Origin of the sequence: Pseudomonas fluorescens, from assembly GCF_902497745.1 — a bacterium.
In the GTDB taxonomy this organism is placed as follows: domain Bacteria; phylum Pseudomonadota; class Gammaproteobacteria; order Pseudomonadales; family Pseudomonadaceae; genus Aquipseudomonas; species Aquipseudomonas fluorescens_BM.
On the sequence record NZ_CABVHJ010000004.1, the window covers coordinates 2208 to 88507 of the forward strand.

Here is an 86300-nt window from a genome sequence, read left to right on the forward strand (position 1 = left end):
ACAGCACTCACCCCAATACCTCTGGCCCTTTTGCTCAGCATTCACCGGATCCAGATAGAACACCTGATTACGCTCAGCGAATGGCTGGCCGGTCCCCGGATCGTTACGCGGGACCATCGCAAGCAACGCGGTGTGGCCCGCCTCATTCGGGTACTCCATGTACCAGACCTGCAGCTTCGGATGCGCAGATTGCACCGCATCAACCAATTCACCCGGCGGCAGTCGAGAGCCCTGCGCAGAGGCAGAATAAAACTCCGGATTCAACCATTCATCCAACTCATGGTTGAACGCCAGAATGCTCCCGGTAATCCCTGCCAGCAGCAAAAACACTGCCGTGGCCAGGCCGATATAACGATGCAACAACACCAAAAACGCACGCATGAGAATTTCCCCACAGAAACGACAAAGCCAGCCCCTGAACATTCAGGGGCTGGCTTTTTTATGCACAGGACAAAGGCCTAGAACTGGTAGCTGACCGTCGCCGCCACGTTGCGCTCTTCACCCATGTAGCAGAAGTTCAGACTGGCACAGGAGGCGACGTAGGACTCATTGGTCAGGTTGTTCGCATTCAGACGCACATCAACGCCCTTCAAACCGAGCTTGCCCAAGTCGTAGCCAATCGAGGCATCAAACAACGTGTAGGAAGGCACCTTCAAAGTGTTTTCCGCATCCGCCCAGCTATAGCCGACATAACGCACGCCGCCGCCGAGTCGCAGGCCATCGAGTGCTGCGTTGTCGAACTTGTAGTCCGCCCACAACGACGCCATATGACGCGGGGCCTGCGTCGGCGAGTTACCCTTGTTCTCGATTACATCTGTCGACGTACTCAAGGTGCTGACCATCGACTTCGAGTATTCGATATCAGTGAAGGTGTAGGTGCCGAGGATTTTGAGGTTATCGGTCAACTGCATGTGCGCTTCCAGTTCCAGACCCTGAGAGCGGACGGCACCGACCGCGCGATAGAAGTTTTCCTGCGGCAGTTTGGTCGCCAGGTTCTCCTGATCGATGCGGAACAGCGAGGCGGTGAACAGGTTGTCAGTGCCTGGCGGCTGATACTTCAGGCCGACTTCCCACTGCGTACCGTCGGTAGGTGCCAGAGGATTACCGGCGCTGTCGGCATAGGAGTTCGGGTTAAACGATTCGGAGTAGCTGATGTACGGCGCCAAGCCGTTATCGAAGAGGTACAGCGCGCCGGCCCGGCCAGTGAGTTTGGTGCGGCGATCATTGATCTCTGTGCCAACCGGACGCCCGGCTTCAGCGATACGGTTTTCGTCCGACGTCTCGACCCAGTCCTGACGCAGACCCAGCGAGAAACGCCACTTGTCCATCTCGATCAGGTCTTGCAGGTAAACCCCGGTCTGCTCCAGACGGCGCAGGTAACTGGTCTCGCCATACATGTCGATCGCCGAGTTGCCGTACACCGGGTTGAACGCATCGATCGGTGCAAGACCGCCACTGGTCCAGTCGACCACGGTTTTACGCCGCTGATAATCCGCACCCATCAGCACCGTGTGTTTGGTTGCACCAGTGAAAAATTCGGCCTGGAGCATGTTGTCGACGATGAACGCATGCAGACGCTCATCCCCTCCGGTGTAATAGCGGTTCAGCTCGTTGCTGGTCGGTGAGGTCCAGCCGTAGGCGTAGACCTGATCCATGTTCACTTTGGAGTCGAGGTAGCGAAAGTTCTGGCGGGCGGTGAAGACATCGTTGAAGCGATGTTCAAACTGATAACCGAACGATTGCTGATCACGCGAATAGCCGTCGACGCCCGGCTCGCCTTCGAAGAAGTGCGGCGAAATACGGTTGCCGTTGCGCTGATGAATCGTGCCGTCGGCCGGAACGCCACCGTGGTAGCCGCCATCCGGATCGTGTTGCAGGTAAGCCTGCAGCGTCAGCGAGGTGTTCTCACTGAAATCGATGCTCAGGGTGGGGGCGAGGGCGAAGCGTTTTTCCTTGTTGTGGTCGAACTGCGTGTCGGACTGATCCGTTAACCCGATCAGACGATAGGCAATGCGCTTGTCGTCATCGACCGGGCCGCTGAAGTCAAAGCCGACCCCGCGCTGCCCCTGAGTGCCGACCGTTGCTTGTACCTGATGGTAAGCCTCGTACAAAGGTTTCTTGCTGGTCAGCGCCACCAGACCGCCTGGCGAACTGCGACCGTACAGCACCGACGACGGTCCCTTGAGAATGTCCACGCGTTCGAGGAAATACGGATCGACCTGCATGGTGCTGTAAGTGCCGCTGTCGCCCATCGACTTGAGGCCGTCGAGGTAGATGTTGTCCACCGAGCCGTCGTTGAAACCGCGCATCGCCACATAGTCATAGCGGTGAGTCGCGCCGTACGGGTTGGTCAGCACGCCCGGGGTGTAGCGCATTGTCTGCGAGACAGTCTGCGAGCCCTGGTCATCCATTTGTTCGCGAGTGACCACGGATACACTTTGCGAGGTTTCCAGCAGCGCAGTACTGGTCTTGGTGGCGATCTGGCTGTGAGTGGCGTTGTAGCCGTCCATGCTGCCCAATGCGTTACCGAGGGCGAAACCTTTGATATCGGTGGTTGGCAGGGCAAGTGCTTCGCTTTCAGCGAGCGGGCGCAGGATATAGCTGCTGCCATCCTGACTGACTGCTTCCAGACCGGAGCCACCGAGCAAATGGCTCAGCGCCTGATCGGCGGAATACTCGCCCTGAACGCCCGGCGATTGCCGGCCTTGAGTCTGCTGCGGAGTCATCGACAACGTGATGCCGGCCTGACGGGCAAACTGATTCAGCGCCTCACCGAGAGGGCCCGCAGCCACGTTGTAGCGATGGCTGACTTCACTGCCAGCGGGAGTCGCCGCGATGCTCAAAGCAGGCATTACACCGACGCCCAATGCAGTCGAAAACAACGCTGCCCGAATGGCGTGGCGCAATATGCCCGATTCGGCAGTGAAATTCGGAGAGTTCTTACAGGTGGCGCGGACAGTCATTGTAGGTTTCCGTAGGAAGTCGCAAACGCTTGAGTTGAAGTGCTTACTGACTAAGCCGGACTGACTGCGAAAACCCGCCAAAATAATTTCAGACGACGCGCTCCAGCGTCACCCACCAACGCGTGCGATAGCGCAATTGCACCGGCAGGGTCTGCGGCAGAATCGCCAGCAGCTTGTCGGTGTCCTCCAGACGGAATACGCCGGACAGTCGCAGATCCGCCACGTCTGACGCGCATTGCAGAAAACCCTGACGATAACGCGCGACTTCGCTGAGAAAGTCGCCCAGACGCATATTACGTGTGACGATCAAACCGTCGACCCAGGCGCCGGCGTCCATATCCAGCGCCGGCGCGGGACGAATGCGTTGATGATCAATCAGGTAACTTTGCCCGGCGCGCGCCTCGATTGATGTGCCGCCGGCGTGAATCGCCACCAGGCCATGAGTGACGCTGAGCCGCGTGCAATCACCGTCCTGACGCAGGATGAACCGCGCATCCTGCGGCTGGTAAACACCGTGACGACTTTGCACACTCAGCGGTCGTTCGAAGGTTGCCCCCTCATCTGCGCCGCCACAGGTGACGATGATCTCGCCGCGAGAGAGTTTGATCAGCCGCTGCTGCGCGGTGTAATCGAGATCCACCGCACTGGCGGTATTGAGTTCGATCCGTGTGCCATCCGGCAGCTGGAAACCGCGCCGCTCGCCGGTCGCCGTGGCGTAATCGGCACTCCATTGCTGCCACGCGGCGGTGTCTTTGGCCAGCCATGCGGCAGAGCCCATCAGCAGCGCGCCAGACAACAGCTTCAAGGCCTGTCGCCGACCCAAGCCCTGCGCGCTGCTTTCCAATGTATTGAACGCCACTTGCGCACCGGGCACCGCACGCAGGTTGTTGCTCAGTTCGGCCTGCAGCGACTGCACGCGTTGCCAGGCCAGTTCATGCTCGTGGTGTTCGGCGCGCCATTGTTCGCACTGGCGATTCAACCGCGAATTGCCATGGTTATTGCGCAAGCGCAGCAGCCAATGAATGGCTTGTTTGACCACTTGTTGCTGTGGCTCGGCCCGGCGACCCAGTGCGATGTTATCCACAGGCATCAGCTTTCGTACCGCAGTACGTAGCAGTGATACAACGCATCGGCGACGTAACGTTCCACCGAACGCAACGACAGCCCCATCTGCTCGGCAATCTGCTTGTGGGTCAAACCTTCGCACTGCGCCAGCAGAAACGCCTGACGCACTTTCGGCTTCAGTCCTTCAAGCATCCGCGCAATGCTCTCCAGCAATTCGATCACCAGCGCCCGGGCTTCGGCACTTGGCGTCTCGGCTTCGGGCAAATGCGCGATGGTTTCCAGATAGGCCCGTTCGATTTCTTCGCGGCGCCAATGGTCGATCACCAGCCCGCGAGCGATGGTCCGCAGGAAGGCGCGCGGCGCCTTGAGTTCGATGCGTTCGGTGCGTTGCAGCAGACGCAGGAAAGTGTCCTGAGCCAGATCCGCCGCATCTGACGCATTACCCAGCCGCGCGCGCAGCCAAGCGTTGAGCCAGCCGTGATGACTACTGTAAAGCGCCTGTACTGCAAACTCAGGTGAGGACATGAACGCGAACGTCACAAATGATAATTACTCGCATTGTCATCAAGGGTTACGAAATTTGCAACTGCCACCCGAACATCAGCACTGAAAAACTTTGGGGCGAACGCTCTGGCACGCCGTTCGGCGGGAATCCGGCAGAAATGCCATCCATTTCCCACTCAGCCCTAAGATTTCTCCGACACGTGCCGACAGACTGGTGAGACATGCGTGCACCAAAGTAGAGCGGCCAGAAGAACGCTGCCTGCGCTGTACATGGAATGTTGCATCCGGAACGCATCCCCACTTTTGGCATAAGAAGTCCCATGAAATGAATCTCAAGTTCAGCCATAAAATCCTGTTGGCCGCCTCGGGCGTCGTGGTCCTGGCGTTCGCGCTGTTCACCCTCTACAACGACTATCTGCAGCGAAACACCATTCGCCAGAACCTCCAGTCCTCCGTACAGCAGGCCGGTGATCTGACCGCCAGCAGCGTGCAGAACTGGATGAGCGGGCGGATTCTGGTGCTGGAAAACCTCGCGCAGAACGTTGCCCATCAGGGCAAGGACGCCGACTTCCCGGGTCTGGTCGATCAACCGGCCTTCACCTCGAATTTCCAGTTCACCTATGTCGGTCAGGCCAACGGTGTGTTCACCCAGCGCCCTGACGCGAAGATGCCGGACGGCTATGACCCGCGTCAGCGTCCTTGGTACAAGCAAGCGGTTGTCGCCGACAAAACCATGCTGACGCCGCCGTACATGGCCGCTGTCGGTGGCCTGGTAGTGACCATCGCCATGCCGGTGAAAAAGAACGGCGAGCTGCTCGGCGTGGTCGGTGGTGACCTGAGCCTGGAAACCCTGGTGAAGATCATCAACTCGGTGGACTTCGGTGGCCTCGGCCACGCGTTCCTGGTCAGCGCCGACGGTCAAGTGATTGTCAGTCCGGACAAAGATCAGGTCATGAAAAACCTGAAAGACATCTACCCGAACACCAGCGTACGCATCGAGAAGGGCAACCAGAACGTCGTGCTTAACGGCCAGGAACGCATTCTGTCGTTTACCCCGGTCAGCGATCTGCCGAATGCGCAGTGGTACATCGGTCTGTCGATCGATCGCGATAAAGCCTACGCCGCACTCAGCCAATTCCGCACTTCGGCACTGATCGCAATGTTTGTTGCTGTGGCTGCGATTGCGCTGCTGCTGAGCCTGTTGATCAACGTGTTGATGCGTCCGCTGACCACCATGGGCCGCGCGATGCAGGACATTGCTCAGGGTGAAGGCGACCTGACCCGTCGTCTGGTGGTCGAGAGCAAAGACGAGTTCGGTGAATTGGGCAGCGCGTTCAACCAGTTCGTTGAACGGATTCACGCGTCGATTTCCGAAGTGTCATCGGCAACCCGTCATGTGCATGACTTGTCGCAACGGGTAATGGCTTCGTCCAATGCCTCGATCGTCGGCTCTGACGAGCAAAGTGCACGTACCAACAGCGTCGCTGCGGCGATCAACGAACTGGGTGCCGCTACGCAGGAAATCGCCCGCAACGCCGCCGATGCTTCGCAACATGCCAGCGGCGCGAGCGAGCAGGCTGATGACGGGCGTCAGGTGGTCGAGCAAACCATTCTGGCGATGACCGAGTTGTCGCAGAAGATCAGCCTGTCGTGCACCCAGATCGAAACCCTGAACGCCAGCACCGACAACATCGGCCACATCCTTGATGTGATCAAAGGCATCTCGCAGCAGACCAACCTGTTGGCGCTCAATGCCGCGATCGAAGCCGCCCGTGCCGGTGAAGCCGGACGTGGTTTTGCCGTGGTGGCGGACGAAGTGCGAAACCTCGCGCACCGCACCCAGGAATCGGCCGAAGAGATCCACAAGATGATCACTTCCTTGCAGGTCGGTTCGCGTGAAGCGGTGACCACGATGAATGCCAGTCAGGCCTCCAGCGAGCAGAGCGTGGAAGTGGCCAACCAGGCCGGTTTGCGTCTGGTCAGCGTGACCCAGCGCATCGGTGAAATCGACGGCATGAACCAGTCGGTGGCAGCGGCCACTGAAGAGCAGACCGCCGTGGTGGAAACCCTCAACGTCGACGTTAACCAGATCAACCTGCTGAACCAGCAGAGCGTGGCCAACCTCAATGAAACATTGAAGGATTGTGATGCGTTGTCGCAGCAGGCTAATCGTCTGAAGCAATTGGTCGACAGCTTCAAGATCTGACCGCGTTATCGTTCATCGCGAGCAGGCTCGCTCCCACAGGATTTTTGGTTGAACACAGCATGTGTGAACACCCAATACCCTGTGGGAGCGAGCCTGCTCGCGAAAGCGGTGGTTCAATCACCGCAAAGCCGAAGCCTTAAACAAACAGTCTCAGCACATTCCCCATCGCATCATCCGCAAACCCCTGCACAAACTCCTTGAACCCCGGCAACGCCTCTTCACCCCCCGAAGCAGGCTCAGCAATGATCGTCCAAGTCGCCCGAGACTTACCCGCGCCCAGCGATTCGACATTCATCGCCGCCCACAGATTCGCCACCCCCAACGTGTTGTAAATCGTCGTCCAGGTCATGCTCCGCGCCTGCTCATCGCGGGAGTTGAGTTGTTCGACCACCACGTTGCCATCCTTGAAGCATTTCTTGCGCAGCGAGGACACGCCCTCGCCGATTGTTTCGATGTGCGACAGCGCCGGAATGAAGCGGTCGAAACCGCCGAAGTGGCCGACCACCGCCCAGACTTGTGCGGCGTCCGCCGGCACTTCTACCGACGACACAATGTGGCAGCCGTGCGGGTTTTTGATCAGGGTGTCGGGTTGCAGATTGCTCATGGTGTTGCTCCTTTTTTATTGCTTCAGATGAAGTTGATTTGTTTCAGGTAGTCGCAGCCGCGACGCAGCAACGCCGGGGATTTCTGCGGGTAGTGCGCGCCCATCTGCTGCACGCCGGCTTCAGCGTTGGCGTGACCGATCAACGAGATGTCGCCGATGTCTTCTTCAAAGCCGTTGAGGTAGAAACCGAGCACGCCGAACAGCGCGTTGTCGGCGTCGACCCGGCTCAGTTGCTGCTGCCAGTCGGCGACGCTGACCAGCGCGAATTCGCTGCCGGTTTCGCGGAACGAAGCGACGTAGGCGTCCCAGCTCAGCGGCTCGGGGTTGTGCAGATTGAACACCGCCCGCTCGGGTGAATAACGGCTGGCGTGGAAGGCGATGAAACGGGCGAGAAAGTCCACCGGCATCAGGTCGAAGTTCAGCGCGAAGGCCGGCACCTGACCGAGCTGGATCGAGCCCTTGAGCATCAGCATCAAACGGTTTTTGTGTGGCTGACAAACGCCGCTCAGGCTGTTGAAACTGATGTTGCCGGGCCGGTACAGATTGACCCGTACACCGCGTTCCCGCGCCCGTTCGAGGATGCGTTCGCCGACCCATTTCGAAAGGTTGTAGCCGTTGCGAATATAGATCGGTGGGGTCGTGGCGGCGGGCAGTTCCAGCACCCGTCCCGCATCATCGACAGTGCTTGAAGCCGATAGCGTCGAGACAAAATTGAAGACCTTTTTGCTCTGCCCTTCGCACAGGCGCAGCAGCGCGAAAACCGGCTCGACGTTGTCCGCCGCCAGCGACTCGTAATCGAGGACGTGATTAACGTTGGCAGCGTTGTGCACCAGCGCACCGAACTCGCGATCGAGGTGCTGATAATCTTCGTCGTTCAGGCCCAGTTGCGGTCGAGAAATATCTGCCGCGTAAACCCGCACACGACTCAGATCCACATGCTCCAGACGGTTTTCCCGCAGTGAATCGGCAAAGCGCTGCGCAGCTGTTTTTCCGTCGCCATCACGCACCAGACACGCCACTTCGCTGGCGCCCCAACCGAGTAGCGCCTCGACGATGTGCACGCCGACAAAGCTGTTGGCGCCGGTGACGATGACCTTGTGCACATCGCCCATGCGGCTGATCGGCAGCGGTTCGATGTCCAGCGCACGTTCGGCGTCGGCCATGGCCTGGGCGCTGAGCACCGCACTGTCATCGGTGCCGCGCACCAGCGTTGCGAGTTTGATGATGGTCGGCAGTTCGATGAAGCGATTGATCGAAATGCTGCGGCCGAATTCCTCACGCAAACGCAGCAACATCCGCGACAGCAAAATCGAGTGACCACCAAGATTGAAGAAACTTTCATCGGTGGAAATATCGCTGTTCGGCAGCTCCAGCAACTCTGCCCAAATTTCCAGCAGCAGCGCTTCGTCGGCATTCGCCGGCAGGCATTTCGGCCCGCTGTCCTGCACGCTCACTGGCAGTTCCAGCAGTGCTTTGCGATCGACTTTGCCGTTGCTGGCGAACGGCATGCTCGCCAGCTCGGTCCACGCCACCGGTTGCATGTAGTCCGGCAAAAACTGCCGGGCGTGGGCCTTCAATGCTTCGCGCGCGGTGTCCGATTGCGGCTGGGCGAGGAACGCCAGAATCCGTCGCTGAGTGTCGATCACTACTGCGATTTGCCGGTACAACTGGCTCTCGCGCAGGCAGCGTTCGATTTCTTCCGGCTCGACCCGGAAGCCGCGAATCTTCACCTGATTGTCGCGCCGTCCGTACAGCTCGATACCGTGCTCGCCCCACCTGGCCATGTCGCCGCTGCGGTAGGCGCGCAGCGTTTGGCCGTCCGGCAATTGCAAGGTCAGATAACGCTCGGCGGTCTGCTGTGGGTTGTTCAGATAACCGAGGCAGACGCCGGGGCCAACGATGAACAATTCGCCGACGGTGTGCTCCGGCACCGGTTGCAAATCGTCATCGAGAATCAGCACCTGACTGTTGGCAATTGGCGTTCCGAGCGTGCGATTACTGTCGCCCGGTTTGAGCTGGCGCGCGGTGATCAGTACGGTGGCTTCGGTCGGGCCGTAAAGATTGTGCAGCGTGCCCTGACGGGTCAGTTGCTCGATGACGAATGGCTCGCAGACATCGCCGCCGGTCATCACTTGCACACCTTCCAGTTGCTCCAGCGGCAGGATGCTCAACAGCGCTGGCGGCAGGAAGGCGTGGGTCAGTTGTCGGCGGCGGATCAGCGCGACCAGTTGCAGCGGATCGCGCCGTTGCGTGTCGTCGGGCACCACCAGTTCAGCGCCTTCGAGCAGGGTCGGGAAGATGTCGATCAGTGATGAGTCGAAGCTCAGCGATGAGAACTGCAAGACCCGACTTTCTGCCTGCAACTGCACATAATCGGCATACCACACGGTGAAGTGCGCAAGATTGGCCTGACTGAGCAAAACACCCTTCGGATGCCCGGTGGTGCCCGAGGTGTAGAGCGCCATGCACGGTGCGTCGAGTTCAGGGCGGCGGCGCATCAGCGGGTGGCTGAGATCTGCCTCGGCGCTGTCGATACAACTGACATCCAGCCCCGCCATTGTTGCGCTCAGTGGATGCACGCCATCATGCAGCAACAGCACTGCACCGGCGTTTTGCAAAATGTATTGCTGGCGCTGCAATGGATGGCTCGGCTCCAGCGGCAAGTACACCGCGCCGCTGCCGAGGATCGCCAGAATCGAGGCGAACAGCGCCGGGCTTTTCGGCAGGCAGACGCCCACCACCCACGGTTGCGGATGTTGCTCGAGCAAAGGCTGCAAGCGCTGCTGGATCGCGCGACTGTGGGCGTGCAATTGCCGATAGCTGATCGACTGTTCGGCGAGGTGCAGTGCCGGTCGTTCGGCATGACGGATCAGGCTCTGTTGCAGGCGCTCGATCACTGGGAGCTGCGCCTGCTTCAGCAGCGCCGGATTGGCCGTGTCATTGAGGCGATGGACGTACGCCAGGCTGTCGAGAAACAGCAGGTTTTCCATCCGCTCGAAATCCGGCGCAGGCACAGATACGACCCGTTGAAGATATTCCGCATCGCGGGAGAAGCGGCTGACCAGCAACGCCACTTCCTCGACCACCTGCGTCAGCACCCGTTGCCGCAGCGCCTGCCCATTGCCGGACGGCTCATCGCCAATCGGTACGCGGCTGATCAGTGACGAGCCAAGGAAACACAGCAAATCGAGTGTCGGCAAACCGGCAGGGCTCTGCACGCCGACACCCAAACGCAGATGCAGGTGCGGAATCGAGCAGAAATCGCCGGCGCCGATAAAACCATCGTCGATGATCAGATCCACCGTCGATGAACCGGCAGCGCTGCGCTGCAAGGAGTGACCGTGTTGTTCCAGTTCCTGCGCCAGGTCGGTCATGGCCTGGCTGGTGCCAATCAGCAAAATGTCGAGACGTTTCATGTCGGCCTCCTCATCAAACCAGGTAGTTGCGCAGCGCGTGCTGCACGCAGGGCGCATCGAGCAGCGAGCTGTTGTGGAAGAACTTGACGATGTTGCCCACCAGCGGATGGTGGCGATTGATCGGGAACGCGAGCCCGGTCATTTCATCCCTGAGCGAACGGCGCGTGGCTTCGCTGACCGGCAGTGCGTCGATCAGGCGCAGGTCGAAGGATTTCTGGATGTCGTTGGTCAGGTAATGGCTGATGAACACCGGCAGAATCTGCGCGATGGTTTCGCGATCCGCCGCGCTGGCGGTGTGCCAATAGATGCGCACCATTCGCGCCCAGAAACTCGAATGGCGACCCTCATCGAGCAAGTGATCGGCCATCAGGCCCTTGATCGACGGCTTGACCGTGTCGTCGCGGGCGAACGCCGCGACATCGCCGGTCACGGTATTTTCGGCGATGGCCACGCAGATCAATTCCACCGCGCTGCGCAGGTGCTCTGGTGCCAGCGCTACAGCCGCAGGAATCGCCCGGCTCAACTCGATTTCATCGGGCAACTGAATTGGCTCGATGCCGGTCATCGCCACCGTTTGTTGCATGAAATCCATCGCCACCAGCGCGTGGTAATCCTCGTCGACCACCACGGTCATCGCGTCGTAACGGCAGGCAAACGGGAAGGTCACAGCGAAGCGGTTCTTGGCGATGCTGCGCGCAGTCTTGTCGACGATTTCGGTCTCGAAAATCACCACGTCGTTGATGAACTTGTACAGCGTCTGCACCAAGGCGAAATCACGCTGTTGCGGGCACTCGCGCAGGAAGGTTTCGCTGAGCACCAGCGGCTGGCGGCTGAGCGGGTAGATCAGGCGCTCGTCGTCTTCCAGCACGCGACGCGGGCGAGTGCGGATGGTGGCGCGGTTCTCCCAGGCATCGGCAAAGGATTGATAGTCGGCGGCGTTCATTGGGCGACCTCCCCCAACGGTTCGCGCATGCTCAGGCGCAGGCCGTCCCACAAGGCGATGCGGCTTTCCACGGCGGCGATGGCGCTGGCGTAGACCTCGGCCTCGCGCTGCGGATCGCCGTCGACCAGACGCTCGAGCAGGTGTTCTGCTGCCGGGCCGTGATCTTCGGAGTCGACCTCGATGTGTCGTTCCAGGTAATAGCGGAAGGTCGGCGCCTGCTCGATACCGATGCCCCAGTCGTCGAGGATGCGCTGGAACATGGTCGGGATCACGCTCTCGCGACCATGCAGAAATGCCGCCGCCACACTGTGTCCCGGCGCGTGCAGGGCGGTGCGCAAGGTGTCGCGGACAAACTGTGCGGCGGCCGGATCGACCTCGACGCTTTGCAGCGCGACGTCATAGCTCACGCCTTCCTGTTGCAGGGCGACAAAGCGCTCCACGGCGGTGGTACTCGCGCCGATTTCGCGCATCGCATCCAGGTACAACTCGAAATGGCTGTAGTGACCTTCCGTCAGGCGATCATCCGATTCTTCACCCAGAACGATCTCGTTGATCAACCGGGCGGCGTTAGGGTCACGCGGCGGTAACCACGGCAACCGCGTGCAGGTCAGCTCCTGCTGCAGGCGTTTGGTCAGCGACATGAAATCCCACACGGCAAACACGTGGGTTTCCATGAAACGACGCAAGACCGATAACGAAGTGATCTCGGAAAAGATCGGGTGAATGCTAAGTTCGGCTTTCTTCAGGGCGAGTTGGTTCTTGGTGGGCATCATGATGTCCTTTATCGTTGATGTTGAATGGAACTGTTCTGGCAACTACGCAAACTATGAAACGTCGACTTGCTTGTTTTCTTTCGGCGAACGACAGCCTGCCTTTCTCTCAGGTAATTACGGATCGGATATAGCGATGACATGGCCTCATGTCTGCCTATAAAGCGCTGCTGCCGTGCCGCAGACATAGGGCTGCCGCCCAGGTGAACGGTGAAGTTCACACTTGGCGAGGAAAAACTAATACACCGGCAAAGTATTTAACAAGTACATTTTTAATTATTTTAAGTTTGCTGTTTTTTGAAGTTGAGTTGTTCCGATAAAACTTCTGAGTAAAGTTTTATTTGGGCGTAGTTGCTCCTTTCGGCGAATAACGGCCAAAATTGATCGACAAGAGTGAATGCCTCACTCGAAGCAACTTTCCAGTAATAAGAGTTGAATTATTTAAAAGGGCGGAAGTTGGCCGTGACCCCGCGCCATGACTTCCTTTTTCCCGTGGCAAGGCTCCTTCCGTAGGTTCCTGGTGCGGGGACTGCGCCGTCAGGACGGCGCGTCGCCCGTTCTTTATGGGGTTGGCCGTTCAAGAGTGCGGGTAAATGATCGCCACGGCTATTACCGATTCGTCACCGGCAAGGTGCAAATTTCGGACTCAGCGGCGCAGGGAGGTTAGAGCGGGCACGCGAATCCGCCCACCCGAGGGCTGGCAGATCGCTTGGGGATTTGTAAGCGGGTGATTCGCGGAAGGTGCGCGCTTAGCGCGCGGCTTTGCGGCTTTGCGCGGCGGGGGTAGCCAGATAGCGGGTAATCACCTCGACGCCCCGATTAAGGTGCTGCTCGAGGAGTTCGATCGACCGTTCAGTGTCGCGATCCTGCACGGCTTGCAGCATCGCCCGGTGATCGTCCTGGGACAATTTGCCCAGGCCCATGGCCTCAAGGTTGAAGCGCAGAAAGCGTTCTTCTTCGTTTAGCCCGTCTTCGACCAGACGCAGCAAGCGTTTGTTAGGCGCCTTGCTGTACAGGGCCATGTGGAACAAACGGTTGAGCCGGCCGATTTCCGTGTAGTCGTGTTGCGCCTCGAGCTCTTCGATGTACCCGGCTGCGCGTGCGTGGTCGGCAGCGGTCAACAGTGGAACCGACTGGCGCATGGCTTCGGATTCGAGGAGGATGCGCAGCTCGTAGGTTTCAGTGGCATCGCCCTGAATCAACGGCGCAACCACTGCGCCTTTATGCGCAGTAACACTGAGCAGTTCCTGGGCTTCGAGCTGGCGCAAGGCTTCGCGCACCGGCATGCGGCTGACGCCGAACAGATCGGCCAGATCCTGCTGACGCAGCGCCGTGCCGCAGGGCAGACGCCCATCAAGAATTGCCGAGCGCAGGGTTTCTTCGATCACCGAACGGGCCAGATGCGCAGGAATCGGTCCGTCGACTTTAATGCTGTGCAGCGGTTTGGGCTTCTGTGTCACGACTACGCACCCTGTATGTCGGCCTGATTTGGATCCAAATGACACTAGTGATTGCTCTACAGGTTGTCAAACCTTGTAAAACATTGCACTGGCAAATGAAGTTTAGCGTGCCGTGGATGATCTCATGGTGCCATTGTTTTTTGCCGGGCTAAGCTTCACCATCAAACGCTTTCTATCCTGCCTTCTGGAAACCTGCTGTGGCGGTACGTTTCGCGATCCCCCGGACGTTGCGCTGGCTAGGCTGCGCACTGTTGCTGGCCGGCATGATGCTGGGCGGCCTGCATGCCGATTGGGATTTTTCCGCGATCAGTCGTAAAGCCACGACACTCTATGGGCCGCTGGGTGCCGGGCAGCAGCGCATCGATGCCTGGCAGAATCTGCTGGCCACGCAGAAGCAGGTCAGCGAAATGGAAAAGCTCAAAGTGGTGAACCTGTTCTTCAACAAACAGGTGCGCTACGTCGAAGACATCGATCTGTGGCACGAAGTCGATTACTGGGAAACGCCGATCGAAGCCTTATGGAAAGGCGCCGGCGACTGCGAAGACTATGCGATCGCCAAGTATTTCAGCCTGCGCCACCTCGGAGTTTCCAGTGACAAGCTGCGCATTACCTATGTCAAAGCGTTGCGCCAGAACCGCGCGCACATGGTCCTGACTTACTATGCCACCCCCGATGCCATGCCGCTGGTGCTCGACAGCCTGATCGACCCGATCCAGCCGGCGTCGCAGCGAACCGATTTGCTGCCGGTCTACTCTTTCAATGCGGAAGGGTTGTACCTGCCGGGCGCCAAGGGCAACAAGAAGGTCGGTGATACCAAACGCCTGTCGCGCTGGCAGGATGTGTTGAAGAAAATGCAGGCCGAAGGTTTCCCGGTCGAGACGACTAACTAGGAGCACGCGCTCAGATGTCTTTGTTCAAACAGCTGTTGATCGCTATCTGTCTGTTCCTGGTGGTCGCCTTCACCGGCAGCTTCATGGTCAGTCTGGAAAGCTCGCGCACCCAGTACGTCAACCAGTTGCGCTCCCACGCGCAGGACGCCGCGACGGCGCTGGCTTTGTCACTGACGCCGAATATCGACGACCCGGCGATGGTCGAGTTGCTGGTCAGCTCGATTTTCGACAGTGGTTATTACGCGAGCATCCGCGTGGTCGATCTGAAAACCGATCAGACGATCGTCGAGCGCAACGGCATTCCGGCCGTCACTAACGTGCCGGACTGGTTCGTCAAACTGATTGGCCTGGAACCTGCCGGTGGCGACGCGCTGGTCAGTCGTGGCTGGGAGCAGGCAGCGCGGGTCGAGGTGGTCAGTCACCCGATGTTCGCCGTGGCCAAACTCTGGCAGAGCGCGTTGGGCAGCCTTGGCTGGCTGTTGATCTGCGGCGCAGTGAGTGCGGTGCTCGGGGCACTGCTGCTGCGCCGGCAGTTGAAGCCACTGGATTACATGGTCAAGCAATCCCACGCCATCGCCCGCCGCGAATTCCTCAGCCTGCCGGATCTGCCGCGCACGCCTGAGTTGCGCCGCGTGGTGCAGGCGATGAACCAGATGGTCGAGAAGCTCAAGGCGCTGTTTCAGGAGCAGGCCGAGCGCAGTGAAAAACTGCGCGCCGAGTCCTATCAGGACAACCTCACCGGGCTTGCCAACCGGCGTTATTTCGAAATGCAGTTGAACAACCGGGTGAGCAACCCGGAGCAGGCCAGCTCCGGTTACCTGCTGCTGTTGCGGGTCAAGGATCTGGCCGGGCTCAACCAGCGTCTGGGCGGTCAGCGCACCGATGAATTGCTCAAAGCGGTCGGCGAGCAGCTGTCGCGCGAATGCGCCAAATATCCGGAAACCCAGAACCTTGTCACACGTATTCGTGGCGGTGAATTCGCTGTGCTGGCGCCGGGGCTGGTTCGTGAGGAAGCGCTGCAACTGGCGCAGAACCTCGACAGTGCCCTCAGCAGTCTGCACGCCACCGGCGCGACCGACGTCGCAGCGGTGGCGTCGATCGGTCTGGCGCCGTTCACCCACGGCGATTCGCCGCAACAGGTGCTGACGCTCGGTGATCAGGCGCTGGCGCAAGCCGAAGGGCAGGGTGAGCAGAACTGGGCCTGCATCGATCAGAGCCTGACGGCGGATGTCGGCGACGATCACCACGCCTGGCATCGCTTGCTCGATCAGGCTCTGAGTCAGCAACGTTTCGAGCTGTATTTCCAACCGGTGGTTGCCGCCGCAGACACGCAACTGGTGCTGCATTACAAAGTGCTGTCGCGTTTGCTCGATGATCAGGGCCAGACCATCCCGGCCGGACGCTTCCTGCCGTGGCTGGAACGTTTTGGCTGGACCGCTCGCCTGGATCGGCTGATGCTCGAACGCGTGCTGGAGCAGATGAAAGAACATGACGATTCGCTGGCGCTAAACCTGTCTTCGGCGACCCTGGCGGATCCGCAGGCGTTGAACAAAGTCTTCGAGATTCTGCGCGCGCATTCCAACCTCGGCGAGCGCCTGACCCTTGAGATCGGCGAGGAACAGTTGCCGGAGCAGGCGGTGCTGGAGCAGTTGACGCGGCGCCTGCGTGAACTCGGTTTCTCACTGAGCCTGCAACGCTTTGGTGGACGCTTCAGCATGATCGGCAACCTGGCGCGGCTGGGGCTGGCGTACTTGAAGATCGATGGCAGCTACATTCGTGCGATTGATCAGGAGGGCGACAAGCGCTTGTTCATCGAGGCGATCCAGCGCGCGGCGCACAGCATTGATCTGCCGCTGATTGCCGAGCGGGTCGAGACGGAAGGCGAGTTGTCGGTGATTCGCGAGATGGGTTTGTATGGGGTTCAGGGGCAGTTGTTGGGTGAGCCGAAGCCTTGGCGCTAACTCTTTAAAGTCGAGTCGTCAGTGGCGCTGCCTTCGCGAGCAGGCTCGCTCCCACATTTGGAATGCATTCCCCTGTGGGAGCGAGCCTGCTCGCGAAGAGGCCTGAACAGCCGATGAAAATCCTGGATCAGATCAACCCGCCCTCATCCTCATCGATCAACTGACTCAACCCACCCAACGCTTCCCGCGCCTGGGTCCGGTCCATCAACTTGGCCTGGGCCGCCGGTGGCAGGTCGGTGACGCGGATCACGCCTTTCTGGGTCAGCACCTGAATCAGGTCGTCGAGGACCCGAATCATTTCGAAGTCACTCTGCTTGAGCTGTTTGAGGCTGGTTTCCACCACTTCGTTGGCGAACCAGGCCTGGATTTCATGGCTGTCGGCCGGCAGGGTTTCCGTGGCCTCGGCGTAGGCCGCGGCTTCCACGCGAATCAACAGACCTTGCGCATCGCGTTGCACGTAAAACATTGAGCATCCCTCGGAAATGAACCAGCGTCATGCTGTCAGCAGCATAGCCAACTGCGCGCGAGTATGCGGTGCGGCGACGTAATCGTCACCGTCGCGGTAAGCGCAAACGTGACGGCCGCCCCAGAAGGGCGGCCGTTTTTGCTCACGTATCAGCTGTTGTTGTGGTCGACCTTGATGGTCGGATCGCTGCCGGCAATCAGGTTGTGAATGTTGGCGCTCGACCAGTTGTTGCCTTCCAGTTTGATCGTCACGTCCGGGGTTGCCGCCGCAGCGTCGCCGGAGTTGAACTTGCCCGCCGAGCTGACTTGCAGCGATGACGTGCCATCGACCGTGGTGATCTTCAGGAAGTTATCGATGGTGCTGCCGGTCTCGCCCTGCAACAGATCGCGCAGATCGATACGGTCACCTTCACTGGCCTTGAAGTCCTTGATCACGTCGTTACCGGTGTCGCCCGCTTTCCAGACGAAGGTGTCAGCACCCGAACCACCGATGAGGATGTCGTTGCCCTGACCGCCGATCAGCGTGTCGTTGCCGGTGCCGCCGAGCAGGATGTCATTGCCTTTGCCGCCATCAAGCCAGTCGTTGCCGCCCGAGCCGAAGAGGATGTCATTACCTGCGCCACCCAACAGTGTGTCGTTACCGTCATGCGCACCGGACACATCGAACGCCTGATAGTGCTCGGTGATGTACTGGTGCACGTTGCTGGTGGTGACCTTGCTGACGTCGACCCCGGTTTCCTTGGCGACGAATGCCTGCATCGCCTGATAACCCTCGCCGGCAATGCCGTTGAAGCTCACCAGATCGCCGAACAGGATGTCGTTGCCGTCGCCACCGCTGACGGTGTCGTTGCCCGGCATCGTCGCTTCGGTGTGGCCGATGATCGAGTTGGCCAGATCTTTCGGATCGATGTTGGTCTGCGGCGTTTTATCCGAATCGTAAGGCTTCAGATCGTTGAGGCTGACATCGTTGTTCAGTCCGATAGCCTCGACGTTCGACAGACCGCTGAGCAGGGCAAAGCCACTGGTCGAGTTACTGGTCGTTGACGAGTTGGTGCTGTTACCAGTACCCGCCAGGTTCGACAACTCATAAGTGCCGTCGCCCTGCGCGTGGATGGTGCCCAGATTAGAGCTGCTCCAGCCCCACCACGAATTGTAGGTTTGCAGGGTCACGGTGCCGGCGCTGTTGATCGTCAACGCGTGGGTATTGTCGATGTAGGTGCTGAAGGTGTCGCCCGGCTTGTAGTTGCTGGTTTTCACCACATCGTCGAGCTTCACGTTGCCGTACAGCGTCGGGTTGGTCTGCTCGCCGCTCTGGTAGTAGGTCGGCTGGCCGTCGGTGATGAAGTACGTAAGGTTCTTCGCCCCGGTGTTGGCCACCGCGTCAGCGCTCTGGAACCAGTTGGCCGTGGTCTTGAACACATCCTCGTAGTTGGTGCCGCCGCCGGAGGCCATCGAGTCCAGTACCGCTTTGAGTTGCGTCAGCGCGTTCGGGTCGTTGAGGTTCACCGACACCGACTTGTTGACCTGGGTATCGAAGTCGACAAGGAAAATGTTCACCGTGCCCGAGTTGCTGCCGCCCAGGCTCTGCTTGAGGCTGTTGAACACCGAGGTCAGTGAGTCTTTGGCCGCGTTGAGCGACGAACTGCTCATGCTACCGGAGCTGTCGACCATGAACGCGATGTTGTAGTTGGTGCCCGGCACCACGGTCAGACCACCGATGTCGGCGACCATGATGTCGTTGCCATCGGTGCCGGTGACGGTGTCATCGGCCGAGGTGGCAACAATGGCGTTGTAGACCGCCGGCACCACGGTGACCGGAATGGTCGCGGTGCTGCTGGCCGAGCCGCCGACCATCTCGGTGGAGGTCGAGGTCACCGTCAGGTTGAACTGGCCGTTGTAGTACGGCGGTGGCGTTACGGTCAGGCTGCCGAGGTTCCAGCCAGTAACGTTGGCGTCGCCGCTGCTGGCGGTGACGGTGAAGGTATGACCCGCGCCATCGCTGAGCACCGAGCCGACCGGTGCGCCGCTGATCTTCACGCTCAGGGTCTCCGAGCCGTCGGTGTCAGTCAGCGCGGTGGTGATTGCCGACAGTTTCACCGTGGTGCCTTCGGCGCCGGTGTTGAGTTTATAGCCGTCGTAATAGCCTTCGCCGTTAGTGCCGTGCAGATCGGAGACGGTCACGCCCGAATTGATCAGATCCTGCACGCCGGTGTAGATCGGCACGCCGGCGCTGCTCAGGTCGATTGGCGTGCTGCCATTGACCGACAGGTTGACGTCGTAGCTGCCCGGGCCGCTCTGGTTGTGGTGGTAGATGTCCAGGGTGTAGTAGCCGCTGGTGGTCGGGGTGAACGAGCCATTGATGGCGCCGCCCGCGCCCCAGGTCCCCGAAGCCACACTCTTGCCGCCGATCGTGATCAACAAACTGTCATCGGCAATACCGCTGAAGGTGTAGGTCTTGCCGGCTTCCAGATAAATCAGGCCTGACGTCTTCGATGCTGTGCCCGCCGCAACGCTACCGTCGGACTGCACATTGGTGACCGAGCCACTGGAGTTCGGTTTCCCGGCGCCGTCGATGACGTTTTTCAGCGTGGTCGAATCCGCGCCATTGCCGTTGGTGCCGAGACCCGACAGACCGGTCCAGACTTCCTTGATCAGTCCGGTGGACTTCACGCTGTTGTCGGCCACGCTCACGGTCGGCGCATCCGCCACTGGCGTGATGTCGATTTTCACGGTGCCGGTGTTGCCCAGCAACTGGCCGTCGGTTGGCTGGAACTTGATCTGCGCGTAGTCCGCTTGGTTGTTGCCCAGACCGCTGCCACCGTAACCATTGACGCCCGACTCGTTGGCATCCGGCAGGAAGCGCAGCTTGCCGGCGTCGATGTCAGCCTTGCTGAAGGTCTGGTTGTTGGCGACGTCTTTCCAGGTCGAGCCGTCCAGATACTGCAGTTTGCCTTCACCCGGCAGCTGGGTGATTTTGATGCCGAGGCTGCTGGCCGGGCTGTCGACGTCGGTCACGCCGAAAGTCGACCAGCCGAGCACCAGCGGGGTGTCTTCGGTGCCGGTGACATTGCTCGGTGCAGCGACCGGAGCGTCATTGACCGCCACCACGTTGACCGTGGTGGTCGCGGTGTTGGAGTAGTTGCCGCCATCGGTCACGGTCACGGTGATGATCCGTGGCACGGTGCTCGGGTTTTCACTGCCGTTGGTGAAGCTGATGTTCTTGATGGCCTGCATGTAGTCGGCCAGTGTCGCGTTGCCCGACAGCGTCAGGGTCACGGTGCCGTTGGTGCTGTTGGCATTGATAGTGATGCCGTTGACGCTGTTGCCGAGGTTCAGCGCATCGCCGTCCTGACGGTTGGTCAGGACCACGGTGGCACCGGTGAGCATGGTGCTGTCCGGGTCAGTGATGCTGATATCGGTGTCGGCAATCGACACGCCCGCGCCCGGGGTGTTTTCGGTGAAGGTCACCTTGTAGTCGGCACCGGTGGCGCCGCTGGAGTTGTTGGCATCCAGGTCGAGCACGGGCGGCGCATCGTTGTCGATGATCGAGGTGCTGACGCTGCCGTTGGTGCTGCTGACCGCGAGGTTCTCGAAGTTGCCACCCGTGGCCGAATCAATCTTGACCACGAAGTTCTCGGTGCCTTCGGTGATCTTGTCATCGATGGTCGCGACGTTGAACTGCGCACTGCTCGCGCCTGCCGGGATCTTCACGGTGTACACGCCGGTGAAATCCGAACCGTCGGCGGCGGTGCCGCTGTAGACAATTTTCAGGGTCACTTCGGTTTGCGCCGGGTGGTTCAGGCTGACCGTGTAGCTGGCCGTCTGGCCTTCGGTCACCGAGCTGCTGCCAGTGATGCTGACGGTGGTGGTATCGACCGTGTCGGTGACGTTGGTCACGGCTGGCGTGTTGCTGGTCACCAGATTTTCGAAGCCGCCGCCGCTGGTGCCGGTGATGGTCGCCTGTACGCTGCCGGCGTCTTTGTAGACGTCGTCAGCTGGCGCCGGAACGGTCACGGTGCCGGTGGTTTTGCCAGCGTCGATAGTGATCACCGAACCGTTGCTCAGGGTTACGGTGACTGGCGAGCCAGCGGCGTTGGTCAGGGTCGCGGTGTAAGTGATCTGGCCACCTTCGGCCACGGTGCCGGTCGCGCTCAGCGACAGGTTGGTGGTGTCGACAGTGTCGGTCACGGTAGTGCTGACTGGCGTTTTATCAGCAACCAGATTTTCGTAGTTACCGCCGCTGACGTTGGTGATCGCGTTAGTCAGCGGGGCATGGCCGGTCAATGCGTCGTTCGGCGCAGTGGTGGTCGCGGTGCCGGTGGTCTGGCCAACACCGATGGTGATGGTCTGACCGTTGGCCAGCGTTACCACAACTGGCGAGCCAGTCACTGGAGCACCGACCGTGGCGGTGTAGACGACGTTGCCACCTTCAGCCGCTGTACCGGTGGCGGTCAGTTTGACGGTGGTGGTGTCGATGGTGTCGGTGACGCTGGTCACGGCCGGTGTCGTGCTCGGCACGAGGTTTTCGAAGTTGCCACCGGTGGCGTTGCTGATCGTGGCCTGCACGGCGCCGGCGTCTTTGTAGACGTCGTCCGCTGGTGCAGGAACGGTCACGGTGCCGCTGGTTTTGCCGGCGTCGATGGTGATTACGGCGCCGTTCGACAAGGTCACGGTGACTGGCGAGCCAGCGGCGTTGGTCAGGGTCGCGGTGTAAGTGATCTGGCCACCCTCGGCCACGGTGCCGGTCGCGGACAGCGACAGGTTGGTGGTGTCGACGGTGTCAGTGACGTTGGTCGAAACCGGCGTCTTGTCGGCCACCAGATTCTCGTAGTTGCCGCCCGTGACGTTGGTAATCGAGTTGGTCAGTGGTGCATGACCGGTCAATGCATCGTTCGGTGCGGTGGTGGTCGCGGTGCCGGTGGTCTGGCCGACGCCAATGGTGATGGTTTGACCGTTGGCCAGGGTCACGACAACCGGCGAGCCGGTGACTGGCGCGCCGACAGTCGCGGTGTAGACAACGTTGCCGCCCTCGGCTGCAGTTGTGGTTGCAGTGAGTTTTACGGTGGTGGTGTCGATCGTGTCGGTGACGCTGGTTACGGCCGGAGTCGTGCTCGGCACGAGGTTTTCGAAGTTGCCACCGGTGGCGGTGCTGATGGTCGCCTGCACGGTACCGGCGTCTTTGTAGACGTCATCGGCTGGCGCTGGAACGGTTACGGTGCCAGTGGTTTTACCGGCGTCGATGGTGATCACGGCGCCGTTTGACAAGGTTACGGTCACTGGCGAGCCAGCGGCGTTGGTCAGGGTCGCGGTGTAGACAATCGAACCGCCTTCAGCAACCGAATTGCTAGCACTGAGCGACAGATTGGTGGTGTCGACAGTGTCGGTCACGGTAGTGCTGACCGGCGTTTTGTCAGCCACGAGGTTTTCGAAGTTACCGCCGGTTACGTCGGTGATCGCGTTGGTCAGCGGTGCATGACCGGTCAATACGTCGTTTGGCGCTGTAGTGGTCGCGGTGCCGGTGGTCTGTCCAACACCAATGGTGATGGTCTGACCGTTCGACAGGGTGACCACGACTGGCGAGCCCGTCACTGGCGCGCCGACAGTTGCGGTGTAGACGACGTTACCGCCTTCAGCGGCAGTGGCGGTCGCGGTCAGTTTCACCGTGGTGGTGTCGATGGTATCGGTGACGCTGGTAATAGCCGGAGTCGTGCTCGGCACCAGGTTTTCGAAGTTGCCACCGGTGGCGGTGCTGATCGTTGCTTGCACGGTGCCGGCGTCTTTGTAAACGTCGTCAGCCGGGGCTGGAACGGTCACGGTGCCAGTGGTTTTACCGGCGTCGATGGTGATCACGGCGCCGTTCGACAGGGTGACGGTCACTGGCGAGCCAGCGGCGTTGGTCAGGGTCGCGGTATAGACGATCGAGCCACCTTCAGCCACAGAGCCGGTCGCGCTCAGCGACAGGTTGGTGGTGTCGACAGTGTCGGTCACGTTGGTGCTGACCGCGGTTTTGTCGGCGACGAGGTTTTCGTAGTTGCCACCTGTCACGTTGGTGATCGAGTTGGTCAGCGGCGCGTGACCGGTCAATGCATCGTTTGGCGCTGCGGTGGTTGCGGTGCCCGTGGTCTGGCCTACACCGATGGTGATGGTTTGACCATTGGCCAAAGTCACGACCACCGGCGAGCCGGTTACCGGTGCGCCGACAGTCGCGGTGTAGACAACATTGCCGCCTTCAGCCGCCGACTCGGTGGCCGTCAGTTTCACGGTGGTGGTGTCGATGGTGTCGGTGACGCTGGTGATAGCCGGGGTCGTGCTCGGCACCAGGTTTTCGAAGTTGCCACCGGTGGCGGTGCTGATCGTCGCCTGCACGGTACCGGCGTCTTTGTAGACGTCGTCAGCCGGTGCTGGAACGGTCACCGTGCCAGTGGTTTTACCGGCGTCGATGGTGATCACAGCGCCGTTGCTCAGCGTCACGGTCACTGGCGAGCCAGCGGCGTTGGTCAGGGTCGCGGTGTAAACAATCGAACCGCCTTCAGCAACCGAACCAGTCGCACTGAGCGACAGATTGGTCGTGTCGACAGTGTCGGTCACGGTAGTGCTGACCGGGGTTTTGTCGGCCACGAGGTTCTCGTAGTTGCCGCCCGTCACGTTGGTGATCGAGTTGGTCAGCGGCGCATGACCGGTCAATACGTCGTTAGGCGCGGTAGTGGTTGCGGTGCCGGTGGTCTGGCCGACACCGATGGTGATGGTCTGACCGTTCGACAGGGTGACCACGACTGGCGAGCCGGTCACTGGCGCGCCGACAGTCGCGGTGTAAGTGACGTTGCCACCTTCAGCTGCCGACTCTGTCGCCGTCAGTTTCACAGTGGTTGTGTCGATGGTATCGGTGACATTGGTCACGGCCGGCACTGTGCTTGGCACCAGATTCTCGAAGTTGCCACCGGTAGCGGTCGAAATGGTTGCTTCGACTTTGCCTGCATCTTTGTAAACGTCATCCGCTGGCGCAGCGACGGTGACGGTGCCAGTGGTTTTGCCCGCCTCAATGGTGATCACGGCGCCGTTCGACAGGGTCACGGTGACTGGCGAGCCAGCCGCGTTGGTCAGCGTTGCGGTGTAGATGATCGAGCCACCTTCAGCAACCGAACCCGTCGCGCTCAGCGACAGGTTAGTGGTGTCGACGGTATCGGTGACCGTGGTCGAAACCGGGGTCTTGTCGGCCACCAGATTCTCGTAATTACCGCCGGTAACACCGGTAATCGAGTTGGTCAGTGGTGCCTGACCGGTCAGCGCATCGTTCGGTGCGGTGAACGTCACGGTGCCGGTGGTTTTACCGACTTCGATGGTGATGTTCTGACCATTGGCCAGAGTCACCACGACAGGCGAGCCGGTGACTGGAGCGCCGACAGTGGCGGTGTAAGTGACAGTGCCGCCTTCAGCCACGGAGGTATCGGCCGTCAGTTTGACGGTCGAGGTGTCGATGGTATCGGTGACTTCGGTCACGGCCGGAACGGTGCTCGGCACCAGGTTTTCGAAGTTGCCACCGGTAGCGGTGGAGATCGTCGCTTCAACCTTGCCGGCGTCTTTGTAGACGTCGTCAGCCGGTGCTGGAACGGTCACGGTGCCAGTGGTTTTGCCGGCGTCGATGGTGATCACGGCGCCGTTGGACAGGGTCACGGTCACTGGCGAGCCAGCCGCGTTGGTCAGCGTTGCGGTGTAAACAATCGAACCACCCTCGGCCACTGTCCCTGTGGCGCTGAGCGACAGGTTAGTGGTGTCGACGGTGTCGGTCACGGTGGTGCTGACCGGAGTTTTGTCGGCAACAAGGTTTTCGTAGTTGCCGCCGGTCACGTTGGTGATCGAGTTGGTCAGTGGCGCATGGCCGGTCAACGCATCATTTGGTGCGGTGAAGGTCACGGTGCCGGTGGTTTTGCCAACTTCGATGGTGATGTTCTGGCCGTTGGCCAGGGTCACGGTGACCGGCGAACCGGTCACTGGTGCGCCAACAGTGGCGGTGTAAGTGACGGTGCCGCCTTCAGCCACGGACGTATCGGCGGTCAGTTTGACGGTCGAGGTGTCGATGGTGTCGGTGACTTCGGTCACGGCCGGAACAGTGCTCGGCACCAGGTTTTCGAAGTTGCCGCCCGTCGCCGTCGAGATTGTCGCTTCAACTTTGCCGGCGTCTTTGTAGACATCATCGGCTGGCGCTGGAACGGATACGGTGCCAGTGGTTTTGCCGGCGTCGATGGTAATCACCGCGCCGTTCGACAGGGTCACGGTCACTGGCGAGCCAGCAGCGTTGGTCAATGTCGCGGTATAGATGATCGAACCGCCTTCGGCCACAGAACCGGTCGCACTGAGCGACAGGTTGGTGGTGTCGACGGTGTCGGTGACCGTGGTCGAAACCGGTGTCTTGTCGGCCACCAGATTTTCGTAGTTGCCGCCAGTGACACCCGTGATCGCGTTGGTGATCGGCGCGTGGCCGGTCAGGGCATCGTTCGGTGCGGTGAAGGTTACGGTGCCGGTGGTTTTGCCGACTTCGATAGTGATGTTCTGACCGTTGGCCAGGGTCACTACAACCGGCGAGCCTGTCACAGGCGCCCCGACTGTCGCGGTGTAAGTGACGGTGCCACCTTCAGCGGCGGTCTCGGTCGCCGTCAGTTTCACGGTCGAGGTGTCGATGGTGTCAGTCACTTCGGTGACCGCTGGAACAGTGCTCGGCACCAGGTTTTCGAAGTTGCCACCGGTAGCGGTCGAAATCGTCGCTTCGACTTTGCCGGCGTCTTTGTAGACGTCATCGGCCGGAGCTGGAACGGTCACGGTGCCAGTGGTTTTGCCGGCTTCGATGGTAATCACCGCGCCGTTCGACAGGGTCACGGTGACTGGCGAGCCAGCCGCGTTGGTCAGCGTCGCGGTGTAGACGATCGAACCGCCTTCCGCAACGGTGCCGGTCGCAGTCAGCGACAGGTCAGTGGTGTCGACAGTGTCGGTGACATTGGTCGAAACCGGCGTCTTGTCCGCCACCAGATTTTCGAAGTTGCCGCCGCTTACCTCGGTGATCGCATTGGTGATCGGCGCGTGACCGGTCAATGCATCGTTCGGCGCGGTGGTGGTTGCGGTGCCGGTGGTCTGGCCAACACCAATGGTGATGGTCTGACCATTGGCCAGGGTCACCACAACTGGCGAACCAGTGACTGGCGCGCCGACGGTCGCGGTGTAAGTCACGCTGCCGCCTTCAGCCGCCGACTCGGTCGCGGTGAGTTTCACGGTGGTGGTGTCGATGGTGTCGGTGACGTTGGTCACGGCCGGCACGGTGCTCGGCACCAGATTTTCGAAGTTGCCGCCGGTTGCATCCTTGATCGTCACTTCGACTTTGCCGGCATCTTTGTAGACGTCATCGGCAGGTGCCGCAACGGTCACGGTGCCGGTGGTTTTGCCGGCTTCGATAGTGATCACCGAACCGTTCGACAGGGTCACGGTCACCGGCGTGCCGGCCGGGTTGGTCAGGGTCGCGGTGTAAACGATCGAACCGCCTTCAGCCACCGAATCGGTCGCGGTCAGGTTGAGGTTGGTGGTGTCGGTGGTGTCCGAAACCGCGGTGTCGGCGGACTTGCCGTCGACCGCGAGTTTTTCGTAGTTGCCGCCAGTGGCGCCGTCGATGGTCACGCTCAGCGAGCTGCCGCCGGCCAATGGGCTATTCGGCGCGACGAAGTTTACCGTGCCGCTGGTTTCACCGACGGCGATGGTGATGGTCTGGCCGTTCGACAGGTTCACGACAACCGGCGAGCCGGTCACAGGCGCGGTCACGGTCGCGGTGTAGACCACGGTTTCGCCTTCGGCGACGTTCGCCGTGGCGGTCAGCGAAACGGTGGAGGTGTCGATGGTGTCGTTGACGGTGGTGACCGCTGGAGCCGTGCTGGTGACCAGGTTTTCAAAGTCGCCACCGGTCGCGCCCTTGATGGTCGCTTCAACGGTGCCAGCATCTTTGTAGACGTCATCTTTCGGTGCGTCTACGGTGACGGTGCCGGTGGTTTTGCCGGCGTCGATGGTGATCACCGAGCCGTTGCTCAGGGTTACAGTGACCGGACTGCCAGCGGCGTTGGTCAGGGTTGCGGTGTAGGTGATCTGGCCGCCTTCGTTCACCGAACCGGTGGCGCTGAGCGACAGGTTGGTGGTGTCGACGGTATCAGTCACGTTGGTGCTGACCGGGGTTTTGTCGGCCACGAGGTTTTCGTAGTTGCCGCCGGTTACGCCAGTGATCGAGTTGGTCAGCGGCGCATGGCCGGTCAACGCATCGTTTGGTGCGGTGGTGGTCACGGTGCCGGTGGTTTTACCCACTTCGATGGTGATGTTCTGACCGTTGGCCAGGGTCACGACAACCGGCGAACCGGTGACTGGCGCGCCGACTGTCGCGGTGTAGGTGACGGTGCCACCTTCAGCGGCCGACTCGGTGGCGGTCAGCTTGACCGTCGAGGTGTCGATGGTGTCAGTGACGTCGGTTACGGCTGGCGTGGTGCTCGGAACGAGGTTCTCGAAATTGCCGCCGGTGGCGTCCTTGATGGTCACTTCGACTTTGCCGGCGTCTTTGTAGACGTCATCGGCAGGCGCAGGAACTGTCACGGTGCCAGTGGTTTTTCCCGCTTCGATGGTGATCACCGAGCCGTTGCTCAGGGTCACGGTCACCGGCGTGCCGGCCGGGTTGCTCAGGGTTGCGGTGTAAACGATCGAACCGCCTTCTGCCACGGTGCCAGTCGCGGAAAGCGACAGGTTGGTGGTGTCGACGGTGTCGGTGACGGTGGTCGAAACCGGCGTCTTGTCGGCGACCAGGTTCTCGTAGTTACCGCCGCTTACGTCAGTGATTGCGTTGGTCAGCGGCGTGTGGCCAGTCAGCGCATCGTTCGGTGCGGTGGTGGTGACGGTGCCGGTGGTTTTGCCGACTTCGATGGTGATGTTTTGGCCGTTCGCCAAGGTCACGACAACCGGCGAACCGGTGACTGGCGCGCCGACAGTGGCGGTGTAAGTGACGGTGCCACCTTCAGCCGCAGATCCGGTGGCGGTCAGTTTGACCGTCGAGGTATCGATGGTATCGGTGACTTCGGTGACGGCTGGAACAGTGCTCGGCACCAGATTCTCGAAATTGCCGCCGGTAGCATCCTTGATGGTTACTTCGACCTTGCCGGCGTCTTTGTAGACGTCATCGGCTGGCGCAGCAACGGTCACGGTGCCGGTGGTTTTGCCCGCGTCGATGGTGATCACTGAGCCGTTGCTCAGGGTCACGGTCACCGGCGTACCGGCCGGGTTGGTCAGGGTCGCCGTGTAGATGATCGAACCGCCCTCGGCGACCGAATTGGTGGCACTGAGCGACAGGTCAGTGGTGTCGACGGTGTCAGTGACCGTGGTCGAAACCGGTGTCTTGTCGGCCACCAGGTTTTCATAGTTACCGCCGGAAACGTTGGTGATCGAGTTGCCCAGCGATGCCTGACCGTTCAATGCGTCATTCGGCGCAATGGTGGTCACGGAGCCGGTGGTCTTGCCGACTTCGATGGTGATGCTCTGACCATTGGCCAGGGTCACGACGACTGGCGAGCCAGTGACCGGCGCGCCGACTGTAGCGGTGTAAGTAACAGTGCCGCCCTCAGCCACAGTGGTGTCGGCCGTCAGTTTGACGGTCGAGGTGTCGATGGTGTCAGTGACGTCGGTCACGGCTGGCGTGGTGCTCGGAACGAGGTTCTCGAAGTTGCCGCCCGTTGCATCCTTGATGGTGACTTCGACTTTGCCGGCGTCCTTGTAGACGTCATCGGCAGGCGCTGCGACGGTCACGGTACCGGTAGTTTTACCAGCGTCGATGGTGATCACCGAGCCGTTGCTCAATGTCACGGTGACTGGCGTGCCAGCCGGGTTGGTCAGCGTTGCGGTGTAAACAATCGAACCACCTTCAGCCACCGTGCCGGTCGCGCTCAGCGACAGGTTGGTGGTGTCGACGGTGTCGGTCACCGAGGTCACGGCCGGAGTTTTGTCGGCCACAAGGTTTTCGTAATTGCCGCCGCTGGCGCCGTCGATTTTCACGCTCAGCGTGTTGCCGCCGGCCAGTGCATCGTTCGGTGCGGTGAAGTTGACGCTGCCGCTGCTGGCGCCGACCGGAATGGTGATGGTCTGGCCGTTGGACAGGGTCACCACAACCGGCGCGCCGGTGACTGGAGCGGTTACGGACGCGGTGTAAACCACCACGCCGCCTTCAACGGTGCTGGCGGTGGCGGTCAGCGAAACGGTGCTGTTGTCGATGGTGTCGGTCACGTCGGTGACCGCCGGGGTCTTGTCGACCACCAGGTTCTCGAAGTTGCCGCCGGTGGTCTTGGTGATGCTCGCATCGACCTTGCCAGCGTCCTTGTACACGTCATCGGCCGGTGCTGCGACGGTCGCGGTGCCGGTGGTCGCGCCTTTGGCGATGTTGATCACCGCACCGTTGCTCAGGGTCACGGTCATCGCCGTGCCTGCCGGGTTGGTCAGGCTCGCGGTGTAGACGATCGAGCCGCCCTCGGCAACCGAAGCGGTGGCGCTCAGGCTGATATTGGTGGTGTCGACGGTGTCGGTGACGGTGGTAACCACCGCCGAACGGTCGGCATCGACCTGCTCGAAGTTGCCGCCGCTGTGGCTGGCAATCGCGGTCTGTACCTTGCCGCCGTCGATGTACGGGGTATTGGCAGGCGCAGCGAAGTTCACCGAACCGCTGGTGGCGCCGGCAGCGATGTTGATCACCGCACCGTTGGCCAGGGTCACGGTCATGGCGGTGCCGGCAGGATTGCTCAGGGTCGCGGTGTAGGTGATCTGGCCACCTTCACTGACGGTGTCGCTGGCGCTGAGGGTCAGCGTGGTTTTGTCGACGGTGTCATTGACGGTGGTGCTGACCGGGGTCTTGCTGACGTCGAGTTTCTCGAAGTTGCCGCCAGTGGCATCGGTCATGGTCACGGTGAGCTTGCTGACGTCTTTGTACACGTCGTCGCTCGGCGCGGCGATGGTCACCGAACCGCTGGTTTTGCCAGCCTCGATGGTGATGGTCTGGCCGTTGCTCAGGTTGACGGTGACCGGCGTTTGCGCGGCGTTGGTCAGGGTCGCGGTGTAGGTGATCGACGTGCCTTCAAGCACATAGTTTTCGGCGCTGAGGGTCAGGTGCGTGGTGTTGATCGTGTCGGCAACGTTGGTCACCGCTGGCGTCGGATTGGCCACCAGGTTTTCGAAATTGCCGCCCGAGGTTTCCTTGATGGTCACTTCGAGTTTGCCGGCGTCTTTGTAGACGTCATCGGCTGGCGCCGGAACGGTCACGGTGCCGGTGGTCTTGCCGGCGTCGATGGTGATGGTCGAACCGTTGCTCAGGGTCACGGTTACCGGCGTGCCGGCCGGATTGGTCAGCGTCGCGGTGTAGACGATCGAACCGCCTTCGTTGACGTTGCCGGTGGCGGTCAGCGAAACGGTGGTGGTGTCGACGGTGTCGGTCACGGTGGTGCTGACCGGGGTTTTGTCGGCGACCAGGTTTTCGTAGTTGCCGCCGGAAACGTTAGTGATCGAGTTGGTCAGCGGAGCATGGCCGGCCATTACATCGTTCGGTGCCGTGGTGGTGACGGTGCCGGTGGTTTTACCCACTTCGATGGTGATGTTCTGGCCGTTGGCCAACGTCACGACGACAGGCGAACCGGTGACTGGCGCGCCGACCGTCGCGGTGTAGGTGACGGTGCCACCCTCAGCGGCGGTTTCGGTCGCGGTCAGTTTTACCGTCGAGGTGTCGATGGTGTCAGTGACGTCGGTGACGGCTGGAACGGTGCTTGGCACCAGATTTTCGAAGTTGCCGCCAGTCGCGTCTTTGATAGTGACTTCGACTTTGCCGGCGTCCTTGTAGACGTCATCGGCAGGTGCAGCAACGGTCACTGTGCCGGTGGTTTTACCGGCTTCAATGGTGATTACCGAACCGTTCGACAGGTTCACTGTTACCGGGGTGCCAGCCGGGTTGGTCAGGGTTGCGGTGTAAACGATCGAGCCGCCTTCAGCCACGGTGCCGGTGGCGCTGAGCGTCAGGCTGGTGGTGTCGGTAGTGTCAGTCACGGTGGTGCTGACCGGGGTTTTGTCGGCGACGAGATTCTCGTAATTGCCGCCGGTCACATTGGTGATCGAGTTGGTCAGCGGCGCGTGGCCGTTCAGCGCGTCGTTTGGCGCGGTGGTGGTCACGGTGCCGGTGGTTTTGCCGACTTCGATGGTGATGTTCTGGCCGTTGGCCAAGGTCACGACCACTGGCGAACCGGTGACCGGCGCACCCACGGTAGCGGTGTAGGTGACGGTACCACCTTCAGCAGCAGTCTCGGTGGCGGTCAGTTTGACCGTCGAGGTGTCGATGGTGTCAGTGACGTCGGTGACGGCGGGAACGGTGCTTGGAACGAGGTTCTCGAAGTTGCCGCCGGTGGCGTCCTTGATTGTGACTTCGACTTTGCCGGCGTCTTTATAGACGTCATCGGCGGGTGCAGCGACGGTCACGGTGCCGGTGGTTTTACCGGCTTCAATGGTGATCACCGAACCGTTCGACAGGGTCACGGTAACAGGCGAGCCTGCGGCGTTGGTCAGGGTTGCGGTGTAAGTGATCTGGCCGCCTTCGGCCACTGTGCCGGTGGCGCTGAGGGACAGATCGGTGGTGTCGGTGGTATCGGTGACGGTGGTGCTGACCGGAGTTTTGTCAGCCACCAGATTTTCATAGTTGCCGCCGGTAACGTCAGTGATCGACGTGGTCAGCGGCGCATGGCCGGTCAACGAATCGTTCGGTGCAGTGACGGTTATGGTGCCTGTAGTCTGGCCGACCGCGATGGTGATGGTTTGGCCGTTGGCCAAAGTCACCACCACTGGCGAACCGGTGACTGGCGCGCCAATGGTCGCGGTATAGGTGACGGTGCCGCCTTCAGCCACGGTGGTGTCAGCAGTCAGTTTGACGGTCGACGTGTCGATGGTGTCGGTCACTTCGGTGACGGCTGGAACGGTGCTCGGCACCAGGTTCTCGAAGTTACCGCCGGTGGCGTTGTTGATGGTCACTTCGACTTTGCCGGCGTCTTTATAGACGTCATCGGCGGGTGCAGCGACGGTCACGGTGCCGGTGGTTTTACCGGCTTCAATGGTGATCACCGAACCGTTCGACAGGGTCACGGTAACAGGCGAGCCTGCGGCGTTGGTCAGGGTTGCGGTGTAAGTGATCTGGCCGCCTTCGGCCACTGTGCCGGTGGCGCTGAGGGACAGATCGGTGGTGTCGGTGGTATCGGTGACGGTGGTGCTGACCGGAGTTTTGTCAGCCACCAGATTTTCATAGTTGCCGCCGGTAACGTCAGTGATCGACGTGGTCAGCGGCGCATGGCCGGTCAACGAATCGTTCGGTGCAGTGACGGTTATGGTGCCTGTAGTCTGGCCGACCGCGATGGTGATGGTTTGGCCGTTGGCCAAAGTCACCACCACTGGCGAACCGGTGACTGGCGCGCCAATGGTCGCGGTATAGGTGACGGTGCCGCCTTCAGCCACGGTGGTGTCAGCAGTCAGTTTGACGGTCGACGTGTCGATGGTGTCGGTCACTTCGGTGACGGCTGGAACGGTGCTCGGCACCAGGTTCTCGAAGTTACCGCCGGTGGCGTTGTTGATGGTCACTTCGACTTTGCCGGCGTCTTTATAGACGTCATCGGCAGGCGCCGGAACAGTCACGGTGCCTGTAGTTTTACCCGCTTCAATGGTGATCACCGAGCCGTTGCTCAGGGTCACAGTGACGGGCGAACCTGCTGCGTTGGTCAGGGTGGCGGTGTAAACAATCGAGCCGCCCTCAGCCACAGAACCGGTGGCGCTGAGCGACAGGTTGGTGGTGTCGGCGACGTCTGTGACGTTGGTAGAAACCGGGGTTTTGTCGGCGACCAGATTTTCGTAATTGCCACCGCTGACATTGGTGATCGAGTTGCTCAGCGGCGCGTTGCCGGCCAGCGCGTCGTTCGGCGCGGTGGTGGTGACGGTGCCAGTGGTTTGGCCGACGGCGATGGTGATGTTTTGGCCGTTAGCCAAAGTCACGACAACCGGTGAACCGGTGACTGGCGCACCGACGGTGGCGGTGTAAGTAACGGTGCCACCTTCAGCCACCGAGGTGTCGGCCGTCAGCTTCACGGTCGAGGTGTCGATGGTGTCGGTCACTTCGGTCACGGCCGGGACAGTGCTCGGCACCAGGTTCTCGAAGTTGCCGCCAGTCGCATCCTTGATGGTGACTTCGACTTTGCCGGCGTCTTTATAGACATCATCCGCAGGCGCCGGAACGGTCACGGTGCCAGTGGTTTTGCCCGCCTCGATGGTGATCACCGAGCCGTTGCTCAGGGTCACGGTGACTGGTGTGCCGGCAGGATTGGTCAGGGTCGCGGTGTAAACGATCGAGCCGCCTTCAGCAACGGTGCCGGTCGCTGACAACGACAGATTGGTGGTGTCGATCGAGTCGGTAATGGTGGTGGTCGCTGGCGTGGTGTTCGGCACCAGGTTTTCGAAGTTGCCACCGGTCGCGCCGGTGATGGTGGTGCTGACGGTGCTGCCATTGTTGTAAACGTCGTTGGCCGCGGTCGGCACGTTGACAGAGCCAGTGGTTTTGCCGGCTTCAATGGTGATGGTCGAGCCGTTCGACAGGGTGATCGTCACCGGAGTTTGCGCGGCGTTGGTCAGCGTCGCGGTGTAGGTGATCTGGCCACCTTCGACGACTGTACCGGTGGCGGTGAGGCTCACGCTGGTGGTGTCGATCGAATCGGTAACCGTGGTGGTGGCTGGCGTGGTGTTTGGCACCAGGCTTTCAAAGTTGCCGCCGGAAGCGCCGGTAATGGTGGTGCTGACGGTGCCGCCATTGTTGTAGACGTCATTGGCCGCGGTCGGCACGTTGACGGTGCCGGTGGTCTGGCCGGCTTCAATGGTAATGGTCGAACCGTTCGACAGGGTGACGGTCACCGGGGTTTGCGCCGGGTTGGTCAGGGTCGCGGTGTAGGTGATCTGGCCACCTTCAACCACTGTGCCGGTGGCAGTCAGGGTCAGGTTGGTGGTGTCGATCGAGTCGGTGATGGTGGTCACCGCTGGCGTCGGGTTTGGCACCAGGTTTTCGAAGTTGCCGCCGCTGGCCCCGGTGATTGTGGTGGTGACGGTGCTGCCGTTGTTATAGACGTCGTTGGCCGGGGTCGGCACGTTGACCGTGCCGGTGGTCTGGCCGGCGCCGATGGTGATGGTCGAGCCGTTCGACAGGGTGACGGTCACCGGGGTTTGTGCCGGATTGGTCAGGGTCGCGGTGTAGATGATCTGCCCGCCTTCGGTGACACTCGGCCCGGCCGTCAGGGTGACGGTGGTGGTGTCGATGGTGTCAGTGACCTGGGTCGTGGCCGGGTTGGTCGGCGTCGTCACGGTGATGCCGTTGCCGCCGGTGGTGCCGGTGACGTTCACGTCGATCTGGCTCGGGTCGTTATAAACGGTGTCGTTCGGCGCCAGCGGCACGTTGACAGTGCCGGTGGTTGCACCTGCCGGAATCACAATCACCGAACCGTTGGACAGGGTGATGGTCAGGTCGGTCAGCGGCGCCTGGGTCAGGGTCGCGGTGTACACCAGCACGCCGCCGGCTTCGGTGATGGTCGGCGTGGCGCTGAGGCTCAGGGTCGAATCACGCAGAGCATTGGTGGTGGTATCGGTGGTCTGGCCGCCGGTGATGTTCTGCGCGGCTTGACCGCCAGCGTTGATGCCTGCGGTCGGGAAACCAATGGTCGGGTCAACGCGGCCAGCGGTGGCGTCGAGCATTACGAAGCTGTGGCCGCCACCAGCAGCACCGCCCGTGCCTGCGGCGCTCGGGCCGGCAGCGGTGGCGTCAAGCGCGGTGGTCGGGTCGACACCGGCGGCGATGGCTTGCTGCAGTTCTGCTACCGACGGCGCAGCCTGCGCGGTGGCTTCGGCCAGGTCGGTGCTGGAGTCGGGCGCGTTGGCGCTCCACTGAGTCTCCCGGCCCAGATCGAGGGTGCGGCCATCTGCCAATTCAAGCGACACGGCGCCGGAGAGGCCGGTGTCGATCTGGTCGCCGACAAACAGACGATCGCCTTCAACGAGTACGCGACGCACGCCCTCTGGGGACACCACGAATACCTGACCGACAATGCTTTTGACGATGGCAACAACACTGCTCATTGAAGACTCTCCGGGGTGTCACGTTCAGTTGACTTCCATGGACCTGAGGGCATGGGCGCCGATTCAGTCTGGACGTACTTTAAAAATTTGCGAATCAAGTTTGACGCGTCTAATCGTCAATAATTTGGCTAGATTCTTTCGCTATTAACTTTATGCCAAACTATTGACCTTCTGGGTGCCATCCTAAACAATCGCCCCACTAATGTCACATTGATATTTCCGCGGCGACCTGTCCTTCAGCGTGTGATCCAGTTCCTGTTTTGAACTTTCCGACATACGGTCAATCTGGTTGCCATCATCCGACGCAGCGCCACGTTTTGCTGTGATTCAAGACAAGAAGTTCTGGGAAATTCCTACCATGCGTTCGCCCCTGCTTTTCGCTGTACCCTTCGCTCTCGCCGCCTCATTTGTACAAGCACAATCCTTACCAGAAGCCATGCAGCAGGCATTGGATGTCCATCCGGAAATCCAGGCAGGGGTCAACAGTCGATTGGCTGCGGATTATCAATTAAGAGCGGCAAAAGGTGGATACCTGCCGAAGGTCGATCTGCTCGGCGGTTATGGTCGTGAAGGCACGGACAGCGTTACCACCCGCGCCAATTCCGGTAACCACTACGAAACCCTGAACCGTAGCGAGTCAAGTTTACGTCTCTCGCAAATGGTCTTTGACGGTTTTGCGACGTCCAGTGAAGTCGGGCGTCAACAAGCCACCGTTAACTCCCGTGCGTACTCGTTGCTTGGCACTTCCGAGCGCACCGCGCTGACCGTCGCCCAGGTCTATCTGGACGTGCTGACCCGTCGCGAATTCGTGCGTCTGGCCGAAGAAAACCTCAAGAGCCACCAGCGCATCTACGACCAGATTCAGTTGCGCACCCAACGCGGCGTCGGCAGCGGTGCCGACCTTGATCAGGCTGAAGCGCGGATGGCCCAGGCCCGCAACAACCTGATCACCGAGCAGACCAATCTGGCCGACTCGGAAACCAACTTCCTCAGCGCCGTCGGCCAGATGCCCGATCAACTCGAGCGGCCAGCGCCGTTCATGGCAATGATGCCGGCCAACCTCAATGAAGCGCGCCAGCAGATGCTGGAAAACAGCCCGATCCTGCGTTCGGCCGAATCCGACATCGCCGCTGCCGAGAAGCAGTACGAAACCGCCAAGTCGACCTTCTACCCACGTTTCGACGCCGAACTGGGCCGCACTGCCGACAACGATCTCGACGGCCAGAACGGTCACAACAACGAATGGCAAGCCATGCTCCGCATGCGCTTCAACCTCTATTCCGGTGGCAGCAACAAGGCTGATCTGGAATCCAAGTCGTATCTGTCGAACCAGGCGCTGGACATCCGCAACAACGCCCTGCGCCAGTTGAACGAAGAACTCGGTCTGGCCTGGAACGCCCTGAACAACGCTAACGCGCAGGTGCCGATTGCGCAGCAATACGTCGATCACAGCACCTCGGTGCGTACCGCTTACCAGCGTCAGTTCAGCCTTGGCGAACGTACCCTGCTCGATTTGCTCGACAGCGAAAACGAGTTGTTCACCGCTTCGCGGCGTCTGGCGGAAATCAAAAACATTCAGTTATTTACTCAGTACCGAATCAAGGCGACCATGGGCGAGTTGCTCAGAAGCCAGGGAGTGGTCGCACCGTTGGCATCCGTTGTGCAGAACGACGTGAAGCCCAAGGTCCAGCTGCCTGGGATGAATTGAGTTATCCCTTTTCAACTGTCAAAGAGTGTCGAGCGTGGAATCAGAAGTCAGTCGAGTTCAACTCAGTCATGATCCACGCGCGTTGCACGACGATCCTTTGCTGGACGGTCTGCTCGCCCTTTGCATGCTGCACCAGAAGCCCGCCAGCGCGGCGATGCTGACCACCGGCCTGCCGCTGCCCAAACAACGCCTGAGTGTCGAGTTGCTGCCCCGCGCCGCGGCTCGCGCCGGCCTGCAAGGGCGGGTGTTGCAGCGCAAACTGGAAGAAATTCCGGCGATCGCCATGCCGGCCTTGCTGCTGCTCAAGGATGGCCGCAGCGCCGTCCTGCTCGGCTGGCAGGGCGACAACGAAGCACGGGTGCTGCTCAGCGAAACCGACGGCGGCGAGTCCATCGTCAGTCGCGAACTGCTCGCCGACGATTACACCGGCAAGGTCTTCTTCGCTCAGCCGCAACACAAATTTGACGTCAACCACGGCACGCTGATTCCGCGTGCACGCTCGTGGTTCCGCGACACCCTCAAGCGTTCGCGCTGGCTGTATGCCGATGCGATCGCCGCGAGTTTCCTGATCAACATCATCGCCATGGCCGCGCCGCTGTTCGTGATGAACGTCTACGACCGCGTGGTGCCGAACCAGGCCGAAGCGACCCTGTGGGTGCTGGCCCTCGGGATTACCGGTGCCTACCTCTTTGACCTGATCCTCAAGAGCCTGCGCAGTCTGTGCCTGGATCTGGCCGGGAAGAAAACCGACCTGATCATCTCGGCGACGCTGTTCGAACGCATCGTCGGCATGTCGATGAAATACCGCCCGGCGCGGGTCGGCAGCTTTGCGCAGAACATCCACGAGTTTCAGAGCCTGCGCGACTTCCTTGCCTCGCTGACCCTGACCAGCCTGATCGACCTGCCGTTCACCATCCTCATCTTCATCGTCATCGCCATTCTCGGCGGGCATCTGGTGTGGATTCCGGTGCTGGCGTTCCCGATTGCCCTGTTGATCGGCTACGCCTTGCAGAAGCCGCTGGTGGCCACCATGGAACGCACCATGGCCCTCGGTGCCGAGCGCCAATCGAGCCTGATCGAAACCCTCGCCGGCCTCGACGCGGTCAAGGTCAACAACGCCGAAAGCGAACGCCAATACCAGTGGGAACAGACCATCGGCACCCTCAGCCGTCTCGAGCTGCGGGTAAAAATGCTCTCCGGCCTGGCGATGAACATCACCCTGCTGATCCAGCAACTGGCCGGGGTGATCATGATCGTCTTCGGCGTCTACCAGATCATTGCCGGCAACCTGAGCATGGGCGGTCTGATTGCCTGCTACATGCTTAGCGGCCGCGCCCTCAGTCCGCTGGCCTCGTTGTCCGGTCTGCTGACCCGTTATCAACAAGCCCGGGTGACCATGACCTCGGTCGACCAGATGATGGAACTGCCGCAAGAGCGCAATTTCGAAGAACGCCCGCTGAGCCGCAAGGTCCTGCAAGGCGCGATCGAGTGCCGCCAGCTCAATTTCACCTACCCGGAACAACAGAACCCGGCGCTGAAGAACATCAACCTGGTGATCCGTCCCGGCGAGAAGATCGGCATCATCGGCCGCAGCGGCTCGGGCAAAAGCTCCCTCGCCAAATTGCTTGTCGGCCTGTATCAGCCGGACGACGGCGCGTTGCTGGTCGACGGTGTGGATATTCGTCAGATCGATGTCAGCGAACTGCGTTACAACATCGGCTACGTGCCGCAGGACATTCAGCTGCTGGCCGGCACCCTGCGTGACAACCTCGTCTCCGGCGCACGTTATGTAGAAGACGAGCTTGTCCTGCAGGCGGCCGAACTGGCTGGCGTCCACGAATTCGCCCGTCTGCATCCACAAGGCTACGAGCTGCAAGTCGGCGAGCGTGGGCAGAACCTCTCCGGTGGCCAACGGCAGAACGTCGCGCTGGCCCGGGCGCTGTTGCTCAATCCACCGATCCTGCTGATGGACGAGCCGACCAGTGCGATGGACAACACCGGTGAAGAACGCCTCAAGCAACGCCTCGCCGCCGTGATTGAAAACAAGACCGTGGTGCTGGTGACGCACCGGGCTTCACTGTTGTCGCTGGTCGATCGTCTGCTGGTGATCGACCGTGGACAAATTCTCGCCGATGGCCCGAAAGCCGCCGTGATGGAAGCGTTGAAGAAGGGGCAGATCAGTGTTGCTTAAGTCGGGTTTCAAGGATTCGATCCGTCGCTACTTCAAAGGCTCGGCATCGTTGCAGGGCCAACCGCTGCCGGAGGTCAACAAAGCGCTGATCGAAGACGCCCCGCGCGTCGTGCGCCTGACCATCTGGGCGATCATCGGCTTCTTTATCTTCCTGCTGCTGTGGGCCAACTTCGCTGTCATCGACGAAGTGACCAAGGGCGACGGCAAGGCGATTCCATCGTCGAAGATCCAGAAAATCCAGAACCTTGAGGGCGGGATTATTTCCGAACTGTTCGTCAAGGAAGGCCAGATTGTCGAAGCCGGTGCACCGTTGATTCGTCTCGACGACACGCGATTTGCTTCCAACGTTGGCGAAACCGAAGCCGATCGCCTGTCGATGCTGTTGCGCGTCGAGCGTTTGAGCGCCGAAGTCGACGACCGTCCACTGAATTTCCCCGAGGACGTGCTCAAAGCCGTGCCCGGTCAGGCGAAAAGCGAAGAGTCGCTGTACATCAGCCGCCGTCAGCAGTTGCACGACGAGATCGGTGGTTTGCAGGAGCAGTTGATTCAGCGTCAGCAAGAGCTGCGCGAATTCGCCTCCAAACAAGCGCAGTATCGTCAGCAACTCGGCTTGCAGCGTCAGGAAATCAACATGTCCGAGCCGCTGGTGGCGCAGGGCGCGGTGTCTCCGGTGGAGGTCTTGCGTCTGAAGCGCGCCGAGGTGGAAACCCGTGGTCAGCTGGATGCAACGACGCTGGCGATTCCGCGCGCCGAATCGGCGATCAAGGAAGTGCAGCGCAAGATCGACGAGACGCGCGGCAAATTCCGCAGCGAAGCGCTGACCCAGCTCAATGAAGCACGCACCGACCTGAACAAGGCCAGCGCGACTGGCAAGGCGCTGGAAGACCGCGTCAGCCGCACCCTGGTGACGTCGCCAGTGCGCGGCATCGTCAACAAGTTGCTGGTCAACACCATCGGCGGCGTGATCCAGCCGGGCAGCGACATGGTCGAAATCGTACCGCTGGATGACACCTTGCTGGTCGAAGCGAAGATCCGCCCGCAGGACATTGCCTTCCTGCATCCGGGGCAGGAGGCGATCGTGAAATTCACTGCCTACGACTACACCATTTACGGCGGGCTCAAAGCCAAGCTTGAGCAGATCGGTGCCGACACCATCACCGACGAAGACAAGAAAACCACGTACTACATCATCAAGGTGCGCACTGAGCGCAGCCACTTGGGTACCGATGAAAAGCCGTTGCTGATCATTCCGGGGATGGTGGCGTCGGTGGATATCATTACCGGCAAGAAGTCGGTGTTGAGTTATCTGCTCAAACCGATCATCCGCGCGCGGGCCGAGGCGTTGCACGAACGCTAGATCTCCGGCGCTGCTGCCGGCCTCTTCGCGAGCAGGCTCGCTCCCACATTTGGATTTCTTTTGAACACAGAATTTGTGTCCACTGAAAATCAACTGTGGGAGCGAGCCTGCTCGCGAAGGCGTCAGCAAAATCACCACATACCTGTCAGTAAGTGACAAAAACCGTCACTCACCATCCAGTCCATTCCGCCATATCGTTATTCATTAACGGTATTTAATCTCCAGTTCTTATAGCTATAAAGTCATCCCCCTGCGTACCTGCCGACCAATCGGCGCGCCGCACGACCTGAACCAACACGCAATCCAGCGTGAGTGTCTGATCGACGAGCGCGCCCGTGAGCGCGCCGTGCGTGGGAGATGGAAAGATGTCCGCAGCTACTGCTTCCCCAAGCGCCGCGACCGCCGCGCCGCAATTCTTTGAAATCCGCCCGTTCAGCGGTGCCGTCGGCGCCGAAATCATCGGACTCGACCTCACCCGGCCGATCAATGATCAGGACTTCGCGCGCATTCACCGCGCGCATCTGGATCACCACGTCGTGGTATTCCGCGACCAGCAAATCACCCCGCAACAGCAAATCGACTTCAGCCGCCGCTTCGGCGTGTTGCAGATCCATGTGCTCAAGCAGTTCCTGCTGGCCAATCACCCGGAAATCCTCATCGTTTCCAACATCATCGAAAACGGCCAGAACATCGGCCTCGGCGATGCTGGCAAGTTCTGGCACTCCGACCTCTCCTATAAAGAGCTGCCGAGTCTTGGCTCGATGCTCCACGCGCAAGAACTGCCTTCCGAGGGCGGCGACACGCTGTTCGCCGACATGCACAAAGCCTGGGACAACCTGCCCGAAGCGTTGCGCAAAGCGGTCGAAGGCCGCAGTGCTGCGCACTCCTACACGGCGCGTTACAGCGAAACCAAATTCGAAGGCAACTGGCGCCCGACGCTGACCCCGGAGCAACTGGCCCAGGTCGCGGAAGTGGTGCACCCGGTGGTGCGCACGCACCCGGAAAACGGCCGCAAGGCGCTGTTCGTCAGCGAAGGTTTCACCACGCGCATCGTCGGCCTGCCCGAAGACGAGAGCCAGCAGCTGCTGAGCGAGCTCTACGCCCACAGCGTGCTGCCGCAAAACATCTACCGCCATCAGTGGCAGCCCCACGACCTGGTGTTCTGGGATAACCGTTCGCTGATCCATCTCGCCGCCGGCTGCCCCGCACACCTGCGCCGCAAGCTGTATCGCACGACCATTCAGGGCGATGCGCCTTTCTGATTCGCCGGAGATTGATCAAATAATGAACGCTCCCTTGCCAGGCCACGCGGCCAGCACTCCGATCGCCCGCAGCGAAGCGCTGCTGGCGGTCGATCATGTCAGCCTCGAATACCGCACGCCGCAACGTGTGGTGCGCGCCACCCACCAGGTCAGTTTTGAAATCGATCCGGCCGATCGCTATGTGCTGCTCGGCCCGTCCGGTTGCGGTAAATCCACCTTGCTCAAAGCGGTCGCCGGGTTCATTCAGCCGTGCGAAGGCGAGATCCGCCTGCAAGGCCAGCGCGTCGACGCGCCGGGGCCGGACCGGATTGTGGTGTTTCAGGAATTCGACCAACTGCCACCGTGGAAAACCGTCAAACAGAACGTGATGTTTCCGCTGCTCGCTTCGCGAACGCTGAAGAAAAAAGAAGCCGAAGAGCGCGCGCTGCACTATCTGGAAAAAGTCGGGCTGTCGGCGTTCGCCGATGCCTACCCGCATACCTTGTCCGGCGGCATGAAGGCGCGCGTGGCGATTGCCCGGGCGCTGGCGATGCAGCCGAAAATCCTCTTGATGGACGAACCGTTCGCCGCGCTCGATGCACTGACCCGACGCAAGATGCAGGAAGAATTACTGCTGCTCTGGGAAGAGGTGCGCTTCACCCTGTTGTTCGTCACCCACTCGATTGAAGAGGCGTTGGTGGTCGGCAATCGCATCCTTTTGCTGTCGCCGCATCCGGGTCGGGTGCGCGCCGAGGTGCACAGCCATCAATACGATCTGCACAGCCTCGGTGGCATGGCGTTTCAGGAATCGGCGCGGCGCATCCATCGTCTGCTGTTCGACGAAGGCCAGTCGCCGGAAACCGAGCGTGACCACGACTTCAACGACATTCGCATCGCCTATTGAGCGGCCAGGAGGATTACCCGATGAGCCATTCATCATCTGTGCGTGAAGAATTCGAAGTTGTGCTGGAGCCGCTGACTGAAGTGCCGGTCGAGCGTGAACTGTCGCTCGGCACGCGGCTGTGGCAACAGGGCTGGCTGCGTAAAGGCCTGATCCTGATTGTGCTGGCGGTGCTGTGGGAAGTGGTCGCGCGGATTCAGAACAATGACCTGATGCTGCCGAGTTTCCTGCAGACCAGCCACGCGCTGTTCGAGGGTCTGCTCAGTGGTGAGTTGTTGGCCAAGGTGTGGATATCGCTGGTGGTGCTGATCAAGGGCTACCTCATCGGCATCGTTCTAGCGTTTGCCCTGACCACGCTGGCGGTGTCGACGCAATTGGGTCGCGATCTGCTGAGTACGATGACCTCGATGTTCAACCCGCTGCCGGCGATTGCTCTGTTGCCGCTGGCGTTGCTGTGGTTTGGCCTGGGGCAGAACAGCCTGATTTTCGTGCTGGTGCATTCGGTGTTGTGGGCGTTGGCGCTGAACACCTATGCAGGGTTTCTCGGCGTTTCCGAAACCCTGCGCATGGCGGGTCGCAATTATGGTCTGAAGGGTTTGCGACTGGTGCTGTTCATCCTGATCCCGGCGGCGCTGCCGTCGATTCTCGCCGGGTTGAAGATCGGCTGGGCGTTTGCCTGGCGCACGTTAATCGCCGCTGAGCTGGTGTTTGGCGCGACCAGTGGCAAGGGTGGGTTGGGCTGGTACATCTTTCAGAATCGCAATGAGCTGTACACCGACAAGGTGTTTGCCGGGTTGGCGGTGGTGATCTTGATTGGCTTGCTGGTGGAGAATCTGGTGTTCGATACCCTCGAGCGGGTGACAGTTAAGCGTTGGGGGATGCAGCGGTAATTCTGTGGCGTTGCGGCTGGCCCTTTCGCGAGCAAGCTCGCTCCCACAGGAGAATGCATTCCAAATGTGGGAGCGAGCTTGCTCGCGAAGGCGTCAGTAAGATCAACGCCAACTCTGAAAGATGTTTGCTAGCATTGCGCACAGATCAATTCTGATCAGCCAAGAGTGCTCAGCATGCAACTCCCGGACATGAACCTTCTGGTCGCCCTCGACGCCTTGCTCGACGAGGGCAGCGTGGTCGGCGCCGCACGGCGGATGAACCTCAGTCCGGCGGCAATGAGCCGCACCCTGACGCGGATCCGCGAAGCCATCGGCGACCCGATCCTTGTGCGCGCCGGCCGGGGTCTGGTACCAACGCCCAAAGCCCTGGAATTACGCGAGCAGGTGCGCGACGTGGTCGAGCAGGCCGCGCTGTTGTTCCGTTCCGCCGACACCGTGGAGTTGGGCACACTGCGTCGGCGCTTCAGCATCCGCGCCAACGACTTTTTCATCGGGGTGTACGGCGGCAAGCTGTTCGACACCCTCGATCAACTCGCGCCGTACTGCGAATTGCGCTTTGTCCCGGAAGGCGATGGCGATGATGAAGCCCTGCGAGAAGGGCGCATCGATCTGAGCGTCAGCAATACCCGGCCCGTCACCCCTGAAGTCAAAGTACAGAACCTGTTTTCCACGCACTTCGTTGGCTTGGTGCGTGAAGACCACCCCTTGCTCGACGGCGAAATCACTGCCGAGCGCTACGCCGGGTTTTCCCACATCAGCATGTCGCGCCGCGGCATCGCTCGCGGCCCTATTGATACCGCGCTGAATGCCTTGGGGCTGGAGCGGCGCGTCGCGGTAATCGCACCGAGTTTCCATGCGGCGATGTTTGCGTTGCCTGATTCCGACCTGATCCTGCCGGTGCCCAAGGAAGCGTTGCTCAGCGTACGCCGGCTCGGGCTGAAACTGCGTTCGTTCGACCTGCCAATCCCTTTGCCGACGCTGATGCTGACCCAGGCCTGGCACCCGCGTTTCGACAAGGATCCGGCGCATCGCTGGCTGCGTGAAACCCTCAAGGCTTGCTGCGACGAAACGTGGCTGGCAGCCCAGCCTTAATCCCCGAGAAAACACAAAACCCTGTGGGAGCGAGCCTGCTCGCGAAAGCGCTGGATCAGTCACCAATGATATTGACTGGCCCGACGCCTTCGCGAGCAGGCTCGCTCCCACAAGGGATGTTCATTGTTGTGTCTGGCGCACTTATAACCTGCCAATAAGTCAATTTTCGTCATTGCCAAGCCCGACTAAGATGCTCCGGTATTTTTCCCTCCGGAGTGTGTATTCATGACATCCCTGACGGCGGCAGCGCCCATCGCTGCGGCCAGCCCGGCGAAGGCGGCGACGCCACCGGTGTTCGGGGCGCGGATCATCATTGGCCTGGTCGGCGTGCTGCTGGCGGTGCTGGTGTCGGGCCTCAACGAGATGGTCACCAAGGTCGCCCTCGCTGATATTCGCGGCGCGCTGCATATCGGCTACGACGAAGGCACCTGGCTGGTGGCCAGTTACACCGCCACCTCGGTCGCGGCCATGGCCTTCGCACCGTGGTGTTCGGTGACCTTCTCGCTGCGCCGCTTCACCCTCTGTGCGATTGGTTTGTTCACCTTGCTGGGCGTGCTGTGCCCGTTCGCGCCGAATTACGAAAGCCTGCTGCTGATGCGCATCCTGCAAGGCCTCGCCGGTGGTGCGTTGCCGCCAATGCTGATGACCGTCGCTCTGCGCTTTTTGCCGGCCAACATCAAGCTCTACGGTTTGGCCGGTTATGCGCTAACGGCGACATTCGGCCCCGGTCTCGGCACACCGCTGGCTGGTTTGTGGACGGAGTATGTCGGCTGGCAATGGACGTTCTGGCAGATCATCGTGCCGTGCCTGATCGCCATGGCCGCTGTGGCGTATGGCTTGCCACAGGACCCGCTGCGCCTGGAACGCCTCAAGTCGTTCAACTGGAAAGGCTTGCTGCTGGGCTTTCCGGCGATCTGCATGTTGGTGATCGGTTTGCTGCAAGGCAATCGACTGGACTGGTTCGAGTCGAGCCTGATCTGTGGCTTGCTCGGCGCCGGCTCGCTGCTGCTGGTGGCGTTTCTGATCAACGAATGGTCGCAACCGATTCCGTTTTTCAAATTGCAGATGCTCGGTATCCGCAACCTTTCGTTCGCCCTGATGACCTTGGCCGGTGTGCTTGTGGTGTTGTTGGCGGTGGTGTTGATTCCGTCGAGTTATCTGGCTCAGGTGCAGGGTTACCGCCCGGTGCAAACCGCACCGATCATGCTGATTGCTGCGTTGCCGCAATTGATCGCGCTGCCGCTGGTGGCGGCGCTGTGCAATCTGCGCTGGGTCGATTGCCGCTGGGTGCTCGGCATCGGTCTGAGCATGTTGGCGCTGTCGTGTCTGGGCGGATCGCAGCTGACCTCGCAGTGGATTCGCGACGACTCCTACGTCCTGCAATGGCTGCAGATTTTCGGCCAACCGATGGCGGTGTTGCCCTTGTTGATGCTTTCCACCGGCAGCATCACGCCAATGGATGGTCCGTTCGCCTCGGCGTGGTTCAACACGGTGAAGGGCCTGTCGGCCGTGGTCGCCACCGGAGTGATCGAGGCGTTGACCACCGCGCGCCTGCATTTCCATTCGAGCATGCTGGTCGACAGCCTCGGCAATTCGCCGTTGGCCGACCGCAGCGATCCGGGCCTCGCCCATCGCCTGCACGAACAAGCCGTGGTGCTGACTTCTTCCGATCTCTACGTGTGCATGGCTGGCGTCGCAGTGGCGTTGATCCTGCTGATTTTCTGGCTGCCGACGCGGATCTTTCCTCCGCGCGCGCCGACCTGATTGCTTCACTGAAACAGAAGGTTTTTATGACGACTCAAGCAAAGCAAAAACTCGCGGTGGCCATCGCCGCCGCACTGGCGGTCGGCGTGCTGGTTTACCTGGCGCTGCCCGGCGTGTTTGGCAAACGTACCCAGCAAAACACCAATGACGCCTTTGTCTCCGCCGACTACACGCTCGTTGTGCCGCGCGTGGCCGGGTTTATCAAGGAAGTCTTGGTGGAGGACAACCAGCAAGTGAAGGCGGGCCAGTTGCTGGCGCTGATCGATGATCGCGATTTGCGTGCGTCGGCTGAAGCGGCGGATGCGCAAACTCTGGTGGCGCGGGCGCAGTTGCAGAACGCCAAGGCGACGCTGGAGCGCCAGACTTCGGTGATCGCTCAGGCGCAGGCCTCGGTAGTCTCGGCCAAGGCGGAAATGGCCTTCGCCCAGCAAGAATTGAATCGCTACAACCACTTGGCAGGCGTTGGCGCCGGTACGGTGCAAAACGCGCAACAGGCGCGCACGCGCATCGATAAGGCCACGGCTCATCTCGACACCGCCACGGCGAAACTGGCGGCAGAGCGCAAGCAGGTCGACATTCTCACGGCTCAGCGTGACGCAGCCGAGGGCAGTTTGAAGCACGCACAAGCGGCGCTGGAAATCGCCAGTTTTGAACTCTCTTACACGCGCATCACCGCTCCGCAGGATGGCATGGTCGGTGAGCGTGCGGTGCGCGTGGGCGCCTATGTGACGCCGGGCAGCAAGCTGCTGGCGGTGGTGCCGTTGCAACAGGCTTATGTGGTGGCGAATTTTCAGGAAACACAACTGACCGACGTGCAGCCGGGGCAGGACGTACAGGTGCGTGTCGACAGCCTTGGTGGCGAAGCCTTGATTGGTCGCGTTGAAAGTATCGCCCCGGCAACCGGTGTGACCTTTGCGGCGGTGAAACCGGATAACGCCACGGGCAACTTCACCAAAGTGGTGCAGCGGATTCCAGTGAAAATCATGCTGGAATCGGGTCAACCGTTGGCCGAGCGCTTGCGCGTGGGGATGTCGGTGGAAGCGAGTATTGATACCACCAGTTCGGCGACGTCGGTGCGTGAGGTGACTCAGCGATGAGCGTTATTGACCGAACCGACGCCTTCGCGAGCAGGCTCGCTCCCACAGGGAAAACGCAATCCAGAATGTGGGAGCGAGCCTGCTCGCGAAGAGGCCCGTGGCAGCAAATCACCTTGAGTGCCTTGCTCGCAGTAACTCTCACCGCTTGCACAGTAGGCCCTGACTTCCAAAAGCCTCAAGCCACACAAATCGCCGACTGGACCAAACCCGCCAAGTCCGCCCCCAGCCAAGCTGTCAGCGAACCCCTCAACGAACGCTGGTGGGAGGTCTTCCACGACCCGCAACTCTCCGCGCTCACCCGGCGTGCGGTGCAGAGCAACCTCGACCTGCAACTGGCCAGCAGCCGCCTGCAACAAAGCCGCGCCGCTCGCCAGGTGATCACCGCTGACCGTTATCCGAGCACCGCCGCCACGGGCAGTTACGCGCGCAAACGCAACAGCGGCGAGGGTCTGAACGATCCGTCCGGACACAACGGCGATTCAGCTTTCAATCTGTGGGACGCCGGTTTCTCCGCCTCATGGGAACTGGATTTCTGGGGCCGCGTGCGCCGCGAAACCGAAGCCGCCGACGCCAATCTAGAAGTCGCCGAAAACGACCGTCGCGGGGTGCTGTTGGCCGTGCTCGCTGACACGGCGCAAAACTACATCCAGCTGCGTGGCGTGCAGAACACTCGTGCTGTCACCGAGCAGAACCTCGACGTCGCCCGGCACAGCCTCAAGCTCTCGCAATTGCGTCTGGCCGATGGCGTGGCGACGGATCTCGACGTCGCCGAAGCCGCTGCGCAGGTGGCTGCCATCGAATCACGCTTGCCGGCGCTGGAACAACGCCAATCGCAACTGATCAATGCGATCAGCCTGCTGATGGGCGAACCGCCACAGGCATTGGCCAAGGAGTTATCCACAGACGCCGCCGTGCCGCAGTCGCCGCTGCAAGTCGCTATCGGCTTGCCGTCGCAACTGGCTGAACGCCGTCCGGACATCCGTCAGGCCGAAGCGCGCCTGCACGCTGCCACTGCCAATATCGGCGTGGCCACGGGCGATTTCTATCCGCGCATCACCCTGTCCGGCAACCTCGGCGCGCAAGCCATGCAACTCAGCGATTTCGGCTCCTGGGGTTCGCGTGCCTTTGGCATCGGCCCGCAATTCAGCCTGCCGCTGTTCGACGGCGGACGCCTGCGCGGCGTGCTGCAATTGCGTGAAGCACAGCAGCAGGAAGCGGCCATCGCCTACCAGCAGACCGTGTTGCGCGCCTGGCATGAAATCGACGATCAACTGACCGCTTACAACGCCAGCCAACGCCGCCGCGACAGCCTTGCCGAAGCCGTATGTCAGAACCAGATCGCCTTGCGCACCGCGCAACAGCAGTACGTCGAAGGCGTGGTTGATTTCGTCAACGTTCTCACCGTGCAAAGCGCATTGCTGGCGACGCAGGAACAGTGGGTTGAGAGTTCGACCGGCGTGTCGCTGGCAATGGTCGGGTTGTACAAGGCCTTGGGCGGCGGTTGGGAATCGGTGTATCCAGAGGCGAAAATCGCCGCCGGGTTGCCGGGTGTCGTGAAAGCGCCAACCGGCATCGACGGTTCCGCCGTGGCTGACCTAAAGTGATGGGCAGGTTGGCGCGTCATACTCTCGTGGCGCTGCGGCGCGGCAAGAGGAAGCGATGGCGGTCAACAGAGTTACGCCAATGGGCGACACGCAAGATCCGTTTGCCGCGCCCGGTTCCTGGTTCGGTAGCCTGCGTTGGGTGCGCTGGGTAAAAAATCACTGGCTGTGGCCAATTCTGGCGCTGGCCGCGTTCGTGCGTTTTTATGATCTGACAGCGGCGGCGATCTGGGGTGATGAAGGCTCCAGCCTGCTGCTGGCGCGCTACTCGCTGAGTGAAATCTGGCAACACGCTGCATTCGATGTGCATCCGCCGCTGTACTTCATTCTCTTGCATGGCTGGATCGAGTTGTTCGGGGACGGCATCTTCGCGCTCCGCTGTCTCAGTGCGCTGGCCGGCATTACGGCGGTCGGACTGGGCATTTGGCTGGTGGACCGTCTGGCCACTCGACGCGCCGCGTTTATCGCCGGATTGTTGCTCGCACTGCTACCGACCGCGGTGCGCTACAGCCAGGAAGTACGCATGTACGCGCTGCTTGGGGCGCTGCTGCTCGCCGCGAGCCTGGCGCTGGTCTACTGGATTCGACGCCCGCAACGCCGTCGCTATCTCGTGGTTTACGTGGTGTTAATGAGTGCGGCGTTCTACACCCATTACTTCGCCGTGCTGGCCGCACTGTGTCACTGGGTTTATCTGCTTGGCATTCGCGTGCAGCGCGGTTATCGCTTCCGGCATATCCAGCGCACGGACTGGTGGTTGGCGAATCTGGCAATCGGCGTGCTGTACCTGCCCTGGTTACCCAAACTGCTTGATTTGATGCAGCACATGCAGCAACTCGAAGTCGGCGGCGATGTCGGTTGGGAGCCAGCGGTGACGCTGGGTTCGCTGCCGTCGATGATCTGGTCATGGCTGATTCAGGACGATGGCGAGAGTCTGCCGCTGCTGGTCTTTGGCGCGCTGCCGTTGGCACTGCTGGTGCTGGCAGTTGTCGCCGTCATGCGCGATCGCAGTGTGTCGCGCGGCAGCATTCTGCTGGCGCTGTACACCGGTCTGCCGCTGTTGCTGGTGTATCTGGTGTCGTTCATTACGCCAGTGTTCATCGAGCGTTATCTGACGGCGTACGCCCTCGGCCTGCCGATGCTGACGGCGTTGGCCATCGACCGTTTGTACAACCGCGTGCGGATGTTGGCATTGGCTGTGCTGCTGTCGCTGATCGCTGTGGAACTGGTCGGCGTGAACAACAACGCCACGGTCGACAGTCATGATCAACTCGACACGGTAGTGACGTACGTCAACCAGCATTTCCTGCCCGGTGACCGCATCGTCACCAGCGACATGCTCTGGTATCTGAGCTACGTCTACTACGATCGCACCGGGGCGCAGGTGCGCCTCTTCACGCCACCGAAAGCCGATGGCCAATCGACGCGGCCAAATGAGTACGGGTTCGGCACGCTGGTAACGAGTGATGTCTATCTGAACAGCCTCGCTGAGCTGGCGGGAAATGGTCGAGTGTGGCTGGTCGGCAGCTTCGACGGCCCGGAAGAATTCTCACCCTTGCCCGAGACCTGGCAGGTCCGTGCCGAAGTCCACGCCGGCGGACTTAAAGCGCGCTTGTTCACGCCAACCCCTCCCGCAGGCTAACCGCAATCCCTGTAGGAGTTGCCGCAGGCTGCGATCTTTTGACCTTCAGGATTTCCCCGACAAATCCGCCATACCCTTGAGCAATTCGATCGGCAGTGGAAAAACAATCGTCGAACTCTTGTCACCGGCAATCGAACTCAAGGTCTGCATATAGCGCAACTGCATTGCCCCAGGCTGGCGACCGAGCATTTCCGCTGCCTGCATGAGTTTTTCCGAGGCTTGCAGTTCGCCTTCGGCGTGAATCACCTTGGCCCGACGTTCGCGCTCGGCTTCCGCCTGTTTGGCGATGGCGCGGACCATCGATTCGTTGAGATCGACATGCTTGATCTCGACGTTGGCGACCTTGATCCCCCAGGCGTCGGTCTGTGCGTCGAGCACCTGCTGGATGTCGATGTTCAACTGCTCGCGCTCGGCCAACAGTTCATCCAGTTCGTGCTTGCCGAGCACCGCCCGCAGGGTGGTTTGCGCCAGTTGGCTGGTGGCAGAAAGATAATCCTCGACCTGAATAATCGCCTTCTGCGGATCCAGAACGCGGAAATACAGCACAGCGTTGACCTTCACCGAGACGTTGTCGCGGGTGATCACGTCCTGCGGCGGCACGTCGAGCACCACGGTGCGCAGGTCGACCCGAACCATTTGCTGCACCACCGGAATCAGCAGGATCAGCCCTGGGCCTTTGACTTGCCAGAAGCGGCCAAGCTGAAATACCACGCCGCGCTCGTATTCACGCAGGATGCGGAACGTCGAGCCGGCGAGAACTATCACCAACAGTAGCAGCGCAACAAAACCGATTTGCAGACCCATGATCACTCTCCGAGCGGTGCCGCGTCAGTCGCGGCCACTTGCAGCAACAATCCCTTGTGACCCACCACGCGCACCGATTGCCCGGTTTGCAGCGGGGTGGCGCTAAGCACTTGCCAGCGTTCACCTTGCAGTTGCACCCAGCCGTTACGGGCATCGCCCGGTTGCACTGTGGTGATCGCGGTCACACTGCCGAGCAGGCCGGCGTCGCCACTGACGGCGTGGCGCGGGCGGGTTTTCAGGGCGCGAATTACCAGCGCGAGCAACAGCAGGGCGCTGATCAGACCGAGACCGATCATCATCAGCACCGGCAACTCGGCGTTGCTCAGAATCAGCGCACCGATGACGAACATGATGATGCCGCCCAGCCCGATCACTCCGTAATTGGGCAGTGCAGCTTCAGCGATCAGGAAGACGATGCCCAAGGTAATCAGCCACAAACCGGCCGGACTCATCGGCGGCAACGGAGTGTCGGCGGCGAGGGCTGAGCCGCTGATCAGCAGGAGTAAGACAAACGCACAACATCGGCTGTTCACGTGACCCTCCGCGAGCGTCATGGGCTGGTTCTTTCAGTCTAGTTGAGGGTTGTCCTGTATGAATTTTGATCAATGTGCAGATATGTCCGGTGAGCGGATTTCCCTGCGCCAAACCCCCGCCGAACTAGACTCAAAGACACGGCAATCACCGTTCAGCGCAACACCGAGGTGCATTATGCGTATGGCAAGAAAGGTGCAGAGCAGCCTGAACCGGGCGCACTGCGAATACGACATCGTCGCCCACCGACACTCGTCCAGCAGCCTGGAAACCGCACGAGTCGCCGGGGTGCCCGCTGAGCGCGTGGCCAAATCGATCATCCTCGACGACCACCACGGGCACTATCTGATGGCCGTGCTGCCGGCCAGCCGTCACCTGGACCTGAGCAAAGTGCGCACCAGCGGCGAATGGCAACTGACCCGCGAAAGCAATCTGGCGCACATCTTCGATGATTGCGAACGCGGCGCGGTGCCACCGCTGGGTGGCTCCTATGGCCTGGACATGGTCATCGACCCGTTGCTGACGCGGCAGAAGGACATTTATCTGGAGGCGGGCAACCACAACTATCTGCTGCACATGAGCATGCCCGAGTTTCTGAAAATGGTGCCGCATGCCGAAGTGCGGGAGTTGAGTGATTAGGATTTGTGGTGCCGGCACTGACGCCTTCGCGAGCAGGTTGATTGCATTCCCCTGTGGGAGCGAGCCTGCTCGCGAATAATCTTCCAAACACCCCGTTTTTGAAGGAACTCAGCAATGGAGCAACCAATCCACAGCCTCCCATCCCTGTTCAAACAACTCGGCCTGGACAACGATCCGATCAGCATCGACAAATTCATCGCCACCCATTCCCCGCTCAAACCCGAGCTGCATTTGGCTGATGCGTTTTTCTGGACGGAGAGCCAGTCGCAGTTTTTGCGTGACGAGATTCTGGATGATGCCGATTGGGCGGAGGTGGTGGATCAGTTGGATGTGTTGTTGCGTAAGGGCAGAAGTGTGTAAAAAAAATTGTAGGAAAAGGCTGAAATGTAAAAAAAACATGCGCGATGTAAAAAAAAACGGGCTTTAATCGTCGCAGTGAATTTTTTTTATGTGGACGATGACGATGCCAACTGTTGGATATGCCCACCTGCGTGATGCGCTGAAGCTTAATGCATTTGCCCCCAAGCGCATTGCGATGATCAAACCGGTTACCCGGATTACCTTGATCGGTGAGTGTCTAGCGGTTCCAAACGGCGTCGCGCCGGCACAGGGTTCGACACTTGAGCACATCTTGTTTGCTCTGAAGCATGAGGGAATAAACCTGTGCATTCTTGCTCAGGCGCTTGAAACCGTTGAAGCGGACGAGTTGCTAGGTGAGTTGAGCCGATCACCTAACGGGGTATTTATCCGCAAGGCCTGTTTTCTTTGGGAAAGTTTCACGGGCAAACAGCTGGAATATTCCGTACCGGTTCGGGGCAACGTTGTCGCTTTGTTTGATCCCAAGCGTTATGTCACCGGGCCTGCAATTCGAAATAGTCGTTGGCGGGTAGATTTTAACGGGTTGGGGTCAATGCGTTACTGCGCCACAGTCGAGCGTACGACGGAGCTGCAGGCGCTGCTTGATCTGGACATCCTTGGTCGAGCCCAGGCTTTTATGGCGACGTTGCCGCCGGAAATGATGGATCGGGCAATCAATTGGGCCTATCTGCATGAGACCCGCGATTCTTTCGCCATTGAGAAAGAAGAGCCCAACGAAGAAAAGTCGCGCCGTTTTGTTCGGCTTCTCCGCCAAGCCCATGAGCGAACAGAGTTGAGCGAGGACTATTTGGTCGAGTTGCAGAACAGTACGGTTTCCAATCCTTTCGATAAAGCTGTGCTTTTCCGTCATGAACAGAACCATTTACACAACGGCTTGAGAGGCGCAGCTGGCGTCAGCTATGTCCCGCCTCCACCGCAATTGTGCAGGGAGTTGATGGACGAGTTGATGAGTTTTGCCAATCACTCTGCCAAGCAGGTTGATCCGTTGATAGCTGCAGCGGTTGTGGCTTTCGGGTTTGTCTTTCTTCACCCGTTCATGGATGGCAATGGTCGACTTTCACGTTTCCTGATTCACCAGACGCTTTGCCACTCTGGCGCTCTAAAAAATGGTTTGTTGTTACCGGTTTCCGTAGCGATGAAACACGAAGAGTCTGGCTATCTCGAAGCGTTAAAGGAGTTCTCGAAACCAGCAAGAGAGTTCTGGAATGTCACTTGGCTGGATGCTGATCAGATGACTTTCGATTTTATTGGGCACGACTCAATCTATCGATTCTGGGACGGGACTCAATGTGCAGAATTTACCTTGCAGATGGCCTTGCGAGCATTGGAAGTGGAGCTGCGCGAGGAGACCGAGTTTCTTGAAAAATACGACTACGTCATCAAAGAGGTGAATGGGCGTTTTGACGTACGGGGGAGCGACCTCTCGAAACTGGTAATGATGTGTCTGGACAACGGTGACAAAGTTTCAAAGCATCGACGTAAGCAGTTCCAGTTCAGCGTGCCGGAGGAGGTTTTCGATTTCATTGAGCAGATAGCGGGTGATTTCGATTCGGTAAGCTAACCCTGAACAGGCAATTTGTTTCAAAACTTGACTGAAATTCCCCTCAAATGCGATATTGATAGTTAGCAAACTAACAGTGTGCATTTCCCCGTGCCGAACGATCTCGACGCTCTCCAGATGAACATCAGCAGTGCCATGGTGGTGGCCGCCAGGCATTGGCGGAAGATCTGCCAGACCACGCTGGTCAACTATGGAATCTCCGAAGCCTGCGCCGTCCCGCTGCTAATGATCGGGCGTCTGGGCGAGGGCGTGCGTCAGGTGCAAGTGGCGCAGGCGGCCGGGATGGAGAGTCCGTCGCTGGTGCGTCTGCTCGATCAGTTGTGCCAGTCCGGTTACGTCTGCCGCACCGAAGATGCTCAGGATCGCCGGGCCAAGTGCCTGAGCCTGACTGACACCGGTCGAGAACTGGTGCAGGCGGTCGAGATCGAACTGGTGCGCTTGCGTCATGAGGTGCTCGAAGGCATCGATCAAAGCGATCTGGAAGCTACGCTTCGGGTACTCAGAGCTTTTGAGGCGGCCAACCCGCCATTGGTGGTTAATTCTTGAACGGTTTTTTCTCTGGCATTCCGCCGGCCCGTGACTGGTTCTACGGGGTGCGGACTTTTGCAGCGTCGATGATTGCGCTGTACATCGCCTTGCTCATGCAAATGCCGCGTCCGTATTGGGCGATGGCCACGGTGTACATCGTCTCCAGCCCGTTTCTCGGCCCGACCAGTTCCAAAGCGTTGTACCGCGCCATTGGCACCTTTCTTGGTGCAGCGGCGGCAGTTTTTTTCGTGCCGATGTTCGTCCAGAGCCCTTATGTGCTGGTGGTAGTCATCGCGCTGTGGACGGGGATTTTGTTGTTCCTGTCCCTGCAACTGCGCACGGCCAACAACTATGCATTGATGCTCGCCGGTTACACCCTGCCGCTGATTGCCTTGCCGGTGGTGGATAACCCGCTGGCGGTGTGGGACGTAGCAGAGGCGCGCACCGAAGAGATTTTTCTCGGCATCGCCGTTGCCGCCGTGGTCGGCGCGATGTTCTGGCCGCGCCGTCTGGCACCCGTATTCAACGACGCGGTGAGCAAGTGGTTCGCCGATGCCACGACTTACAGCCTGAAATTCCTCAGCCGCGACGTGCAGCCCGAAGAAGTCACTGCGCTGCGCATGGCCATGGTTGCCAACTTCAACAGCCTCGAATTGATGATCGGCCAGTTGCCCCACGAAGGCGCACTACCGCAAACCGTGCGCAACACCAAAGAACTGCGCGGGCGGATGATTCATCTGTTGCCAGTGATCGATGCGCTGGAAGATTCGCTCTACGCCCTAGAGCGGCGCACACCAGAGCTGGTGGAAAAGTTCGCACCGCTGCTGGCCGCAACCCGCGAATGGCTCGCTCATCAGAACGCCGATCTCGACCGCTGGCAAGCGCTGAAAGATCAGCTCGAAGCCCTGCAACCGAGTGCCGAAGCACTGGAAGACCGCAAACAACTGCTGTTCTCCAACTCGATTTATCGCCTCGGCGAATTCATCGATTTATGGCAGGACTGCCGCAGTCTGCAGGACGCGATTCTCTGCGAGCGCCAGGACAGCTGGCGCGCGGTCTACCGTCACTGGCGCCTCGGTCGTCTGACGCCGTTCATTGATCGTGGGCTGATGCTCTACTCGGCGGCCTCGACCGTTCTGGCGATCATCACCGCCTCGGTGCTGTGGATTCTGCTCGGCTGGCCGGACGGCGGCAGCGCGGTGATTCTCGCCGCGGTGGCCTGTAGCTTCTTCGCCTCGATGGACGACCCGGCACCGCAGATTTACCGGTTCTTTTTCTGGACCGGCATGTCGGTGCTGTTCGCCAGCCTTTACCTGTTTTTGATTCTGCCCAACCTGCATGATTTCCCGATGCTGGTGCTGGCGTTTTCCATCCCGTTCATCTGCGTCGGCACCCTGACGGTGCAGCCGCGGTTCTTCCTCGGCATGCTGCTGACGCTGGTCAACACCTCCTCATTCATCAGTATTCAGGGGGCTTACGACGCGGACTTTTTTGCCTTCGTGAACTCCAACCTCGCGGGTCCGTTAGGGCTGTTGTTCGCGTTTATCTGGACGCTGGTCGCACGCCCGTTCGGTGCCGAACTGGCGGCGAAACGCCTGACGCGTTTCAGCTGGAAAGACATCGTCCACATGACCGAGCCGGCCAACCTTGCCGAACACCGCAAATTGGGCGTGCAGTTGCTCGATCGACTGATGCAGCATCTGCCGCGTCTGGCCCTCACCGGCCAGGACACCGGCATCGCCATGCGCGAAGTGCGCGTCGGCCTGAACCTGCTCGACTTGCTCGCCTACACCCCACGGGTGACCGGCGCGCCGAACGCGCTGCTGCAGCAAGTGGTCAGTGAAGTCGGCGAGTATTTCCGCGCTTGCCTCAAGGCCGGCGAACGCTTGCCGGCGCCAGCGCCGTTATTGATGACCCTCGATCGCACTCGTCGCGCACTCAATGGCCACGGCGACGATGAAACCCGTCTGAACCTGTTGCACGCCTTGAGCGGTTTGCGTCTGGCGCTGCTGCCCGGCGTCGAATTCGTCTCCAGTGCCGACTCCGAAGAACCGCTGCCCGATGGAGCGCCCCTATGATCGGTGATCTGGACATCAGCGGCATTTTCCTGCCGACCCTGCTGGTGTTGATGGGCATCACTTATGTGCTGTTTTTGCTGGTGCATGCCGTGCTCACGCGCGTGCACTTTTACCGTCTGGTCTGGCACCGGGCATTGTTCAACGTGGCCCTCTACGCGGTACTGCTGTACGGCGTGGACTCACTCAGTCGATACCTGATGACATGAAAAAACCGTTTTTGACCATCGGTCGCGTGGTACTGACCCTGCTGATCGTGACTTTTGCCGTTGTCCTCGTCTGGCGCATGGTGATGTATTACATGTTCGCGCCATGGACCCGTGACGGCCACATTCGCGCCGACATCATCCAGATCGCCCCGGACGTCTCCGGGTTGATCCAACAGGTTGAAGTGAAAGACAACCAGTTGATCAAACGCGGCCAGGTGCTGTTCAGCATCGACCAGGACCGATTCAAACTGGCCCTGCGTCAGGCCAAAGCCGCTGTCGCCGACCGCGAAGAAACTCTCGCCCAGGCCCAGCGCGAAGCCAAGCGTAACCGTGGCCTCGGCAATCTGGTGCCGGCCGAGCAACTGGAAGAAAGCCAATCGAAGGTCGCCCGTGCGCAATCGGCACTGGCCGAAGCCATGGTCACGGTGGACAGCGCCCAGCTCAATCTCGACCGCTCGGTGATCCGCAGCCCGGTGGACGGGTACGTCAACGACCGCGCGCCGCGTCCGCAGGAGTTCGTCACTGCCGGGCGTCCGGTGTTGTCGGTGGTCGACAGCAATTCGTTTCACATCGACGGCTATTTCGAAGAGACCAAACTCGACGGCATCCATGTCGGCCAGTCGGTGGATATCCGCGTGATCGGCGACCGCGCCAAATTGCGCGGACATGTCGAAAGCATCGTCGCCGGCATCGAAGACCGCGACCGCAGCAGCGGCAGCAACCTGTTGCCGAACGTTAACCCAGCGTTCAGCTGGGTGCGGCTGGCGCAGCGGATCCCGGTGCGGATTGCCTTTGATGACGTGCCGGAAGATTTCCGCATGATCGCCGGACGCACTGCCACCGTTTCGATCATCGAAGACTCAAAGATCGACGATAAAAAGCAGGAGCCCGGGCAATGAGCAGGGCGCTGATGATCGCCGGGTTGGGCGTGATGCTCTCGGCCTGTCAGATGGTCGGGCCGGACTATCAGGTGCCTGAGGATGCAGCGGTTCAGCGCAAGGATTTTCAGGGCGAACTGGCGGTTGCCGGAAAACCGGTAGTTTCGGCGCCGGTGCCGGCGGATTGGTGGCGTCTTTATAAGGATGCGCGGCTGGATCAACTGGTGCAGGAGGCCATGGCCTCCAACACCGATTTGCGCGTCGCGGCGGCGAACCTGCAACGGGCTCGCGCTCAGGTTGATGAGGCCGAAGCAGCGGGCGGCTGGAGCGCAGGTGTGAAGATGGGCGCGCAGCGTTTGCAAGAGTCTGGTCAGGCATTCTTGCTGCCGGAAAAAGTCCCGGTCGATAACGTCGGCGACATCGGCATCAGCGCTTCTTATCAGTTCGATCTGTGGGGCACCTTGCAGCGTGGCATCGAAGGCGCCAAGGCCAATGCCGACGCGACCCAGGCCGCGGCAGACACTGCGCGGATCACCTTGGTGGCAGACGTCGTGCGTGCTTACACCCAAGTCTGCGCGGCCAATGAAGAACGTGAAATCGCCGAGCATTCCCTCGACCTGCAATCGCAAAGCACCACGCTGATCCAGCGTTTGCGCGACGCCGGGCGCGGCGACGAAACCCAGGTCACCCGTTCGCAAACCCAGTTCAAATCCCTGCGCGCCGACTTGCCGCGCTATGAAGCCGCGCGTCAGGCCGGGCTGTTCCGTTTGTCGATGTTGCTGGCGAAACCGGTTGATCAGTTGCCCGCCGGCACCGCGACCTGCGCCGAGTTGCCGAAAATCGCGCAATTGGTGCCAGTCGGCGATGGCGCCGCGCTGCTCAAACGTCGCCCGGACATTCGCCAGGCCGAACGTCGTCTGGCTGCTTCGACCGCCGGGATCGGCGTCGCCACTGGCGAGTTGTATCCAGACATCAGTATCGGCGCGAGCATCGGCACTGTTGGTCTCATCGATGACTTGGGTGATCCGTCGACCAACCGCTGGGGCTTCGGCCCGTCGCTGAGCTGGAAAGTGCCGACCAACGGCGCCCGCGCGCGCATCCGTGAAGCTGAAGCGACGACTCAAGGTGCGCTTGCGCACTTCGACGGCGTGGTACTCAACGCCATTCGCGAAACCCAGACTGGCCTCGCTCAGTACACCGCACTACTTCAGCGGCGCGACGCACTGGCCGATGCCGAGCAGTCGGCGAAACTGGCTGCAGACCAGACTCACCGCTTCTTCCAGGCCGGCCGCGAGTCGTTCCTCGCCGATCTGCAGGCGACCCGCACCTACACCGATGTCACCGCACAACTGGCCGCCGCCAACACTCAAGTTGCGATGAGCCAGATCGATTTGTTCCTCGCTTTGGGCGGCGGCTGGGAAAGCGGACGAACGCACGCTCCAACCGCCAGCAAACCCTGAGGCCGTTGCTATGCTTTGAAGTGTTGAAGGGGCGCCCCGTGCAAAGCGCCCCTTCAGCGCACATTGCTAGCGCTGGTCTAGGGGAAACCAATAATGAAAAACCCTTACGCTCTCGGCTTCTGGTGCGCCCTCGCAGTGCTGGTGCTGCTCTCGGCCACCTATTTCTACGGCATCATGCTGGCCCACCAGATCGACAAGGCCATGGTTTTCCTCGACAGCGCCGTCGCGCTGATTGCGGTCATGGCAATCGTCGTGGTTGCCTGGGCGTCGCTCCAGGTGCAGCGGGTAAAGAAACGGCAGCTTGAACAAGGCAAGACTCTGGTGCTGATCTGGGACACAAAAGTTGCCCTGCGCCGGGTCGAAACCGTGTTCGACCGGTATTTCTGGGGCAGCTACTGGCAACCCGGGCGGACCTTCGCCGAAGTCATGGGCGAACTCACCGGCACGCCACTGGAAAAAAGTCTCGAAGCGCTGAAAAAGCAGTGTCTGGAACTCGACAAGCAGATTGATGGCGAGGGCTGGCACTGGCTCAACAATGCCCGGGAATTGTCCGATGTTGCTACAGCCATGGCCCGTGAGCGTTATCAGCTGGATTTCTGTGACCCGCGCGCCGACGTGGCGGGCGGGGCGGTGATTGATCGGGATTTTGAAGTGCTGGTGTATACCTGGACTGCGCGGCTGAAAAGTTTTGATCATCAGCTGGATGAGATCGAGGTTCAGTATTCCTGATTCTCGGCTGAATCATCTGGCCCCTTCGCGAGCAGGCTCGCTCCCACAGGTACAGCGTTGTCCTTGTGGGAGCGAGCTTGCTCGCGAAGGCGGACTGAAAAACACCGAAACTCTTCCCGCCTGTCGACTGTCCACAATTCCCATAGACACTCTTTAACCTTTAAACATTGGGCCAGCTCACGCGCCCGGTGCTAATCTCCACCGCTGAATTCAGCGCAGTCGAGCCGCGACCCGGTCACGGGTTCAGGGAAGACGACCACACTCACAGCCACGGAAATCGATCAGGTCATTCATGAATAAATCAGCAGGCGTGCTCCTCGGAATTGTAGTTGCCATCGGCGCGATCAGCGCAGGCGGGGCCTGGTACACCGGGACCAAGATCGAAGGCGTATTGAACAACGCCGTCAGCAACGCCAACCAAGAGCTGCAAACGGCCATGGCCGGTTCCAATGGCACTGCGTCGCTGGAACTGGTGTCGCTGGATCGCCACACCTTCACCAGCACCGCGCACTATCGCCTCAAGGGTGAAGGCGAGATGTTCGGTGATGCGCCAGTCGAACTGCTATTCGTTGACCACATCGAGCACGGCCCGCTGCCGTTCTCGCGTCTGGTTTCGCTGAAATGGCTGCCAGTCATGGCTACCAGCAACTACGAGCTGGAAAAGAACCCGGCCACCGAGAAGTGGTTCGCCGCCACCAAGGGCGCCGCGCCGCTCAAAGGCGTGACCAGCATCGGCTACGACGAATCGACCACCAGCACCCTCGATCTGCTGCCGTTCGAAACCGCGCTGGATGAGCAGTCGAGCCTGAAGTTCTCCGGCCTGACCATGAATATCTCCGCTAATGCCAAAGCGCAGAAGGTCAAGGCGGACGGCTATATGGACAACCTGAAACTGGTCACCGTTGCTGACGATCAGGCGCCGGTACAGGTCGAACTCAACGGTCTGACCCTGGCCAGCAACCTCGCCAAGAGCAGCTACGGTTACTACACCGGGGAAAACACCCTCGTGCTGACCAACAGCAAAACCACCTTCGGCACCAAGCAATCGGTGCTGGGCGTGAAGAACTTCGAAATGAAAAACCTCACCGAAGAAAACGGCAGCAATGCGTCTGGCCGTGCTGACTACAAGATTGGCGAAGTCAGCCTCAACGACAAGAAAGTCGGCTCGGCGAACATGGCCATGAGCCTGAAAAACCTCGACATCCCGTCGACGATGTCGCTGATGCAGATTTACCAGACCAAACTGCAGCCTTACGAAAAAGCCGCCGCCGAAGCTGCAGCCCAGGGCTTGCCAGCGCCAGAGCTGAACCTGACCGAAGCGGAAAATGCGCAAGTCAAAGCCGATCTGCAAAAGCTGCTGGCCGCCGGCCCACAGTTTGCGCTGGAAAACCTCTCGTTCAACACCGCCAACGGCGAGAGCAAGGCCAATCTGGTGATCGATCTGACCAAGCCGCAATCGTTGGATTTGCCGCCGGATCAACTGGGCAAACAACTGATCGCACTGCTGGATCTGAATATCCAGGTGTCAAAGCCGATGCTGGTCGATCTGCTCAGCGTGCAGGCGCAGCTGGACGGTCAGACCGATGCCAAAGCCATCGTCGATCAATCCAAGGAAGCGGCCGATATGTTCGCCGGCATGGCCGTCGGTTCGCAGTTGGCCGTCGTCGACGGCACCAACGTCGTGACCAAGCTGCATTACGCCGCCAATCAGGTCGAATTCAACGGCCAGAAGATGACCGTCGAGCAGTTCGTCGGCTTCCTGATGAGCAAGTTCGCAGGCGTCACGCAAGTGCAGTAATTCTGCGTTCTTAATAGCAACGCCCGGCCTCTGTGTTGAACAGACGCCGGGCGTTTTGCTATCTGGCGTTTGGGTTTTTGGTGTTCCGGCGAAGCCGTCGCGAGGATTCTGAACAATTATTGTGTTCTGGATTCTGGTCAACGCTTGCGTGCAAAACTGCCTGACTAAGCTTGGCCGTTGCATGTGCATTGGCGGCCACCGTTACGAAAGGGCAAGGAGGGCATTGCGACCCGGCTGGCCATGTAAGGATGCTGACGAATGCCGCGTATTGATGTTCCTGTATTACATCGTGGTTTACGCCCTTTGTTTCGAGTCGCGCTGTGCAGCCAATTGCTCTGGCCGGCACTGGCGTTTGCCGACACACCCTACGATCAGATGGTGCGCGACGCCCGTGCCGGGCAAACCACGCCGGCGCTGACGGTTTTGCGTCAGGTGCCACCCGGCCAGTCGACCACCGGGCAGATCAGCGATCACCTGCAAATTGCCAGTTGGGCCGGCCTCGATGCCGAAGTGGTGCAGGTCTATGAAACCCAAGGCCGCGACCGCGTGCTGCCGGTGCAGGCGCTGACCGCCACTGCGCGCGCCTACCGCAACCTCAAGCGCTGGGATCAAGCCACTCAGGTCTACAACAAGGCTTTGGCGCTGGAGCCGGATAACGCCGACCTGCAATTGGGGCTGGCCCTGACTCAGGCTGACGCCGGTAAACCCGACGAAGCGGTGACCCGCGCCAAAGCGCTGGTGGTGGCCAAACCCGATGATCCTTCGCGCCGTCTGGCGCTGGGCTACGCGTTGACCCGCGCCGGCAAACAGTTCGACGCCCTGTTCGAATACGATCAAGCCTTCAAACGCGCCGGCAGCAAACCGGAAGTCGCCCGTGAATACGTGGTCGCTCTGCAAAAGGCGCGTCTGCCGGAACCGGCGTTGCGTCTGGCCAATCAACGTCCGGGTCTGATTGATCCGGTGACCCTGCGTCGCCTCGAAGGCGACCTGGCCGCCGAGCGCGTGCGCCTCGCCGAACTTGCTACCCGCAGCGAAAAAGAACGCTACGTCATCGCCGATCGTGCGCTGGCCGACTACGACAAACTCCTCGCCACCTGGACGCCGGACGCCAGCGCTCTCGATGACGTGACCCGTTGGCGCATCGACCGCATGGGTGCGCTCAAGGCCCGGGCGCGTACCGCTGATGTCATCACCGAGTACCAAAAGCTGCAAGCCGAAGGCGTGAAGATTCCGACCTACGCGCTGCGCTGGGTGGCGGCGTCTTATCTGGATCAACGTGAGCCGGAAATCGCCACCGACCTGTATCGCCAGGTGCTGGCGGCGCCGGACGCAGATGTCAGTGATCGCCTCGAAGACACCACCGCGCTGTACTACGCATTGCTGGAAAGCGACCGTGCCGATGAAGCGCGCAAAGTCGCTGAAAACGCCGCCAAGTCCCAGCGTCCGCGTGTCGAACTGAAAGGACTGCCCATCGGTAACCCGAACGACGAATGGATGGACGCCCAGCAACTGGCCGCGCAGGCCGGCACCTACGGTTCCGATCTGCCCCATGGCGAGGAGCGCTTGCAGACGCTGGTCGATCAGGCGCCGGGCAACGTCGGTTTACGTCTGGCTCAGGCCGATCTGTACCTGGCCCGCAACTGGCCGCGCCGCGCAGAAATGCAGCTCAAGGAAACCGAGAGCATGGTGCCGCGCTACATGGGCCTGGAAATTGGCCAGGCCCACACCGCCATGGAATTGCAGGAATGGCGGCAAATGGACGCGCTGACTGATGACGTCGTCGCCCGTTATCCGGATAACCGCCAGGTGCAGCGTCTGGCCCGTGAGCGCGAAGTGCATGACATGTCCGAGTTGCGCGTCGAAGCCTACGGCGGCAAGGCCAATGGCGGCGGCAGTGGCGATGCCGGAGCCGTCAGCGGCAGCCGCGATTTTGGCATCCAGACCACCCTGTACAGCCCGCCGATCGATGAAGACTGGCGCGTGTTCGCCGGCGTCGGTTATGCCACCGGCGACTTCGCCGAAGGCACCGGGCACCACCGCTTCCAACGCGTTGGCCTGGAACGCCGTACTCGTGACATGACCCTTGAAGCCGAAGTGTCCAATCACGATTACGGTTTCGGCGACAAACAGGGTGCGCGGCTGGCGATCGCCCGCGACATCAATGACCACTGGCAGTACGGCGGCAGTCTCGAATACCTGTCGGCCGAGACGCCATTGCGCGCGCTCAACAGCGACATCAAGGCCAACGGCGGCAGCGGTTTCATTCGCTGGCGCGCCAATGAAAGTCGCGAGTGGCGCCTGTCGGTCAGCCCGTCGCACTTCAGCGACGGCAACAACCGCGTCGAAGCCTTGCTCACCGGGCGCGAGGGCGTCTACAGCGCGCCGAACGTGCAGGTCGATGCGGGACTGGAAGTCGGCACCAGCCACAACTCCAAGTCCGATGACGTGCCGTATTTCAACCCGAAATCCGACTTCAGCGTGATGCCGCTGGTCAACGTCAATCACGTGCTTTACCACCGCTACGAAACCTCTTGGAGCCAACAATTCCAGGCCGGTGCGGGAACGTACAGCCAGCGTGATCACGGCACCGGCGGCATGGCCCTGCTCGGTTACGGCCAGCGTTATGCCTGGAACGACGTGTTCGAGGTGGGCGGTTTGTTCAGTGTGATCAACCGGCCCTACGACGGTGATCGGGAGACCGATCTGCGTCTGCTTGTCGACCTCACTTTCCGCTTCTAGAAGAGTTTGAAGATGCCTTTGATTTCGCGTTTCATCCTTCTGCTGGGAGTGCTGCTGGTCAGCGCCTGCGCCCAGCAAGCTCCGGCCTTTGCGCCGCCGTCCGAGCGCCCGCTGGCGGCCAGTGAAAAACCGTGGCCGAAAAATCACGTGCTCGGCATTGCCTATCACGACGTCGAAGACCGCGATCCCGATCAGGCCGTGGTGGCGGTGCGCACCGAGCGCATGATCGAACAACTCGCCTGGCTGCGCGAAAACGGCTACAAACCGGTGACGGTCGACCAGATCATGGCCGCGCGCAAGGGCGGCCCGGAGCTGCCGGCGAAAGCGATTCTGCTCAGTTTCGACGACGGTTATTCGAGCTTCTACACTCGCGTGCTACCGGTGCTGCGTGCCTATAACTGGCACGCGCTGCTGGCGCCGGTCGGCAGCTGGATTGACACGCCGCTGAACCAGCCGGTGGACTTCGCCGGCGCGCCGCGTGCGCGTTCCGACTTCCTGACCTGGGATCAGATTCGCGAAATCTCGCAATCCGGTCTGGTCGAAATCGCCGCGCACACCGACGCCAATCACAAAGGTATTTTGGCCAACCCGCAGGGCAACCTGCAGCCCGCGGCGGCCACCCGGCGTTATGACCCAGTGACCAAACGCTATGAAACCGAGGCCGATTTCCAAGCGCGGATCCGCACCGACGTGAACAACATCTCGGAAAAAATCCGCAAGGTTACCGGCAAGAAGCCGCGTGTCTGGGTCTGGCCGTACGGCGCGGCGGACGGCGCATCGCTGACTGTGGTCGGCGAGGAGGGCTACGAAATGGCCCTGACGCTGGACGACGGTCTCGACGCCCTCGACAACCTGATGAGCAGCCCGCGCTTTCTCGTCGCTTCGGATCCTGACGGCGAGCACTTTGCCAACAGTATCGTCGACGTGCAGTCGGATTTCGTCATGCGCGTTGTGCATGTTGATCTGGACAACGTTTACGACCCGGATCCGGCGCAGCAGGACATCAACCTCGGAAAACTGGTGCAGCGCATCGCTGACTTGGGCGCCAACACGGTGTTCCTGCAAGCCTTCGCCGATCCAAAGGGCGATGGCCTGGTGCATTCGCTGTACTTCCCCAACCGTCACTTGCCGGTGCGTGCGGATATTTTTAACCGCGTCGCCTGGCAACTGCGTACCCGCGCTAACGTGAAGGTCTTCGCGTGGATGCCGGTGCTGAGTTTTGGTCTCGACTCGAAACTGCCGCGCGTGACCCGTTGGGACCCGAAAACCGGCATCACCTCGGTGGATCCGGATCAGTACCAACGCTTGTCGCCGTTCGATCCTGAAGTGCGACGGATCATCGGTGAAATCTACGAAGACGTGGCGCGCCTGACCTCGGTCAACGGCATTCTTTACCACGACGACGCGGTACTGTCGGATTTCGAAGATGCTGGTCCTGAAGCCTTGAAAGCCTACGCTGCCCACGGTTTGCCAGGTTCGATTGCCGCATTGCGCGACGATCCGGCAGCGATGCAGCGCTGGACGCGCTTCAAGAGCAAATACCTCATCGACTTCACCAACGAGCTGACCGCCAAAGTCCGTGCGATTCGCGGTCCGCAGGTGCTGACCGCGCGCAATATCTTCGCCGAGCCGATGCTCAATCCCGAGAGCGAAGCATGGTACGCACAGAACCTCGATGACTTCCTCGTGACCTACGACTGGACGGCACCGATGGCCATGCCACTGATGGAAAAACAGACCCTGGCCGAGTCCGGCCCGTGGCTGGAAGCGCTTGTGGCTACGGTCAAAAAGCGTCCCGGCGCACTGGATCGAACGGTGTTCGAATTGCAAGCACGCGACTGGACCAAGAAGGATCGAGCCGACATCGACGGTGCCCTTCTGGCGGACTGGATGGGCCGTCTCAAGCGTCAGGGCGCGACCAGTTTCGGTTACTACCCGGACAACTTCCTCGACAACCTGCCGGACCTGAAAACCGTAAGGCCTGCGCTCTCCAACAAATGGAATCCATAACATGCTGGATAGACTGTTAGCCCTGCTTGTTCTGGCGCTCGTCCTCGGCGTGCCGCTGGGGCTGATCTTCCTTGTCACCGGGCAGTTCCTGATGGACTTCGTGTTCTTCTACCCACTGTTCATGTCCGGGTTGTGGATTGCCGGTGGCCTGTATTTCTGGCTGCACTGGGAACGTCACTGGCCGTGGCAGGACGACACCCTGCCGCCACCACTGGAAGGCGAGCCGCTGATCTCGATCCTGATCCCTTGCTACAACGAAGGTGACAACGCCGCCGACACCATCCACGCGGCGCTGGCCCAGCATTACCCGAACATCGAAGTCATCGCGATCAACGACGGCTCCAAGGACAACACTGCCGAAGTGCTCGACGCGCTGGCCAAGGAAGATCCTCGTCTGCGCGTGCTGCATCTGGCGGAAAACCAGGGCAAAGCCGTCGCATTGCGCATGGGCGCCATCGCGGCGCGCAGTGAGTATCTGGTGTGCATCGACGGTGACGCGCTGCTGGCGCCGAACACGGCAGCCTATCTGGTCGCGCCGATGCTGGATAACGCACGCCTTGGCGCGGTGACCGGCAACCCACGGATTCGTACGCGCTCGACGCTGGTCGGGCGGGTTCAGGTGGGCGAGTTCTCGTCGATTATCGGTCTGATCAAACGAACGCAACGGGTGTTCGGGCGGATCTTCACGGTCTCTGGGGTGATCGTCGCGTTTCGCCGCACGGCGTTAAACCGGGTTGGCTACTGGAGCCCGGACATGATCACCGAAGACATCGACATCAGTTGGAAGCTGCAACTCGATCACTGGAGCATCTTCTACGAGCCGCGTGCGTTGTGCTGGATTCTGATGCCGGAAACCCTCGGCGGTTTGTGGAAGCAGCGTTTGCGCTGGGCTCAGGGCGGAGCCGAAGTGCTGTTCAAGAACATTCGCGGCATCTGGCAGTACCGCCATCGTTACCTGTGGCCGCTGCTGTTTGAATACTGCCTGTCGACCGGTTGGGCGTTTACGTTCCTGTTGTCGGTGATCTTCTGGGGCGTGGGCAAGTTTGTGGTCATGCCGGAGGCGATCGCGGTGGATCACCTGATGCCGCCAGCGTTTACCGGGTTGCTGCTGGCATTTGTCTGCCTGGTGCAGTTCGCCGTCAGCATCGTCATCGACCGACGCTACGAGCCAGGGTTGGGCAAGACCATGTTCTGGGTAGTGTGGTACCCGATCGCTTTCTGGTTTGTCAGTTTGCTGACCACGCTGGTCAGCTTCCCGAAAGTGCTGTTCGGCCAACATCAGAAACGTGCGCGTTGGGTCAGTCCCGACCGGGGTATCAGGCCGATTGGTGACGACGAAGAGGAGGTCATCAAATGAAAATCATCCGGACTCGCCAGCGACCTTTTCTGGTCGTGGTCGATGTGGTGCTTACCGTGGTTGCGTGGGTGGGGCTGCTGTTTCTGCTGATCCGTGGCTTGTGGCCGCTGGTCGAAACTCACGCGGGCGGCCCGCTGATCGATAAATCTGCGTTCGACGCGCTGGGCACCCTGAAAATTTATCTGTGGATTGCCTTGGTCAACGCGGTGATTCTGATTTCCTGGGCGCGTTATCAACAGCGCAAGAGTCGCAGTTTCGCGCAACGCCGGTTGCCTTCGCCGGTGATCGACGATGAAGGGTTGAGCAAGAGTTTCAAACTTTGCGATGACCGCTTTCAGAAACTGCGCACGCCCGGGGTGATGACCATTCACAACGATCACGAAGGCGACATCAGCCATGTGGTGACGCATTTCTGGCCGGTGCAACAGCAGGAATTGCCACCGCCGCTGGCACCGCTGGAGCATCCGCGGGTGATTTTCCTGCATGCCGAAGATGACGATAATCGCGAACCCCTGATCCGATAAAAGACCTGTAGGAGCTGCCGAAGGCTGCGATCTTTTGACGTTGAAGATCAGAAGATCGCAGCCTTCGGCAGCTCCTACACTGGATCGTTGTCAGACCTGGACCAATGCCCAAGCCTCTTCCATCGGCAACGGCTGCTTCATCCTTTCTGCCAGCACGGCCATCGCACGTTCTTTTTCGCAGGCGACCGCAGCGACCAGCACACCGTTTCTGCCAAACAGACCAATGAACGGCGGATGTTCGGGCTCACCAAGAAACTGCACCTCATCCCAATGTTCAGCATGGCCGAGGTAGTCGTAGTTCTTGCCGAAATGCCAGGTCCAGAAGAACGGCACGTCGAGGTAATGTTCGTCGCCACCGAGCATGTTGGCGGCAGCGATGCGTGCGTGCTGCTGGGCCAGTCGCCAGTGCTCGATGCGTTGCGGCTGGCCGTGGAGCGGGAAGGTGGCGATGTCGCCGATGGCCCACAAGTTTTCGTGCAGGCGCATACAGTCGTCGACACGCAGTGATTGATCCTTTTCCCTTGGCAGTGACGCGAACGCTTCGGTCGCCGGATGCACGCCGATCCCCGCAAGTACAAGGTCGGCTGAAAGCCGCAGGCCATTGTCCAGCAACACGGCCTCGACTTTGCCGTCGCCGATGATCTCTGTGGCTTGGTGATCATCGATGAATTTCACCCCATGTTCTTCGTGTAATGAACGAATGGCTTTGCCCACGGCTTCACCGAATTGAGCGGCGAAGGGGATAGCGTGGCGGGCGAGTACGGTGACGTCGAGGCCGTGCTGGCGCAGAGCCGAAGCGCATTCAAGGGCGATGAAGCTGTCGCCGATGATCACTGCGCGCTGATCGGAACGGGCTGCGCTCATGATCCGTTCGGCCTGGACTTTCGAGCGCAATACGAAGACCTGCGGCAGGTCAGCCCCGGGTAATTCCAACAGGTTGGGTTCGCCGCCGGTGGCCAGCACGGCGGCGTCGTAGCGCAGGGTCTGGCCATCGCTCAGGTGCAAAATCCTGTTGGCGGCGTCGAGCGCGGTGAGTTGTTTTTCCAGTCGCTCGATGCGCTGCTCTTTATAGAAGGTTTCATCTCGCAGCGGCGGCGCTTCCTCGGGTGGCATTTCCCCAGCGAGGACAAATTTGCTCAGCACCGTGCGGTCGTAACCGGCATCGGCCTCGCGGTCGATCATGACGATGCGGCCACCGAAACCCTTTTCCCGCAGCGCCGCCGCACATGCCGTACCGGCGGCACCCGCGCCGACAATCACGAACGTACGCGGATCATCCGCCGGAGGTGTGTGTGCATCGGGCAACGGTTGTTCATCGACCCAAACCTCATCGCCGCGCAGCTCCAGTGGATACCGCTTGAGGCTGTCGAGGGCGGGCGGCTCACACAGTGCGCCGTCCTCCGCGCGAAACGCAGCCTTGTGCCACGGGCAGATCAGGCGTCCGTGACACACCGCGCCGTCAGCCAACGGCGCGCCGGCATGTGGGCATTCGCCTTGAAAGGCGCGTAGCTGCTCACCGACGCGCAGCAGCACAATCTTGCAGTCGCCGATTTCAACTTGCAGGCCACGGTCTTCTGGGACATCGGCAATACGGGCGACACGGTGCAGGGACATGATCGGCTTCCTCGCGGGCATTTCTCTTGTGAGTTTGCGCCGTAGTACGAGGTTCAGCCATTTGCCACTGCCACGGCACGAACGGTACGGCTATAGTTTGCAGGCCGACGACGGCCCAACTGCACAAGGTGCTCCCGGAATGACCCGATTGACCTCTCTCAACCCCTGGCTGGCGGCCCTTGCCGTCACCCTTTGCGTGCAGTTTCCGGCGCAGGCCCAGGAGCGTTTCACCCTGAGCATCCCGGGTGTCTCCGATAACCGCCTGTTCACCTCGGCGGCGGCCAGCGATGCCGCCGGTTGTGGCGGCAAGAACCAGTCGCCGGCCCTGAGCTGGAACGCAGGGCCTGCCGGTACCCAGAGTTACGCGATCGTCATGCACGACCCGGACGGCCAGAAAGGCCTGGGCGTCGATCACTGGATTCATTACGGCATCAAAGCCACCACGCACCAGATTGCCGCGGGCGTTGGCGCCAAATCCGCGTTCGAAGGCGTCGGCGGCACCAACAGCAAGGGCAACACCCATTACATGGGGCCGTGCCCGCCAGTAGGCGACAGCGCGCACCACTACATCATCCAGATCTACGCACTGGATCTGGCCCCGGATGCCTTGCCCGCCGGTTTGACCCGCGCTGAGCTGATGGAAAAAATCAAAGGCCATGTCCTGCGTAACAGCAGTGCGGTGCGGCGTTATCACCGCTGAAATATTTTTAGCGGCGTTTAACCCGAACTGAAAGGGCTGCCCGTCTCAGTGGATGAATGATCAATTTCATCCCGAGGTCAGCCCCCATGTCTCATTCTCTCTTGCGTCCTGTTGCGGTTGCCGTGCTGCTGGCGCTCGCCGGTTGCGGTGCCTCGTCCACACCCGATTCCGCTGCTGTACCAGCGCCGGCGCAGCCTGAGGTGCTGGTTCAGCAGGAAGCGGTCATGGCCGGTGGAGCGATGGCCAAGCGCATGGCTCATCCTGCGCCCATCGCCAGTTTCGCGGCGATGCCCAGCGCAGACAGTTACCCACAGGGCTACCGTGACGAGCCACGCGAGCAGTATCAAAAACTGGCCGATAACCCGATCCACAGCGTCGCCGAAACCCCGGTTTCAACCTTCAGCGCTGACGTCGACACCGGCGCTTATGCCAACGTCCGCCGCTTGCTCAATCAGGGGCGTCTGCCGCCGGAAGGCGCGGTGCGGCTGGAGGAAATGGTCAATTACTTTCCCTACGACTATGCGCTGCCCAGCGATGGCTCGCCGTTTGGCGTGACCACTGAACTGGCCGCCTCGCCGTGGAACCCACACACCCGACTGCTACGCATCGGCATCAAGGCCTCCGACCGCGCCATGGCGGAACTGGCCCCGGCCAATCTGGTATTTCTGGTTGACGTGTCTGGCTCGATGGATCGTCGCGAAGGCCTGCCGCTGGTCAAAAGCACGCTGAAATTGCTGGTCGATCAGTTGCGTGATCAGGATCGCGTGTCACTGGTGGTGTATGCCGGCGAATCCAGAGTGGTGCTTGAACCGACTTCCGGGCGCGAGAAAGCGAAAATTCGTACAGCAATTGAGCAATTGACTGCGGGCGGTTCGACCGCAGGTGCCTCCGGTATCGAACTGGCTTACCAAATGGCGCAGCAGGCCTTCATTCCCAAAGGCATCAACCGCATCCTCCTGGCCACCGATGGTGACTTCAATGTCGGCGTCAGTGACTTCGACAGCCTCAAACAAATGGCTGTGGATAAACGCAAAAGCGGGATTTCGCTGACGACCTTGGGTTTTGGTGTGGATAACTACAATGAACACTTGATGGAGCAACTGGCCGACGCCGGCGACGGTAACTACGCCTACATCGACAATTTGCGCGAGGCGCGCAAAGTCTTGGTGGATCAGTTGAGTTCGACGCTTGCCGTGGTGGCGAAAAACGTCAAACTGCAGGTGGAGTTCAACCCGGCGCAGGTCAGCGAATACCGCCTGCTCGGCTACGAAAACCGTGCGTTGAAGCGTGAGGATTTCAGCAATGACAAAGTCGATGCCGGGGAAATCGGCGCAGGACACACGGTGACCGCGCTCTACGAAATTGTTCCGGCGGGTGAGCAGGGCTGGCTGGAGCCACTGCGTTACGGTAAATCGGAGCCGGTTGTTTCCGCGAAGAACGGAGAATTGGCGATGCTGCGTGTGCGTTATCAACGGCCTGAAGGTGGGAAAAGTCTGCTGATCGAACGGCCGATCGCCAATCAGGTCGCATCAGCCAGTGAAGATCTGCGTTTTGCCGCTGCCGTTGCCGCGTTCTCCCAGCAACTCAAGGACGGTCGTTATACCGGCGACTTCAGCCTGAAAGACACCGAAGTGCTGGCCCGTGGCGCTCGTGGCGATGACCGCTTTGGCCTGCGCAACGAGTTCGTGCAACTGGTCGAATTGGCGCAAAGTCTGCGCACTTCGAGCGCTTCGAACGCGCTGGCCACTGAACGACGGATTGAATAAGTGAGTCGTCTGAAAGGCTTTATCAGCCAGCTGTTTGCCTCGGCAGACAGCTCAACCGCCAGCAGCGATGAAGCGCTGCTGGCGCGTTATCGCGAGGGCGACGGCGCCGCGTTCGAGATCTTGTATGCCCGCCATCGCCAAGGCTTGTACCGGTTTCTACTCGGATTGAGCGGCAAACCGGAACTGGCCGACGAGGTATTTCAGGAGACCTGGCTGAGCCTGATCCGCAGCGCCAGTCAGCCACAAGGTCGGGCGACTTTTCGTACGTGGTTGTTCCAGATTGCCCGCAATCGCCTGATCGATCACTGGCGCAAACACGGCGCCCGACAGCCGTTGCATGACAGCTATGACGAACAAACCCATGCCGTCAGCGACGAAGCGACCGATCCCGAACAACTGCTGAGCCTCAGCCGTGACAGTCAGCGCCTTGAAAACGCCCTGCAAACCCTGCCCGCTGACCAGCGCGAAGTGTTTCTTCTGCGTGCCCACGGCGACCTCGATCTGGCACAAATCGCCAGCCTCACCGAAACACCGCTGGAAACCGTCAAAAGCCGCTTGCGCTACGCCCAGCAAAAACTGCGTCGGCTGCTGGCCGAGGAGGTACTGACATGACTGACGCCCGCCAGACACCGGAAGATTCGGTGATTAAACATGTTCGCGAACAGCACAACGCTGAACCGCCAGCGCATCTCGATGCATTCATCCTCAACGCTGCGCAGCGTCAAACCCTTGCGCCGAAACCAAGCCTGTGGCAACGCTGGCTGGATGCTTGCCGCAAACCACGCTGGCAAGTCGCGTTCGCCAGCCTCGTTGGCGTGGCATTGATGCTGTCGCTGGTGCAGCGCGCCCCTGAACCGCTGCGTCAGTACGACTACGCCCCAGCCCCCAAGCTTGCTGTACCCATGACCGACACGGACTCAGCGCAACTGCACCGATTGTCCGCCCCGGCCGGCGCCATGCCAGCACCTGTGCCGATGATGGAAATGGCCGCACCGATGCAAGATCACGCCAGCAGCGCCGATGAAGCCAAATTCAGCAAACGCGCCGCCGCGCCGGTCAATGGCCTCGACGCGCAACTGCGCGAAGTCCTGCGCCTGCGCGAATCCGGCCAATCGCAAGCCGCCGACAGCCTGTTCAACAACCTGCACAAACGCTACCCGAATGCCGATCTCGACGCCCGACTCGAACAGTTGCAGAAAAAATGACCGCCTGATCCCCCAGCCATTTGGCATTGCCCCGCAAAAACGCGCACTATCGGGCTATTGCCAATGCGCTGGAGGACAACGTGGCAGCAAAAATTGACCGCATCGCCCAACTGCTCAACTGCCCGGAGAAGGGCGAAGAGATGCGGCGAGCGATTACTGAAGCGCGTAAGGAATTTCTGCTGAATCAGCAGGAAGAAGATGTCGTTGATGAAGACGAGGTTTTCGAAGAGGAGGAAGAGGACGACGATGATTACGACGAATTCGATTGGACGACGGAGTGACGTCATTCCAGTCCTTTTGCATCGGCCACAAAAAAGCCCCGGACCATCACAGTCCGGGGCTTTCTCGTTTAAATCAATGGCGCACCAGGCGGGATTCGAACCCACGACCCCTGCCTTCGGAGGGCAGTACTCTATCCAGCTGAGCTACTGGTGCAGCGGGCGACATCATACCTAGGTCGGCTCGGGGCGTCCATGCTGGGTTTCGGCGCGGATTGTCAGTATGCGTGTCGGCGCAAATCGCTGCATTCCATAAAGCTGTAACGTCCTGCAAAACCCTCGCTTGGCGCTTTCTCGGGACTGTTCTATGGTTTTGTTGCAGCTGAGGCTTTTGGCTCGTTGATCTGAAAAATTCCACAAACGCGGCGTTTTTGTTCTTTTTTTCGAACGACCTATTGTCCTTTAACCCCTTTGATCCTACGATCCGTTTGAGATTTCAAACGCTCGTTGACCGGGCGTTGAAGCGCCGGTGTTTCGAATCGTGCACTGTCGATGCGCCACACCCGGTCACTGATTTCCCTGACGGCAGCCTTGCGAGGCGCCTTTCTACAATCATAATTTGCTCCGCGCAGGCCGCGGTGCTGTTAAGGAAAGCCGACATGCAGCTTAAAGACACCCTGTTGTTCCGCCAGCAAGCCTTCATTGATGGCGCTTGGGTCGATGCGGACAACGGTCAGACGATCAAGGTCAACAACCCGGCCACCGGTGAAATCCTCGGTACCGTGCCAAAAATGGGCGCTGCCGAAACCCGCCGTGCCATCGAAGCCGCTGACAAAGCGCTGCCGGCCTGGCGTGCACTGACCGCCAAAGAGCGCGCCGGCAAGCTGCGTCGCTGGTTCGAACTGATGATCGAGAACCAGGACGACCTCGCGCGCCTGATGACCCTCGAGCAGGGCAAGCCGCTGGCCGAAGCCAAGGGCGAAATCGTTTACGCCGCCTCGTTCATCGAGTGGTTCGCCGAAGAAGCCAAGCGCATCTACGGTGATGTGATTCCGGGTCACCAGCCAGACAAACGTCTGATCGTGATCAAGCAGCCAATCGGCGTGACCGCTGCGATCACCCCGTGGAACTTCCCGGCGGCGATGATCACCCGCAAGGCCGGCCCGGCACTGGCCGCCGGTTGCACCATGGTGCTCAAGCCTGCTTCGCAAACTCCATTTTCCGCTTTCGCCCTGGCCGAACTGGCTCAGCGCGCGGGCATTCCTGCGGGCGTGTTCAGCGTGGTGTCGGGCAGCGCCGGCGACATCGGCAGCGAGCTGACCAGCAACCCGGTCGTGCGCAAACTGTCCTTCACCGGTTCGACCGAAATCGGTCGTCAACTGATGTCGGAATGCGCCAAGGACATCAAGAAAGTCTCGCTGGAACTGGGCGGCAACGCGCCGTTCATCGTGTTCGACGACGCGGATCTGGATAAGGCCGTCGAAGGCGCGATCATTTCCAAGTACCGCAACAACGGCCAGACCTGCGTCTGCGCCAACCGTCTGTACATTCAGGATTCTGTCTACGACGCGTTCGCCGAGAAGCTGAAAGTGGCTGTGGCCAAACTGAAGATCGGCAACGGTCTGGAAGACGGCACCACCACTGGCCCGCTGATCGACGAAAAAGCCGTGGCCAAGGTGCAGGAGCACATTGCTGACGCCGTAGCCAAAGGCGCAACCGTGCTTGCTGGCGGCAAGCCGATGGAAGGCAACTTCTTCGAGCCGACCATCCTCACCAACGTGCCGAAAAACGCCGCTGTGGCCAAGGAAGAAACCTTCGGTCCACTGGCGCCGCTGTTCCGCTTCAAAGACGAAGCCGAAGTGATCGCGATGTCCAACGACACCGAGTTCGGTCTGGCTTCGTACTTCTATGCTCGCGACCTCGGTCGTGTGTTCCGTGTCGCGGAAGCGCTGGAATACGGCATGGTCGGCGTCAATACCGGGCTGATCTCCAACGAAGTCGCGCCGTTCGGCGGCATCAAGGCTTCCGGCCTGGGCCGTGAAGGCTCCAAGTACGGCATCGAAGATTACCTGGAAATCAAATACCTCTGCCTGGGCATCTAAGCTCGGACAAGGATCGCTGCAAACGCAAAGGGCACGAGAGCGCTGCCCCTTTGCGTCGTTTCAAACCGGAATTTTCTCTGCGGCCAGGAACGCCGTGGCAGTCGATCATCGCATGCTGCCACCGTCGATTTCTCCCGCTTAATCCTTGAACCACGCCGCCCGATGAGCGGCGAATGAGGACTGTAATGAGCAAGACTAACGCTGAACTGATGGCCCGTCGTACCGCAGCTGTTCCACGTGGTGTTGGCCAGATTCACCCGATCTTCGCTGAGTCGGCCAAGAACGCTACCGTGACTGACGTTGAAGGTCGTGAGTTCATCGACTTCGCTGGCGGCATCGCGGTACTGAACACCGGCCATGTGCACCCGAAAATTATCGCTGCCGTGACCGAACAGCTGAACAAGCTGACTCACACCTGCTTCCAGGTACTGGCTTACGAGCCTTACGTTGAGCTGTGCGAAAAAATCAACGCCAAGGTCCCAGGTGATTTCGCCAAGAAAACCCTGCTGGTCACCACCGGTTCCGAAGCCGTGGAAAACGCCGTGAAAATCGCTCGTGCCGCCACTGGCCGCGCTGGCGTGATCGCTTTCACCGGCGCTTACCACGGTCGCACCATGATGACTTTGGGCCTGACCGGTAAAGTCGTGCCTTACTCGGCCGGCATGGGCCTGATGCCAGGCGGCATCTTCCGCGCGCTGTACCCGAACGAACTGCACGGCGTGAGCATCGACGATTCGATCGCTTCCATCGAACGCATCTTCAAGAACGACGCCGAGCCGAAAGACATCGCGGCGATCATCATCGAGCCGGTTCAGGGTGAAGGTGGTTTCTACGTTGCGCCGAAAGAATTCATGAAGCGTCTGCGCGCCCTGTGCGATCAGCACGGCATCCTGCTGATTGCTGACGAAGTACAGACCGGCGCTGGCCGTACCGGTACGTTCTTCGCCATGGAACAGATGGGCGTTGCTGCTGACCTGACCACCTTCGCCAAATCCATCGCTGGCGGCTTCCCGCTGGCCGGTGTGTGCGGCAAGGCCGAGTACATGGACGCCATCGCTCCGGGCGGCCTGGGCGGTACTTACGCCGGTAGCCCGATTGCTTGTGCCGCTGCGCTGGCGGTGATGGAAGTGTTCGAAGAAGAACAACTGCTGGACCGCTGCAAGGCTGTTGGCGAGCGTCTGGTTACTGGTCTGAAAGCTATCCAGGCCAAGTACCCGGTGATCGGTGAAGTCCGTGCCCTGGGCGCAATGATCGCGGTCGAGCTGTTCGAAAACGGCGACAGCCACAAACCGAACGCTGCTGCTGTAGCGTCGGTTGTGGCCAAGGCGCGCGACAAGGGGCTGATCCTGCTGTCCTGCGGCACCTACGGCAACGTTCTGCGCGTCCTGGTACCGCTGACTTCGCCGGACGAGCAACTGGACAAAGGTCTGGCGATCATCGAAGAGTGCTTCTCCGAGCTCTGATCTCCCCGTGTGACCTGATCGACAAAAACCCGCTTCGGCGGGTTTTTTTACGCCCCTTGAAACACATCGAGCGCTTTAGCGCTGTATCGAATGGCCAGCATTGGCTAAGGTTCAGGCATTGCAAGGGAGCGCGTGCATGACTGCCGTTGAATTACCCGCTGTACCGCGAGTGTTGATTGCCGAGGCCGATCCGTGGTCTCGCGACCTGCTCAAACAAGTCTTGCTGAACGTGCGTTGCGACGCACGGCTGGATCTGTGTGCCGACGGCCAGCAAGCCCTGTCGATGCTCAGTGAGGTGCCATATGACCTCGCAATCGTCGATTGGGAGTTGCCGGGTGTCGATGGTTTGAATGTGCTGCGCAGCGTGCGTCAGCGCAAACGCAATCCGCCGTTGCCGTTCATTCTGATGAGCAGCCGCAATGACAGCGCCAGTGTGCGCGAAGCGATTCCGTTGGCACCAACTGCCTATCTGACCAAGCCGCTGAACATGGAAAATCTGACCGAGCGTTTGCAGGGTTTACTGCTCAATGCCGGTGAAGAAGTGTTCTGTGAGGTGCCGGCACTGGCGCCGGGCATGACCTTATCAGTGTTTCTTGAGCGGCGCCGCGAGCAGGCCGACGGCGCGCCGTTAATGACCGATGTGCAGGTGGCGGTAAAGCGCAGCCTCAATCCCAATGGCCTCGATCTGAAGCTGCTGGAAGATGAGATCAAGACCGATCCACAGATCACGGCGGTGTTGATCGCTGCGGCCAACAGTGCGGCGCAGCACCACGGCGCACCGGTGCAAACGCTGGCCCAAGCCCTGCATCGCTTGGGTACCGGGCAGAGCATGAATCTGATTCTGGGGCTGGCACTCAAGCGCAGCGCCAGGCTCAGCGACCCGTGTCTGGCGGACTACGCCGAGCGTTACTGGGGGCTGTCGCTGCACACCGCTGAATACGCGCGCACCCTGGCGCGTTTGCTCGATCTCGATCAGGAGCGCTGTTACTGCGCGGGCATGCTGCATCGCTTGGGTGATCTGGCGTTGCTGCGTTGTCTGCAGGAATGGCAGCAGGCGGGTGGTGAGCTGGATGAGCTGGAGGAAGTTGGCGAGGCGTTGGCCGAGTTTGGCGCGGCGTATGGTTCGGCCCTGCGTACTCGCTGGCGATTGCCGCTGGAGCTGCGTGAGCTGATTGCGTCGGTCTATCAGCTCGGCGGTGGCGTGTATTCACGTGAGGCGCTGGTGATGAACATGGCGGCGCAGATGGCGCATCTGACTGAGCATGAAGGCGTTGAGGAACTGGCGAAGAGCCGCACGGCGCGGTTGCTCAAGATCGGCTTGCCGGAATTGATGCGGATGCGCAAATAACCCGGTTCACCCACATTCCAAATGTGGGAGCGAGCCTGCTCGCGAAGACGGATTGCCATTCAGCACATCATTGTCTGATACGACGCTTTCGCGAGCAGGCTCGCTCCCACAGTGGGTTTGTGTTGAGGCGGGAGGACGGGGGTCAGGCAGAGATAATCCGGTTCTTGCCCTGCCGTTTGGCCTCATACATTGCCGCATCCGCCCGGGCGAACAGGCTGTCGAGGCTTTCGTCTTCTCCATTAAGGCTGGTCAGCCCCTGGCTGACAGTGATGCCGTACGTCTGGCCGTCATGGCTGAAACTCAAACGCTGAATCTCCTGCTGCAACCGCTCAGCCACTTGCATGGCCATTTCCGGCGCGCACCCTGGAAACACCGCCGCAAATTCTTCCCCGCCAATTCGTCCGAACAGGTCTCCTCGACGCAACGACCCGCGCCCGCACTCGGCAATTCGCTGCAGCACGTTGTCACCCTCCGGGTGGCCGTAGCTGTCGTTGATCACTTTGAAGTCATCGATATCCAGCAGTAAAAACGCCAGTGGTGAACCTTGCTGCCGCGCTTCTTCGAACTCGCGGTTGGCACACTCGAAGAAGTGCCGGCGATTGCTGCTTTGCGTCAGCACGTCGGTGGTCGCCAAGCGATGCAGTTCGGTTTCCATCTGCTTCTTGTCGGTGATGTCTTCGGCGATGCCGACGATGATCACCGGCTGACCGGGTTCGTCCTGACGGTTGATGAAGCATTTGTCGCTGAGCCAGCGCACCCGGCCGTCGGCGGCGATGATCCGGTATTCGCGATCTTCCATCGCGCCTTTTTGCAGCACTTCAGCGAGGCTGCGTTCGGCGTAGTCGAGGTCATCGGGGTAGATGCTGTCGCGCCACTGGTTGTAGTCGGCGAGCAGCAGGCCGGCGGAGCGGCCGAAAATCCGTTCATAGGCGGGGCTGACATACAGCACCTGCCGGGTTTCCCAGTTGAAAGCCCAGAGCACGGCGTTGACGCTGACCAACAGTGAGCTGAACAGCTGCTCGCGTTCGCTCAGGCGGGCGACCTCGCCTTGGGCGTGCATCAACGCCATCAGGGTTTGCGCGGCCTCGGGCCACTGCGGGAAGGATGAGTCTTTTTGGTTGTTATTGACCATCGGCACAGATCTCAAAGGACGTGCCGCAATTCGACAACGGCCACAGTACAGCCCGCCGGGATGGCGAAGTGTCTTTGAGATAGGTGATTTTTAGCGAAGTTCCGAAGGGTGCACCCGGGAGCCGGGTGCACCGATCAACGGTCTCAGACCGCCGCAGGACGCAGCGAGTAGGTTTTCAACTGATCAGCAAATTCACGCAGGGACTGGATACCGCTGGCTTCTGCCTCGTGAATCCATTCCTTGATGGCGGCGAGCATGTCGTGGCCGTTTGCGCTGGTCTTGACCCAGATCTGCTGCAGGGCCAGGCGTTTTTCGTAAATTACCTTCAACGCCTGGCTGTGCTCGAGCATGGTCTGGATGCGCAAGTGGTGACGATCTTCCAGCAGGCTGGTTTCCCGCGACAGCAGACGCTTGGCGCGGTGAAACTGGTGGCGCACCGAGTGATCGACCTTGGCCAGCTCTTGTTTGACCAGCGGGCCGATCACCAGCTTGCGGTACTGAGCCATGATCTGGAAGCGGTTGTTGAGGATGGCCATGGCGGTGTCCATATCCAGATTGCCCTTGCCTTCAACGCGGTGGGCGATCGGCGCGACACGCTGAACCTTGGCCAGACGCAGGAAGCTGAAGACTTTGATCCACGCCCAGCCGAGGTCGAATTCCCACTGCTTCACCGACAGCTTGGCCGAGTTAGGGTAGGTGTGATGGTTGTTGTGCAGTTCTTCGCCGCCGATCAGGATGCCCCACGGCACCAGATTGGTCGCCGCGTCGCGGCATTCGAAGTTGCGGTAACCGACAGCATGGCCGAGACCGTTGATTACGCCGGCAGCCCACACCGGGATCCACATCATCTGGATCGCCCAGATGGTGATGCCGATGGTGCCGAACAGCAGCAGGTCGATAACGCCCATGATCGCCACGCCCAGCAGCGGGTAGCGGCTGTAGACGTTGCGCTCGATCCAGTCTTCGGGGCAGTTCTTGCCGTAGATGCGCAGGGTTTCCGGGTTCTGCGCTTCGGCGCGATACAGCTCGGCGCCGGTACGCAGCACGGTGGAAAGGCCTTTGATGACCGGGCTGTGCGGGTCATCTTCGGTTTCGCATTTGGCGTGGTGTTTACGGTGGATGGCGGTCCACTCGCGGGTGTTCTGCGCCGTGGTCAGCCACAGCCAGAAACGGAAGAAGTGCTTCAGCCCGGCATTCAGCTCCAGCGAGCGATGAGCCGAGTAGCGGTGCAGATAGACCGTGACGGCGACAATTGTCACGTGGGTCATCAGCAGGGTGACTGCGACCAGAGACCAGGCCGACAAGCCAAGAAAACCTTCGTACCACATAGGCTATAGGGCCCTCGATAAAGATAAAAACAGCCGTTGCATTATCACCAAGCACACAGATAAAACCAGTCGCCCTTTCAGATAAGAGTCGCTGAATGTTTCTTGACCTATAATTCCAACCTTTTTGTAGGGACATGGATAGCCGAATGCCTGCCACTTACCGCGATGCTTTGCGTGCAGCGCTGCTCTATCTCGTGCTTGCTGCTCTCTGGCTGCAAGGTACTGATCATTTATTAAACAATTTCTTCGATAACACCGTCGATCTTGCCCGATGGCAACTGATCAACGGTTACGTCTTCGCGGCGTTCAGCGCCGGGCTGATTTTCCTGGCGCGAGCGCGTTTGTGGGAGTTCCTCGGGATTGGCGCGCGTTTGCGTGAGCGCCACGCTGATCGCGAACGGCTGCGCCAGGCGGCGGCAGTGTTCGATTGCACCCGCGAAGGCGTGTTGGTCACCAACCGTGATGGACTGATTGTGCACGTCAACCGTGCCTTTATGGAGATCACCGGCTATCAGCGCGAAGAAGTGCTCGGTCAGCAGCCGAGCCTGTTCAAGTCCGGCCACCATCCGCCGGGTTTTTATCAGGCGATGTTTGCCACGCTGGCAACGCAGGGCGAATGGAGCGGCGAGATCTGGAACCGGCGTAAAAGCGGCGAGATTTATCCCCAGTGGCAGACCATTCGGGTCATTCACGATGATCAGGGCTGGCTCAGCCATTACGTTGCGGTGTTCTCCGATATCAGCGCAATCAAGGATTCCGAGCATGAGCTCAAACACCTTGCGCACCACGATCCGCTGACAGATCTGCCCAACCGCCTGCTGTTCAGCGATCGCGCCGAACAGGCACTGGCCTCGGCGCAGATCCACAAGCGCGGCTGTGCGTTGCTGATGCTCGATCTTGATCATTTCAAAATGATCAACGACAGCCTTGGTCATAACATCGGCGATCGTTTGCTCAAGGCTGTCGCGGCGCGGTTGCAGGAGCTTTTCGGTCCCGGCATTACTCTGGCCCGCCTCGGTGGCGATGAGTTCGCGGTGCTGGCGGAAAGTTGTCCACAGCTGGTGCAGGCAGCGGCGCTGGCGCAACGCATTCTCGATGCACTGAAGGAGCCGTTCCGCATCGATGGCCACGAACTGTTCATCAACGCCAGCATCGGCATCAGCCTGTTCCCCAGCGATGCATTGAGCGCCGATCAACTATTGCGCAATGCCGACGCGGCGTTGTTCAAGGCCAAAAGTAGCGGTCGCAACGGTTACGCCTTGTACACCGAAGAGCTCACCGCGCACGCTCAGCAACGGGTGGAAATCGCCTTTGAGCTACGCCGGGCGCTGGAGCAGCAGGAGCTGCGGGTCTACTACCAACCGGTGCATGACTTGAAAACCAGTCGCCTGATCGGCGTTGAAGCACTGGTGCGCTGGCAGCATCCGCAGCGCGGTCTGGTCTCGCCGGCGGAGTTCATCCCGATAGCCGAGCGCACCGGTCTGATTGCCGAAATCGATGCCTTGGTGATGCGGCAGGCATGTCGGCAGATGTGTGAGTGGCAGCAGGCCGGGCTCGTGCTGTCGTTTGTCGCGGTGAATGTTTCGTCACGATTGTTCGCCCGGCGTGAGTTGTATCAACAGGTCGCGCAGGTGCTGCATGAAACCGGTCTGGATCCGGCGTATCTGGAGCTGGAAGTGACGGAAAGCGCGGTGATGGATGATCCGGAGGTGGCGCTGGAGCAAATGCATCGTTTGCGCGAATTGGGCATTCGCCTGGCCATCGATGATTTCGGCACGGGTTACTCGTCGCTGCTGCGGCTCAAGCGCTTGCCGGTGCAGAAACTGAAAATCGATCAGGGCTTCGTCGCCGGACTGCCGTGGGATGAGGATGATGCGGCGATTGTCCGGGTGATTATCGCGCTGGCCCGGAGTATGGGCATGCAGGTGCATGCCGAGGGTATCGAGCAGGTTGAGCAGGCGGCGTTTCTGTTGGGGCAGGAATGTGATCTGGGGCAGGGGTACTGGTTTGGACGGCCGGTTCCGGCACAGGAGATTGACTGGGCGAGAACTCCGGTGATTGGTTAAAAGATCAAATGATCGCAGCCTTCGGCAGCTCCTGCACCGATCCCTGTAGGAGCTGCCAAAGGCTGCGATCATTTGCTTCAACAGGCTGCAAGCCCTTGCCCCGCCACATAATGTTTTCTAGTTATATAAACATTCTTAAATAGTCTTTTTAAGAATATCCGTGCCTCTCTTATATTGCTCCCACGCCGAACGCAGTGCCGCCCACTGCCAGGCAAATCCCATTCAAAGGAGCAGCACCATGAGCGCATCCCTTCGCAGCGTTGACGGTCAGGACGAAAGCACCATCTTGCGTGAAATCCAGAGCGCCCTGCGCGATCTGCGTTTCGGCGCGGTGGAGATCACTGTGCACAACGCGCAGGTCGTGCAGATCGAACGCAAAGAAAAATTCCGTTTGCAGCAACCGGGTAAACAACCGGGCTAAAAGATCGCAGCCTGCGCCAGCTCCTACGGGGGATTCATGTAGGAGCTGCCGCAGGCTGCGATCTTTGAACCGGCAACACGATTTCCGAAATACATAAGAAAAAGCCACCACCAAGAATTCCAGGAGCTTTCACCATGTCGTCGATTCGCCGTTACGCTTTGGCCGCGCTGGCCAGCGCTGTGTTTGCCGGTTCCGCGGTTGCCAAGGATTACGAGCTGCTCAACGTGTCGTATGACCCGACGCGTGAGCTGTATCAGGACTACAACGCTGAATTCATCAAGTTCTGGCAGAAAGACCACGCTGGCGACACCGTGAAAATCCAGCAATCCCATGGCGGTTCGGGCAAACAGGGCCGTGCGGTGATCGACGGTCTGCGCGCTGACGTCGTGACCCTGGCGCTGGCCGGCGACATCGACGAAATCGCCAAACTCGGCAAGACCCTGCCCGCCGACTGGCAGAAGCGTCTGCCGGAAGCGAGCACGCCGTACACCTCGACCATCGTCTTCCTGGTGCGCAAGGGCAACCCGAAAGGCATCAAGGACTGGGGCGATCTGGTCAAGAACGACGTCTCGGTAATCACGCCGAACCCGAAAACCTCCGGCGGCGCCCGCTGGAACTTCCTCGCCGCGTGGGCCTACGGCCTGAAAGCCAACGGCGGTGACGAAGCCAAAGCCAAAGAATACGTACAAACCCTGTTCAAGCACGTGCCAGTGCTGGATACCGGTGCACGCGGTTCGACCATTACCTTCGTCAACAACGGTCAGGGCGACGTGCTGTTGGCCTGGGAAAACGAAGCGTTCCTGGCGCTGAAAGAAGATGGCGGCGCCGACAAGTTCGACATCGTCGTGCCTTCGCTGTCGATCCTCGCCGAGCCGCCAGTGGCGGTGGTCGACAAGAACGCCGAGAAGAAGGGTAACGAGCAGATCGCCGAAGCCTATCTGAAGCACCTGTACAGCCCGGCCGGTCAGGAAATCGCCGCGAAGAACTTCTACCGTCCGCGTGACAAGGACGTGGCCGCCAAGTACGCCCAGCAGTTCCCGAAACTGGACCTGGTGACCATCGACAAGGACTTCGGCGGCTGGAAAACCGCACAACCGAAATTCTTCAATGACGGTGGTGTGTTCGACCAGATTTATCAGGCGCAGTAATCTGACTTCAGCCACACATCAAGCCTGAAGCCAGGCGCGAAAAATGTGGGAGCGAGCTTGCTCGCGAAAGCGGAGTGTCAGACGACGTAGAGTTGGCTGATACTCCCTCTTCGCGAGCAAGCTCGCTCCCACATTGGTGCGTTCAGCGGAATGCTTTTTAACCAAGGACTTTTATGTCGCGTCGTATCTCCCCCGTCATACCCGGCTTCGGGCTGACGCTGGGCTACACCTTGGTGTACCTCAGCCTGATTGTGCTTATCCCGCTGGCGGCGATGTTCGTCCACGCCGCCCAACTCACCTGGGATCAGTTCTGGACGATCATTTCCGCACCACGGGTGCTGGCCGCGTTGAAGCTGAGCTTCGGCACCGCGCTGTGTGCCGCGATCATCAACGGCATCATCGGCACGCTGCTGGCGTGGGTGCTGGTGCGCTACACGTTCCCGGGGCGCAAGGTGATCGACGCGATGATCGATCTGCCGTTCGCCCTGCCGACAGCGGTGGCCGGTATCGCGTTGACCGCGCTGTACACCCCGACCGGTCTGGTCGGGCAATTCGCCGCCGACCTCGGTTTCAAAATCGCCTACACGCCGCTGGGTATCACCCTCGCGCTGACTTTCGTGACGCTGCCGTTCGTGGTGCGCACGGTGCAACC

Annotated in this window: 55 protein-coding genes, 1 tRNA gene and 1 pseudogene; 40 read left to right on the forward strand and 17 right to left on the reverse strand. The window is 60.3% G+C overall.

All coding sequences use genetic code 11. The features are described from left to right. The 4 genes from F8N44_RS31640 to F8N44_RS07265 all read right to left on the reverse strand — a co-directional run. Positions 1-381: PepSY-associated TM helix domain-containing protein (locus tag F8N44_RS31640; protein ID WP_224794746.1), on the reverse strand; the 381-nt coding region annotated here is incomplete at its 3' end. Positions 382-458: 77 nt separating this feature from the next. Further along, positions 459-2963 (reverse strand): TonB-dependent siderophore receptor, encoded by a 2505-nt coding sequence (locus F8N44_RS07255; protein ID WP_150649843.1) that lies wholly within the window; start codon positions 2961-2963, stop codon positions 459-461. An 88-nt stretch (positions 2964-3051) separates the two neighbouring features. Beyond that, positions 3052-4053 (reverse strand): FecR domain-containing protein, encoded by a 1002-nt coding sequence (locus tag F8N44_RS07260; RefSeq protein WP_150649844.1) that lies wholly within the window; start codon positions 4051-4053, stop codon positions 3052-3054. Next, positions 4053-4553 carry a sigma-70 family RNA polymerase sigma factor gene (locus tag F8N44_RS07265; RefSeq protein WP_150649845.1) on the reverse strand — a complete coding sequence of 167 codons (501 nt, stop codon included), beginning with the start codon at positions 4551-4553 and terminating at the stop codon, positions 4053-4055. The genes F8N44_RS07260 and F8N44_RS07265 overlap by 1 nt, the downstream gene beginning before the upstream one ends. 304 nt (positions 4554-4857) lie before the next feature. Between F8N44_RS07265 and F8N44_RS07270 the strand changes: the two genes are divergently transcribed. Then, positions 4858-6738 (forward strand): methyl-accepting chemotaxis protein, encoded by a 1881-nt coding sequence (locus F8N44_RS07270; protein WP_122597676.1) that lies wholly within the window; start codon positions 4858-4860, stop codon positions 6736-6738. Between the two features lie 136 nt (positions 6739-6874). On the opposite strand, the gene F8N44_RS07275 is transcribed toward F8N44_RS07270, so the two are convergent. The 5 genes from F8N44_RS07275 to F8N44_RS07295 all read right to left on the reverse strand — a co-directional run bounded on the left by F8N44_RS07275 (position 6875) and on the right by F8N44_RS07295 (position 13931). Beyond that, a complete protein-coding gene (locus F8N44_RS07275) occupies positions 6875-7342 on the reverse strand; it encodes an SRPBCC family protein (protein WP_150649846.1) in 468 nt (155 codons plus the stop codon). A 23-nt stretch (positions 7343-7365) separates the two neighbouring features. Then, the gene (locus F8N44_RS07280) at positions 7366-10758 is read right to left on the reverse strand and encodes an amino acid adenylation domain-containing protein (protein WP_150649847.1); all 3393 of its coding nucleotides are present in this window, start codon (positions 10756-10758) and stop codon (positions 7366-7368) included. A gap of 13 nt (positions 10759-10771) precedes the next feature. Next, a complete protein-coding gene (locus tag F8N44_RS07285; RefSeq protein WP_150649848.1) occupies positions 10772-11701 on the reverse strand; it encodes a diiron oxygenase in 930 nt (309 codons plus the stop codon). Continuing rightward, positions 11698-12474 (reverse strand): DUF3050 domain-containing protein, encoded by a 777-nt coding sequence (locus F8N44_RS07290; RefSeq protein ID WP_150649849.1) that lies wholly within the window; start codon positions 12472-12474, stop codon positions 11698-11700. Before F8N44_RS07290 ends, F8N44_RS07285 begins: the two co-directional genes overlap by 4 nt. Before the next feature lie 746 nt (positions 12475-13220). Continuing rightward, positions 13221-13931 (reverse strand): GntR family transcriptional regulator, encoded by a 711-nt coding sequence (locus F8N44_RS07295; protein ID WP_150649850.1) that lies wholly within the window; start codon positions 13929-13931, stop codon positions 13221-13223. A gap of 197 nt (positions 13932-14128) precedes the next feature. Here F8N44_RS07295 and lapG point away from each other — a divergent pair, with 197 nt between their 5' ends. Beyond that, complete coding sequence (lapG, locus tag F8N44_RS07300; protein ID WP_150649851.1) at positions 14129-14821, forward strand: cysteine protease LapG; 693 nt, start codon at positions 14129-14131, stop codon at positions 14819-14821. A 14-nt stretch (positions 14822-14835) separates the two neighbouring features. Further along, positions 14836-16782 carry a cyclic di-GMP receptor LapD gene (lapD, locus tag F8N44_RS07305; RefSeq protein ID WP_150649852.1) on the forward strand — a complete coding sequence of 649 codons (1947 nt, stop codon included), beginning with the start codon at positions 14836-14838 and terminating at the stop codon, positions 16780-16782. A 127-nt stretch (positions 16783-16909) separates the two neighbouring features. Here the strand turns inward: lapD and F8N44_RS07310 are convergent, their stop codons facing one another. Together F8N44_RS07310 and F8N44_RS07315 are read right to left on the reverse strand one after the other, a co-directional pair. Continuing rightward, positions 16910-17248, reverse strand: coding sequence for a hypothetical protein (locus tag F8N44_RS07310; protein ID WP_007918987.1), 339 nt, complete (start codon positions 17246-17248; stop codon positions 16910-16912). A 149-nt stretch (positions 17249-17397) separates the two neighbouring features. After that, a complete protein-coding gene (locus F8N44_RS07315) occupies positions 17398-35436 on the reverse strand; it encodes an immunoglobulin-like domain-containing protein (RefSeq protein WP_150649853.1) in 18039 nt (6012 codons plus the stop codon). A 358-nt stretch (positions 35437-35794) separates the two neighbouring features. Here F8N44_RS07315 and F8N44_RS07320 point away from each other — a divergent pair, with 358 nt between their 5' ends. From F8N44_RS07320 to F8N44_RS07375, 11 genes are all read left to right on the forward strand, one after another. Beyond that, a complete protein-coding gene (locus F8N44_RS07320; protein WP_007918308.1) occupies positions 35795-37144 on the forward strand; it encodes a TolC family outer membrane protein in 1350 nt (449 codons plus the stop codon). A gap of 34 nt (positions 37145-37178) precedes the next feature. Then, on the forward strand, positions 37179-39335 hold the full coding sequence (locus tag F8N44_RS07325; protein WP_127925365.1) for a type I secretion system permease/ATPase: 2157 nt from the start codon (positions 37179-37181) through the stop codon (positions 39333-39335). Then, entirely contained in the window at positions 39325-40692 is a 1368-nt protein-coding gene (locus F8N44_RS07330; RefSeq protein WP_007918311.1) for an HlyD family type I secretion periplasmic adaptor subunit, read from the forward strand. Before F8N44_RS07325 ends, F8N44_RS07330 begins: the two co-directional genes overlap by 11 nt. 365 nt (positions 40693-41057) lie before the next feature. Beyond that, positions 41058-41954, forward strand: a complete 897-nt coding sequence (locus F8N44_RS07335; protein ID WP_150649854.1) for a TauD/TfdA dioxygenase family protein — start codon at positions 41058-41060, stop codon at positions 41952-41954. A 22-nt stretch (positions 41955-41976) separates the two neighbouring features. Beyond that, positions 41977-42837, forward strand: a complete 861-nt coding sequence (locus tag F8N44_RS07340) for an ABC transporter ATP-binding protein (RefSeq protein WP_150649855.1) — start codon at positions 41977-41979, stop codon at positions 42835-42837. 20 nt (positions 42838-42857) lie between these two features. Next, the gene (locus F8N44_RS07345) at positions 42858-43724 is read left to right on the forward strand and encodes an ABC transporter permease (protein WP_016985558.1); all 867 of its coding nucleotides are present in this window, start codon (positions 42858-42860) and stop codon (positions 43722-43724) included. A gap of 174 nt (positions 43725-43898) precedes the next feature. Continuing rightward, positions 43899-44816, forward strand: a complete 918-nt coding sequence (locus tag F8N44_RS07350) for a LysR family transcriptional regulator (protein WP_150649856.1) — start codon at positions 43899-43901, stop codon at positions 44814-44816. A 225-nt stretch (positions 44817-45041) separates the two neighbouring features. Beyond that, a complete protein-coding gene (locus tag F8N44_RS07360; RefSeq protein WP_150649858.1) occupies positions 45042-46580 on the forward strand; it encodes an MFS transporter in 1539 nt (512 codons plus the stop codon). Positions 46581-46606: 26 nt separating this feature from the next. Further along, the gene (locus tag F8N44_RS07365) at positions 46607-47677 is read left to right on the forward strand and encodes an HlyD family secretion protein (RefSeq protein ID WP_150649859.1); all 1071 of its coding nucleotides are present in this window, start codon (positions 46607-46609) and stop codon (positions 47675-47677) included. Next, entirely contained in the window at positions 47674-49281 is a 1608-nt protein-coding gene (locus F8N44_RS07370; RefSeq protein WP_224794747.1) for an efflux transporter outer membrane subunit, read from the forward strand. The genes F8N44_RS07365 and F8N44_RS07370 overlap by 4 nt, the downstream gene beginning before the upstream one ends. Positions 49282-49336: 55 nt before the next feature. Then, the gene (locus F8N44_RS07375; protein ID WP_150649860.1) at positions 49337-50917 is read left to right on the forward strand and encodes a glycosyltransferase family 39 protein; all 1581 of its coding nucleotides are present in this window, start codon (positions 49337-49339) and stop codon (positions 50915-50917) included. Between the two features lie 45 nt (positions 50918-50962). On the opposite strand, the gene F8N44_RS07380 is transcribed toward F8N44_RS07375, so the two are convergent. Both F8N44_RS07380 and F8N44_RS07385 read right to left on the reverse strand, forming a co-directional pair. Continuing rightward, positions 50963-51721 (reverse strand): slipin family protein, encoded by a 759-nt coding sequence (locus F8N44_RS07380; protein WP_077570069.1) that lies wholly within the window; start codon positions 51719-51721, stop codon positions 50963-50965. A gap of 2 nt (positions 51722-51723) precedes the next feature. After that, entirely contained in the window at positions 51724-52254 is a 531-nt protein-coding gene (locus tag F8N44_RS07385) for an NfeD family protein (protein ID WP_191630872.1), read from the reverse strand. A 175-nt stretch (positions 52255-52429) separates the two neighbouring features. Here F8N44_RS07385 and F8N44_RS07390 point away from each other — a divergent pair, with 175 nt between their 5' ends. The 14 genes from F8N44_RS07390 (at position 52430) to pgaD (ending at position 69137) form a co-directional block, all read left to right on the forward strand. Beyond that, positions 52430-52891 carry an aminoacyl-tRNA deacylase gene (locus tag F8N44_RS07390; RefSeq protein WP_007917709.1) on the forward strand — a complete coding sequence of 154 codons (462 nt, stop codon included), beginning with the start codon at positions 52430-52432 and terminating at the stop codon, positions 52889-52891. Positions 52892-53005: 114 nt separating this feature from the next. Next, on the forward strand, positions 53006-53251 hold the full coding sequence (locus F8N44_RS07395; protein WP_150649862.1) for a DUF2789 domain-containing protein: 246 nt from the start codon (positions 53006-53008) through the stop codon (positions 53249-53251). 88 nt (positions 53252-53339) lie between these two features. Continuing rightward, positions 53340-54830 (forward strand): Fic family protein, encoded by a 1491-nt coding sequence (locus F8N44_RS07400; protein WP_150649863.1) that lies wholly within the window; start codon positions 53340-53342, stop codon positions 54828-54830. Positions 54831-54947: 117 nt separating this feature from the next. Then, positions 54948-55376: a MarR family winged helix-turn-helix transcriptional regulator gene (locus F8N44_RS07405; RefSeq protein WP_150649864.1), complete on the forward strand. Its 429-nt coding sequence runs from the start codon at positions 54948-54950 to the stop codon at positions 55374-55376. Further along, positions 55373-57436 (forward strand): FUSC family protein, encoded by a 2064-nt coding sequence (locus tag F8N44_RS07410; RefSeq protein ID WP_150649865.1) that lies wholly within the window; start codon positions 55373-55375, stop codon positions 57434-57436. The genes F8N44_RS07405 and F8N44_RS07410 overlap by 4 nt, the downstream gene beginning before the upstream one ends. Next, positions 57433-57642, forward strand: coding sequence for a DUF1656 domain-containing protein (locus F8N44_RS07415; protein WP_007917703.1), 210 nt, complete (start codon positions 57433-57435; stop codon positions 57640-57642). The genes F8N44_RS07410 and F8N44_RS07415 overlap by 4 nt, the downstream gene beginning before the upstream one ends. Further along, positions 57639-58541 (forward strand): HlyD family secretion protein, encoded by a 903-nt coding sequence (locus tag F8N44_RS07420; protein ID WP_150649866.1) that lies wholly within the window; start codon positions 57639-57641, stop codon positions 58539-58541. The genes F8N44_RS07415 and F8N44_RS07420 overlap by 4 nt, the downstream gene beginning before the upstream one ends. After that, positions 58538-59980 (forward strand): efflux transporter outer membrane subunit, encoded by a 1443-nt coding sequence (locus F8N44_RS07425; RefSeq protein WP_150649867.1) that lies wholly within the window; start codon positions 58538-58540, stop codon positions 59978-59980. Before F8N44_RS07420 ends, F8N44_RS07425 begins: the two co-directional genes overlap by 4 nt. Positions 59981-60073: 93 nt before the next feature. Next, entirely contained in the window at positions 60074-60709 is a 636-nt protein-coding gene (locus F8N44_RS07430; RefSeq protein WP_150649868.1) for an NADH:ubiquinone oxidoreductase subunit N, read from the forward strand. A 292-nt stretch (positions 60710-61001) separates the two neighbouring features. Beyond that, the gene (locus F8N44_RS07435) at positions 61002-62507 is read left to right on the forward strand and encodes a YdgA family protein (RefSeq protein WP_150649869.1); all 1506 of its coding nucleotides are present in this window, start codon (positions 61002-61004) and stop codon (positions 62505-62507) included. A 258-nt stretch (positions 62508-62765) separates the two neighbouring features. Then, a complete protein-coding gene (gene pgaA, locus F8N44_RS07440) occupies positions 62766-65246 on the forward strand; it encodes a poly-beta-1,6 N-acetyl-D-glucosamine export porin PgaA (RefSeq protein ID WP_150649870.1) in 2481 nt (826 codons plus the stop codon). A 12-nt stretch (positions 65247-65258) separates the two neighbouring features. Then, entirely contained in the window at positions 65259-67256 is a 1998-nt protein-coding gene (gene pgaB, locus F8N44_RS07445) for a poly-beta-1,6-N-acetyl-D-glucosamine N-deacetylase PgaB (RefSeq protein WP_150649871.1), read from the forward strand. 1 nt (position 67257) lies between these two features. Next, complete coding sequence (pgaC, locus tag F8N44_RS07450) at positions 67258-68613, forward strand: poly-beta-1,6-N-acetyl-D-glucosamine synthase (protein ID WP_150649872.1); 1356 nt, start codon at positions 67258-67260, stop codon at positions 68611-68613. Then, the gene (gene pgaD / locus F8N44_RS07455; RefSeq protein ID WP_150649873.1) at positions 68610-69137 is read left to right on the forward strand and encodes a poly-beta-1,6-N-acetyl-D-glucosamine biosynthesis protein PgaD; all 528 of its coding nucleotides are present in this window, start codon (positions 68610-68612) and stop codon (positions 69135-69137) included. Before pgaC ends, pgaD begins: the two co-directional genes overlap by 4 nt. A 90-nt stretch (positions 69138-69227) precedes the next feature. Here pgaD and F8N44_RS07460 read toward each other — a convergent pair whose 3' ends face one another. Further along, a complete protein-coding gene (locus F8N44_RS07460; protein ID WP_150649874.1) occupies positions 69228-70751 on the reverse strand; it encodes an FAD-dependent oxidoreductase in 1524 nt (507 codons plus the stop codon). Positions 70752-70890: 139 nt separating this feature from the next. Here F8N44_RS07460 and F8N44_RS07465 point away from each other — a divergent pair, with 139 nt between their 5' ends. From F8N44_RS07465 to F8N44_RS07485, 5 genes are all read left to right on the forward strand, one after another. Beyond that, on the forward strand, positions 70891-71451 hold the full coding sequence (locus tag F8N44_RS07465) for a YbhB/YbcL family Raf kinase inhibitor-like protein (RefSeq protein ID WP_150649875.1): 561 nt from the start codon (positions 70891-70893) through the stop codon (positions 71449-71451). Positions 71452-71537: 86 nt separating this feature from the next. Next, positions 71538-73217 (forward strand): vWA domain-containing protein, encoded by a 1680-nt coding sequence (locus tag F8N44_RS07470; RefSeq protein ID WP_150649876.1) that lies wholly within the window; start codon positions 71538-71540, stop codon positions 73215-73217. Between the two features lie 30 nt (positions 73218-73247). Next, positions 73248-73829, forward strand: coding sequence for an RNA polymerase sigma factor (locus F8N44_RS07475; RefSeq protein ID WP_150650061.1), 582 nt, complete (start codon positions 73248-73250; stop codon positions 73827-73829). Further along, positions 73826-74422 carry a hypothetical protein gene (locus F8N44_RS07480; protein ID WP_150649877.1) on the forward strand — a complete coding sequence of 199 codons (597 nt, stop codon included), beginning with the start codon at positions 73826-73828 and terminating at the stop codon, positions 74420-74422. The genes F8N44_RS07475 and F8N44_RS07480 overlap by 4 nt, the downstream gene beginning before the upstream one ends. Positions 74423-74442: 20 nt before the next feature. Next, the gene (locus F8N44_RS07485) at positions 74443-74703 is read left to right on the forward strand and encodes a hypothetical protein (RefSeq protein ID WP_191630873.1); all 261 of its coding nucleotides are present in this window, start codon (positions 74443-74445) and stop codon (positions 74701-74703) included. A 77-nt stretch (positions 74704-74780) separates the two neighbouring features. On the opposite strand, the gene F8N44_RS07490 is transcribed toward F8N44_RS07485, so the two are convergent. After that, positions 74781-74857 (reverse strand) — tRNA-Arg (locus F8N44_RS07490). Positions 74858-75299: 442 nt separating this feature from the next. On the opposite strand from F8N44_RS07490, the gene gabD reads away from it, so the two are divergent. The 3 genes from gabD (at position 75300) to F8N44_RS07505 (ending at position 79553) form a co-directional block, all read left to right on the forward strand. Further along, complete coding sequence (gene gabD, locus F8N44_RS07495; protein ID WP_150649879.1) at positions 75300-76742, forward strand: NADP-dependent succinate-semialdehyde dehydrogenase; 1443 nt, start codon at positions 75300-75302, stop codon at positions 76740-76742. Positions 76743-76927: 185 nt separating this feature from the next. Then, positions 76928-78205, forward strand: a complete 1278-nt coding sequence (gene gabT / locus F8N44_RS07500) for a 4-aminobutyrate--2-oxoglutarate transaminase (RefSeq protein WP_007917687.1) — start codon at positions 76928-76930, stop codon at positions 78203-78205. A gap of 136 nt (positions 78206-78341) precedes the next feature. After that, entirely contained in the window at positions 78342-79553 is a 1212-nt protein-coding gene (locus tag F8N44_RS07505) for a response regulator (RefSeq protein ID WP_150649880.1), read from the forward strand. A gap of 142 nt (positions 79554-79695) precedes the next feature. Here the strand turns inward: F8N44_RS07505 and F8N44_RS07510 are convergent, their stop codons facing one another. Next, positions 79696-80685: a GGDEF domain-containing protein gene (locus F8N44_RS07510; RefSeq protein WP_150649881.1), complete on the reverse strand. Its 990-nt coding sequence runs from the start codon at positions 80683-80685 to the stop codon at positions 79696-79698. A gap of 143 nt (positions 80686-80828) precedes the next feature. Continuing rightward, positions 80829-82013, reverse strand: coding sequence for a delta-9 fatty acid desaturase DesA (gene desA / locus F8N44_RS07515; RefSeq protein ID WP_150649882.1), 1185 nt, complete (start codon positions 82011-82013; stop codon positions 80829-80831). Between the two features lie 146 nt (positions 82014-82159). On the opposite strand from desA, the gene dibA reads away from it, so the two are divergent. From dibA to F8N44_RS31645, 4 genes and pseudogenes are all read left to right on the forward strand, one after another. Next, complete coding sequence (dibA, locus tag F8N44_RS07520; RefSeq protein ID WP_150649883.1) at positions 82160-84079, forward strand: phosphodiesterase DibA; 1920 nt, start codon at positions 82160-82162, stop codon at positions 84077-84079. Between the two features lie 238 nt (positions 84080-84317). Next, positions 84318-84500: a sulfur starvation response protein OscA gene (gene oscA, locus F8N44_RS07525; protein WP_007917682.1), complete on the forward strand. Its 183-nt coding sequence runs from the start codon at positions 84318-84320 to the stop codon at positions 84498-84500. A gap of 134 nt (positions 84501-84634) precedes the next feature. Then, the gene (locus F8N44_RS07530) at positions 84635-85648 is read left to right on the forward strand and encodes a sulfate ABC transporter substrate-binding protein (RefSeq protein WP_007917681.1); all 1014 of its coding nucleotides are present in this window, start codon (positions 84635-84637) and stop codon (positions 85646-85648) included. Between the two features lie 173 nt (positions 85649-85821). After that, positions 85822-86300 (forward strand): annotated as a pseudogene (locus tag F8N44_RS31645) (sulfate ABC transporter permease subunit CysT); the annotation flags it as partial.

Coding starts and splice junctions, on each gene's coding strand:
- pgaC (WP_150649872.1), top strand. CDS start 67,258: ATGCTGGATAGACTGTTAGCCCTGCTTGTTCTGGCGCTCGTCCTCGGC.
- oscA (WP_007917682.1), top strand. CDS start 84,318: ATGAGCGCATCCCTTCGCAGCGTTGACGGTCAGGACGAAAGCACCATC.
- F8N44_RS07470 (WP_150649876.1), top strand. CDS start 71,538: ATGTCTCATTCTCTCTTGCGTCCTGTTGCGGTTGCCGTGCTGCTGGCG.
- F8N44_RS07505 (WP_150649880.1), top strand. CDS start 78,342: ATGACTGCCGTTGAATTACCCGCTGTACCGCGAGTGTTGATTGCCGAG.
- F8N44_RS07375 (WP_150649860.1), top strand. CDS start 49,337: ATGGCGGTCAACAGAGTTACGCCAATGGGCGACACGCAAGATCCGTTT.
- F8N44_RS07365 (WP_150649859.1), top strand. CDS start 46,607: ATGACGACTCAAGCAAAGCAAAAACTCGCGGTGGCCATCGCCGCCGCA.
- F8N44_RS07510 (WP_150649881.1), bottom strand. CDS start 80,685: ATGGTCAATAACAACCAAAAAGACTCATCCTTCCCGCAGTGGCCCGAG.
- F8N44_RS07425 (WP_150649867.1), top strand. CDS start 58,538: ATGAGCAGGGCGCTGATGATCGCCGGGTTGGGCGTGATGCTCTCGGCC.
- F8N44_RS07480 (WP_150649877.1), top strand. CDS start 73,826: ATGACTGACGCCCGCCAGACACCGGAAGATTCGGTGATTAAACATGTT.
- F8N44_RS07315 (WP_150649853.1), bottom strand. CDS start 35,436: ATGAGCAGTGTTGTTGCCATCGTCAAAAGCATTGTCGGTCAGGTATTC.
- gabD (WP_150649879.1), top strand. CDS start 75,300: ATGCAGCTTAAAGACACCCTGTTGTTCCGCCAGCAAGCCTTCATTGAT.
- F8N44_RS07360 (WP_150649858.1), top strand. CDS start 45,042: ATGACATCCCTGACGGCGGCAGCGCCCATCGCTGCGGCCAGCCCGGCG.
- F8N44_RS07270 (WP_122597676.1), top strand. CDS start 4,858: ATGAATCTCAAGTTCAGCCATAAAATCCTGTTGGCCGCCTCGGGCGTC.
- F8N44_RS07340 (WP_150649855.1), top strand. CDS start 41,977: ATGAACGCTCCCTTGCCAGGCCACGCGGCCAGCACTCCGATCGCCCGC.
- F8N44_RS07460 (WP_150649874.1), bottom strand. CDS start 70,751: ATGTCCCTGCACCGTGTCGCCCGTATTGCCGATGTCCCAGAAGACCGT.
- pgaA (WP_150649870.1), top strand. CDS start 62,766: ATGCCGCGTATTGATGTTCCTGTATTACATCGTGGTTTACGCCCTTTG.
- lapD (WP_150649852.1), top strand. CDS start 14,836: ATGTCTTTGTTCAAACAGCTGTTGATCGCTATCTGTCTGTTCCTGGTG.
- F8N44_RS07345 (WP_016985558.1), top strand. CDS start 42,858: ATGAGCCATTCATCATCTGTGCGTGAAGAATTCGAAGTTGTGCTGGAG.
- F8N44_RS07310 (WP_007918987.1), bottom strand. CDS start 17,248: ATGTTTTACGTGCAACGCGATGCGCAAGGTCTGTTGATTCGCGTGGAA.
- F8N44_RS07265 (WP_150649845.1), bottom strand. CDS start 4,553: ATGTCCTCACCTGAGTTTGCAGTACAGGCGCTTTACAGTAGTCATCAC.
- pgaD (WP_150649873.1), top strand. CDS start 68,610: ATGAAAATCATCCGGACTCGCCAGCGACCTTTTCTGGTCGTGGTCGAT.
- F8N44_RS07370 (WP_224794747.1), top strand. CDS start 47,674: ATGAGCGTTATTGACCGAACCGACGCCTTCGCGAGCAGGCTCGCTCCC.
- F8N44_RS07405 (WP_150649864.1), top strand. CDS start 54,948: ATGAACATCAGCAGTGCCATGGTGGTGGCCGCCAGGCATTGGCGGAAG.
- F8N44_RS07465 (WP_150649875.1), top strand. CDS start 70,891: ATGACCCGATTGACCTCTCTCAACCCCTGGCTGGCGGCCCTTGCCGTC.
- F8N44_RS07335 (WP_150649854.1), top strand. CDS start 41,058: ATGTCCGCAGCTACTGCTTCCCCAAGCGCCGCGACCGCCGCGCCGCAA.
- F8N44_RS07390 (WP_007917709.1), top strand. CDS start 52,430: ATGCGTATGGCAAGAAAGGTGCAGAGCAGCCTGAACCGGGCGCACTGC.
- F8N44_RS07395 (WP_150649862.1), top strand. CDS start 53,006: ATGGAGCAACCAATCCACAGCCTCCCATCCCTGTTCAAACAACTCGGC.
- desA (WP_150649882.1), bottom strand. CDS start 82,013: ATGTGGTACGAAGGTTTTCTTGGCTTGTCGGCCTGGTCTCTGGTCGCA.
- F8N44_RS07400 (WP_150649863.1), top strand. CDS start 53,340: ATGTGGACGATGACGATGCCAACTGTTGGATATGCCCACCTGCGTGAT.
- F8N44_RS07290 (WP_150649849.1), bottom strand. CDS start 12,474: ATGATGCCCACCAAGAACCAACTCGCCCTGAAGAAAGCCGAACTTAGC.
- F8N44_RS07320 (WP_007918308.1), top strand. CDS start 35,795: ATGCGTTCGCCCCTGCTTTTCGCTGTACCCTTCGCTCTCGCCGCCTCA.
- F8N44_RS07430 (WP_150649868.1), top strand. CDS start 60,074: ATGAAAAACCCTTACGCTCTCGGCTTCTGGTGCGCCCTCGCAGTGCTG.
- F8N44_RS07435 (WP_150649869.1), top strand. CDS start 61,002: ATGAATAAATCAGCAGGCGTGCTCCTCGGAATTGTAGTTGCCATCGGC.
- dibA (WP_150649883.1), top strand. CDS start 82,160: ATGCCTGCCACTTACCGCGATGCTTTGCGTGCAGCGCTGCTCTATCTC.
- F8N44_RS07380 (WP_077570069.1), bottom strand. CDS start 51,721: ATGGGTCTGCAAATCGGTTTTGTTGCGCTGCTACTGTTGGTGATAGTT.
- F8N44_RS07275 (WP_150649846.1), bottom strand. CDS start 7,342: ATGAGCAATCTGCAACCCGACACCCTGATCAAAAACCCGCACGGCTGC.
- F8N44_RS07260 (WP_150649844.1), bottom strand. CDS start 4,053: ATGCCTGTGGATAACATCGCACTGGGTCGCCGGGCCGAGCCACAGCAA.
- F8N44_RS07280 (WP_150649847.1), bottom strand. CDS start 10,758: ATGAAACGTCTCGACATTTTGCTGATTGGCACCAGCCAGGCCATGACC.
- pgaB (WP_150649871.1), top strand. CDS start 65,259: ATGCCTTTGATTTCGCGTTTCATCCTTCTGCTGGGAGTGCTGCTGGTC.
- F8N44_RS07350 (WP_150649856.1), top strand. CDS start 43,899: ATGCAACTCCCGGACATGAACCTTCTGGTCGCCCTCGACGCCTTGCTC.
- F8N44_RS07415 (WP_007917703.1), top strand. CDS start 57,433: ATGATCGGTGATCTGGACATCAGCGGCATTTTCCTGCCGACCCTGCTG.
- F8N44_RS07530 (WP_007917681.1), top strand. CDS start 84,635: ATGTCGTCGATTCGCCGTTACGCTTTGGCCGCGCTGGCCAGCGCTGTG.
- F8N44_RS07285 (WP_150649848.1), bottom strand. CDS start 11,701: ATGAACGCCGCCGACTATCAATCCTTTGCCGATGCCTGGGAGAACCGC.
- F8N44_RS07255 (WP_150649843.1), bottom strand. CDS start 2,963: ATGACTGTCCGCGCCACCTGTAAGAACTCTCCGAATTTCACTGCCGAA.
- F8N44_RS07420 (WP_150649866.1), top strand. CDS start 57,639: ATGAAAAAACCGTTTTTGACCATCGGTCGCGTGGTACTGACCCTGCTG.
- gabT (WP_007917687.1), top strand. CDS start 76,928: ATGAGCAAGACTAACGCTGAACTGATGGCCCGTCGTACCGCAGCTGTT.